The organism is Paraburkholderia sp. GAS334 (assembly GCF_050436625.1).
GTDB lineage: Bacteria > Pseudomonadota > Gammaproteobacteria > Burkholderiales > Burkholderiaceae > Paraburkholderia.
This window is the reverse complement of record NZ_JBNDMO010000006.1, coordinates 1-115,343: the sequence shown is the minus strand read 5'-3', so window position 1 is coordinate 115,343 and position 115,343 is coordinate 1. Positions and strand designations below refer to the sequence as shown.

At 62.4% G+C, this 115,343-nt stretch carries 99 protein-coding genes, 3 tRNA genes and 1 pseudogene (1 of these 103 running past the window's edge); 71 read left to right on the top strand and 32 right to left on the bottom strand.

Going from position 1 to position 115,343, the window contains the following annotated elements; translation table 11 throughout:
- Positions 1–280, top strand: partial view of a DUF1501 domain-containing protein gene (locus tag P3T21_RS13385; protein WP_429256415.1) — the final stretch only. The gene continues 995 nt to the left of window position 1, outside the view; 280 of the gene's 1,275 nt are visible here — the last part of the coding sequence; the start codon falls outside the window, past its left edge; the stop codon is at positions 278–280.
- Between the two features lie 69 nt (positions 281–349).
- Here P3T21_RS13385 and P3T21_RS13380 read toward each other — a convergent pair.
- Positions 350–436: transfer RNA gene (locus tag P3T21_RS13380), tRNA-Leu, on the bottom strand.
- A 227-nt stretch (positions 437–663) separates the two neighbouring features.
- Here P3T21_RS13380 and P3T21_RS13375 point away from each other — a divergent pair.
- The 3 genes from P3T21_RS13375 to P3T21_RS13365 all read left to right on the top strand — a co-directional run bounded on the left by P3T21_RS13375 (position 664) and on the right by P3T21_RS13365 (position 3,479).
- A complete protein-coding gene (locus P3T21_RS13375) occupies positions 664–1,497 on the top strand; it encodes a squalene/phytoene synthase family protein (RefSeq protein ID WP_429256414.1) in 834 nt (277 codons plus the stop codon).
- Between the two features lie 193 nt (positions 1,498–1,690).
- Positions 1,691–2,476 carry a class II aldolase/adducin family protein gene (locus P3T21_RS13370; RefSeq protein ID WP_429256413.1) on the top strand — a complete coding sequence of 262 codons (786 nt, stop codon included), beginning with the start codon at positions 1,691–1,693 and terminating at the stop codon, positions 2,474–2,476.
- Between the two features lie 7 nt (positions 2,477–2,483).
- The gene (locus P3T21_RS13365) at positions 2,484–3,479 is read left to right on the top strand and encodes a 2-dehydropantoate 2-reductase (protein WP_429256412.1); all 996 of its coding nucleotides are present in this window, start codon (positions 2,484–2,486) and stop codon (positions 3,477–3,479) included.
- Between the two features lie 75 nt (positions 3,480–3,554).
- Here P3T21_RS13365 and P3T21_RS13360 read toward each other — a convergent pair whose 3' ends face one another.
- Together P3T21_RS13360 and P3T21_RS13355 are read right to left on the bottom strand one after the other, a co-directional pair.
- On the bottom strand, positions 3,555–4,007 hold the full coding sequence (locus tag P3T21_RS13360; protein WP_429256411.1) for a MarR family winged helix-turn-helix transcriptional regulator: 453 nt from the start codon (positions 4,005–4,007) through the stop codon (positions 3,555–3,557).
- A gap of 64 nt (positions 4,008–4,071) precedes the next feature.
- Complete coding sequence (locus P3T21_RS13355) at positions 4,072–5,217, bottom strand: glycerate kinase (RefSeq protein ID WP_429256410.1); 1,146 nt, start codon at positions 5,215–5,217, stop codon at positions 4,072–4,074.
- Positions 5,218–5,657: 440 nt separating this feature from the next.
- Between P3T21_RS13355 and tig the strand changes: the two genes are divergently transcribed.
- The 8 genes from tig to P3T21_RS13315 all read left to right on the top strand — a co-directional run bounded on the left by tig (position 5,658) and on the right by P3T21_RS13315 (position 14,840).
- Positions 5,658–7,004 carry a trigger factor gene (tig, locus tag P3T21_RS13350; protein WP_429256409.1) on the top strand — a complete coding sequence of 449 codons (1,347 nt, stop codon included), beginning with the start codon at positions 5,658–5,660 and terminating at the stop codon, positions 7,002–7,004.
- A gap of 144 nt (positions 7,005–7,148) precedes the next feature.
- Complete coding sequence (gene clpP / locus P3T21_RS13345; RefSeq protein WP_429256408.1) at positions 7,149–7,802, top strand: ATP-dependent Clp endopeptidase proteolytic subunit ClpP; 654 nt, start codon at positions 7,149–7,151, stop codon at positions 7,800–7,802.
- 197 nt (positions 7,803–7,999) lie between these two features.
- On the top strand, positions 8,000–9,271 hold the full coding sequence (gene clpX / locus P3T21_RS13340; protein WP_228883413.1) for an ATP-dependent Clp protease ATP-binding subunit ClpX: 1,272 nt from the start codon (positions 8,000–8,002) through the stop codon (positions 9,269–9,271).
- Between the two features lie 202 nt (positions 9,272–9,473).
- Positions 9,474–11,891: an endopeptidase La gene (lon, locus tag P3T21_RS13335; protein WP_429256407.1), complete on the top strand. Its 2,418-nt coding sequence runs from the start codon at positions 9,474–9,476 to the stop codon at positions 11,889–11,891.
- Positions 11,892–12,257: 366 nt separating this feature from the next.
- Positions 12,258–12,530, top strand: a complete 273-nt coding sequence (locus tag P3T21_RS13330; RefSeq protein WP_007585907.1) for an HU family DNA-binding protein — start codon at positions 12,258–12,260, stop codon at positions 12,528–12,530.
- 88 nt (positions 12,531–12,618) lie between these two features.
- Positions 12,619–12,694: transfer RNA gene (locus P3T21_RS13325), tRNA-Val, on the top strand.
- Positions 12,695–12,741: 47 nt separating this feature from the next.
- Positions 12,742–12,818: transfer RNA gene (locus P3T21_RS13320), tRNA-Asp, on the top strand.
- 87 nt (positions 12,819–12,905) lie between these two features.
- Positions 12,906–14,840, top strand: coding sequence for a SurA N-terminal domain-containing protein (locus P3T21_RS13315; protein WP_429256406.1), 1,935 nt, complete (start codon positions 12,906–12,908; stop codon positions 14,838–14,840).
- A 112-nt stretch (positions 14,841–14,952) separates the two neighbouring features.
- On the opposite strand, the gene P3T21_RS13310 is transcribed toward P3T21_RS13315, so the two are convergent.
- Entirely contained in the window at positions 14,953–15,291 is a 339-nt protein-coding gene (locus P3T21_RS13310; protein WP_429256405.1) for a hypothetical protein, read from the bottom strand.
- A gap of 136 nt (positions 15,292–15,427) precedes the next feature.
- The gene (locus P3T21_RS13305; RefSeq protein ID WP_429256404.1) at positions 15,428–16,120 is read right to left on the bottom strand and encodes an arylesterase; all 693 of its coding nucleotides are present in this window, start codon (positions 16,118–16,120) and stop codon (positions 15,428–15,430) included.
- On the opposite strand from P3T21_RS13305, the gene P3T21_RS13300 reads away from it, so the two are divergent.
- Entirely contained in the window at positions 16,119–16,808 is a 690-nt protein-coding gene (locus P3T21_RS13300) for an ABC transporter ATP-binding protein (RefSeq protein ID WP_429256403.1), read from the top strand. The two genes, P3T21_RS13305 and P3T21_RS13300, sit on opposite strands and share 2 nt — an antisense overlap.
- Positions 16,809–16,894: 86 nt before the next feature.
- On the opposite strand, the gene pgi is transcribed toward P3T21_RS13300, so the two are convergent.
- The 3 genes from pgi to P3T21_RS13285 all read right to left on the bottom strand — a co-directional run bounded on the left by pgi (position 16,895) and on the right by P3T21_RS13285 (position 21,756).
- Complete coding sequence (gene pgi, locus P3T21_RS13295; RefSeq protein WP_429256402.1) at positions 16,895–18,517, bottom strand: glucose-6-phosphate isomerase; 1,623 nt, start codon at positions 18,515–18,517, stop codon at positions 16,895–16,897.
- 290 nt (positions 18,518–18,807) lie between these two features.
- Positions 18,808–20,400: an NAD(P)H-hydrate dehydratase gene (locus tag P3T21_RS13290; RefSeq protein ID WP_429256401.1), complete on the bottom strand. Its 1,593-nt coding sequence runs from the start codon at positions 20,398–20,400 to the stop codon at positions 18,808–18,810.
- A 54-nt stretch (positions 20,401–20,454) separates the two neighbouring features.
- Positions 20,455–21,756 carry an FAD-dependent oxidoreductase gene (locus P3T21_RS13285; RefSeq protein ID WP_429256400.1) on the bottom strand — a complete coding sequence of 434 codons (1,302 nt, stop codon included), beginning with the start codon at positions 21,754–21,756 and terminating at the stop codon, positions 20,455–20,457.
- 303 nt (positions 21,757–22,059) lie between these two features.
- On the opposite strand from P3T21_RS13285, the gene purL reads away from it, so the two are divergent.
- Complete coding sequence (gene purL / locus P3T21_RS13280; protein WP_429256399.1) at positions 22,060–26,151, top strand: phosphoribosylformylglycinamidine synthase; 4,092 nt, start codon at positions 22,060–22,062, stop codon at positions 26,149–26,151.
- A gap of 122 nt (positions 26,152–26,273) precedes the next feature.
- On the opposite strand, the gene P3T21_RS13275 is transcribed toward purL, so the two are convergent.
- From P3T21_RS13275 to P3T21_RS13255, 5 genes are all read right to left on the bottom strand, one after another.
- On the bottom strand, positions 26,274–27,053 hold the full coding sequence (locus P3T21_RS13275) for a peptidylprolyl isomerase (protein ID WP_429256398.1): 780 nt from the start codon (positions 27,051–27,053) through the stop codon (positions 26,274–26,276).
- A gap of 10 nt (positions 27,054–27,063) precedes the next feature.
- On the bottom strand, positions 27,064–27,378 hold the full coding sequence (locus P3T21_RS13270) for a BolA family protein (RefSeq protein WP_429256397.1): 315 nt from the start codon (positions 27,376–27,378) through the stop codon (positions 27,064–27,066).
- Between the two features lie 3 nt (positions 27,379–27,381).
- Positions 27,382–27,912: a septation protein A gene (locus P3T21_RS13265; protein WP_429256396.1), complete on the bottom strand. Its 531-nt coding sequence runs from the start codon at positions 27,910–27,912 to the stop codon at positions 27,382–27,384.
- A 194-nt stretch (positions 27,913–28,106) separates the two neighbouring features.
- A complete protein-coding gene (gene msrB, locus P3T21_RS13260; protein WP_429256395.1) occupies positions 28,107–28,535 on the bottom strand; it encodes a peptide-methionine (R)-S-oxide reductase MsrB in 429 nt (142 codons plus the stop codon).
- Positions 28,536–28,623: 88 nt separating this feature from the next.
- A complete protein-coding gene (locus tag P3T21_RS13255) occupies positions 28,624–30,180 on the bottom strand; it encodes a protein adenylyltransferase SelO (RefSeq protein WP_429256394.1) in 1,557 nt (518 codons plus the stop codon).
- A gap of 128 nt (positions 30,181–30,308) precedes the next feature.
- Here P3T21_RS13255 and P3T21_RS13250 point away from each other — a divergent pair, with 128 nt between their 5' ends.
- The 4 genes from P3T21_RS13250 (at position 30,309) to P3T21_RS13235 (ending at position 36,168) form a co-directional block, all read left to right on the top strand.
- Positions 30,309–31,988 (top strand): 3-(methylthio)propionyl-CoA ligase, encoded by a 1,680-nt coding sequence (locus P3T21_RS13250; RefSeq protein WP_429256393.1) that lies wholly within the window; start codon positions 30,309–30,311, stop codon positions 31,986–31,988.
- A gap of 187 nt (positions 31,989–32,175) precedes the next feature.
- A complete protein-coding gene (locus tag P3T21_RS13245; protein WP_429256392.1) occupies positions 32,176–34,260 on the top strand; it encodes a 3-hydroxyacyl-CoA dehydrogenase NAD-binding domain-containing protein in 2,085 nt (694 codons plus the stop codon).
- Between the two features lie 35 nt (positions 34,261–34,295).
- On the top strand, positions 34,296–34,922 hold the full coding sequence (pncA, locus tag P3T21_RS13240; protein WP_429256391.1) for a bifunctional nicotinamidase/pyrazinamidase: 627 nt from the start codon (positions 34,296–34,298) through the stop codon (positions 34,920–34,922).
- Positions 34,923–34,989: 67 nt separating this feature from the next.
- Complete coding sequence (locus P3T21_RS13235) at positions 34,990–36,168, top strand: acetyl-CoA C-acyltransferase (RefSeq protein ID WP_429256390.1); 1,179 nt, start codon at positions 34,990–34,992, stop codon at positions 36,166–36,168.
- Positions 36,169–36,237: 69 nt separating this feature from the next.
- On the opposite strand, the gene P3T21_RS13230 is transcribed toward P3T21_RS13235, so the two are convergent.
- Positions 36,238–36,741, bottom strand: a complete 504-nt coding sequence (locus P3T21_RS13230; protein ID WP_429256389.1) for an LEA type 2 family protein — start codon at positions 36,739–36,741, stop codon at positions 36,238–36,240.
- Positions 36,742–36,916: 175 nt separating this feature from the next.
- Here P3T21_RS13230 and P3T21_RS13225 point away from each other — a divergent pair, with 175 nt between their 5' ends.
- From P3T21_RS13225 to P3T21_RS13205, 5 genes are all read left to right on the top strand, one after another.
- Positions 36,917–37,078: a hypothetical protein gene (locus P3T21_RS13225; protein WP_429256388.1), complete on the top strand. Its 162-nt coding sequence runs from the start codon at positions 36,917–36,919 to the stop codon at positions 37,076–37,078.
- Between the two features lie 347 nt (positions 37,079–37,425).
- Positions 37,426–37,806, top strand: a complete 381-nt coding sequence (locus P3T21_RS13220) for a DUF2946 domain-containing protein (protein WP_429256387.1) — start codon at positions 37,426–37,428, stop codon at positions 37,804–37,806.
- Positions 37,807–37,916: 110 nt separating this feature from the next.
- The gene (locus P3T21_RS13215) at positions 37,917–38,849 is read left to right on the top strand and encodes a hypothetical protein (RefSeq protein ID WP_429256386.1); all 933 of its coding nucleotides are present in this window, start codon (positions 37,917–37,919) and stop codon (positions 38,847–38,849) included.
- 2 nt (positions 38,850–38,851) lie between these two features.
- On the top strand, positions 38,852–39,226 hold the full coding sequence (locus tag P3T21_RS13210; RefSeq protein ID WP_429256385.1) for a copper resistance CopC family protein: 375 nt from the start codon (positions 38,852–38,854) through the stop codon (positions 39,224–39,226).
- Positions 39,226–40,137: a copper resistance D family protein gene (locus tag P3T21_RS13205; protein ID WP_429256384.1), complete on the top strand. Its 912-nt coding sequence runs from the start codon at positions 39,226–39,228 to the stop codon at positions 40,135–40,137. Before P3T21_RS13210 ends, P3T21_RS13205 begins: the two co-directional genes overlap by 1 nt.
- A gap of 106 nt (positions 40,138–40,243) precedes the next feature.
- Here P3T21_RS13205 and P3T21_RS13200 read toward each other — a convergent pair whose 3' ends face one another.
- The 3 genes and pseudogenes from P3T21_RS13200 to P3T21_RS13190 all read right to left on the bottom strand — a co-directional run bounded on the left by P3T21_RS13200 (position 40,244) and on the right by P3T21_RS13190 (position 42,151).
- The gene (locus P3T21_RS13200; RefSeq protein ID WP_429256383.1) at positions 40,244–41,134 is read right to left on the bottom strand and encodes an HvfC/BufC family peptide modification chaperone; all 891 of its coding nucleotides are present in this window, start codon (positions 41,132–41,134) and stop codon (positions 40,244–40,246) included.
- A 9-nt stretch (positions 41,135–41,143) separates the two neighbouring features.
- The gene (locus P3T21_RS13195; RefSeq protein ID WP_429256630.1) at positions 41,144–41,734 is read right to left on the bottom strand and encodes a DUF692 domain-containing protein; all 591 of its coding nucleotides are present in this window, start codon (positions 41,732–41,734) and stop codon (positions 41,144–41,146) included.
- Between the two features lie 155 nt (positions 41,735–41,889).
- Positions 41,890–42,151: pseudogene (locus P3T21_RS13190) on the bottom strand (BufA1 family periplasmic bufferin-type metallophore).
- Positions 42,152–42,491: 340 nt separating this feature from the next.
- Between P3T21_RS13190 and P3T21_RS13185 the strand changes: the two are divergent.
- The 7 genes from P3T21_RS13185 to P3T21_RS13155 all read left to right on the top strand — a co-directional run bounded on the left by P3T21_RS13185 (position 42,492) and on the right by P3T21_RS13155 (position 48,097).
- A complete protein-coding gene (locus tag P3T21_RS13185) occupies positions 42,492–42,671 on the top strand; it encodes a hypothetical protein (RefSeq protein ID WP_429256382.1) in 180 nt (59 codons plus the stop codon).
- 366 nt (positions 42,672–43,037) lie between these two features.
- On the top strand, positions 43,038–44,063 hold the full coding sequence (locus P3T21_RS13180; protein WP_429256381.1) for a glycosyltransferase family 2 protein: 1,026 nt from the start codon (positions 43,038–43,040) through the stop codon (positions 44,061–44,063).
- 106 nt (positions 44,064–44,169) lie between these two features.
- Positions 44,170–44,472 carry a Dabb family protein gene (locus tag P3T21_RS13175; protein WP_429256380.1) on the top strand — a complete coding sequence of 101 codons (303 nt, stop codon included), beginning with the start codon at positions 44,170–44,172 and terminating at the stop codon, positions 44,470–44,472.
- Between the two features lie 9 nt (positions 44,473–44,481).
- Positions 44,482–44,982, top strand: a complete 501-nt coding sequence (locus P3T21_RS13170; RefSeq protein ID WP_429256379.1) for a PaaI family thioesterase — start codon at positions 44,482–44,484, stop codon at positions 44,980–44,982.
- 62 nt (positions 44,983–45,044) lie between these two features.
- On the top strand, positions 45,045–46,043 hold the full coding sequence (locus tag P3T21_RS13165) for an NADP-dependent oxidoreductase (RefSeq protein ID WP_429256378.1): 999 nt from the start codon (positions 45,045–45,047) through the stop codon (positions 46,041–46,043).
- Between the two features lie 105 nt (positions 46,044–46,148).
- Positions 46,149–47,018 (top strand): SDR family oxidoreductase, encoded by an 870-nt coding sequence (locus P3T21_RS13160; RefSeq protein WP_429256377.1) that lies wholly within the window; start codon positions 46,149–46,151, stop codon positions 47,016–47,018.
- 92 nt (positions 47,019–47,110) lie between these two features.
- Positions 47,111–48,097 (top strand): alpha/beta hydrolase fold domain-containing protein, encoded by a 987-nt coding sequence (locus P3T21_RS13155; protein ID WP_429256376.1) that lies wholly within the window; start codon positions 47,111–47,113, stop codon positions 48,095–48,097.
- A 34-nt stretch (positions 48,098–48,131) separates the two neighbouring features.
- Here the strand turns inward: P3T21_RS13155 and P3T21_RS13150 are convergent, their stop codons facing one another.
- The 3 genes from P3T21_RS13150 to ltrA all read right to left on the bottom strand — a co-directional run bounded on the left by P3T21_RS13150 (position 48,132) and on the right by ltrA (position 51,954).
- Positions 48,132–48,968 carry an NRDE family protein gene (locus P3T21_RS13150; RefSeq protein WP_429256375.1) on the bottom strand — a complete coding sequence of 279 codons (837 nt, stop codon included), beginning with the start codon at positions 48,966–48,968 and terminating at the stop codon, positions 48,132–48,134.
- Between the two features lie 57 nt (positions 48,969–49,025).
- Complete coding sequence (locus P3T21_RS13145; protein WP_429256374.1) at positions 49,026–50,102, bottom strand: YgfZ/GcvT domain-containing protein; 1,077 nt, start codon at positions 50,100–50,102, stop codon at positions 49,026–49,028.
- Between the two features lie 145 nt (positions 50,103–50,247).
- Complete coding sequence (gene ltrA, locus P3T21_RS13140) at positions 50,248–51,954, bottom strand: group II intron reverse transcriptase/maturase (protein WP_429256373.1); 1,707 nt, start codon at positions 51,952–51,954, stop codon at positions 50,248–50,250.
- Between the two features lie 1,111 nt (positions 51,955–53,065).
- Between ltrA and mltG the strand changes: the two genes are divergently transcribed.
- From mltG to P3T21_RS13085, 11 genes are all read left to right on the top strand, one after another.
- Complete coding sequence (gene mltG / locus P3T21_RS13135; protein WP_429256372.1) at positions 53,066–54,076, top strand: endolytic transglycosylase MltG; 1,011 nt, start codon at positions 53,066–53,068, stop codon at positions 54,074–54,076.
- Positions 54,076–54,696, top strand: coding sequence for a dTMP kinase (gene tmk / locus P3T21_RS13130; RefSeq protein WP_429256371.1), 621 nt, complete (start codon positions 54,076–54,078; stop codon positions 54,694–54,696). Before mltG ends, tmk begins: the two co-directional genes overlap by 1 nt.
- Positions 54,697–54,791: 95 nt before the next feature.
- Positions 54,792–55,832 carry a DNA polymerase III subunit delta' gene (locus P3T21_RS13125; protein WP_429256370.1) on the top strand — a complete coding sequence of 347 codons (1,041 nt, stop codon included), beginning with the start codon at positions 54,792–54,794 and terminating at the stop codon, positions 55,830–55,832.
- Positions 55,833–55,888: 56 nt separating this feature from the next.
- Positions 55,889–56,395, top strand: coding sequence for an N-acetyltransferase family protein (locus tag P3T21_RS13120; protein WP_429256369.1), 507 nt, complete (start codon positions 55,889–55,891; stop codon positions 56,393–56,395).
- 51 nt (positions 56,396–56,446) lie between these two features.
- A complete protein-coding gene (locus P3T21_RS13115) occupies positions 56,447–57,238 on the top strand; it encodes a TatD family hydrolase (RefSeq protein ID WP_429256368.1) in 792 nt (263 codons plus the stop codon).
- A 58-nt stretch (positions 57,239–57,296) separates the two neighbouring features.
- A complete protein-coding gene (locus P3T21_RS13110) occupies positions 57,297–58,070 on the top strand; it encodes an ankyrin repeat domain-containing protein (RefSeq protein WP_429256629.1) in 774 nt (257 codons plus the stop codon).
- A 116-nt stretch (positions 58,071–58,186) separates the two neighbouring features.
- Complete coding sequence (locus P3T21_RS13105) at positions 58,187–58,543, top strand: Rap1a/Tai family immunity protein (protein ID WP_429256367.1); 357 nt, start codon at positions 58,187–58,189, stop codon at positions 58,541–58,543.
- Positions 58,544–58,685: 142 nt separating this feature from the next.
- A complete protein-coding gene (locus P3T21_RS13100; RefSeq protein ID WP_429256366.1) occupies positions 58,686–59,093 on the top strand; it encodes a hypothetical protein in 408 nt (135 codons plus the stop codon).
- Between the two features lie 18 nt (positions 59,094–59,111).
- On the top strand, positions 59,112–60,521 hold the full coding sequence (otsA, locus tag P3T21_RS13095) for an alpha,alpha-trehalose-phosphate synthase (UDP-forming) (RefSeq protein WP_429256365.1): 1,410 nt from the start codon (positions 59,112–59,114) through the stop codon (positions 60,519–60,521).
- Positions 60,522–60,552: 31 nt separating this feature from the next.
- On the top strand, positions 60,553–61,716 hold the full coding sequence (locus tag P3T21_RS13090) for an AAA family ATPase (RefSeq protein ID WP_429256364.1): 1,164 nt from the start codon (positions 60,553–60,555) through the stop codon (positions 61,714–61,716).
- A 258-nt stretch (positions 61,717–61,974) separates the two neighbouring features.
- Positions 61,975–63,045 (top strand): glycosyltransferase family 4 protein, encoded by a 1,071-nt coding sequence (locus P3T21_RS13085; protein ID WP_429256363.1) that lies wholly within the window; start codon positions 61,975–61,977, stop codon positions 63,043–63,045.
- Between the two features lie 68 nt (positions 63,046–63,113).
- On the opposite strand, the gene P3T21_RS13080 is transcribed toward P3T21_RS13085, so the two are convergent.
- From P3T21_RS13080 to P3T21_RS13070, 3 genes are all read right to left on the bottom strand, one after another.
- On the bottom strand, positions 63,114–63,701 hold the full coding sequence (locus tag P3T21_RS13080) for a BPSL1445 family SYLF domain-containing lipoprotein (RefSeq protein WP_429256362.1): 588 nt from the start codon (positions 63,699–63,701) through the stop codon (positions 63,114–63,116).
- 370 nt (positions 63,702–64,071) lie between these two features.
- Positions 64,072–64,521 carry a hypothetical protein gene (locus P3T21_RS13075; protein ID WP_429256361.1) on the bottom strand — a complete coding sequence of 150 codons (450 nt, stop codon included), beginning with the start codon at positions 64,519–64,521 and terminating at the stop codon, positions 64,072–64,074.
- 301 nt (positions 64,522–64,822) lie between these two features.
- The gene (locus tag P3T21_RS13070; RefSeq protein WP_429256360.1) at positions 64,823–65,122 is read right to left on the bottom strand and encodes a PsiF family protein; all 300 of its coding nucleotides are present in this window, start codon (positions 65,120–65,122) and stop codon (positions 64,823–64,825) included.
- Positions 65,123–65,371: 249 nt separating this feature from the next.
- On the opposite strand from P3T21_RS13070, the gene P3T21_RS13065 reads away from it, so the two are divergent.
- Both P3T21_RS13065 and P3T21_RS13060 read left to right on the top strand, forming a co-directional pair.
- Positions 65,372–65,668, top strand: coding sequence for a YciI-like protein (locus tag P3T21_RS13065; protein WP_429256359.1), 297 nt, complete (start codon positions 65,372–65,374; stop codon positions 65,666–65,668).
- A 381-nt stretch (positions 65,669–66,049) separates the two neighbouring features.
- The gene (locus P3T21_RS13060) at positions 66,050–67,186 is read left to right on the top strand and encodes a transposase (protein ID WP_429256358.1); all 1,137 of its coding nucleotides are present in this window, start codon (positions 66,050–66,052) and stop codon (positions 67,184–67,186) included.
- Between the two features lie 67 nt (positions 67,187–67,253).
- Here P3T21_RS13060 and P3T21_RS13055 read toward each other — a convergent pair whose 3' ends face one another.
- Positions 67,254–68,768: a mannose-1-phosphate guanylyltransferase/mannose-6-phosphate isomerase gene (locus P3T21_RS13055; RefSeq protein WP_429256357.1), complete on the bottom strand. Its 1,515-nt coding sequence runs from the start codon at positions 68,766–68,768 to the stop codon at positions 67,254–67,256.
- Between the two features lie 123 nt (positions 68,769–68,891).
- Here P3T21_RS13055 and P3T21_RS13050 point away from each other — a divergent pair, with 123 nt between their 5' ends.
- The 11 genes from P3T21_RS13050 to P3T21_RS13000 all read left to right on the top strand — a co-directional run bounded on the left by P3T21_RS13050 (position 68,892) and on the right by P3T21_RS13000 (position 82,404).
- Entirely contained in the window at positions 68,892–69,089 is a 198-nt protein-coding gene (locus P3T21_RS13050; RefSeq protein WP_429256356.1) for a hypothetical protein, read from the top strand.
- 292 nt (positions 69,090–69,381) lie between these two features.
- Positions 69,382–70,800 carry an undecaprenyl-phosphate glucose phosphotransferase gene (locus P3T21_RS13045; RefSeq protein ID WP_429256355.1) on the top strand — a complete coding sequence of 473 codons (1,419 nt, stop codon included), beginning with the start codon at positions 69,382–69,384 and terminating at the stop codon, positions 70,798–70,800.
- Positions 70,801–70,885: 85 nt separating this feature from the next.
- Positions 70,886–72,322: a UDP-glucose dehydrogenase family protein gene (locus P3T21_RS13040; RefSeq protein ID WP_429256354.1), complete on the top strand. Its 1,437-nt coding sequence runs from the start codon at positions 70,886–70,888 to the stop codon at positions 72,320–72,322.
- Positions 72,323–72,354: 32 nt separating this feature from the next.
- Positions 72,355–72,798, top strand: a complete 444-nt coding sequence (locus P3T21_RS13035; protein WP_429256353.1) for a low molecular weight phosphotyrosine protein phosphatase — start codon at positions 72,355–72,357, stop codon at positions 72,796–72,798.
- Positions 72,792–73,961 (top strand): polysaccharide biosynthesis/export family protein, encoded by a 1,170-nt coding sequence (locus P3T21_RS13030; protein ID WP_429256352.1) that lies wholly within the window; start codon positions 72,792–72,794, stop codon positions 73,959–73,961. Before P3T21_RS13035 ends, P3T21_RS13030 begins: the two co-directional genes overlap by 7 nt.
- Before the next feature lie 113 nt (positions 73,962–74,074).
- On the top strand, positions 74,075–76,282 hold the full coding sequence (locus tag P3T21_RS13025; protein WP_429256628.1) for a polysaccharide biosynthesis tyrosine autokinase: 2,208 nt from the start codon (positions 74,075–74,077) through the stop codon (positions 76,280–76,282).
- Positions 76,283–76,301: 19 nt separating this feature from the next.
- On the top strand, positions 76,302–77,225 hold the full coding sequence (locus P3T21_RS13020) for a glycosyltransferase family 2 protein (protein ID WP_429256351.1): 924 nt from the start codon (positions 76,302–76,304) through the stop codon (positions 77,223–77,225).
- Between the two features lie 82 nt (positions 77,226–77,307).
- Positions 77,308–78,495 carry a glycosyltransferase gene (locus P3T21_RS13015; RefSeq protein WP_429256350.1) on the top strand — a complete coding sequence of 396 codons (1,188 nt, stop codon included), beginning with the start codon at positions 77,308–77,310 and terminating at the stop codon, positions 78,493–78,495.
- Positions 78,496–78,497: 2 nt separating this feature from the next.
- Positions 78,498–79,958, top strand: coding sequence for a glucose-6-phosphate isomerase (locus P3T21_RS13010; protein ID WP_429256349.1), 1,461 nt, complete (start codon positions 78,498–78,500; stop codon positions 79,956–79,958).
- A complete protein-coding gene (locus P3T21_RS13005; protein ID WP_429256348.1) occupies positions 79,959–81,173 on the top strand; it encodes a glycosyltransferase family 4 protein in 1,215 nt (404 codons plus the stop codon). It begins immediately after the preceding gene.
- 64 nt (positions 81,174–81,237) lie between these two features.
- On the top strand, positions 81,238–82,404 hold the full coding sequence (locus P3T21_RS13000) for a glycosyltransferase family 4 protein (protein ID WP_429256347.1): 1,167 nt from the start codon (positions 81,238–81,240) through the stop codon (positions 82,402–82,404).
- A 65-nt stretch (positions 82,405–82,469) separates the two neighbouring features.
- Here the strand turns inward: P3T21_RS13000 and gmd are convergent, their stop codons facing one another.
- The 4 genes from gmd to P3T21_RS12980 form a co-directional block, all read right to left on the bottom strand.
- A complete protein-coding gene (gmd, locus tag P3T21_RS12995; RefSeq protein WP_429256346.1) occupies positions 82,470–83,513 on the bottom strand; it encodes a GDP-mannose 4,6-dehydratase in 1,044 nt (347 codons plus the stop codon).
- A 25-nt stretch (positions 83,514–83,538) separates the two neighbouring features.
- Positions 83,539–84,282, bottom strand: coding sequence for an SGNH/GDSL hydrolase family protein (locus P3T21_RS12990; protein WP_429256345.1), 744 nt, complete (start codon positions 84,280–84,282; stop codon positions 83,539–83,541).
- A 13-nt stretch (positions 84,283–84,295) separates the two neighbouring features.
- Positions 84,296–85,378, bottom strand: coding sequence for an acyltransferase family protein (locus P3T21_RS12985; protein WP_429256344.1), 1,083 nt, complete (start codon positions 85,376–85,378; stop codon positions 84,296–84,298).
- 206 nt (positions 85,379–85,584) lie between these two features.
- Positions 85,585–86,016, bottom strand: coding sequence for a hypothetical protein (locus P3T21_RS12980; RefSeq protein ID WP_429256644.1), 432 nt, complete (start codon positions 86,014–86,016; stop codon positions 85,585–85,587).
- On the opposite strand from P3T21_RS12980, the gene P3T21_RS12975 reads away from it, so the two are divergent.
- From P3T21_RS12975 to P3T21_RS12965, 3 genes are all read left to right on the top strand, one after another.
- Positions 85,913–88,099 carry a hypothetical protein gene (locus P3T21_RS12975; RefSeq protein WP_429256627.1) on the top strand — a complete coding sequence of 729 codons (2,187 nt, stop codon included), beginning with the start codon at positions 85,913–85,915 and terminating at the stop codon, positions 88,097–88,099. The two genes, P3T21_RS12980 and P3T21_RS12975, sit on opposite strands and share 104 nt — an antisense overlap.
- A gap of 160 nt (positions 88,100–88,259) precedes the next feature.
- Positions 88,260–89,726, top strand: coding sequence for a flippase (locus P3T21_RS12970; protein WP_429256343.1), 1,467 nt, complete (start codon positions 88,260–88,262; stop codon positions 89,724–89,726).
- On the top strand, positions 89,723–92,230 hold the full coding sequence (locus tag P3T21_RS12965) for a glycosyltransferase family 4 protein (RefSeq protein WP_429256342.1): 2,508 nt from the start codon (positions 89,723–89,725) through the stop codon (positions 92,228–92,230). The genes P3T21_RS12970 and P3T21_RS12965 overlap by 4 nt, the downstream gene beginning before the upstream one ends.
- A gap of 72 nt (positions 92,231–92,302) precedes the next feature.
- On the opposite strand, the gene P3T21_RS12960 is transcribed toward P3T21_RS12965, so the two are convergent.
- Positions 92,303–93,493 (bottom strand): acyltransferase family protein, encoded by a 1,191-nt coding sequence (locus P3T21_RS12960; protein WP_429256341.1) that lies wholly within the window; start codon positions 93,491–93,493, stop codon positions 92,303–92,305.
- 261 nt (positions 93,494–93,754) lie between these two features.
- Here P3T21_RS12960 and P3T21_RS12955 point away from each other — a divergent pair, with 261 nt between their 5' ends.
- Positions 93,755–93,901: a hypothetical protein gene (locus P3T21_RS12955; RefSeq protein ID WP_429256340.1), complete on the top strand. Its 147-nt coding sequence runs from the start codon at positions 93,755–93,757 to the stop codon at positions 93,899–93,901.
- Between the two features lie 272 nt (positions 93,902–94,173).
- Positions 94,174–95,067, top strand: a complete 894-nt coding sequence (galU, locus tag P3T21_RS12950) for a UTP--glucose-1-phosphate uridylyltransferase GalU (RefSeq protein WP_429256339.1) — start codon at positions 94,174–94,176, stop codon at positions 95,065–95,067.
- A gap of 22 nt (positions 95,068–95,089) precedes the next feature.
- Here the strand turns inward: galU and P3T21_RS12945 are convergent, their stop codons facing one another.
- Positions 95,090–95,743, bottom strand: coding sequence for a phosphoribosyltransferase (locus tag P3T21_RS12945; protein WP_429256338.1), 654 nt, complete (start codon positions 95,741–95,743; stop codon positions 95,090–95,092).
- 287 nt (positions 95,744–96,030) lie between these two features.
- Between P3T21_RS12945 and P3T21_RS12940 the strand changes: the two genes are divergently transcribed.
- From P3T21_RS12940 to P3T21_RS12885, 12 genes are all read left to right on the top strand, one after another.
- A complete protein-coding gene (locus P3T21_RS12940) occupies positions 96,031–98,340 on the top strand; it encodes a bifunctional diguanylate cyclase/phosphodiesterase (RefSeq protein ID WP_429256337.1) in 2,310 nt (769 codons plus the stop codon).
- Between the two features lie 251 nt (positions 98,341–98,591).
- Positions 98,592–98,945 carry a BON domain-containing protein gene (locus tag P3T21_RS12935; protein WP_429256336.1) on the top strand — a complete coding sequence of 118 codons (354 nt, stop codon included), beginning with the start codon at positions 98,592–98,594 and terminating at the stop codon, positions 98,943–98,945.
- A gap of 291 nt (positions 98,946–99,236) precedes the next feature.
- On the top strand, positions 99,237–101,456 hold the full coding sequence (locus P3T21_RS12930) for a TerB N-terminal domain-containing protein (protein WP_429256335.1): 2,220 nt from the start codon (positions 99,237–99,239) through the stop codon (positions 101,454–101,456).
- Positions 101,453–102,751 (top strand): ATP-binding protein, encoded by a 1,299-nt coding sequence (locus tag P3T21_RS12925; RefSeq protein ID WP_429256334.1) that lies wholly within the window; start codon positions 101,453–101,455, stop codon positions 102,749–102,751. Before P3T21_RS12930 ends, P3T21_RS12925 begins: the two co-directional genes overlap by 4 nt.
- Entirely contained in the window at positions 102,723–104,987 is a 2,265-nt protein-coding gene (locus P3T21_RS12920; RefSeq protein ID WP_429256333.1) for a DEAD/DEAH box helicase, read from the top strand. Before P3T21_RS12925 ends, P3T21_RS12920 begins: the two co-directional genes overlap by 29 nt.
- Before the next feature lie 792 nt (positions 104,988–105,779).
- The gene (gene kdpF, locus P3T21_RS12915) at positions 105,780–105,875 is read left to right on the top strand and encodes a K(+)-transporting ATPase subunit F (RefSeq protein ID WP_408432217.1); all 96 of its coding nucleotides are present in this window, start codon (positions 105,780–105,782) and stop codon (positions 105,873–105,875) included.
- Complete coding sequence (gene kdpA / locus P3T21_RS12910; protein ID WP_429256332.1) at positions 105,872–107,680, top strand: potassium-transporting ATPase subunit KdpA; 1,809 nt, start codon at positions 105,872–105,874, stop codon at positions 107,678–107,680. The genes kdpF and kdpA overlap by 4 nt, the downstream gene beginning before the upstream one ends.
- Positions 107,681–107,765: 85 nt before the next feature.
- Complete coding sequence (gene kdpB, locus P3T21_RS12905; protein WP_429256626.1) at positions 107,766–109,829, top strand: potassium-transporting ATPase subunit KdpB; 2,064 nt, start codon at positions 107,766–107,768, stop codon at positions 109,827–109,829.
- Positions 109,830–109,847: 18 nt separating this feature from the next.
- Positions 109,848–110,429 carry a potassium-transporting ATPase subunit KdpC gene (gene kdpC / locus P3T21_RS12900; protein ID WP_429256331.1) on the top strand — a complete coding sequence of 194 codons (582 nt, stop codon included), beginning with the start codon at positions 109,848–109,850 and terminating at the stop codon, positions 110,427–110,429.
- A 119-nt stretch (positions 110,430–110,548) separates the two neighbouring features.
- Positions 110,549–111,247: a response regulator gene (locus P3T21_RS12895; RefSeq protein ID WP_429256330.1), complete on the top strand. Its 699-nt coding sequence runs from the start codon at positions 110,549–110,551 to the stop codon at positions 111,245–111,247.
- Positions 111,248–111,697: 450 nt separating this feature from the next.
- On the top strand, positions 111,698–112,339 hold the full coding sequence (locus P3T21_RS12890) for a PTS sugar transporter subunit IIA (RefSeq protein ID WP_429256329.1): 642 nt from the start codon (positions 111,698–111,700) through the stop codon (positions 112,337–112,339).
- Between the two features lie 197 nt (positions 112,340–112,536).
- Positions 112,537–112,953, top strand: a complete 417-nt coding sequence (locus P3T21_RS12885; protein WP_429256328.1) for a universal stress protein — start codon at positions 112,537–112,539, stop codon at positions 112,951–112,953.
- A 1-nt stretch (position 112,954) separates the two neighbouring features.
- On the opposite strand, the gene P3T21_RS12880 is transcribed toward P3T21_RS12885, so the two are convergent.
- A complete protein-coding gene (locus tag P3T21_RS12880) occupies positions 112,955–114,928 on the bottom strand; it encodes an APC family permease (RefSeq protein ID WP_429256327.1) in 1,974 nt (657 codons plus the stop codon).
- Positions 114,929–114,953: 25 nt separating this feature from the next.
- Positions 114,954–115,160: a hypothetical protein gene (locus P3T21_RS12875; RefSeq protein ID WP_429256326.1), complete on the bottom strand. Its 207-nt coding sequence runs from the start codon at positions 115,158–115,160 to the stop codon at positions 114,954–114,956.
- Positions 115,161–115,343: the final 183 nt, after the last annotated feature.

Genomic DNA, 115,343 nt, shown 5'->3' with positions numbered 1-115,343 from the left:
GGTGATGACGTACGCGGAATTCGGACGGCGTCCGCGCGAAAACCAGAGCAATGGCACTGATCACGGTACCGTGGCGCCGCACTTCGTGATGGGCGGGCGTGTGCGCGGCGGCCTGTACGGCGTGCCGCCGGTGCTCGCGCAACTCGACGGGAACGGCAATCTGCCGGTGGGCATCGACTTCCGGCAGATTTACGCAACGGTGCTCGGGTCCTGGTGGGGGCTCGACTCAGCGAGCATTCTTCAGCAGCGGTTCGAGCCGCTGCCTCTGTTGCGGGTGTGACGGGCTGACGCGGATTTGCGCGCGTGGAACCCCTAAGAGTTGACCGCTGGAGTCAACCGGGAAAAAGACTGGTGCGAGGAAGGGGACTCGAACCCCTACACCATTGCTGGCGTCAGGACCTAAACCTGGTGCGTCTACCAATTTCGCCATCCTCGCAGCCGGGTGGAATGCGTGAGCACGCTACCCGATGTTCTGGCTCGCCCCCGTCGCCTCATTGCGTGTATTGCCCGCAAAAGCAGCGTCCGAAAGCGTAAGCGCGAAATTCTAACCGATTGGCCAACGCTTGTCTGCATCTGCGACATGGATCGCGATGCTACAATTTTCGGCTTGCCGCACCGCAGGGTGCGCGCCATCTGCATCCGATTCCCCACGCCCCCAATCCAGTGAATTTCGACGACTATTGCCAGCAGAAAGCCGCGCCGCCTGGTTCGAGCGCCTATTACGCGCTACGTCAGGCGTCCGTCGCCCGCCAGCCGCTTTTGACCGCCCTGTTCGCGTTGCGCCGCGAGTTCGAGGAGACCGTCAAGGAAACGAGCGATCCGACCATCGGTCGTACGAAGCTCGCGTGGTGGCAGAAGGAAATCGCGGCGCTTGCCGCAGGTGAACCGTCGCATCCGGTGTCGAAGGCGCTGGCCGCGTACCAGGGAAACGTCGAGGCTGAATATCCATCGCTGCAGGCGCTGCTTGCCGGATACGAGATGGATCTCGACCAGGCGCGTTATCTCGACTATCCGAACCTGCAGCGGTATATGGTGAGCGTCGGCGGTACGTTTGCGACGCTCGTCGCACGCGCTACTGCGCGCGACCCGGTGAAGGCGTCGAACTGGGCCGCGCCGCTTGGTCAGGCGCTGATGCTCGCGCAGTTCGTCGAAGAACTCGGCAACGACGCGCGCCACGGTCGCATCTATGTTCCGATCGACGAAATGCAGCGCTTCAATGTAACGGCGGCGGATCTGATCAACCGCCGTTACACCGATGCGTTCACCGAACTGATGCGCTTCCAGACGGCCCGCGCACACGACGCAGTCACCGCCGCGCTCACCGCCATCCCGGCGGACGAACGGCCGACGCAACGCACGCTCCGCGCGCAGGCCGCGCTGTCCGTTGCCGTGCTCGACGAAATCGAACGCGAAGGCTACAAGGTGCTGCATCAACGGATCGCGTTGACGCCGATCCGCAAGCTGTGGATCGCGTGGCGCGCAGCGCGCCAGCGCTGAGCAGACCGACGGCGGCGGCAGTGAGGTTGTCCCGTCAGCATGCTGGCTTCGTCGGGGTCATTCTTCTGATTGAAGCGCGGCTGTGCGCCGCGATCTGTTGGTTGCACGCGCAACCAGATCCTCCTATCCTGCGCTGACGCACCCTGGCGTCGAAAGACAGTGTCATGCCCGCAACGCGGGCGAGGAGACTGGAATGTCAGCCACCGATGAAATCCATTCCGGCAGCACCGAATCCAGAAGCGACCACGGCAATCAACGCGAACGGACGCTGCGCGTCGAGCTGGCGGGCACGTATCGTGTTTTCGCAATGCTGGGCTGGACCGAGCTGATCTATAACCACATCACTGCCCGGTTGCCGGGCCCTGACACGCACTTTCTGATCAACCCGTTTGGCCTGCATTACAGCGAGGTGACGGCGTCGAATCTCGTCAGGATCGACCTCGACGGGCGCGTCGTCGGGGAGTCGAAATACTGTGTGAATCCGGCCGGTTTCGTTGTGCACGCCGCGATCCATCGAACGGTGCCTCACGCGCATTGCGTGATGCACACCCATACGACCGCTGGGCTCGCGGTTGCCTGCTCGCAGGTCGGACTGGACAACGCCAGCTTTTATTCGGCGCAACTGCGCGGCGCCGTCGCGTATCACGATTTCGAAGGCATCACCGTGCGAGCCGACGAAGGGCCGCGCCTCGTCGCGAGTCTGGGTGACAGGTCGTTGATGATTTTGCGCAATCACGGCCTGCTCGCGATCGGCGCGACGATTGCTCAGACCTTTTCGCGCCTGTGGACGCTCAATCGCGCCTGCGAGATCCAGCTGGCGACGGCCGCGCTCGGACCGTCGCGCATCATTCCCGACGAGATCGCCGTACGCTGCACGCAGGATGCGTTGCAGTTCGATCCGCGGTACGGTGCGGGTCAGGACGTGCTTGACGCGTTGCTGCGCCAGCTCGATCGTGTCGATCCGTCATACAGGGAGTAACGCAGTCATGAATTCTCCGCAAGTCAGGACAGCCGTAGTGGGCGCCGGTGCGATCGGCGGCCTGATCGCCGCCGCGGCGGTAAGGACAGGCCACAACGTGAGCGTGCTCGCGCGCGGCAAGACGCTCGACGCGATTCGCGCCGACGGCATTCGCATCGTCGGCGATGACGGTGACGAAGGCGAAACCACCTCACGCGTGACCGCCGACGATGATGCCGCGCGGCTCGGCGTCCAGGATTTCGTCGTGGTCGCGCTCAAGGCGCAGGCATTGCCAGGCGTCGCGGAAAGCCTGCGGCCGATGATCGGTCAGTCCACGGTGATCGTCGCTGCGATGAACGGACTGCCGTGGTGGTTTCTGGACGGCATGAGCGGTCCGCTCGCCGGCCAGCACATCGAAGCTGTGGACCCGGGTGGCGTTGTGTCGGCCGCGTTGCCGCCCGCACAGTCGATCGGGTGCGTCGTGCACCTGTCTTCATCGACCGACGCGCCCGGTGTGATCCGGCGCGGTCGCGGTAACCATCTGATCGTGGGAGCACCCGATACCGCGCTTCAGGTGCAGGCGAACGTGTTTTCCGCCGCGATGCGCGAGGGTGGCTTCGACGTCACCGTATCGGACGACATCCGCACGGAGATCTGGGTCAAGCTGTGGGGCAACATGAACATGAATCCATTGAGCGCGCTGAGCGGATCGACGGCGGACGTGCTGCTCGACGATCCGCTCACTCACGCACTCGTACTCAGGATGATGGAAGAGGCCGACGCGATCGGCACGCGTCTCGGTCTTTCCACCGGCATGACCGCGCCCGGGCGTGTAGCGGTGACGCGCAAACTCGGTGCGTTCCGGACGTCGATGCTGCAGGACCTCGAGGCGGGGCGGCCGCTCGAGATCGGGCCGATTGTCGGCGTGTTTCCCGAGCTCGGCCGCAAGCTCGCTATACCGACGCCGTTCTGCGATGCCGTGCTCGGGCTGCTGCGTCAGCGCGCGTCCAACAATGGCCAATAGCAGGCTACGGTGGGGCGGCCGCGAGGCCTCGGGCGGCAGCGGCCGGCAGCGAGGAGCGGCGCGCTTTAATGCGAATCAGGCTTCGCGCGCCAGCATGCTTTCGATGACCTTGTCGAGCGCATCGCTGAGCGTGGCCTGTTCCTTCTCGTCGAGGCACGCGAACAGATCCACATTCCATTTGCGCGCGATCGGCATCACGCGACGATAGAGCGCGCGTCCTTCAGTTGTCAGCGACACCAGCACGACGCGGCCATCTTCTTCGCTCGCTTCCCGCTTGACGAGCCCCTGCCGGATGAGCGCCTCGGCCGCGCGGCTCGCCTGACTCTTGTCGAGATTCGCGTGCCGCGCCAGATCCATGATCGAAAACGGCCCGAACGACCCCACCGACGCGATCACACGTGCTTCCGGAAGCGTGACATCGAGCTTCTCCTGATAGCGTTCGCCGATGCCGCGTTCGGCAAGCTTGTTCAGGACATGCAGGCGATACGTCAGAAACTGCTCGAGTCCGGTTTTGGCGGATGCCTTCATGATGTTCCCGGGTTGGGTGGATGCAATCGTGCCGCTGTGATTGTTGCCGCATCCGCGGAGCGGGTCAACGCGCGCCGTACTTCAGCCGCGTGAGCTGTTCCGCTTCGTTCTCGAGCAGCCGCGCCGCGTCGCGGATTGCGACTTCCAGCGTGACCGGTCCCGGTGCGGGTGAGAAGCAGCCGGTGAAGTGCTCTGAAAGACGGGGAAGCGCGGCGGCATCGACAGCGCCCGACAGCAGCGTGGCGGGCACGCCTCTAGCCTGCGCGTGACGGCACGCGATGAACGGCGCCTTGCCATGCAGCGTCTGCACGTCCGACCGGCCTTCGCCCGTAATCAGCCAGTTGGCGCCTTCGAGCGCGGTGTCGAGCCCGATCTGCTGCGCGACGACTTCCGCGCCGGGCTGAAACTGCGCGCCGAGCATGTGAAGCGCGAATCCAAGGCCGCCCGCCGCGCCTGCGCCGGCCTCATTGCGCGCCGTACGGTTGAGCGCGGGCTCGAGCAGATCGGCGAAACGGGCGAGGGCAGCGTCGATCTGCCCGACCTGCTCGGACCTGACACCTTTCTGCGGACCGAACACGGCGGTTGCACCGTGTTCGCCGGTGAGCGGATTATCGACATCGGACATGCCCGTGAAGCTCGCGCCGGCGAGCCGCGCGTCAAGTTGCGATGCGTCGACGCGCGCAAGTTTCGCAAGGTGTTCCGGCGTGGGCTCGAGTTCCTGCCCCTGTGCATCGAACAGCTTCAGCCCGAGCCCGACGAGGAGGCCCGCGCCGCCATCGTTCGTGCTGCTGCCGCCGAGTGCCACGAAGAACCGCCGCACGCCGGTATCGAGCAGTGCGCGGATCGCTTCACCCATGCCGCGCGTGCTGCGTGCTTCGACCGGCACACCCATGCCGACCGGATCGGTAATCCCGACGATTTCCGCTGTTTCGATGATCGCGCTGCCGTCTGCGAGCAGGCCTGTGGCTGCCTCGCGTGCCGGGCCCGCCGCGCCGCTCACCGTCAGCATTGAACGCTTGCCGCCGCGCGTGAGCATGGCGTCGAGCGTACCTTCGCCACCATCGGCCATCGGACAGATGCGCACGACCGCGTCCGGTCGCGCGCGCTGAATGCCGGCAGCGATGGCTGCGGCAACCTGATCGGCGCCGAGAGAGCCTTTGAAAGAATCGGGAGCGATGACGACGACAGGCGTGGACGACGGATTCGGCATGGTGTCTCGTGTAGGTTGTTGTCGGGCGACGCGGACTCCAGCAGGCTGAAGTTCGAGCGTGTGCGATAGCTTAGCAGCATGGCGTCGACGGCTGAATATGCCGGATGGCATAGAGGCTATCGAACGGGGCGAGCCGTGCGGGCGCCCGCATCGTCGGTGGACGGAATGGGGCGACCGTTGACGGGGAAAAGACCCGGATATGGACCCGATGACGGGGAAAAAACCGGCAAAACATCGAATCCCGGCTAGGCGCGCAAATAGTTTGCTAAAATATTCGGCTCTTCTGACCCAAACCGTGTTGCAGGCGCCCCGAGGGCCCGCGGCGAGAGGTGCGCGATCGATGCAGGCTGTGCCCGGAACCGGGCGTCAAAAAGCGGCATCGAGAGGCAGCACGGCAAAGATAACTGATTCGCTCGAATAATTTTAGGACGATTGAAGCCATGGCTAACGTTGTTGAAAACCTCGGCAAGCTCGAACGCCGCGTAACGATTTCCCTGCCGAAAGACACCGTTCGGAAGGAAGTGGACTCGCGTATCCGCCAGCTGGCGAAGAATGTGCGTATGCCGGGCTTCCGCCCGGGCAAGGTGCCGCTCAAAATGGTGACGCAACAGTATTCGGGCCAGGTGGAAGCTGAAGTGCTGAGCGACAAGGTCGGCAAGGAATTCTTCGATATCAGCCGCGCGGAAAACCTGCGCGTTGCTGGCCAGCCGAGCTTCGCGCCGAAGACCGACGCCGCGGAAAGCGACTACGCATTCGACGCCACGTTCGAGGTTTACCCTGAAGTGAAGCTGGGCGACGTCGCGACGGCTGAAATCGAACGCACCACGACTACGATCAGCGAAGCGGAAATCGACCGCACGCTGGATATTCTCCGCAAGCAGCGCGTCCATTACCACGCACGCGGTGAAGCCGGCGAACATGGCGACGGCGGCGGCGAAACGGCAGCGAAAGAAGGTGACCGCGTCACGGTCGACTTCGTCGGCAAGATCGACGGTGAAGTGTTCCAGGGTGGCAGCGCCGACGATTTCGCATTCGTGCTCGGCGAAGGCCGCATGCTGCCGGAATTCGAAAAGGCAGCGGCAGGCCTTACGGCCGGCGAGTCGAAGGAATTCGATCTGGCGTTCCCGGCTGACTATCACGGCAAGGACGTCGCTGGCAAAACGGCGCAGTTCACGGTCACGATGAAGAAGATCGAATGGCCCCACCTGCCGGAAATCGACGCTGAATTCGCGAAGTCGCTCGGTATCGAAGACGGCGATCAGGTCAAGATGCGCGGCGAAATCAAGGACAACCTCGAACGCGAAGCAAAGCGTCGCACGCAGGCGATCGTCAAGAACCAGGTCATGGACGCGCTCCTGAAGATCTCGGAACTCGACGTGCCGAAGGCGCTGATCGAACAGGACCAGCAACGCCTCGTCGAAATGGCGCGTCAGGATCTGCAGCAACGCGGCGTGCCGAACGCTGCCGACGCACCGATCCCGGCTGAAATGTTCGCTGAACAGGCTGAACGTCGCGTGAAGCTCGGTCTCGTGCTGGCTGAACTCGTGAAGGCGAATGAACTGCAGGCCAAGCCGGAACAGATCCGTGCTGAAGTCGACGAATTCGCGAAAAGCTACGAAGACCCGAAGGAAGTCGTCCGCTGGTATTATTCGAACCAGCAGCGCCTGGCGGAAATGGAAGCGTACGTCGTTGAAGCCAACGTCGTCGATTTCGTTCTCGGCAAGGCCAAAGTGACGGACAAGGAAGTGAGCTTCGAAGAGCTGGCAAGCGCGACGGCGCAGGCGTAAGCGTCGTTGTAACGGCGTGCCGGCTGTCGGAGCGACGGCCCGCACGCCGTTTTTTTATGTCCGGCGTATCGTGCGGGCTTGAAACTGGCGTCGTCGTACACACCTGCCTCACGAACAAGAACATTCCAGACAAGGATCCACTGCATGACCTTTCGCGCTCAATTGCTGGACACGTTAGCCTCCCACGCGCCCCGGGACCTCGAGGCGCAGGCGCTCGGGCTCGTTCCGATCGTCGTGGAAACGAGCGGACGTGGCGAGCGTTCGTACGACATCTATTCGCGTCTGTTGAAGGAGCGGGTGGTGTTTCTGGTCGGTGAAGTGAACGACCAGACGGCCAATCTCGTGGTGGCGCAGTTGTTGTTCCTGGAAAGCGAAAATCCGGACAAGGACATCAGCTTCTACATCAACAGCCCGGGCGGCTCCGTATCGGCCGGCATGGCGATTTACGACACGATGCAGTTCGTCAAGCCCGACGTCTCGACGCTGTGTATGGGTCTCGCGGCAAGCATGGGCGCATTCCTGCTTGCGGCGGGTGCGAAGGGCAAGCGATTCACGCTGCCGAACGCACGCGTGATGATTCACCAGCCGCTCGGCGGCGCACGCGGGCAGGCGTCGGACATCGAAATTCAGGCACGTGAAATCCTGTACCTGAAGGAACGTCTGAACCAGCTGCTCGCGCATCACACGGGTCAGCCGGTCGAGCGCATTGCGCGCGATACCGATCGTGATAACTTCATGTCGGGTGACGACGCGCAGGCTTACGGTCTGGTTGACCAGGTTCTGCACAAGCGGCCTTAAGCGGCGTCCCTGATCGGGTGCGATGTGCCCCAAATCAGGGCAAGGGGTCAGACGAAATTCCAATGAGAAGCATCTGACCCGTCCCTGAGCGCCTGCGGCGAACACGCCGTCCCAGCTTTGCACGTCGTCCTGGGCCGACTGTGAGGCTGGAGCAAACGGCGTATCATGTAATCGAGTGTCCGGAGGCTCACACATCTATGGCGGACAAAAAAGGTTCTAACAGCGAAAAGCTGTTGTATTGCTCGTTCTGCGGCAAGAGTCAGCATGAAGTCAAAAAGCTGATTGCTGGACCGTCGGTATTCATCTGCGATGAATGTATTGATCTGTGCAACGAAATCATCCGCGACGAGGCCGCTGGCTCCGGCGTGGAGACGGGCCTGTCGAAGTCCGATCTGCCGAGTCCGCAGGAAATCCGCGAAATCCTCGATCAGTATGTGATCGGCCAGGAACGTGCGAAGAAAATCCTCGCGGTCGCGGTATACAACCACTACAAGCGCCTGAAGCATCTCGACAAGAAAGACGAAATCGAGCTGTCGAAGAGCAACATCCTGCTGATCGGCCCCACGGGCTCCGGCAAGACGCTGCTCGCGCAGACGCTCGCGCGTCTCCTGAACGTGCCGTTCGTCATTGCCGATGCAACGACGCTGACGGAAGCCGGCTACGTCGGTGAAGACGTCGAGAACATCATTCAGAAGCTGCTCCAGAACTGCAACTACGAAGTCGACAAGGCCCAGCGCGGCATCGTCTACATCGACGAAATCGACAAGATCAGCCGCAAGTCCGACAACCCGTCGATTACCCGCGATGTGTCGGGCGAAGGCGTGCAGCAGGCGCTGCTGAAGCTGGTCGAAGGCACGATGGCGTCGGTGCCGCCGCAAGGTGGTCGTAAGCATCCGAATCAGGACTTCATCCAGGTCGATACGACCAATATCCTGTTCATCTGCGGTGGCGCGTTCGACGGCCTCGAAAAGGTCATCGTCGACCGTACGGAAAAGACGGGTATTGGCTTTGGCGCGAGCGTCAAGAGCAAGCAGGACCGCGACGCCGGCGAAGTGCTGCGCGAAGTGGAACCGGAAGATCTGATCAAGTTCGGCCTGATTCCGGAGCTGATCGGCCGTCTGCCGGTGGTTGCGACCCTTGGCAAGCTCGACGAAGTCGCGCTGATGAAGATTCTCGTCGAACCGAAAAACGCGCTCATCAAGCAATACCACAAGCTCTTCAATATGGAGCGGGTCGAGCTGGAGATCCGTCCGGGTGCGTTGCAGGCGGTGGCGCGCAAGGCGATTCGCCGCAAGACGGGCGCACGGGGTCTGCGATCGATCCTGGAACAGGCCTTGCTCGATGTGATGTACGAGTTGCCGACGATGAAAGGCGTAAGCAAGGTCATCATCGACGACAACGTCATCGATGGCGACGGCAAACCGTTGCTGATCTACGAAGACGCGCCCAAGGTCGCGGGTTCGAATTGATCAGCATGAAGGGGTCTGCAAAAAGCCGTTCATGGCGACGTGAACGGCTTTTTCGTTTATCTTGTGGTCAGGCTGGTTGTTTTCTCTATTGGAGTCACTGAACCTTCGGAGTCACTGAACTTTTCCCACACGCGGAGGCCTTGCAATCTTTTTTGCTGGCCTCACCTATCGAACGAACTGATTCCACTCATGGGGAAATGAAATGTCAGGAACCCAACTCCTCCCGCCGGAACGCACTACACTCCCGCTGCTCCCGCTGCGTGACGTAGTCGTATTCCCGCACATGGTGATTCCGCTCTTCGTAGGCCGCCCGAAGTCGATCAAGGCTCTCGAAGCAGCGATGGAAGGCGGCAAGCACATCATGCTCGTCGCCCAGAAAACGGCTGCAAAAGATGAGCCGACCGAAAAGGACATGTACGAAGTAGGGTGTATCGCCAACATCCTGCAAATGCTGAAGCTGCCCGATGGCACCGTAAAGGTGCTCGTCGAAGGCCTTCAGCGCGCGAAAACGCTCTCGATCGAAGAGCAGGAAACGCAGTTTTCGTGCGAAGTCATGCCGCTCGAACCCGACCACGCCGACAGCGCCGAAACTGAAGCGCTGCGCCGGGCGATTGTGTCGCAGTTCGACCAGTACGTGAAGCTGAACAAGAAGATCCCGCCGGAAATTCTGACTTCGCTTTCGGGCATCGATGAAGCAGGGCGTCTGGCCGATACGATCGCCGCGCATCTGCCGCTCAAGCTCGACCAGAAACAGCATATTCTCGAGATGTTCCCGGTCATCGAGCGCCTCGAGCATCTGCTCGCACAACTCGAAGCCGAGATCGACATTCTCCAGGTCGAAAAGCGCATCCGCGGACGCGTGAAGCGTCAGATGGAAAAGAGCCAGCGCGAGTACTACCTGAACGAGCAGGTCAAGGCGATCCAGAAGGAACTGGGCGAAGGCGAAGAAGGTGCGGATCTCGAAGAACTCGAGAAGCGCATCACCGCTGCGCGCATGCCGAAGGAAGCCAAGAAGAAGGCCGACGCCGAGCTGAAGAAGCTCAAGCTGATGTCGCCGATGTCGGCGGAAGCGACGGTCGTGCGTAACTACATCGATACGTTGATCGGCCTGCCGTGGCGCAAGAAGAGCAAGGTCAACAACGACCTCTCGAATGCGGAACGCGTGCTCGACGAAGACCACTTCGGTCTCGAGAAAGTGAAGGAACGCATTCTCGAATATCTCGCGGTCCAGCAACGTGTCGACAAGGTGAAGGCGCCGATCCTGTGCCTCGTTGGGCCTCCGGGCGTCGGCAAGACGTCGCTTGGACAGTCGATCGCACGCGCAACGAACCGCAAGTTCGTGCGTATGGCGCTCGGCGGTGTGCGCGACGAAGCCGAAATTCGTGGTCACCGTCGTACGTATATCGGTTCGATGCCCGGCAAGATCCTGCAAAGCCTGACGAAGGTCGGCGTGCGCAACCCGCTTTTCCTGCTCGACGAAGTCGACAAGATGGGTCAGGATTTTCGCGGCGATCCGTCGTCGGCACTGCTGGAAGTGCTTGATCCGGAACAGAACCATACGTTTGCCGATCACTACGTCGAAGTCGACTTCGATCTGTCGGACGTGATGTTCGTCGCGACGTCGAACTCGCTGAACATTCCGCCGCCGCTGCTCGACCGGATGGAAGTGATCCGCCTGTCGGGTTACACGGAAGACGAAAAGGTCAGCATCGCGCAACGTTACCTGCTGCCGAAGCAGAAGAAGAACAACGGCCTGAAGGACGGCGAGGTCGATGTGGCGGAATCAGCAATCCGCGACATCATTCGTTATTACACGCGTGAGGCGGGCGTCCGTTCGCTCGAGCGTGAAATTTCGAAGATCTGCCGCAAGGTCGTGAAGATGCTTCTGCTGAAGAAGGCGGAAGGCGCGGTGAAGGTCGACGGCAGCAATGTCGATACCTTCCTCGGCGTGCGCAAGTACGACTTCGGTCTGGCTGCGAAGGAAAACCAGGTCGGTCAGGTTACGGGCCTCGCGTGGACGGAAGTCGGCGGCGATCTGCTGACGATCGAAGCTGCGGTCATGCCGGGTAAGGGCAATGTGATTCGCACGGGTTCGCTCGGCGACGTGATGAAGGAATCCGTCGAAGCTGCGCGCTCGGTGGTCCGCTCGCGATCGCGTCGTCTTGGCATCAAGGACGAAGCGTTCGAGAAACAGGACATTCACATCCACGTGCCGGAAGGCGCGACGCCGAAGGACGGTCCTTCGGCGGGTATCGCGATGACGACCGCGCTGGTGTCGGTGCTGACTGGTATTCCGGTGCGCGCCGATGTCGCGATGACGGGCGAAATCACGTTGCGCGGCGAAGTGCTTCCGATCGGCGGCCTGAAGGAAAAGCTGCTGGCGGCGCATCGTGGCGGCATCAAGCTGGTGCTTATTCCGGAAGAAAACGTCAAGGATCTGACGGAGATTCCGGACAACGTGAAGAACGCGATCGAAATCATGCCGGTCCGCTGGATCGACAGGGTGCTCGAACTCGCGCTCGAACGTACGCCGCAGCCGCTGCCGGAAGAAGAACCGAAGGCCGCGCCGGTGGCAGCTGAACCGGCCAAGGATCCCGCAACCGAAGTCGTGAAGCATTGATCGACTCAAAGCGGTTCCTGTAGTGCCTGCTGTCTGCTGTAGCACCGAAACCCGCGGCCTGGCCGCGGGTTTTTTCTTGTCTGAGGCCTTTGCGTACGTTTGCGCAGCGTCAAGATGGCGCCTGTATCCCACCATTTGCGCAACCGGTGTCTGCCCGCACCGAACTGGTTGCGCGCGCATCGATCGTGCGCAAAATTCCGTCATAAATCTCATGCAGAATGTGCGCCCTAATCAGGCTCAACCCCGCTTGACACAAGGGTTTCGGCCAATTCTAATTAGCGGGCCCGGCGATTTGCGCCGTGCCTGCTTATAAACCGGCGCCAAAGGCGCTATCACGATTGCCCAATAACATTCTCGGGGGCTGGAATGAATAAAACAGAATTGATCGATCACATCGCGCAACAAGCAGATATTTCGAAAGCTGCGGCGGGACGTGCACTCGATGCTGTGATTGGTGGCGTCAAAGGCACGTTGAAGAAAGGTGGCTCGGTTACGCTGGTCGGTTTCGGTACGTTTGCCGTTGGCAAGCGCACGGCTCGCACGGGTCGCAACCCGCGCACAGGCGCTGCGATCAAGATCAAGGCAGCCAAGGTGCCCAAATTTAGGCCTGGTAAAGCGCTGAAGGATGCGCTAAACTAATGGGCTCGCTGACTGAGGGTCTTTTGAAAGCTACCTTCTGCAGTTCCTCTGGTCAGCGGATAGTTCGACGTGCAGCGCATCGTGGAACGGGTGCTTAGCTCAGTTGGTAGAGCGGCGCCCTTACAAGGCGTAGGTCGGGAGTTCGAGCCTCTCAGCACCCACCAGTTCCAGATGTCGTAGCAACGAACGTGCAGTGAATGTGCAGCAATAAGGAGTGGTAGTTCAGTCGGTTAGAATACCGGCCTGTCACGCCGGGGGTCGCGGGTTCGAGTCCCGTCCACTCCGCCAGCATCTTCGAAAGGCGAACTCCGGTTCGCCTTTTTTATTGCCCGCTGTTGTAATATCGGGCGTTCTGTTTTTGGCCGACCCTCACGCATGCTTGATTTTTTCCGCAATCACAAACGCCTGATGATGTTCATGCTCATCCTCGTCATTGTGCCGGGGTTGGGATTTGTGGGTATTCAGGGCTTCCGCGGTTTCTTTGATGAAAGCGCGAACGTCGCAAGCGTCAACGGTCACAAGATTACGCGCGTCGAATACGACAACGCGATGCGCCAGCAGCTCGACCGTGCGCGCCAGGTGCTCGGCGCCCAGTTCGACATGAAGTCGTTTGATACGCCCGAGCGTCGTCGCGACATGCTCGACGGTCTGATCCAGCAGCGCGTGCTCGCCGACGAAACGCAGCGTCTTCATCTGACGGCTTCGGACGACGCCGTGCGTCGCACGTTGCTGGCCGATCCCATCATTTCGTCGCTGAAGAACGCCGACGGTACGATCGATGTCGATCGCTACAAGCAACTGCTCGCGATGCAGGGCATGACGCCCGAACAATACGACGAGCGCGTGCGCTACGGTCTTGCGACGCAACAGTTGCCCGCTGCCATTCAGGCCAGCGCGTTCACGTCGAAGACGCTGGCGCAGCGCCTGACCGATCTCGCGGAGCAGCAGCGCGAAGTGCAGGGTCTGGCATTCCGCGCGCGCGATTACGCATCGAAAGTGCAGCCCACAGACGCGCAGTTGCAGGCTTATTACGATGCGCACCGGCAGGAGTTCGCCACGCCGGAAACGGCGACGATCCAGTACGTGGTGATGTCGCCGGCCGTGCTCGCCGTGGCTGTGCAGCCGGGCGACGCCGACGTCAAGAAATACTACGACGATAACCTCGCGCACTACCGCACCGATGGCGAAGTGCGCGCAAGTCACATCCTGATCGCGGCGCCGAAAGATGCCAGCGCAGCCGACAAGGCCAAGGCGAAGCAGAAGGCTGACGAAGTGCTCGCTCAGGTCAAGGCCCATCCGGATCAGTTCGCGCAGATCGCCGCGCAGAATTCCCAGGATCCGGGCTCGGCTTCGAAGGGCGGTGACCTCGGCTACTTCGGTCCCGGCATGATCGCGGGCGGCAAGGCATTCGACGACGCCGTGTTCAAGCTGAAGAAGGACGAAGTCAGCGACATCGTGCAAACGGATTTCGGCTATCACATCGTCAAGGTGACGGATGTGAAGCCGGCGGTCACGAGGCCGTTCGACGAAGTGAAGGATTCGATCGTCAAGGATCTGAAGCAGCAGCAGGCCACCAAGGCTTTCGCTGACGATTCGGACGGCTTCACGTCGATCGTGTACGAACAGGCGAAGGGCCTGCAACCGGCCGCCGACAAGTACAAGCTGCAGATCCAGACGGCGACGGTCACGCCGCAACCGGACGCGAAGTTGCCGCCGGACAGCCCGCTGAACAACGCGAAGTTCCTCGCGGCCGTGTTCTCGAGCGATGCGACGAAGGCGAAGAACAACACGCAGGCGATCGATGTCGGCGGCAATACGCTGATCGCGGCGCACGTGACCGACTACAAGGCGGCGACGGTGCCGGCGCTCGACGCCGTCAAGGATGCCGTCCGTCAGAAGGTAATCGCCCAGCAGTCGGCGGAGATGGCGCGCAAGGATGGCACGGCGAAACTCGCTGATCTGGAGAAGTCGAAGTCGACGGACGGTTTCTCGTCCGCGCTGAAGGTTTCCCGCAACGATGCGCAAGGCGTGCCGCCTGCGGCGTTGAGCGCGATCTACAAGGTCGATGCACAGAAGCTGCCGGCGTATGTCGGTGTCGATCTCGGTGACGATGGTTACGCGATCTATCGCGTGAACGCTGTCGTGCCGGGCAATGCGGTCGACGCACAGCGTCTTGCTGCCGCGCAGCAGCAGATCGCGCAGGTCAATGCACAGTCGCAGGTCGAAGCGTATGTCGACGCGCTGCGTGCACGCTCGAAAGTGAAGTTCTTCGGAGCGCTGGATGGCTCGGCGCAATCGTCGGGCGATTGATCCGACGCAGCGTTGGTAGTCGCGCGAACAAACAAAAAGCCCCGCAAACGCGGGGCTTTTTGTCTGGCGACGAGCCTCGGCCCGTCACGTCGTGACACCTGCCGCGCCGATGTTACAGGCAGGCCGTAATGTCACTGGTGTCGCCGCCGGCACCACCGCCTGAGCGAAACCCAACCCACGTGCCCGGGCCCGAGTAAGCGGGACGCACGACAGCGGCCGCGCCGCCAGGCGGTTGCTGACCCGGAACGTAGACGTCCATTGCGGCGTCGTTCGCGAGCGTATTCTGCGACACCACCTGCTGTTGCGATTTATCGGCCCATTTCTTCGCGATGCACTGGCCGACAACTTTTGGCGGTTGCTGGCTTTGTCCGACGGATTGAACACCTGGTGGCGGTTGCGCAGCGCAGGCAGAAATTGCCACGGTCAAAGCGATAAGCGGTAAGTATTTCACGTTATCTCCTTCCAGAATCGCTCAAAATGAGCCTGGTTTTCGAGGTTAACGAAATATCAGATCGCTAATGCATTACCTCGTTCCCGCGCATTCGAAACAGGTTGTTAGCAAACCCGTCTGGGCGATCAAGTGGCAATTACGGCGCTTTCAGCAACGGCTTCAACGTGAGCCATACGTTGTTCAGCAAAACGGGCTGAGCCTGTTGTGTGGGGTGGATCTGGTCGGCCTGGAACATGTCTGGCTTGTCCTCGATTCCGGCAAGCAGGAAGGGCACGAGCGGCACGTGAAGCTGCTTCGACAGATCGTCATACACGCCGTGGAACTTTTGTGTGTAGTCCATGCCGTAATTAGGCGGCACATACATACCCACAAGCACCACTTTCGCGTGTGCCTTCTGCGTTTGCTCGATAATCGTGCGAAGGTTGTCTTCGGTGGTGGTGAGTGGCACGCCGCGCAAGGCGTCGTTGGCACCAAGTTCGACGATCACCACGGAAGGTTTCAGACGCTGCATCAGTGCGGGCAAACGGGCGAGTCCACCGCTCGTCGTATCGCCGCTGATGCTTGCATTCGCAACGTTATAATCGATGCGCTCGTCGGCCAGACGCTGGCGCATCAACGCGACCCAGCCGGTATCGCGAGGCAGGCCGTACTCGGCAGAGATGCTGTCGCCGAGCACGACAATCACCGGCTTGTCGGGTGCGGTGCTGGTGGCTGCGGTATTGGATGTATTGGCTGCGCCGGCTGTATGAGGCGCGGTCGCAATCACCGCGACGACACCGAGCGCGGCGCCCAGCGTCACCATGCGCACTTTCAATTTGTGCTTCACCATGCAAAAGAAAACTGATCCAGTCATTGAAGTGCGGGGTCTGAGCAAGCGGGTTAAGGATGCAACGGGCGAACTGACGATTCTCGATCATATCGATCTTTCGATCGAGCCGGGCAGCAGCGTGGCGATCCTCGGCGCGTCAGGGTCGGGCAAGTCCACGTTGCTGGGTTTGCTAGCAGGATTGGACAGCGCGACGTCCGGTTCGGTTCGGCTGCTTGGCCGTGAACTCACCGAACTCAGTGAAGACGAACGCGCTGCGTTGCGGAGCGGTTCGGTCGGCTTCGTGTTCCAGTCGTTCCAGTTGATGCCGCATCTGACCGCGCTCGAAAACGTGACGCTGCCACTTGAGTTGCAAGGCGGCATGTCGACGCGCGAGGCGGCGAAGCGCGCGCGGTCGCTGCTCGATCAGGTCGGGCTGGGCAAGCGGACGGGGCATTATCCAAAGCTGCTGTCGGGTGGCGAGCAGCAACGTGTCGCGCTGGCGCGCGCTTTCGTCACGCATCCGGCGATTCTCTTCGCCGATGAACCGACGGGCAGTCTCGATGCCGCGACCGGTCATGCCGTGATCGATCTGATGTTTGAGATGAATCTCGCGAATGGCGCGACGCTTGTGCTCGTCACACACGATATCGAACTCGCGCGGCGCTGCGATAGTACGGTGACGATCGAAGCAGGGCATCTCGTGGTCTGAACGCAATCGAAATGATCGACTGCTCGCATTGAAAAAAACGGACGCCGCGGCGTCCGTTTTCGTTTGCTACTCAAGACCGCAATCGATCAGCGCTTCAACGCAGCCCGCGCGCGACCGATCAACGCCGAGGTCGACGAATCATGCTTCCTTTCTTCGACCGATGCCGCGGTCAGATCCGCCTCGACGACCTTGCCGAGAATCTTGCCGAGCTCGACACCCCACTGGTCGAACGGGTTGATGTTCCATACCGAGGCCTGCACCAGCACCTTGTGCTCGTACATCGCGATCAACGCACCGAGCGACCGCGCGGTCAGCGCATCGACGAGCAGCGTCGTGGTCGGACGGTTGCCCGGGAACATCAGATGCGGCGCGAGTTCCGGCTTGTCCGGGCCCGCCACCTTCTTCGCTTCTTCGAGCGTGCGGCCGAGCATCAGCGCTTCGCTTTGCGCAAAGCAGTTTGCCAGCAGCTTCGGATGATGATCGACGAGCGGATGTTCCGGCGTCAGCACGGCGACAAAGTCGACCGGCACGATCGTCGGCCCCTGATGCAGCATCTGGAAGAACGCGTGCTGTCCGTTCGTGCCGGGCTCGCCCCACGTGACCGCGGACGTCGGGTAATCGACGATCGCGCCATCGAGCCGCGCCGACTTGCCGTTGCTCTCCATTTCCAGCTGCTGCAGATACGACGGCAGGAAATGCAGCGCTTCCGAATACGGCGCCACCAGGTAGCTCTGCGAGCCGAAGAAGTTGCGATACCAGATGCCGATCATGCCGAGCAGTACCGGCAGATTGCGTTCGAGCGGCGCGTCGCGGAAATGCTGGTCCATCTCGTTCGCGCCCGCGAGCAGTTCGGCGAAGTGCGCCGGGCCGACCGAAATCATGATCGACAGACCGACGGCCGACCACAGCGAATAGCGTCCGCCGACCCAGTCCCACATCTCAAAGACGTTTTCCTTCGCGATGCCGAACTTCACGACTTCAGCCGGATTCGCCGACACGCCGACGAAGTGCTTCGCCAGTGCGCTTTCCGGGCAACCGCTTTTGATAAACCAGTCGCGCATCGAGTGCGCGTTGGTCATCGTTTCGAGCGTCGTGAAGGTCTTCGATACGACGATCGCGAGCGTCTCTTCCGGATCGATCTGCTGGAGCACGCGATACATATCCGCGCCGTCGACGTTCGACACGAAGAACGACTTGATGTCCGGCGTGGCGAGATGGTGCAGCGCATGCACGACCATCTTTGGACCCAGATCCGAACCGCCGATGCCGATATTCACCACGTAGCGAATGCGCTTGCCGGTATAGCCGGTCCACGCGCCACTGCGCACCTGGTCGGCGAACGCGGCCATCCTGGCCTGCTCGGCCTTGACCTGTGCGTTGAACGGCGCCTTCGGATCGGTCGCGCGCAACGCCGTGTGCAACGCCGCGCGGCCTTCGGTCGGGTTCACGACCTCGCCCGCGAACATCGCGTCGCGACGTTTTTCGACGCCTGCTTCGCGTGCCAGTTGAACCAGCAGGCGCAGGGTTTCGTCGGTGATACGGTTCTTCGAAAAATCCGCCGCGAGGCCGCCGCCCGACAGCGTGAAGCGCTCGGCACGGGTCGGGGCAGGGTCGTTGTCGGGGGCGAACCAGTCGCGCATGTGCGCGTCGCGGATCTGTTCGTAGTGCGCTTGCAGCGCGGACGAGGCGGGGAGCGGATTCGATGGCATGTAACTGTCCGTCTAGCGAAATGACACGAATGGAAGGCGGCGTGCTGCGTGTGCCGCCAGCGGTGAGGCTTTGGCGCGTCGCGGTGTCGTCGGGTTCAATGCGCTTTCAGTGCTTCCGGCGCTTCACGCGCCGTAATGCAATTCCACGACTGGGCGATGCACTCAGTCGGTCAGTATAGCGGCGTTGGATGACAGCGCGCAGCCAGATGATGGGAGCGATCATGCGATGCCGGCGGTTGGGTTCGCGTAGTTCGCGCATGCATTGTTCGCACGCATCGTGGTTGGCCGTTTCAGGCACGCAAAGGATAAAACAGCCGGTTCAGCAACGTGCGCACCATCGGCGCCAGTTCGCCGGCGGTCAGGCCGGCGGGGCCGTTGCCTTGTGCGGTCAGCGTATCGGCGGCGCGGCCGTGCAGGTAGACGCCCGCGAGCGCTGCCTCGTAGTGAGGCAGACGTTGCGCGAGGAAAGCACCGATGATGCCGCCGAGCACGTCGCCCGTGCCGCCTGTCGCGAGCGCCGCGTTGCCGGTCGGATTGATCGCGACGCGGCCATCGGGCGCAGCGATAATCGTGCCCGTTCCTTTCAGTACGACGACGCTCGCATAACGGGCCGCCAGCGACCGCGCAGCGGCGAGACGGTCGGCCTGTACCGTGCGCGCATCGGTATCGAGCAGGCGGGCAGCTTCGAGCGGATGCGGCGTCAGCACGCACGGATTGCCTCTCTGCGCGCCGCGCGCTTCGACGGCGGCGGCGAGATCTTCGTCCTTCGAGATCAGGTTGAGCGCGTCGGCGTCGAGCAGGATCGGCACGTCGAGTTCCAGCGCGTCGTGCAGCGTAACGGACGCGCGGTCGCGTTCGCCCATGCCGCAGCCTATCGCGAGCGCATCCATTGCATCGAGCGCGAGATCGTCGACGCCATGCAGCATCAGTTCGGGGTGGGGCGGATCGTAGGCAGGCGCGCCGCTGCCGATAAACGCGATATGCACCTTGCCCGCGCCCGCGTAGAGCGCGGCACGGGCCGCGAGAATCGGCGCGCCGCACATGCCCGTGTCGCCCCCGACCACCGCGAGACTGCCGAACGTGCCCTTGTGCGTCGCGAAATCGCGCGGCGGCAGACATGACGCGAAAAGCGACGGCGCGTTGAGTTGCATCTTCGTGCGGCTGCCGGCGTCCTCGATACCAATTGGCGCCACCGTCACCGAGCCTGCCAGATCACGTCCCGAAGCTGTGTACAAGCCGGGCTTCGCGCCAATGAAGGTGACGGTATGCGTTGCGCGCACCGCGATGCCGGCGCCGGAGCCGACGACATTGCCCGTATCGCTGTCGAGGCCGCTCGGCACATCGAGCGCGAGCACGTGGCCTTTGCTATGCGCGCGTTCCGACAGTTGTCGGGCGAGTTCGGCGAAGACGCCTTCAAGTGGCCGCGCGAGTCCAATGCCGAACATGCCGTCGACGAGCCAGCCGTAGCGGTCGAACGAAGCCGGCGGCGTCGCGGAAATCGGTACGCCGGCCTTGCGGGCGGCATCGAGCGCCCAGCGGGCGTCGTCCGACTTGACCTCGACGGGCATGCAGACATCGACCGTTACGCCTGCGCGGTGCAGCTCGGTCGCCATCACGAGCGCGTCGCCGCCGTTGTTTCCCGGGCCCGCGACCAGCCAGACCGGATGGCTCGCATAGGCGGACGATTCGTGGGCACTCTGGTCGAGCAGGAAGCGCGCGGCGGCCGCGCCCGCGCGGGCCATCAGTGTGTGTTCGGGGAGTGTCGCGGCCGCTTCTTTTTCGAGCGTGCGCAGTGCTTCGACCGTCGAGAGCGGTAACGGACGGTCGTACGGGTCGATGAGCGTGGCGGAGCTGGAAGAGGCGGGCGGCGGAGTGTCGGTCATAGCGGCGCAAGGACGAAGACAAACGAAAAAGAAAGACGCCAGCCCGGACAAACCTCAATCCCGGAACCGCTCCGGCCGCAGCGCGGCGAGCGTGTCAGGCGGTACATCGGGCGTCGCACCGGCGAAGAGATCAGCGATCACTTTAGCAGACCCGCATGCCATGCCCCAACCGGACGGTCCGTGTCCAGCGTTCACAAAAAGCCGGGGATGCAGCGCGTTGCCGACAAGCGGCAAGCCATCCGGCGACAGCAGCTTCAGGCCTTCCCAGGGCAGCGCGGCCGAAATCTTCGCGGCGCCGGGAATCCAGTCGTGGGTCGCCTGACCCAGCAGCGCGAGCGCTTCCTTGGTCAGCGGCTCGCTGAGCGGCTTGTCGACGAGGTTCGCCGGTTGCACGACCGCGCCGCCCGCGATGCGCAGCCGATGGTTCATCCGGGTGATGGTGATGCGTTTGACTGCGTCGACCACGGTCATATGCGGCACGCATTCTTCGTGAGCGACCGGCGCGGCCAGCGTGTGCATCCGCAGCGGATGCAACGGCAGGCGCAGGCCGAGCTGCTCCAGCAGCGGCAGGCTGCCGACGCCGGCTGCGACAACGATTGCGTCGCCGGCAATCACGTCGACTTCGCGCGAGCGTGACGATTCACCTGTGCGCGGCGCCAGTTCGACGGCGGCCCGCTGGTTGTCGACACGGATCGCGGTCACTTCACGGCCGGTCTGGAACGTCACGCCGCCTTGCTCGTCGAGCAACTGCTTGACGAGCTTCGCAAACAGCGGACAGTTGGCCGTGCGTTCCGAGTCGAAATACACGCCGCCCGCAAAATCAGGATCGGTCGGCACAGAATGCTCGAGCGTGGCGCACTCGGCGGCCGTCAGCACATGATGGGGGACTTCGTATCGACGCAGAAGGTCGAGCGCAGGCTGGGTCAATTCCCACTCGTGGGCGCTACGGACGAGGTGAAGCACGCCGCTGCGCTGTTCGAATTCAAGGCCGAAGCGCGCTTCGATATCGGCCATCGCATCGCGCGACAGTTCGATCAGCGGACGCAGGCGCCCCATCTGTTCCGAGAATGCGGTCGGGTCCTGCAACGTGGCCAGACGCTTCAGGAAATCGCGCGCGCCCGAGTTGAAGCCGGTCTTGCTGACGACGCCGCTTTTCGCGGCGCGCCGGTTTTCCATGAAGGTCGGGCCGAACCAGACGTCGAGCGGCGTCGGCAGCACGGTGCCGCTGTGGCCGTAAGTGGCGCCCTGTGCAACCGTGGCATGGCGTTCGACGACGCACACGCGGTGGCCGGCCGCGCGCAGCTGATAAGCGGTGGCGACGCCGACAATCCCGCCGCCAATGACGATGACATCCATGATTGATTCGATTTGCGGGCAGGACGCGAATGAGCCGGCGTGCCCGTATGCGTGACGTGCGGCGCAGGCGGTGATCCTGCCGCGCCGGTCAGTGGAAAGGGCGAATGATAGCAGTCAAACGGGCCGGGCCGCCATGCCGGCCGCGGTGGCGTCATGCGGTGCCGGCCCACGCCGGACGTTGCTGCCAGAAGGTTCGTCGCGCCACGCAGGGCGGCTCTGACGGGCCGTCCCGAGGTATAATCTCCGACTTCCTTTCGCCTCCCGTCGCCTGCACGCGCGACTGATCGACGCAACGTCAAGTCCATGGCCCACTTCTCGTGTTTCCCCGGCGCTTCGGCCCTCTCCGATTTCCGTCAAACCCGCCTGCTCGATACGCTCACTCGCATCGACGCCAATATCACCGGCGTACGCGGGCAATACCTGCATTTCGTCAACGCATCGACGCCGCTTTCGGCGGATGACAGCGCGAAGATCGAAGCGCTGATGCACTACGGCGAACCGTTTGAAGCAGCCAGAGAGCGCGGCACGACCGAAACCTTCCTCGTGGTTCCGCGTTTCGGCACGGTATCGCCGTGGGCGAGCAAGGCCACGGATATCGCGTTGCACTGCGGTCTGTCGAAGGTGCGCCGCATCGAGCGCGGCGTCGAATACACGGTGATCCTGAAGTCGGGCCTGCTCGGCGGCAAGAAAGCGCTGTCCGACGAAGCGCGCGCTGCTGTCGTCGCCGCGCTGCACGACCGCATGACTGAAAGCGTCGCGCCGTCGCGCGATCACGCGATGCACCTCTTCGACGAACTGCCGGCAAAGCCGCTGCAAACCGTCGATATCCTCGATCAAGGACGCACCGCGCTGGAAACCGCGAACACGGAACTCGGTCTCGCGCTGGCGGACGACGAAATCGACTATCTCGTCGACGCATTCAGAAAGCTCGGCCGCAACCCGACCGACGTCGAACTGATGATGTTCGCGCAGGCGAACAGCGAGCACTGCCGTCACAAGATTTTCAACGCCGACTGGACGATCGACGGCGAGCAGCAGGACATCTCGCTCTTCAACATGATCCGCAACACGGAGAAGCTGAATCCGCAAGGCACGATCGTCGCGTATTCGGACAACTCGTCGATCATGGTCGGCGGCATGGCGGAGCGCTGGTTCCCGCGCAAGCCGTCGGGCGAGGGCGAGCGCGCTGAACATTACGGCCGTCACACCGAACTCACGCACACGCTGATGAAGGTGGAAACGCACAATCACCCGACCGCGATCTCGCCGTTCCCCGGCGCCGCGACGGGCGCGGGCGGCGAAATCCGCGACGAAGGCGCGACAGGCCGCGGTGCGCGTCCGAAGGCCGGTCTGGCGGGCTTTACCGTATCGAACCTCGATCTGCCGGATGCGCGCGAAGCATGGGAAAACGCCCGCGATGCGGCACAACCGGTCGCACATCGCAACGACGCGGACAAGCAGGAAGCGTACGGCCGTCCGGACCGCATCGCTTCGCCGCTGCAGATCATGATCGATGGTCCGCTCGGCGGCGCCGCGTTCAACAACGAATTTGGCCGGCCGAATCTCGGTGGCTATTTCCGCGTGTACGAACAGAACGTCGCGGGACGTGTTCGCGGCTATCACAAGCCGATCATGATCGCCGGCGGCATCGGCAATATTTCGGATCAGCACACGCATAAGCACGATCTGCCGGAAGGGTCGCTGCTGATCCAGATCGGCGGTCCCGGCATGCGGATCGGCATGGGCGGCGGCGCGGCCAGTTCGATGGCGACTGGCACGAACACCGCCGAACTCGACTTCGATTCCGTGCAGCGCGGCAACCCGGAAATCGAGCGGCGCGCGCAGGAAGTCATCAATGGCTGCTGGCAGCTGGGCGAAAAGAATCCGATCTTGAGCATTCACGACGTCGGCGCGGGTGGGCTGTCGAACGCGTTCCCCGAACTCGTCGATGGCGCGGACAAGGGCGCGCGCTTCGAGCTGCGGAAGGTCCAGCTGGAAGAGAGCGGTCTGTCGCCACGCGAAATCTGGTCGAACGAAGCGCAGGAGCGCTATGTACTCGCGATCGCGCCGGCTGATCTGCCGATGTTCGAGGCAATGTGCGAACGCGAGCGTTGCCCGTTCGCGGTGATCGGCGTGGCGACGGCGGAGCGTCAACTGCAACTGGTCGATACCGATAAACACAACACTGACGGGCACGAACCCGTCGATATGCCGATGGAGGTGCTGCTCGGCAAGCCGCCGCGCATGCATCGCGACGTGAAGCGCGAAACGGTCGCGCTTCAGCCGGTCGACGTGACGGGCGTGAACCTGTCGGAAGTCGCGGTCAGCGTGCTGCGCCATCCGACGGTGGCGAGCAAGTCGTTCCTGATTACGATCGGCGACCGTTCGGTTGGCGGCACGACCGTGCGCGACCAGATGGTCGGCCCGTGGCAGGTGCCGGTTGCCGACTGCGCGATCACGGCGGCGGATTACGCGGGCTTCCGTGGCGAAGCGATGACGATGGCAGAGCGCACGCCGCTCGCCGTCATCAACGCGCCGGCGTCGGGCCGCATGGCGGTTGGCGAGGCGGTGACCAACATCGCGTCAGCGCCGATTACATCGCTCGACAGGCTGAAGCTGTCGGCGAACTGGATGGCCGCGTGCGGCAGCCCGGGTGAAGACGCGGCGCTGTACGACACCGTCAAGGCGATCGGCATGGAACTGTGCCCGGCGCTCAGCATCGGCATTCCGGTCGGCAAGGATTCGCTGTCGATGCGCACGAAGTGGGAAGACCGTGGCGTCGCGAAGGAAGTGGTCGCGCCGGTCTCGCTGATCATCTCGGCATTCGCGCCGGTCGAAGACGTGCGCCGTCATCTGACGCCGCAACTGCGCCGCGTGAGCGAAGTGGGAGACACCGTGCTGATCGCGATCGACCTCGGCCGCGGCAAGCATCGTCTCGGCGCGAGCATTCTGGCGCAGGTGACGCAGCAGGTCGGCGACACAGTGCCGGACGTCGACGATCCGGAAGACCTGAAACGCTTCTTCGCCGCGATCCAGGCGCTCAACGCCGACGACAGACTGCTCGCCTACCACGACCGTTCCGATGGCGGCCTGTGGGCGACCGTTGCTGAAATGGCATTCGCGGGTCACGTGGGCGTGTCGCTGAATGTCGACATGCTGGTGCTCGATCCGAACCACGAATCCGACTACGGCGACGCAAAAGACTGGGCGAAGCAGACGAGCGGCCGTCGCGACGACCGCACGATCCGCGCGCTCTTCAGCGAAGAACTGGGCGCGGTGATCCAGGTGCGTGCAGCGGATCGCGACACGGTGCTGGCCGCGTTGCGCGAACACGGCCTGTCGGCGTGCTCGCACGTGATCGGCAAGCTGAACGAGCGCGACACGCTCGAAATCTGGCGCGACGCGAAGAAGATCTACGAAGCGCCGCGCGCCGAGCTGCATCGCGCGTGGGATGAAGTCAGCTGGCGCATTTCGCGTCTGCGCGACAACCCGGCGTGCGCGGATGCAGAGCACGATGTATTGCTCGACGCGGCCGATCCGGGCATCACGCCGTATCTGAGCTTCGATCCGGCGGAAGACGTTGCCGCGCCGTTCATCCCCCAAGGGGACTTCCTGCGGGGCGGCAAGGGCGCGCGTCCGCGCGTCGCGATCCTGCGCGAGCAGGGCGTGAACTCGCACCTCGAAACGGCGTATGCGTTCGATCGCGCCGGCTTTGATGCGTACGACGTCCACATGAGCGACCTGCTGTCCGGCCGCGCGACGCTGGCTGATTTCGTGGGCGCGGTGGCATGCGGCGGCTTCTCGTATGGCGACGTGCTCGGCGCGGGCGAAGGCTGGGCGAAGACGATCCGCTTCAATCCGCGACTCGCCGACATGTTCGCGACGTTCTTTGGTCGCGCGGACACGTTCGCGCTCGGTATCTGCAATGGCTGCCAGATGATGAGCAGCCTCGCGTCGATCATTCCGGGCGCGGAAGCCTGGCCGAAGTTCACGCGCAACAAGTCGGAGAAGTTCGAAGCGCGCCTCTCGCTGGTCGAAGTGCAGGCGTCGCCGTCGATTTTCTTCGACGGCATGGAAGGCTCGCGCATTCCGGTGGCGATCGCGCACGGCGAAGGTTTCGCGGACTTCTCGCAACAGGGCGATGCGTCGCGCGTTGCGGTGGCGATGCGTTACGTCGACAACCGCGGGCAGGCGACGGAGCAGTATCCGTTCAACCCGAATGGCTCGCCGCAAGGCATCACCTCGGTGACGACGCCGGATGGCCGCTTCACGGTACTGATGCCACACACGGAGCGCGTCCATCGCACGGTCACAATGAGCTGGCACCCGGAAGGCTGGGGCGAAGCGAGCCCGTGGATGCGCGTGTTCCAGAACGCGCGTCGCCGGCTGGGTTAATCCAGTCTGTGCATCATGCAAGCCGGGCGCTTCACAATAGCGCCCGGTTTTGAAAAGCCCGGACCCAGAAACGACAATGCCGCCCTCGGGCGGCATTGTCGTTTCTAAAGCAGCAAAAACGCTTACTGGATCTTCGCGTTCTTGCGCAGGCCTTCTTCGAACGCCTGCAGCTTTTCCTGCTGCATCTGCTGGACGATCTGCGGCTTCACCTGTTCGAGCGGCGGCGGCGTGATTGCGCGCGTGTCGTCGAGACGGATGATGTGCCAGCCGAATTGCGTATGCACCGGCGTGTCGGTCATCTGGCCTTTCTGCAGCTTCGTGGCTGCATCGGCGAATTCCGGCACGTAGGCCTTCGGATCCGACCAGTCGAGGTCGCCACCGTTCTTGCCCGATCCCGGGTCCTTCGAGTACTGCTTCGCGAGGTCTTCAAAGCTGGCGCCGGCCTTGATCTTCACGATCAGGTCTTTCGCCTGCTGTTCGTCTTCGACGAGGATGTGGTGCAGGTGATATTCCTTGCCGCCCGCGCCCTTGACCAGCTCGTCGTAACGGGCTTTCACTTCGGCGTCGGTCGGTGCGTTGTTCTTTACGAAGTCTTCGATCAGCGCGCGCAGCACAACCGTCTGTTGCGCGACGGCGACCTGCGCCTTCACGTCAGGACGCGTCGGGATGCCGCGGCGCGCTGCTTCCTGCGTCAGAATTTCGCGATTGACCAGTTCTTCGCGCACGGCCATCTGAAGCTGCGGCGTGTTCTGCTGCCCTTGATGGACGAGCTGGTCGATCAGCGCATCGGCGCGTGCTTTCGGGATCGGTGTGCCGTTCACGACGGCGATGTTCTGTGCAAACGCAGGCGCGGCCGCAAACGCAGCCAGCAATACCCAGGAACGGGTTTTCTTCAAGGTCATCGGAAGTTTCCTAACGGGACAACAAATCGAATTCTTCGGGCGTATAAGCCGTGATTGCGAGTGCGTGGATGCCGCGCTGCATGCCATCGGCCAGCGCATCATACACCATGCGATGCCTTGCCACGCGGGCCTTGCCGGCGAATGCGGCCGCTACGATCGTGACACTGAAATGACCGCCGGCAGCCGCGCCGGCGTGACCCGCGTGCTGCGCGCTGTCGTCGCGTACGTCGATCGAGACGATGGGCGCGAGCGCCGCTGCGAGGCGCGTTTCGATCAGCGCGGCGCGCTCGGCCGTGGTGGCATTGAGGAAGGCTTCAGTGGTCATCGATCATTCCTCTTTCATGTACCTGGCGAGCCAGAGGCTCTGGCCGACGATGAACACCACAAGCAAACCCGTCGCGCCAAACAGCTTGAAATTGACCCACGCGTCGGTGGAGAAGTTGTACGCGACGAACAGGTTGACGATGCCGAGCAGCACGAAAAACACTGCCCACACGTAGTTGAGCTGCGCCCACACGCGATGCGGCAGCGTGATCTGCTTGCCCATCATCGCTTCGATCAGGTTCTTGCTGAACGCCAGCTGCGAGACGATCAGCGCAACCGAGAACGCCCAGTAGAGCACCGTCGGCTTCCACTTGATGAAGGTGTCGTTGTGCAGCACGAGCGTCGCGCCGCCGAACACGGTGACGACGCCGAGACTGACCCACAGCATGGGATCGACCTTGCGATGCCGGAATGCCACGAAGGCGATCTGCACGAGCGTGGCGACGATGGCGACAGCGGTCGCCGTGAAAATGCCCCAGATCTTGAACGCGACGAAAAACAGGATGATCGGGAACAGGTCGAACAGGAATTTCATTATCGGGTCGGGAATCCGGAGAGTGATGCGCTCAATGGGGGCCGGCACAGGGTGGGCGGGGCAGAGCGTGCTGCTGATCCGCGCCCGCCGCAGTGGCCAGCGGCCGGCACGACATGCCCGGCACGCAGCCCGGACGCGGCGCCGAAGCGCCGGTGGTCAGAAGCCCTCCGGAACCCGGCCGCGCCCAGCCTGCCTTACTTGGGCTCGAATTGTAGCGCAGCCGAATTGATGCAGTACCGAAGGCCCGTCGGCGCTGGGCCATCTTCGAACACGTGACCCAGATGCGCGCCGCAGTTCTTGCACTGCACGTCGATGCGCAGCATGCCGTGCGAGTGATCGGTTTTCTCCGCGATCACCTCGCCGTTGATCGGTTTGAAGTAGCTCGGCCAGCCGCAGCCGGCGTCGAACTTCGTATCCGATTCGAAGAGCGGCGTGCCACAGCAGACGCAGTCGTAGACACCCCGGTCGAAGTGATCCCAGTATTCGCCGGTAAACGGTCGCTCGGTGGCCGCCTGACGCGTCACCATGTACTGGGTTTCCGAAAGCTGTTGACGCCATGTTGCGTCGTCTTTCTGTATAGCGGGTGTAGCGGACGTGTCGGTCTTGAGGTCGTCTGGATTCATGGTCGGGTCCTGTCGATAGGAGGGGCCGGATCGCTCGCGCGCAAGGAGCAGGCGCAGGTGGTTCAGCATGACAAAGCGGTTGTGAAGCTCACGACGAGCAGCTGACTTCGAGTGAACTCGCCCAGTCGGGCGGCAGCGCCGCGTACGCTTCGTTTTCGGGTTGCTCGTCGAACGGACGGCGTAGCACGGCCGCCAGTCGCTCGACTTCGGAGAAGTCCTTTTCCTTCGCCTTGCGGATCGCGGTTTCCGCCAGGTGATTGCGAAGTACGAATTTGGGGTTGACGCGGTTCATTGCAATGGCGCGCGACGCGTCATCGCGTGTTTCTTCGGACAGACGTGCGCGATAGTCGTTCGCCCACGCGTCGAACGCGGCGCGGTCGAGAAACAGATCGCGCACGGGCGCATCGCTCTTGGCGTCGAGCGTCGAAATCCGCGACAGATTGCGGAACGTCAGCGTGAAGTCCGCGCGGTTAGCGTGCATGATTTCGAACAGACGGTTCGCCAGCTGATCGTCGCCGGGGCGTTCGGTTTCGAGCCCGAGCTTGTCGCGCATGCGGCGTTCGAGCGCCGGCGCGAAGCGTTCCTTGAAGCCTTCGAGCACGCCTTGCGCGTCCTTCACCGCGCGCTCGCCGCGCACGCTGTCTTCGTAGCGCTCGCCGAGCAGTGGCAGCAGCCCCTGCGCAAGGCAGAAGAGGTTCCAGTACGCGATCTGCGGCTGCATCCGGTAGGCGTAGCGGCCCTGGTTGTCGGAGTGATTGCAGATGTAGTTCGCGTCGAACGCATCCATGAAGCCGAACGGGCCGTAATCGATCGTGAGACCGAGGATCGACATGTTGTCCGTGTTCATCACGCCATGGCAGAAGCCGACGGCCTGCCATTCCACCATCAGGTCGGCGGTGGTGCGGACCGCTTCGTCGAGCAGCGCCAGATACGGATCGTCGGCTTCCTTCATGGCGGGATAGAAGCGCTCGATCACATGATCGGCCAGCGAACGCAGCGCTTCGACGCGATCGTTCGAATAGAAATGCTCGAAGTGCCCAAAGCGCACGAAGCTCGGCGCAACGCGTGTCACAACCGCAGCCGTTTCCACTTCCTCGCGTCGCACGGGTTGATCGGAGCCGATCACGCACAGGGCGCGCGTCGTCGGAATGCCGAGGTGGTGCATCGCTTCCGAGCACAGATACTCGCGGATCGACGAGCGCAGCACGGCGCGTCCATCGCCCATGCGCGAATACGGCGTGCGGCCGCCGCCTTTCAGTTGCAGCTCGAGGCGCGTGCCGTCGTGTTCGACTTCACCGAGACCCAGCGCGCGTCCATCGCCCAGCTGGCCGGCCCACACACCGAACTGATGGCCCGAATAGACCGTCGCATAGGGCAGCGCCTGCGCGGGCCAGTCGCGGGTTGTATTACCGGAAAAGTATTCGGCGAAGGTCGGATCCTCCGCGATGGATGGATCGAAGCCGAGGAGTGCAGCGGTTTCAGCGGAAAACCCGACCACATAGGGCGCGGGCAACGGTGCAGCCGGCAGGCGGGTCAGGAACGTGGTGCCGAGCTGCGCAAACGAGCCTGCGCGCTGGCTGCCGATTGTGCCGGCCAAAGCCGACATTGGCTCCGACAGACCGGCATTGCTTGGGGAAAACGACATATTGAGCGCCTCACATTTAACCGATATTGTAAGTCCGCACCCGCGGGGCTGCAGGGCGGCCGCCATCTGCCGCACGAGACGCACCCGACCTGCACCTTTTTCAGGACCATGGCGAGGAGACAACACGAATGACAACGCCGCTGCTGGGACAGATGATGGATGTGCCGCTCACCGTGTCCTCGCTGATCGCGCATGCCGCGCGGCACTTCGGTAGAACGGAAATCGTGTCGCGGCGTATCGAAGGCGACGTACATCGCTACACGTATCGCGACTGCGAGAAGCGCGCGAAGCAACTGGCGCAGGCGTTGATCGCACTTGGCGTGCAGCCGGGCGAGCGCATTGGCACGCTCGCGTGGAACGGCTACCGGCATCTTGAAGCGTATTACGGCGTCGCCGGCTTCGGCGCCGTGTGCCACACGATCAATCCGCGGCTGTTCCCGGATCAGATCGCCTGGATCATTAACGATGCGCAGGACCAGTATGTCCTGTTCGATACGACGTTCGCGCCGCTCGTCGACATCCTCGCGCCGCAGTGTCCGAATGTGCGCGGCTGGATCGCGCTCGCCGACGAAGCGCATCTGCCGCGGATGCAGAACGCGCTGCCTGTTCCGCTCCTGAGCTATGAGACGCTGATCGAAGCGCACGACGGTGCATTTGAATGGCCGCGTATCGAGGAAAGCCAGGCTTCGTACCTGTGCTACACGTCCGGCACGACCGGCAATCCGAAAGGCGCGCTGTACTCGCACCGCTCGACGGTGCTGCATGCATTCGGCGCTTCGCTGCCGGACGCGATGTGTCTCTCCGCGCGCGATTCCGTGCTGCCCGTCGTGCCGATGTTCCATGTGAACGCGTGGGGCATTCCGCACGCCGCGCCGCTGACCGGCGCGAAAATCGTGTTCCCCGGCAAGGATCTCGACGGCAAGTCGCTGTTCGAATTGATGGAGGCGGAGGGCGTCACGTATTCGGCGGGTGTGCCGACGGTCTGGCTTGGTCTCCTCAACTATCTGAAAGAAGCGCAGGTGCGTTTTTCGACGCTGCAACGTACGGTGATCGGCGGCTCCGCGTGTCCGCCCGCCATGCTGCGCGCCTTCGAGGACGACTACGGCATCGAGGTGATCCACGCATGGGGCATGACCGAGATGTCGCCGCTCGGCACGCTCGCGAAGCTGACGTGGGAGCAGTCGCAGCGTTCGCCCGAAGAGCGGCGCAAGTTGCGCGAGAAGCAGGGGCACGTGATGTATGGCGTCGACATGAAGATCGTCGGCGAGGACGGCCGCGACCTGCCATGGGATGGCGTCGCATTCGGCGACCTGCATGTGCGCGGACCATGGGTGATCCAGCGTTATTTCCAGAACAACGAATCGCCGCTGATCGACGGCTGGTTTCCGACCGGCGACGTCGCGACAATCGATCCCGATGGCTTCCTGCACATCACCGACCGCAGCAAGGACGTGATCAAGTCCGGCGGCGAATGGATCAGTTCGATCGATCTGGAGAACGTCGCGGTCGCGCATCCGGCTGTCGCGGAAGCTGCGTGTATTGCCTGTTCGCATCCGAAGTGGACCGAGCGGCCGCTGCTGGTCGTCGTGAAGCGTCCGGGTGCGGACGTGACGCGCGAGGAACTGCTCGCGTTCTACGAAGGCAAGGTCGCGAAGTGGTGGATCCCGGATGACGTCGCGTTCGTCGACGAACTGCCGCATACCGCGACCGGCAAGCTGCAGAAGCTCAAGCTGCGTGAACGGTTCCGCATGCACATCCTGCCTTCGGCGGTCGACGTGCCGGACTGTCCCTTTCAGGAGCCTTCCTGACCTTTGATGCACGCCGCGCAGGATGCGCATGACACGGCCATGCCTACGGGCAAACCCCGTGTCACAATAAATTGAACGAGCGTGCTTTTTTGTGTATTCTGCTCCTGATCCTGGAAAGTTTAGGCAATGAGTCGGACAATGAACCGACGGGCTATTTTCGCGCAGCCAGGCGCATGGAGGCAGGCACATGGCAGTGGACTACACAACACGTGACGGCGTCGCCGTCATCACGCTCAACAATCCCCCCGTCAACGGGCTCGGTCTCTCGACGCGGGCCGGTATCGTCGAAGGCATCGAGCGCGCGCAGAACGACGCGTCGGTGACGGCGATCGTGCTGACGGGTGCCGGCAAGGCGTTCTCCGGCGGCGCGGACATCACCGAATTCAACACGCCCAAAGCCACGCAGGAACCGACGCTGGCTACGGTGATCAACGTCGTCGAAGGCAGCGCGAAGCCGGTTGTGGCGGCGATTCACAGCGTCGCGATGGGCGGCGGTCTGGAGCTCGCGCTCGGCACGCATTACCGGCTCGCCGCACCGGGCGCGCAGATCGCGCTGCCCGAAGTGAAGCTCGGCATCCTGCCGGGCGCAGGTGGCACACAGCGTTTGCCGCGTGCAATCGGTCTCGAGGCGGCGCTCAACATGATCGTGTCGGGCGTGCCCGTCATGTCGGAAAAGCTTGCGGGCTCGGGGCTTTTCGATGAAGTGGTCGAAGGCGATCTGCTCGAAGCCGCCGTTGCGTTTGCACGCAAGGTCGGCGCGAAGGGCGGGCCGCATCCGCGTGTGCGCGATCGCAGGATCGAGCATCCGAATGCGGAAGGGTTCATCCAGTTCGCGCGCAATGGTGTTGCGGGCGTCGCGAAGAATTTCCCGGCACCGCACAAGTGCATCGATGCTGTCGAAGCCGGTGTGAAGAATGGTTTCGACAAGGGCCTCGCGTTCGAGCGCGAATGCTTTGTGTCGCTGGTGCAGACGCCGGAAAGCCGCGCGCTGCGTCATGCGTTCTTTGGTGAACGTGCCGCCAGCAAGATTCCCGATGTGCCTTCCGACACTGTAGCCCGCGACATCGGACAGGTTGCCGTGATCGGCGCTGGCACGATGGGCGGCGGCATTGCGATGAACTTCGTCAACGCGGGTGTGCCCGTCACGCTGCTGGAAACGAAGCAGGAAGCGCTCGACCGTGGCGTCGCGACGATCCGCAAGAATTACGAAGGCACCGTCAAGAAAGGCAAGCTGACGCCGGAAGCGCTCGAACAGCGCATGGCGCTGATCACGCCGACGCTGTCGTACGAAGACCTCGGCAACGCCGACCTGATCATCGAAGCCGTGTTCGAAGAACTCGGCGTGAAAGAGCAGGTGTTCAAGCGTCTCGACGAAGTCGCAAAAAAAGGCGCGATTCTCGCATCGAACACGTCGACGCTCGATCTGGACAAGATCGCCGCGTTCACGAAGCGTCCGCAGGACGTGGTCGGCATGCACTTCTTCAGCCCGGCCAATGTGATGAAGCTGCTCGAAGTGGTGCGCGGTAAGGACACGTCGAAAGATGTGCTCGCGACCGTCATGAAGATCGCGAAAAAGATCAAAAAGACGGCCGTCGTCTCGGGCGTGTGCGACGGCTTCATCGGCAACCGGATGATCGAGCAGTACATCCGTCAGGCGCTCTTCATGCTCGAAGAAGGCGCGCTGCCCGCGCAGGTCGATCGCGCGATCGAGAAGTTCGGCTTCGCGATGGGCCCGTTCCGCATGAGCGATCTGGCCGGCAACGACATCGGCTGGGCGATCCGCAAGCGTCGCTATCACGAATATCCTGACATGCACTATTCGAGGATCGCTGACCGTTTGTGCGAGACGGGGCGCTTCGGACAGAAGACAGGCGGCGGCTGGTACGACTACAAGGCGGGCGACCGCACCGCGCATCCTTCGAAGTTCGTCGAAGAGATGATCGTCGCGTTCTCAAAGGACGCGGGCGTGGAACGCCGCAAGATCAGCGACGAGGAAATCGTCGAGCGTCTGGTGTTCGCGCTCTCGAACGAAGGCGCGAAGATTCTCGAAGAGGGCATTGCGTCGAAGGCGTCGGACATCGACATGGTGTATCTGACGGGCTACGGCTTTCCGCTGTGGCGCGGCGGCCCGATGCTGTATGCGGACACCGTCGGCCTCTATAACGTCGAGCGTGCGATTCGCCGCTATGCGTCGCGGCCGAACGGCGACGCCTGGCAGATCGCGCCGGGCATCGTCGACCTCGCCGCCAAAGGGCGGGGTTTCAACGGCTGATCACGCGGATAACGCGACGTGAAGCGGAGAACGGGATGAAAGGCGCGGATGAAGTGCTGCTCGTCGTCGACGTGCAGAACGATTTCATGCCCGGCGGCGCACTCGCCGTCGCGCGTGGAGACGAGGTCGTGCCGGTGGTGAACCGGCTCGCCCGCGCGTTCAGTCACGTTGTGCTAACGCAGGACTGGCATCCCGCTTCACATATCTCGTTCGCCGCGAATCACGCGGGCCGCGCACCGTTCGAGATGATGACGCTGCCGTACGGCGAGCAGGTGCTGTGGCCGGTGCATTGCGTGCAGAACACGCCGGGCGCCGAACTGCATCACGATCTCGATGTGCCGCATGCGCGGCTTGTGATCCGCAAAGGTCATCACGTCGACGTCGACAGCTATTCGGCTTTTCTCGAAGCCGATCGCACGACGCCGACCGGCCTCGCGGGTTATCTGCGCGATACGGGCGTGAAGCGCATCTGGTGCTGCGGCCTCGCGACGGATTACTGCGTCGCGTGGTCCGCACTCGATGCGCGTGCCGCCGGATTCGACGTTGCGGTGATCGAAGACGCATCCCGCGCAATCGATCTCAATGGTTCGCTCGACGCCGCCTGGCGCGATCTGCAAAACGCGGGCGTGGCCCGCGTGCAGGCCGCCGCGGTGCTGGCCTGACGCTGGCGCTGAAAGATGCCGGCCGGCGAAGCGAACCTCAAACAAACACTGGAAGCAGGAGACTTGCATGACTGACGCCGTAATCGTATCGACCGCCCGCACGGGTCTTGCCAAATCGTGGCGCGGCGGTTTCAACATGACCCACGGCGCGACGCTGGGCGGTCACGCCACGCAGGCCGCCGTCGAGCGCGCAAGGATCGACCCGGCGCGCGTCGAGGACGTGATCATGGGCTGTGCGAACCCCGAAGGCGCGACCGGCGGCAACATCGCTCGCCAGATTGCATTGCGGGCGGGGCTGCCCGTCAGCGTGCCGGGCATGACGGTGAACCGCTTCTGCTCGTCGGGCTTGCAGACCATTGCACTCGCTGCGCAACGCGTGATCGCGGGCGAAGGCGATGTGTTCGTCGCGGGTGGCGTGGAATCGATCTCGTGCGTGCAGAACGAGATGAACCGTCACATGCTGGCCGAAGGCTGGCTCAGCAAAAACAAGCCGGAAATCTACTGGTCGATGCTGCAGACCGCCGAGAACGTTGCGAAGCGCTATTCGATTTCGAAGGAGCGTCAGGACGAATACGGCGTGCAGTCGCAGCAGCGCGCCGCAGCGGCGCTCGAAGCGGGCCGCTTCAAGGATGAGATCGTGCCGATGACGGTGCTCGCGGGTGTCGCCGACAAGGCCACTGGCCGCATGTACACGAAGGAAGTCACGGTTTCCGCTGACGAAGGCATCCGGGCCGACACGACACTCGAAGGCGTATCGAAGATTCGCACGGCGATGCCCGGCGGCGTGATTACGGCCGGCAACGCGAGCCAGTTTTCCGATGGCGCTTCGGCGTGTGTCGTGATGAACGCGACGGTCGCGGAGCGCGAAGGGCTGCAACCGCTCGGTATTTTCCGCGGCTTTGCCGTGGCCGGATGTGAACCGGACGAAATGGGCATCGGTCCTGTGTTCGCCGTGCCGAAGCTGCTGAAGCAGGCGGGCCTGAAGGTCGAGGACATCGATCTGTGGGAACTGAACGAAGCGTTCGCGGTGCAGGTGCTGTACTGCCACGACAAGCTGGGTATCCCGATGGATCGCCTGAACGTGAACGGCGGCGCGATTGCGGTCGGCCATCCGTACGGGGTGTCGGGTGCACGTTTGACTGGCCATGCGCTGATCGAAGGCAAACGGCGCGGCGCAAAGTTTGTCGTCGTGACAATGTGTATCGGCGGCGGGCAGGGCGCAGCAGGGCTGTTCGAAGTGGTTTAATACCGCAACGCGTTGACGGCGGCGCGCCCTCGCGCCGCCGTCTGCTTCTGCTGTTATTTCTGCTATTGGCTACTGTGCGAAGGTGCCGAAGCCAGGAAGCGGAAGCACGCCGTGGTCGGTGAAGCGGATGCCGCCGAACACGCCACCCGCCAGCCGGCCGTGCAGCTCGTAGGGCAGATCGCCCGTCCACGTGCCGTTTGCAAATGCAATCGCCTGGCGCGCGGCCGAAAACCCGGGAATCGTCACCGGCACGCTCACGAGCGTTTCGCCAAATCGTGGCACGGCGCCGCTCTGGTCGCTCACGCCGCTGGCGAATGGCTGGCCGTTCACTTCAAGATCGAGCGAAACACCGTCGAAATTAGCCGCGTAGTCGTTCGGGTTCTGCAGCCGGAGCTTGACGTTGAAGCGCAACTCCAGGCCCTGACTCTCGATCGGCTCGATCCCTGCCACGCTCACACGGATATCTTCGTGGCCGGGCAGACTCGAGCAGCCCGACAGCACTGAAAGCACCGACACACACAGCGCCGCGACCAGAAACAGACGGGCGGAATTTAGCGCGCGAAATGATGGCACGGGAGGTACCTCCAGTGATGGCCGGATCGGCTAGACGATTGTACCGGGCCGCACGGATATCCGGTGTGCGTTGTGCCCTGGTTCCGTCGCGCAACGGCGGACTTCTTCGGCCGGTCCCGATCTCGGCGATCCGTCACCGCGCGGCACGATCGCGCGCCGTGCGCTCGAAAGCGGCATGACGATGACCGCCGACGAAATCATCATCATGCACGGCTGCATCGAATCGATGAACCTCGCACTGCGCGCGGTGACAAAACCCGGTGACAGGGGTCGTCTCAAGATTCGGAAATTTGTGCACGTTAAGCGTTCGCGAACTGTGCTGTTCGAATGGCGGTGATCGACCCTCGCAGTTGACCGTCGCATGCTAGCGAAGCCGACTGACAAAACCCGGTGACAGGGGTCGTCTCAAGATTCGGAAATTTGTGCACGTTAAGCGTTCGCGAACTGTGCTGTTCGAATGGCGGTGATCGACCCTCGCAGTTGACTGTCGCATGCTAGCGAAGCCGACCTTCATGGACTTCGCTGAACGGCCCGGAAGCTGCCATTCACATGAACGTGCGCCCCAGCGAGAAGGCATACCCTGTTCCACCTACACCTTCGTAGGGCGTCTACCCATCGGAATCGTCGAAGACTCATGACATAATTCGCCGCAAGCTCGAGCCCGTCCGCAACTCCGTCACCGCGATGCTTAGCCTTTTCCACCGCAAGATCGGCAGCATCCTGGGATTGCTTGCAATCCTGATGGCGATGCTCGCGCCAACGGTCTCGCATACCCTCGCGGCAGACCAACGTTTTGAGGCGGTCGCGGGTGCTTTCTGCTCCGCGCAGAGCGGTTCCGATATTGCGGGACACGACGAATCGCCATCGACCGGGAAAGCGGGCCATTGGCAGGCGTGCGCGTATTGCGGGCTCCTTGCCCACATGCCGGTGTTACCGAGCGGGACCTTGGCGTTTGCGCCGACGGATTGGGCAACTCAGCCGACGGCGATTCTCCCGTTTCGGACGATTCACCGCGTTTTCCCCTTCACCGCAGCGCAGCCGCGTGCGCCTCCATTTTCATCCTGATTGAGTCAGCAAGGCGGCGATGCATGTGCCATTGCATCGCCGCGCCGTCGCGTCTTCTGACAGACCCGCGACCACACAAACGCGACCATTCACAAAGGATGAACCAAACCATGCGCACCATTCCAGTTCGCGGCGGTATGCCGACGCTCGTGGCTTTAGTTGTTCCGGCTGCCGTAGCCGTCACTATTCTCTTTCCCTCACTTGCAACTGCGCACGCCATTGCTGGCAACCGTGTTTTCCCGGCGACGATGGCGGTCGACGACCCAGGCGTCGGCGATGAAGTCAATCTGGAATTCGGCCACGTCAAATCCGACACGGGCGACGGAGACACGCAAAACACCAATACCACGACCCTCGAATGGGACAAGCTGATCACGCCGAGTTTCGCCCTTATGGGGACGGGGACTTACGTGAACGTGAACGCGCCAAATGGCGGCTCCGCCCGCGGTTTCGACAACTTCACGGTCGGTGCCAAATACCGGTTCTACGTGAACGAAGCCCATGAGTTCATGGCGTCGGCCGGTGTGATCGCCGAACTGGGTGACACCGGTTCGAAGGCGATCGCCAATCCGCACTCGGCGATCTCGCCAACGCTTTATGTCGGCAAGGGATTCGGCGATCTGCCAGAGGGCCTGAAATATTTGAGACCGTTGGCGATCACCGGCATCATCGGCCCGCGGTTGACGATGAACAGCTCCGATCCCGATTCCCTGAACTGGGGCGTTACAGTGCAATACAGCCTGCCTTATCTGCAGAATTTCGTGCAGGACGTGGGGCTCAAGGCGCCGTTCAGTAACCTGATTCCGGTCGTCGAATTCCCGATGAGTACCTGTACCGGCGGCCCCTGTTCGGGCCATACGACGGGGAGCATCAATCCCGGCGTGATCTGGCTCAATCGCTGGGGCCAGCTCGGCGCCGAGGCGGTGATTCCGGTCAATCATGCAAGCGGCAAGGGGGTGGGCGTCCTGGTGCAGGCGCATCTTTACCTGGATGACGTGCTACCCAACTCCGTTGGTAAGCCGCTTTTCGGCAAAGGAGACTAGAAATGAGTGTGTTCAATGGTCTTCAACGAGGCTGCGGCGCAGCGGCGATCGCGACCGGCATCCTGATCCCGTCCGCGGCATTCGCGCATGTGTTCCCGCAAACGCAATCGCCATCGGCGGGCGCCGAAGTGCCCCCGCCGGAGAACGTGACGATCGTGTTTGATGGTCCGCTCGAACCTGCATTCAGCTCGCTGACCGTCAGCAATTCGACGGGTAAGCAGGTGAATGCCGTGAAAGCGCAAGTTGATCCGAACGACAGGAAGTCGATCCATGTCGCGTTGCCCTCGTTGCCACCTGACAAGTACACCGTGCATTGGGTCGCCGTCGCCTCTGACGGGCACCGCACGCAGGGCGACTATTCGTTCAGGGTGAAGTAGTGGATCGCGCGACGCTATCCGGTTCGATCATCGTGGCCGCCGTCGCCAACGTACTGTTCGCGTGCGCGGCAGGCTCCTGTCTGGCGGCGTTGCTGCTGGACAACGCGTCGCCGCGCATGTGGCACCGGTTGCAACGGATCGTCGTTGTCTGCGTCGCCACGTTGATCGTTGCCGATACCGTCAATTTGCTATTTGAGGCCGCACTGATGAGCGGGCCAGTGCCGGGTGCCGCTTTTTCGATGTTAATCCCAGTACTGACCCTATCGCATTTCGGCGCAGCGTGGTCTGCTGGACTTGTCGCCCTGATCGTGTGGACGCTCTTTTCGGTGGCGCCGCGAGGGTTCGGGCGGCCAGTTCGCACGACCGTCGCGCTGTTCGCCGCAGCCGTCTTCGCCTTTAGCAAAGCGGCGTCGAGTCACGCGGCAGACGCCGGCGACTTTTCGCTGCCGGAGTGGATTCACTGGGCGCATATCTGCTCGACCGCTGCGTGGGCCGGGCTTGTGATCGCAGGCGGACTTTTCGTGCTGCCGCGGCTGCGGGCCGAAGCGAGCGGAGAGGACCTCGCGCACTTCGTCAGGCGCCTGTCTGTTGCCGCAACCCTCGCCTTGCTGGTGGTCCTCGTCACCGGAGTTGACAACGCCAATCGCGGACTGGGTGGCTCTCTCGTGCCGCTCACACATAGCGACTGGGGGCTCATTCTCGACGCTAAACTCGGGTTTGTCAGTGCAGCGATCGTGTTGGGTGGGATCAACCGGCTGGTTTATTTACCACGCATACGGCGGGGTGCATCGCACGGTGCTATGGCCTCGTTCCTGACGATTTTAAGAGCCGAGGCGGTTGTCATGATCGGCGTCCTATCTGCTGCCGCTGTGCTCGCCCACGCTGTACCGGGGGCCCACCTTGGCGCCTGATCGTGAGCTGACGATTTGTAGAGCGTCATCATGCCCTCGTGCAGTTTGCTCGCGAGCGAAGAACAAGCAACCGTCAGGCCCAACCATTGAGCCTTGTCGGTCGCTTCTACAGAGTTGGCAGCAGGACACGAGGTTCTCCCGTACTTATGACTGGACTGGCAATCGCCGCAGCTGAGATCCACTTTTGCCATTGCGAGGTGAAATCGAACTCGGGATCGAGCGCAAATGCCGCGTCGAGCGCTTCGTTGAGTGACTTGCCAAGCTGCATCGCAATGAAAGTCGCATGGGCGGCGGCAGACTGAACCAGTATCGTAGGTTGCCACAGTGGACGCACAACGAGCATCCACGTAGGGACGTCCAGGCGCTCCGGAAAGACTCTGCCTGGCTGATGAGCAAACCAGATGTCGGCGACCGCATAGCGGGAGGCGATCGCCGTGCATGCCGGATGCACGACAAACCGCGCGTCGAGCAGGCGCTCATGACCGATATCGAGCCATTGTTGTGGTGTGAATGATGTGACGTCGGCGGCGAAGTGGGCGACGTGCAGCGACCATTCAAGCTGCGCTACATCAGCGAAATACCGGAAGCGCGGGTTCTGCTCGTAACGATCGATGAAGGTCGGCAATGCTTCGCCGAAGCGATTGAGGTCGCCGCTGTGCGACGGATGCGCACAAGCGTACGCATGCGACAGCCCCTCGAAATAGTCGCCGCCGACGAGCGCCAGCAACACGGGGTAGGCATTCGCAAGCGCCGCGCGCCAGTGGGCGCGTACGTTGCCACGGTAGAGCCCGATGCGCCGGCGTAAGTGGTCGCCGAAATCGGAACCGGCAGCGATATGGGGCTGCGTCCCCGGCCACACACCCGCATTGACCTGTGCTGACCCCAATCCGGCTGTCGGCGGCACAGGCTTTACACGTTCGAGCAGTGGCCGTTCGTGTTCCGCGTCGAGGAGCGCGCTGGCGAAGGTTTGCTGGAGCAATTCAAGCTGCCTGGGCATTATTCGTTTTCACCGGGGTGTCACCTGTTGTTCGGTGACAGGGCGCACCGATGCCTGCAGATCGCGTGCGAGCTGTGCTTCGTCGAGCAGCACGCTTAATGGTGGCATAGCAGTGTCCCATTCGATCATCGTCGGCACCTCGCCAAAGCGGCGCAGCGCGTATTCATAGAGCGTCCAGACGGCAGGCGCGACGCGTGAGCCATGATCATCGATGACAGCGACGTCGGTCACGCGGTGACCTGCCAGATGGATCTCGCCGACCATGCCGGGCGGCAATTCGTCCATCGCGGCAATCGCGTCTTCGCCGTGATTGCACTGGTTCACATACAGATTGTTGACATCGAGCAGCACGCCACATCCCGTGCGGCGCACCAGTTCTGCAAGGAACGCCGTCTCACCGTAGTCGTCGTCGAGGAACCGGACATATGTCGAAACGTTTTCAAGCAGGATCGGCCGGCCGATCACCTCCTGCACTTCGCTGACTCGTGCGCTGAGCTGATCCAGTGCGGCATCGGTCAGCGGCATCGGCAGCAGGTCGTTCAGATGACCGGCCGATGTCGCTCCCCAGCATAAATGCTCGGAGACGACTGCGGGCTTGATCCGCTCGACTCGACCGCCGGCACCATGGTGAGAAAGTCAGAGTAATACGCGTGACGCAATCCAATGCCGACTCCAGATAGCGCGCGGGAGGCAGGCGTCGTGGTGCTCATCGGTGCCATGACTTGAATTCGTAATGCATTGGGACGTGGCGAGTGTCAGCGTTCGACGGTGCCCCCCATCTTTTTGCAGGTTCCCTTCGGCACGTTCTTGAAATCGCCCTTATCGTTGTCGACTTTCGACTTTCGACTCGCCTGCGCAGCTGTGTACGCCGGTCTTGCTCGCGCAGTCGTTCTGGCCGGCCTTGGCGATACCGAAGCACCGCACATTGTCTTCTGCATGAGCGGCGTTGATGCCCGTCGTGACAACGCCAGCGAGCGCAACGGCAATCAGGGCTCGCCGGCTGAGATTCGATTTCATCTCGCGTCTCCAGGGTTAGGGCGGCATGGGGTTGCCGCAAGTTTCGTGGAGCCCCGCGCGCGGGTTGCTCAGGTATCCCTTCGCCGCAAGCGCTGAGCGGTTACAGCGTGGCTTGAGTCATTCTGCAGTCGTCTGGCCGAGCTCGCTGCAACTTTTTTTGCAAGAGCATTCGAGCGCATCGCTGATCGAAAGGTTTGCGCGTGGGACCTGATCCTCGATCTGAGCCGATCTGTTCCCCGGTCGACCGAAGCAAACCAGGCGGTAGACTGCCTCCGCATGCTTGCCGCGACTCCCCATATGGATCAAGATCAAGTCGACTCATCAGGAACAAGCTATCCCCATGACAGACAACCCCGATCCCGACAAACTGAAAGGCCCCGGAGGCTTGACGTTTCGCCAGATCCACGATCAGGTGCAGAAGAGCGTCGAGCGCGACCGGGAAGCGCAGGCTACGCGCACGCCGCGGAGCCGGTGGCAGCGCTGGGTGCGCTACGTGTGGGGCCGCAGCGGACGTCGCTAGCAGGCTTGAAGGACCGAGATGGCGGTTGCCAGACGACTTCTGGGGAGGTGAGCCGCATCGCCACCGCCCCCAGTTTTCCGCCGGGCAATCCGAAATTTGAATGCCTGTAGGTCAGCAACGTGTCAGAAAGCTCGGCAGGCTGGCCGCGCTCGCATAGATGCGTGGTTCGACGAACTTACCGACCGCAAATCAACCGGAAATTCCTGCGCGCACCGCTAGACCTTCCGCCTGCATGTCCGCAACCTCTGAATTTTTTTTTAATTTCTACAGAATTACGTTTTCGGCAGGGCTGCTAGGCTGGCGGCCATCAAAGTGGAGAAATTGCACGCTCGCTTTTCCATTCGACCCTTACGAAATGGACCTGCCATGAAAATTTCGATCGCGATGGCCGCCTACAAGGGTGAACGCTTTCTGCGCGAGCAGCTGGACAGTATCGCTCGCCAGACCCTGCTTCCTTACGAACTCGTGATTACCGATGACAGTCCGGACAGCGGCACCGCCGATATCGCGTTCGAATTTGCGCGCGGTGTGCCGTTTCCGGTGCGTGTCGTGCGCAACGAACAGCGGCTTGGCTTTCACGAGAATTTTTTCAAGGCGATCTCGCTGTGTGAAGGCGATTTCGTCGCGTTCTGCGATCAGGACGACATCTGGGTCGACAACAAGCTCGAACGCGTTGCCGAGGAGTTCGTGGACCCGGACGTAATGCTCGTGGTGCACGGCGTGAAAGTCGTCGACGGTGACCTGAACGTGCGCGACGACAACACGGCCAGCCACTGGTCGTACCGCGGCATCTACGATCCGCTGACGACGAACCCATGGTACGTGCTGTTCGGCATGTCGACGGTCGTTCGTCACTCGATCTACGACTACATCGACTGGCGCGACCGGCCGGAACATCCGATCGATCCGGGCTTTGCGATGTCGCACGATACATGGGCGTGGTTCGTGGCGACCTCGCTCGGCAAGATATCGGCGATCGACGACCCGCTCGTACTCTACCGCCAGCACGGCGCCAACAGTTGCGGCGTGGCGCCCGATCGCGATGTCAGCGAAAAAGTCGAAATGACGAAGGCAGCGGGCGCAACGCATTACCGAAGAATGGCGACCGCCGCGTTCGGTCGCGCTGACAAGATGCTTCAGGTGTCGCGCACCGCGCCGTTGCCGGTGCGCAAGCGTGCGGCCGCCGCGGTGGACTACTATCGCGCGCTCGGCGAACGGCTGCGACGTCGCGCCGATCTGTACTGCGCGGCAACATCGACGGTCAGCCGCGCGGGAACGGTCGCGCGGCTGCTCGTATCAGGCGCGTACCGGCCGTTGAATCACGGTGGCCTCGGACGTCGCGCATTGCTGAAAGACGTGCACGCCACGGTGTTCCGGGTCAGCATCGAATGAGTTCGTGCTTCACGGCGCCTCTCACGGTTTGATCGCGCGAGATTGGGACCAGGACAGCCCGTTAATTTGATAGGCTTGATGGTTTCAACTCAGGCAAGGTGAAACCGTGATCCGTCATATCGTGATGTGGAAACTGAAGGAATCGGCCGAGGGCGCCAGCCGCGAGGAAAACGCGGTCAAACTCAAGCAGAAACTCGAAGGCTGCCGCGACATCGTGCCGGGCATCCTGCATCTGGAAGTCGGCATCGCGAAGCCGGGTCTCGAATCGACGTATGACGTCGTGCTCATTTCCGATTTCGCCGACAAGGCCGCACTCGATGCCTATCAGGTTCATCCGACGCACGAAGCACTCAAGGGCTTCGTCGGCGCGGTGCGTGAAGCGCGTCAATGCGTCGATTTCGAACTGTGACGCGCCGCGATGACTGACGCGCACAAACCCGCCGGCAGCAAAGCGCACGCGCAATCCATGCCGATGGTCGAAAGCCCGTTCATCGACCATCTCGGCGCGAAGCTGATCTCGGCCGTGGATGGCGTCAGCGAGGTCGTGTTGCCGCTTCAACCGCAGTTGCTGAACACCTGGGACGTCGCGCACGGCGGCGTCACGATGACGCTTGCCGACGTCGCGCTGGCGATGGCCGCGCGCAGTGTCGCGGGTGATGGCGTTGGCGTCGTCACCGTCGAGATGAAGGTCAACTTCATGCAGCCGGGCCGCGGCGAATTGCGCGCCACCGGCCGCGTGCTGCACCGCTCCACGACGATGGCGTACTGCGAAGGCGAGATCCGCGATACCGAAGGTCACTTCGTCGCGAAAGCACTCGGCACGTTCAAGTACATGCGCCGTCTCGCGGTCGGTCGCGACGTGAAGCAGCAACGCCTGCGCAGCGATCCATCGGCGACGCCCGGCCCAAGCGACGGCTGACCAGGGCGCATCATCAAGCACAGGCGCGGTCAAACCCACATAACCATACCGGAGACAATCTCATGACCCAAGTCAATCGTCAGATCCTGCTCGCCTCGCGTCCACAAGGCGCCGCGAGCGCGGACAATTTCAGGCTCGTCGAAACGCCGCTGAAGCCGCTCGCGGATGGCGAAGTCCGCGTGCGCAATCACTATCTGTCGCTCGATCCGTACATGCGCGGGCGCATGAACGAGAGCAAGTCGTACGCACAACCACAGCCGCTCGACGAAGTGATGATCGGCGGCACGGTGGGCGAAGTGGTGGAGTCGAAGAATCCGAAGTTTTCGGTGGGCGACAAGGTAGTCGGCATGTTCGGCTGGCAGGAGTTCGGCACGTCGGACGGCAAGGGTATCCAGAAGGTCGACACCACACATGTGCCGCTCTCCGCGTATCTCGGCCCGGTCGGGATGCCGGGCGTGACAGCCTGGTATGGCCTCAACAGGATCATTGCGCCGAAGGCCGGCGAGACGGTGGTCGTGAGCGCGGCGAGCGGGGCGGTCGGCAGTGTGGTCGGGCAACTGGCGAAGCTCGCGGGTTGCCGCGCGGTCGGCATTGCGGGCGGCGAGGAGAAGTGTCGCTATGTGGTCGAGGCGCTGGGATTCGATGCGTGCGTCGATTACAAGGCCGGCAACCTGTACAAGGATCTGAAAGCGGTCACGCCTGAGGGCGTCGACGGTTACTTCGAGAACGTCGGCGGCGAAGTGCTCGACGCGACGCTCGCGCGCATGAATGCGTTCGGGCGCATCGCGCTGTGCGGCATGATCGCCGGCTACGACGCACAGCCGTTGCCGCTCAAACAGCCGGCGCTGCTGCTTACGCAGCGCCTGCTCGTGCAGGGCTTTATCGTCAGCGAGCATATGGAAGTGTGGCCGGAAGCGCTCACACAACTCGGCACGCTCGTCGCGCAGAAAAAGCTGCAGTACCGCGAGAGCGTTGCACAGGGACTCGAGAGCGCGCCGGAAGCGTTTCTCGGCATGCTGAAGGGAAAGAACTTCGGCAAGCAGATCGTCAAGCTGATCTGACGGTGTGTCAGGGGCGGGCGGATCGTCGGATCTCCGGATCGCGGGGCGGTCCGCCAGAACGTCCACCACAACGCACACCCGCACGATAAAAAGAAAGGAGACACGATGTTCCAGTTCGACGGCAAGGTCGCCGTGATCACGGGCGCGGCGAGCGGGTTCGGCCGCGCGTTTGCGGAGAAGGGCGCGGCACTCGGCATGAAGCTCGTGCTTGCCGATGTCGATGAAAACGCGCTGACGCAAACGGTCGATGCACTGCGCGCCAGCGGCGCCGACGCGATCGGCGTACGCACCGATGTATCCGATCCCGCGCAGGTCGAAGCACTTGCGCTTGCGGCACTCGATGCGTTCGGCAAGGTCCACCTGCTGTTCAACAATGCGGGCGTCGGCGCCGGCGGCTTTCTGTGGGAGAGCAGCGCGAACGACTGGGCGTGGGTCTTCAACGTCAATGTGATGGGCGTGGCGCACGGCGTGCGCGTCTTCACGCCGATCATGCTGCGCCAGGACGAGCCGGCGCATATCGTCAACACGGCTTCGGTGGCGGGGCTGCTGTCGCCGCCTTCGATGGGCGTGTACAACGCGTCGAAGCACGCGGTTGTGTCGCTCACGGAGACGCTGTATCACGACCTCAAGCTCGTGGGCGGGCAGGTTGGATGCTCGCTGCTGTGTCCGGCGTTCGTGCCGACCGGCATCGCCGACGCGGAGCGTGCGCGTCCTGACACGCTGCGCAACGACGCCGCGCCGACGCGTTCGCAACTCGCCGCGGGCAAGCAGTTGCATCGCGCGGTGCAGTCGGGCAAACGCACGGCGGCCGATGTCGCCGATATGACGTTCGACGCGATCAAAGCCGGCCGCTTCTACGTCCTGACGCATCCGGGGATTCTCGACACCGTGCGGTTGCGTCACGAAGATATCGAGCAGCAGCGCAATCCGACCGATCCTCTGTCGCTGAAGCCGGAAGTGAAGACCGCGGATTGACCATCGAGGCGACAGGCGTTGAGTGGCGGCTTCGTGGCATCATACGGCGCTCATTCCCTGCGAGCGGCGCGTGCGCGTCGCATTGAAGTCCGATGCCGCTGAATCCCAAGATCGAGCAGATGCTCGAGATGGTCGCGAAGGCGAAGCGCCCCGCGTATCACGACCTCACGCCGCAACAGGCGCGCGCGTCCTATGAAAAGAGCGCGCCGATTCTCGAGATCGCGAGCGCGCCGATGTACGGCGTCGAAGAGGTCGCCGTCCCGGTGCGCGACGGCGCGTCGATTCGCGCGCGACTTTACTATCCGGTCGAGCCAGGATGGGCCGAACCCGCGCCGGCGCTGGTTTATTTTCATGGCGGCGGCTTTACGGTCGGCAGCGTCGATACACACGACGCGCTGTGCCGGATGTTCGCGCGCGATGGGCAATGCGTCGTGCTATCCGTCGACTACCGGCTCGCACCGGAGCATAAATTCCCGACCGCCGTGAACGACGCTTTCGATGCGCTCATGTGGCTGCACGCCAATGCGGCTGTATATGGCATCGATCCGGATCGCCTCGCCGTCGGTGGCGATAGCGCGGGCGGCACACTTGCGACGGTCTGTGCGGTACTGGCGCGCGATGCAGGTATCCGGCTCGCGCTGCAACTGCTGATCTATCCTGGCACGACCGGCCATCAGCAGACCGCTTCGCATGCGCGGCTTGCGGATGGTTTTCTGCTGTCGGGCGAGACGATCCAGTGGTTCTTCGAACAATACATTCGCGATGCAGCCGATCGTCATGACTGGCGTTTTGCGCCGCTCGATGGACATGCGGGAGATGAGCGTCCTGACGGCTCGCGTAGCGCGCCGGATTTTCACGGCGTGGCGCCAGCGTGGATCGCGACGGCTGAATACGATCCGCTCAGCGATGAGGGCGCGGCCTATGCGGACAAACTACGCGCGGCAGGTAACGTGGTCACGCTGAAATGCTACGCGGGCATGATCCACGAGTTCTTCAAGATGGGCGGGTTTGTGCCTGATGTGGCAGAGGCGCATGCCGATGCCGCTTCGGCGTTACGGCATGCGTTCGGAGTGGACTGATCCAGCGTCAGACGTCAGCGCGAACGGAGGCGCGTCAGGTTGCGATGTCGAACGCTGCGATGTCGAACGTATAGGCGCGCTCGAAATCTCCCGGTCGCGTGACGCGATGCGAGCCGTTGTCGTCGCTGCGCTCGGTGATACTGACCTTCAACGCCTTCTCTTCCACGACCACCCGCAGTGCTGTCGTCCCACGTGTGCCGTACTCAGGCGTGTCGATAAACGCCGCTGAAAGCGCACGTTCACGTTCGAGGGGAATGCCTGTCGAAGGCAGTTCGTCGTCGCGGGCGAGACGCGGGTCGCGCATCATCCCGATCAACTGCGTGAGCGTCGGCGCCGCTTCGTTCTGCACTAACGCGGCCAGCTCAGCGCGCTTCTTCACGAGCTTCGGCCAGCGCGTATCGAGCACCGCGTTCGAAATGCCGTGCGTGCCGGCTTCGAGCAACACGGGTGCAGCGTCCGAACGGTTGCAATACCAGCCGAGTTCGCGTCGCGAGAAGTCGCCGATCAGCAGGTTGAAGCCGTTATAGATATCGCCGGTTCGCGCGACCTGCTGCAGATAATCGAGCGGTGCCAGATTCTCATCGCGTTCGCCTGAAAGCCAGCCGCTGACCAGGGTGCCGCGCGTCGGCGCATCGGGCCGCATCTCATGCGGCGCGCGATAGTTGGTGAGCGCGGCGAACCGCCCGTCGCGCGTGACGCCGAGCCACGTGCCGCCGCCAACCAGATCGCGTCCCGCCAGCAGGCCGGGCGCGTCGGCCCACCAGTGCATCGGATCGGCGGTACGGCGAAGGAACTCGTCGCGATTCGCGGCGAGCGTGAACAGCGCGCCCGTCGACGCGTCCGGCCGCCAGTCGAAGACGATCAGGCACATGAGCGCGTCGCCTTCAGCCCCGTCAGGCGGGACGAACGGAGGTGGGCGGCCAACGCGTCAGATCTCGGTCGGCAGCGAATAGGGCAACGGCAGGAAGGTAAGTGCCGGGCCGTCGGCGGCGCCGAGATGCGCCGAGCCGCCTTCGAGCGCCGCGAGCTTGATCTCGACCAGCACATCGACGCCGCCTTCCGGCGCCGAGGCGGCGTTCACGACCATCCCGCACGGCTGGCCCGGATCGTCCGAATGGAACAGTTCGACGCCCGGCGCGACCGTCGCCAGCTCACCGGCCACGTTCGCGAGCGACGTACGACGCTTGATCGTGCCGCGATACTGGCTGCGCGCAACGACTTCCTGGCCCGGATAGCAGCCCTTGCGGAAATTGACGCCGCCGAGCACATCGAAATTGACCATCTGCGGCACGAACTGTTCGACGACCGGCTGCGTGATCCGCGGCTCGCCGGCGCGGATGTCGAGCCAGTCCCACACAGCCGGCGACACGCGCGCGAGCTTGCCTTCGAGCGCGGGCAGGCGCGCCTCGACTTCAGCCTTCGGGCCGACCCACAGATAGCGCAGCCGTCCGGCGGCGTCGGGCACGTGGATCAGCGATCCCAGTGGCCCGTCGATTTTCACGTGAACGCCATCCGGAATCGCGTCGAACACGTGCGACAGCGCCGGGCGTACATCGCCGGCAAAGCCGATCACGGCGAGTTCCGCGGTGGCGTCGACAAGTTTCGCCTTCGCGCGCAGCACGAACATCGAGAGCCGCTTCTGCACGGCCGGCTGGATATCGCGCGAAATCAGCAGGCGCACGGCTTCGCCGCAGCGCCACGTCAGGAACGATGCGAGCAGGCGGCCCTTCGGCGAGCAATAGCCGGACAGGCGCGCGTTAGCGGCGTCGAGATGTTGCGTATCGTTGGTGAGCTGGCTGTGCAGGAACGTGGCAGCGTCGTCGCCGGTGGCGTCGATCACGCCGAACTGCGTGAGCGGCATGAACGCGCCGCGCGTGAGCACGGCATCGAAATCGGCCGCGTCAGGACGCGGAAACGAAACAGGCGCAGGGGAAGCGGCAGGCGCAACGGAAGCGGCGGAAGCCGTTACAGGCGTACCTGGCGCGGGGGCGAGCGGTGCATTCATGGATTCGCGGTCGAAGTCAATTCTGACTTTAGCTTAGGTAGGGTAGCCCCCCTTCCTTATCGGAAAAAGGGGCCCCCTAAGAACCGTGCGTGCGAGTTGTCCCCGCACACGGCTCAAGCCTACGTAGTTGCTATTCAAAGTCCCGTCATTGCAACGGCGGGACCGGCTTAGTTACTGCAAGTTTACCAGCGTGCACCTGCAAGTGGCAGTCGGGGTGAAGCAAGACCCTGTTCGACAAAGCGTCCGACCCGCCATGCATCTGATACTCCAGATGATGGTCGTGCCAGCCTGTTTCTGCCGTCAGCGCATAGCCGCAGCGCGCACACAACCCGCTCTGCGACATGTACAGCGACACCCATTGCTTACGGTAACGCATTGAATGCTCCATGCGTTCCTGCCGCAACTGCTCGCCGTATTGCTCCATCGTCGGGTCAAAGGGATTGAATTCGCCTTTGACCTTCCTGTGCCGCCTGATAGCCGTACCGCTGATCTGGTACAACTCAAGCAGCCCCTTGCTACCGTCTTCTCGTACAACAGGAGCGGCAAACACCCAGTTCCGACCACCCACCGTATGAAAGTACCTCTTCTTCACCCAGTCGGTGTTCTTGTTCGGATGCCGCCTCTTTGCCCACCGCCAGAGCCGCCCAAAAATCAGGTGCTCCATGCGGCTGTACGCCTGCTTGGCTACCACAGGACTGTGATATTGCGCCCAGCCCCGTAGCATCGGATTCAGCAATTTGATTAAGTCTTTCTGCTTCACCGCCTTGTTGCCACTGATCGTTTCCGCCACCTTGCGATAGAACGTCTGCGCATTCTTCTTGCTTGGCTTGATGAGCAGTTTTCCCGAGTACTTCCGGAAATTCCACCCCAGGAAATCGAAGCCTTCGTCAATGTGTGTGATCCGAGTTTTCTCCTCCGACAGTCGCAATCCTCGAACCGCAAGGAAGGCTTCCACCCAAGGTCGGACTTCGCTTTCCAGCATCTCTTTCGAGTCACCGGTAATCACAAAGTCATCCGCATATCGCACTACGTTGACTTTCAGCTTCCTGGCCTTTGAGATCCCGAACTTCCCACCGAGGTGCGAAGCCAGTTCCCGCTCCAGCCCGTTCAGCGTCACGTTTGCCAGCGTCGGGGAGATAACCCCTCCCTGCGGCGTACCGGCTTCAGTCGCCTGAAACTGACCTTTGTAAATCAGGCCGACCTTCAACCACTTCCGAAGGATTGTTTTGTCCATCGGGACATTGCTCTCCAGCCAGTCGTGGTTGATGTAGTCGAAGCATCCCTTGATATCCGCTTCCAGCACCCATTGAACCGAGGTTCTTTTGGACATGGTCAGGAATATTTGAGACATGGCGTCCGCCGTCGAGCGATTGGTCCTGAACCCGTACGAGTTTGGGTCGCTCGTGGATTCCACCACAGGCTCCAGGGCCAGCAGATACAGGGCCTGCATCGCCCTGTCTCGCATGGTCGGAATGCCCAGGGGGCGCTTCTTCCCATTGGCCTTTGGGATAAAGACTCTCCGTAAGGGCAGAGGCTTGTATCCGCGCCGCTTCAACCTGCCGACTGCTGCCAGCCGGCTTTCAGGCGTCTCCCACAGTTCGCGATCGACTCCAGCCGTTCGCGCGCCAGTGTTTTGCGTAACACGTCGTACCGCATACAGCTTCGCGGACAACGTGCGAGTCAGCATCCGTTGCAGGGCTTTCACCCGGCGCCATTTGCCTTCCCGCGTCGCCTTCGCAATTCGAGTCTGCATTCCCCTCACGTTCCGTTCAACCCGACGCCAATCTATGGCGTGCCAGCTGTCCGGTGCGTGGGAAAGCGCAGATCCGTCCTTTCGGACTGATTCTTCCATGCTGCTCTCCTTACTGGACAAGAAAATCCCCAGACAGGAGGCGCATCTTCCCCAGCGGGGAAAATACACACCCGCTGGGGAGAGTTTCAATTGCTCCGGACAAACCTCACCAGAGCACCAAGTTTTCAAGGGTCTGTCAGCCGTCTTGCGACGGTAGACCAGACGGAAGTCTGCCCGCTTTCGCGTGGGGTGATGTTCCAACCCCTATGCGACCCATTACAGACCGCCATTCGCTTTTTCCGTCCTCCCATACCCGCACAACCAACAGCGTTCCTCGCGGTTCGCCTGCCTGTCCAATTGCTACAGGCAGTCATACGGGCTTACCACGTTCCCTGACTGTCACACGACTGAGTTAGGTCCTGCCTCTCCCCCGGTGGTCTGATGACGACGTAACCCGAGCTTGCAACGAGTTACCGACCACGTACCTTTTGGTAGATGCCGCTCAGCAGCTTTGGCACCGCAATACTTACGAGGTTTATCAGCAGTTCACATGTGTTGACCGTGTCAGCCAGCCTTGCTCCTCAACCCCCTTGCTGCTAGGAGTCTCCAGACGACTACCTCACGGTACCCGCCTGCCCGAAACTTCCGGGGGCTACGTTGTCAGAAAAGCTTCACACCCCGCCGTTACCAGCGACGCATGTTTTCCTAGGCTACGTTTGGCCGTACAAACGGTTCGCTGCCGCAGTTGGACTGCGGCTGAACAATGACAATCAGAGTTTCACCCATCGTGCGAGGGCACTAGGCTCAGATTTATGCGCGCAACAAACCTTCGGCCACCAGTAGGTGGCCGTGTTTGGAGCACACTATTTTCGTTTTCAAGCGTTGTAATGCGTCGTAACAAAATCCCTTTCGGAATGTTGCAAGAACGCCACGCTTTCTGAGTTTTGCCTCGCCTCAAAGTGGTCTGGCATCCATCGGATGTAGGTACTTGAGACAAGTTACATACGACTCGCGGTCTTCCACTTATCTCGAATCTGCCGAGATGTGTATCGCGCAAAGCCTTGTATTTCCTAGTGTTGCCGTTCTCGAAGAGGTGGCGCCCCTCTGACACGAAAGTGTCGTGTCGCACGCAAGCAAGTATTATATGGGGTCCACCCCAGCCATGTTTCGCATGTCCCTTCTGAAGAAATGTCTCATCGCCGGCGTCATCCTCATTGCGCTGGTTGCAGCCGCAATCGCCGGCGGATATCACTGGGCCACCACACCGATCGATCTCAGCACGCCGCAGCTCGACGTCACGATCAAGCCACATAGCAGCCTGCGCAGCGTCACCGGCCAGCTGAACAGGGGCGGCGTGCCGGTCGAGCCTGAACTCTTCGTGCTGATGACGCGTGTGCTGGGTCTGCAGAGCCAGCTGAAATCGGGCAATTACGAGTTCAAGGCCGGCATCACCCCGTACGAGGTGCTGCAAAAGATCGCACGCGGCGACGTCAACGAATACGTCGCGACGATCATCGAAGGCTGGACGTTTCACCACATGCGCGCAGAAATCGACGCAAATCCGGCCCTGACGCACGACACCGCAGGCATGAGCGACGGCGACCTGCTGAAGGCAATCGGCGCACCTGAAGCCACCATTGGCAACGGCGAAGGTCTCTTTTTCCCCGACACGTACCTGTTCGACAAAAATGCGAGCGACCTCGAGGTGTACCGCCGCGCGTACCGTCTGATGAAGCTGCGGCTCGATGAGGCCTGGAGCACACGTTCAGCCGATCTGCCGTACAAGACGCCGTATGACGCATTGACGATGGCGTCGATCATCGAAAAGGAAACCGGCAAGGCGTCCGACCGGCCGATGGTGGCGGCGGTGTTCGCGAACCGGCTCAAGGTCGGCATGCCGTTGCAGACCGATCCGACGGTGATCTACGGCCTCGGCGAGAACTACGCCGGTCGCCTGAAGAAACGGGATTTGCAGACCGACACTCCTTACAATACCTACACGCGCATGGGCCTGCCGCCGACGCCGATCGCGCTGCCCGGTGTCGCGTCTTTGCAGGCCGCGATGAACCCGGCGCAAACTACGGCGCTGTACTTCGTGTCGCGCGGCGACGGCAGCAGCATCTTTTCTGACACGCTCGACGCCCACAACAAGGCCGTCGACAAATACATCCGGGGTCAATGATGGCGCGGGGCAAATTCATCACGTTCGAAGGCATCGACGGCGCCGGCAAGACGACGCACCTCGCCTGGTTTCGCGACCGGCTGGCGGAGAAGGTCGCCGCGAGCGGGCGCGCAGTCGTCATGACCCGCGAGCCGGGCGGCACGAAGCTCGGCGAGTCGCTGCGCGACATCCTGTTGCATCAGCCGATGGATCTCGAAACTGAGGCGCTCCTGATGTTCGCCGCGCGCCGCGAACATCTGGCCGAAGTGATCGAACCGACGCTCGCGCGCGGCGACTGGGTGCTGTCCGACCGTTTCACCGACGCGACTTTCGCCTATCAGGGCGGTGGCCGCGGCCTGCCGCGCGACAAGCTCGAAACGCTGGAACGCTGGGTGCAGGGCGGTTTCCAGCCGGATCTGACCGTCCTGTTCGATATTCCGGCCGACACTGCCAGCGAGCGCCGCAGCGCGGCGCGCGAGCCGGACCGTTTCGAAAGCGAATCGGATGCTTTTTTCAACCGCACGCGCGCCGAATACCTGCGTCGCGTAGAAGAAGCGCCGTACCGTTTCGCCGTGATCGACTCCACGCAGAGCATCCCAAAAATTCAGATCCAGCTTGAAGAATTGATCGCAAGCCTTTGAATTTAAATATATATAACGTCGTATTATATTGAGTCAAAATGTCTCGCAGGCTGCATGAAGAATCGAATTCAACTGACTGAATCAAAAGACAAACCATGATCTATCCGTGGCAAACCGATGACTGGAACCGCCTGCAACAGCTGCGCGCGCACTGGCCGCATGCGCTGCTGCTTCACGGGCAAGGCGGCATCGGCAAGCTGCGCTTCGCGCAGCATCTGGCGCAAGGCCTGCTATGCGAAGCCCCGCTCGCGAATGGCGAGCCGTGTGGCACGTGCGTCGCGTGCAACTGGCTCACCCAGGGCAATCACCCGGACTACCGGATCGTGTTGCCCGAAGCGCTGGCTGCCGAATCTGGCTTCGCGGCTGCCGCTTCTGACGAGGCAAAGCCCGAAAAAGCCGACGCTGACGACGGCAAAAAGACCCGCACGCCCAGCAAGGAAATCAAGATCGAACAGGTGCGGGCGCTGCTGGACTTCGTGGGCGTCGGCTCGCATCGCGGCGGTGCGCGCGTGGTCGTGCTGTATCCGGCCGAGGCGCTGAACGTCGCCGCATCCAATGCCTTGCTGAAGACGCTCGAAGAACCGCCCGCTGGCGTGGTGTTCCTGATGGTCTCGGCGCGCGTCGACCGCCTGCTGCCGACGATCGTCAGCCGCTGCCGCCAGTGGCCCATGACCACGCCCGCGCCGGACATCGCGGCGGCATGGCTCGCCGGGCAGGGCGTCGACGATGCCCCCGCGCTGCTCGCCGAAGCCGGCGGCGCGCCGCTCACCGCGCTGGCGCTCGCAAGCGACGACAGCCGTGCGCTGCGCGACTGGACGCTCAAGCAACTGGCCGCGGGCCCGAACTGTGACGCCTTCGCGTGCGGCGAGACGCTGCAGAAGCTGCCGGTGCCGCTCGTGCTGGGCTGGCTGCAACGCTGGCTGTACGATCTGCTGGCAGAGCGCACGGCGGGCGCGCCGCGCTATTTCCCGGCCGCCTCGGCGGCGCTCGCGCGGTGCGCCGGAGCGGTCGACGCGAACGCCTTCGCACGGTTTCAGCGGACTGTCACGCGGCAGCGCGCCGTTGAAAACCATCCGCTAAACGCGCGCCTCGTGTTCGAAGAACTCTTTCTTGGCTATCGCGATCTGTTTGCGTAGTCGTATTCACCCAGTCAATCAGACTGCTCTTCCCTCGATTCGAAGCCGCCAGAACCATGAGCCTTCAGTACCGCGACGCCACGCTCGACGATCTGCCCGCCATCGTCGCCATCTACAACTCGACCGTGCCGTCGCGCCAGGTCACGGCCGATCTGGAGCCGGTGAGTATCGAGAGCCGTCAGGCCTGGTTTCACGCGCACGGGCCGAACGCGCGACCGCTTTGGGTGGTCGAGGAAGGCGGTCGCGTGATCGCGTGGCTGAGCTTTTCGGACTTCTACGGCCGTCCTGCCTATTCGCGCACCGCTGAGGTCAGTATTTATCTGGACGAAGCCGCCCGTGGCAAAGGCCTCGGCAAGCTGCTGCTGGCCGCCGCGCTGGAAGCCGCGCCGGCGCTGAAGATCGATACCGTGCTCGGCTTTGTGTTCGGCCACAATGAGCCCAGCATGCGGCTTTTCCACAGCTTTGGCTTCACCGACTGGGGCACGCTGCCGCGCGTCGCCGTGCTGGACGGCGTCGAGCGCGATCTCGTGATTCTCGGCCGCCGGCTCGATCACGCGGCCTGAGCGAAACCGCTTCAACGCCGCGTCAATCCGTCAAACCCGCAGGACACCACCATGTTTGTCGACTCGCACTGCCACATCAATTTCGAAGGACTCGCCGACCGCCTGCCGCAGGTGCTCGAGAACATGCGCTCGCATTCGGTGACGCACGCGCTGTGTGTCTCAGTCGATCTGGAGACGCTGCCTTCGGTGCTGGAGATCGCGCGTTCGTACGACAACGTCTACGCGTCGGTGGGCGTGCATCCGGATCACGAGGACATGCGCGAGCCGACCGTCGCCGAACTGGTCGAACTGGCGGCGCATCCAAAGGTGGTCGCGATCGGCGAGACGGGTCTCGACTATTACCGTCTCGAAGGGCGCTCGATCGCTGACATGGAATGGCAGCGCGAGCGTTTTCGCACGCACATCCGCGCCGCGCATGCGACGATGAAGCCGCTCATCATCCACACGCGCTCGTCGTGGGAAGACGCGCTGCGCATCATGGAAGAGGAGCGCGCGGGCGTGCCAGGCGGCGTGATGCACTGCTTCACGGAGTCGTGGCACGTGGCCGAAAAGGCGCTCGCGCAGAATTTTTACGTGTCGCTGTCGGGCATCGTCACGTTCAAGAGCGCAACCGAGGTCCAGGACGTGGCGCGCCGTGTGCCGCTCGATCGTCTGCTGATCGAAACCGACTCGCCGTACCTCGCGCCTGTGCCGTATCGCGGCAAGCCTAATGAACCTGCGTACGTAAGTTATGTCGGACGCTTCATCGCGCAGCAACGCGAGATGGCTGAAGCCGAACTCGCCGCCGCGACGACACAGAATTTTTTCCGTCTGTTCAGGATTCCCGAAACGGCATCCGCCTGACACAGAAAATACATACAGATCAAATGGATAGGGAAGTTTCCTAAAGTAATATATGAAAATGATTCCGACCCAGTCTTCGACGAAACCACACCCGAACCCAAATGTCACGAACGTCGCGACAGCTCACCGCGCGCACGCCGCTGTGTGGCGCGGCGTGGCGCGCCTCGCGCTGGCGGGCGGCCTTGCCTGCGCGGCGCTTGTCGCGCTGCCGGTTCAGGCGGCCCCGGCCGATTCGATGATCAAGGCCGTCAAGTTCGACGACGTGAAGGAAGTGAACAAGTTGTTGTCGCAGGGCATGGACCCGAACATGACCGACGACCAGGGCATGCCGCTGCTGGTGCTCGCCGCACGTGAGAAGTCGGACCAGGTGGGTCAGGCGCTCGTCGACAATCCGAAGACCAACGTCGAAATTGTCGACAAGGCCGGCGAAAACGCGATGATGCTGGCCGCGCTGAACGGCGACATGGACTTCGTGAAGCTGCTGATCGCCAAGGGCGCCGAGGTCAACAAAAAGGGCTGGACGCCGCTGCACTACGCGGCCGCGAACGGCAATGACGACATCGTCACGTTGCTGCTCAAGTACTCGGCCTATATCGACGCCGGCTCGCCGAACGGCACCACGCCGCTGATGATGGCGGCGCGCGGCGGTCACGTCTCGACGGCCAGACTGCTGCTCGACGCCGGCGCAGACATCAACGTGAAGAACCAGATCGGTCTGAACGCGCTCGACTTCGCGAAGCAGTACAAGGAGCCGGACACCATCAAGGGATTGACGGCGCGCATGGAGCAGATGCAGAAGCAGCACCCCGCGAGCGCCCCAGCGGCGCAGTAAAACAGTGCAAAATAGCAGCCTTGGCGTGGCGGCCGGTGCCGCGCCGGTTCGAAGCGGCCAGCCACGACTGGACCGCTCGATGCTGCTCCTCAAACCGCTCACATAAAAGGGATACCATGCTGCGGGTTTTGATTTGCGCAAGCGCGCTGGCCGTACCATTGTCGGCAGCCGCATTCACGGGAGGCGACCTCAACAAGCTGTGCACGAAGACTGATGTGGCATCGCGAAGCGCGTGCGCGGCGTACATCGAAGGCGCGGCGGACGGCGTCTTCAACACCATCGATGCGATCGGCGGCACGACCGGCCCGCGCGTCGGCCAGTATTTCTGTTTGCCGCAGGATGCCCGCTCGGCGCAGCTGACGGACGCCGTGCGCAAATACATCGCGGAAAATCCGATGGTTGCCGGCTATAACGCGAGCACCGCGATCTCGCTCGGGCTCGGCAAGGCGTTTCCCTGCAAGACAGGCGGCTGAGTTTTCGTTTGAGATTCCGCCCGCGTCCCGAGTGACTGTCGCCTGAGCTCACGGGCCGCGCGCCTCATGCCTGACGGCGCCGCCCACGACGTATGTCGAATCCGGCAGCTTTCCCCGCAACCCAACGCGGAAAATGCCACTCATGGTAACGATCGACAACCTGCGGGATCGTGCCGATGCACCGCTCGGTCATTGGCCCGACGCGCTGATCGTCATCGCGGTTGCTGCATTGCTGGCTTTCGCGATCTACTGGACCGGCGCGCGTATCGTCTGGCGGATCGCGCGACCATATCCGGTCACAAGCGTCCTGCTTCGCCCTATCGACAAACCGGTGCTCGGCATGCTGATCGTGCTCGCGCTCGAGTTCACGTTCTGGCCGGCACCCGACACGCTCCGTTTCATCGTGACCGATACCGCCGACAATCTCCGGGCACGTCGATCGCAAGACGCCGGGTCAGACGAAGCCATAAAGTGGCTGCAACCGATCGGGCATCGAAGCGGTCGAAGTGAACTGGACCGGACAGACGGCGCGGTTTCGGGCGCCGCATGAACAGGGAGGACAGTACATATGGGCCGTTTGATCGTCGTATCGAATCGCGTGGCCACGCCGACTGAAACGAAGGGTTCGGCAGGCGGACTGGCCGTCGGCGTATTCGGCGCACTCAAGGACGCAGGCGGCGTGTGGTTCGGCTGGAGCGGCGACGTGGTGAGCGAAACCGTCGCCAATGCAGGCCCGACGCTCGAAACCGAGGGCGCGGTGACGTTCGCGACCGCTGGCCTCACGCGCAAGGATTACGACCAGTACTACCGCGGTTTTTCGAACGCGACACTGTGGCCGGTTTTCCACTATCGCAACGATCTCGCGCGCTACGAGCGCGAAGAATATGCTGGGTACCGGCGCGTCAATTCATGGCTCGCGCACAAGCTCATCAAGCTGCTTCAACCCGACGACATCATCTGGGTTCATGACTACCATCTGATTCCGTTCGCCGAAGCGCTGCGCTCCGAGGGCGTGACGAACCGCATCGGCTTCTTTCTGCACATTCCGTTTCCCTCGCCGCAGATCCTGCTCAACATTCCGCCGCACGAAGAGCTCGTGAAGTCGCTGTGCTGCTACGACCTGCTGGGTTTTCAGACCGACACCGACGAACTCGCGTTTCACGACTACATCACGCGCCATGCACGGGGCAGCGTGACCGATGGCAATCGCGTCGAAGCCTTTGGCCGCAAGCTGCGCACGGGCGTGTACCGGATCGGCGTGTTCCCCGACGAAATCGCGGAGCAGGCGAAACGCTATGAAAGCCGTCAGCATGTGCTCGACCTGAAGCAGAGTCTCGAAGGGCGCAAGCTCATCATGAGCGTCGACCGGCTCGATTATTCGAAGGGGCTTGTCGAACGCTTCAGGTCGTTCGAGCAGTTGCTGGAGCGCTCGCCCGAATGGCGCGGCAACGTCACGCTCGTGCAGATTGCGCCGCCCACGCGTTCCGATGTCGCGACGTATCAGCAGATCCGCCAGGATCTCGAATACGAAGCAGGGCGCATCAACGGCCGCTATTCCGGGCTCGACTACACGCCGATCCGTTATCTGAACCAGCAGTACGACCGCTGGAAGCTGATGTCGCTGTTTCGCGAGTCGCAGGTCGGGTTCGTCACGCCGTTGCACGACGGCATGAATCTCGTCGCGAAGGAATACGTCGCTGCGCAGAACCCGGATGATCCAGGCGTGCTCGTGCTGTCGATGTTCGCAGGCGCAGCGGCTGAGCTGACGGGCGCGGTGATCGTCAATCCGCACGATTCGGTCGGCATGTGCGAGGCGTTGCAACGGGCGCTCGGCATGCCCCTGGATGAACGCAAGGGTCGTCATGAGATAAACATGGCCGCATTGCGCAAGAACGATCTCGGCGTCTGGCGCGATTCGTTCCTGCGCGATCTGCGCACTGTGCCGGCCAGCGAGGCCACGCGCAGGTCGAAGAAGTGATGCGCGGCTTGAACGCACAACGCGCATTGCCATGCTGACGGCGCTCGCCATCGCCGGTTACCGGTCGCTGCGCGAACTGATCGTGCCGCTCGGCAGATTGAATGTCGTCACCGGGCCGAATGGCAGCGGCAAGTCGAGTGTGTACCGCGCGCTGCGTCTGCTCGCGGTGACCGCACGCGGCGGCGTGATTCCATCGCTCGCACGCGAAGGCGGTCTGCAATCGACGCTCTGGGCCGGCCCTGAGCGCTTCTCACGCGCGATGCTCGCGGGCGAGCAGGCCGTGGAGGGCACGCGACGCAAGGAGCCGGTGAGCCTGCGGCTCGGCTTTGCGGGCGATGAGTTCGGCTATGCGATTGATCTCGGTCTGCCGATACCCGGTCAGACGCAGTTCTCGCTCGATCCGGTGATCAAGCGCGAATGCATCTGGGGAGGGCCGGTGTTGCGGCCGTCAGCGTTGCTGGTCGACCGTCATGGCGCGACGATCCGCACGCGTGATGACGACGGCGAATGGCAGACGCTGCCGCAAACGGTCGCGAGCTTCGACAGCATGATGACCGAATTCGCCGATCCGCGAAGCGCGCCAGAAATGCTCGCGGTGCGCGAGCAGATCCGCTCGTGGCGCTTCTACGACCATTTCCGCACCGACGTCGAATCGCCCGTGCGTCTGCCGCAGATCGGCACGCACACGCCGGTGCTCGGCGACGATGGCGCCGATCTCGCCGCCGCGTTGCAGACGATCCGCGAAATTGGCGACGCCGCCGCGCTCGATCAGGCCATCGACGATGCCTTTCCGGGCTCGCGCATCACGATCACGCATCACGACGGGCGCTTCGAAGTGACGATGCAGCAGCAGGGCCTGTTGCGGCCGCTGAAGGGTGCGGAGCTCTCCGATGGCACGCTGCGTTATCTGCTGCTGGTCGCGGCGCTGTTGACGCCGCGTCCGCCGGCGTTGCTGGTGTTGAACGAACCGGAAACGAGCCTGCATCCCGACCTGCTGCCCGCGCTCGGCCGGTTGATCGCGCGTGCGTCGACGCATTCGCAGGTGCTGGTGGTGTCGCACGCAGCGCGGTTGATTGCATCGCTGGAACGCGAAGCGGGGAGCCAGTCGATCGTGCTCGACAAGCAGCTCGGCGCGACCCGCATCGCCGGCGAAGACGACCTCGACCTGCCCGCGTGGAAGTGGCCGGCCCGCTGAGCGCGGCCTTCCTTCAGGGGCCAGGCGGCCGCCGGAGTGAATGTTTCGCGACTGTAACAGCGCCCAGCAATTGAAATACCAGCGGTTTTCAGGCGCGAAATGCCCAATAATCAGCCTGTTCACGCCAACGATTACATTGATTACATGGGTGCGCGCTGGCATACTCGGGCGCCGCCGACGTCCGCGGCTGCAGGTGCCCGGCTCGCTTTCGGCCCCGCTTTCCGGCCCGCCACCGGCCCGTTTCAGGAGACATTCATAATGAGAATTGCGCAGATCGCCCCCCTTACCGAATCGGTCCCGCCAAAGCTATATGGCGGCACTGAGCGCGTTGTGTCGTATATCACCGAGGCGCTCGTCGAACTCGGTCATGACGTCACGCTGTTTGCGAGCGGCGACTCGGTCACGAGCGCGAAGCTCGAAGCGGTATGGCCGCGCGCACTGCGCCTCGATCCGGGCATCCGCGATCGCATCGCACCGCACATGCTGCTGATGGAACTGGTTCGCCGTCAGGCCGACGAGTTCGACGTGCTCCATTTCCACATGGATTACTACTCGTTTTCGGTGTTCAAGCGCCAGGAAACGCCGTTCGTGACGACGATGCATGGCCGTCTCGATCTGCCCGAGCAGCAGCCGGTGTTCGACACGTTCAACACCGCGCCGGTGATCTCGATCTCGGACGCACAACGCGCGCCGCTGCCGCAGGCGAAGTGGTTGACCACCGTGTATCACGGTCTGCCGGAAAAGCTTTACACGCCACAACCGGTCGAACAGAAATACCTCGCGTTTCTCGGACGCATTTCGCCTGAAAAGCGTGTCGACACCGCGATCCGTATCGCCGGCCGCTGTGGCATGCAGATTCGCATCGCCGCGAAGGTCGACGCTGCCGACCGCGAGTATTTCGAGCGCGACATCAAGCCGTTGCTCGCGCAACCACATGTTGAATTCATCGGCGAAATCGCGGACGGCGAGAAAGCCAGCTTCCTGTCGGGCGCGCATGCGCTGCTGTTCCCGATCGACTGGCCGGAGCCGTTTGGTCTCGTGATGATCGAAGCGATGGCATGCGGCACGCCGGTCATCGCGTTCAATCGCGGCTCGGTGCCGGAAGTGCTGGACGACGGCGTATCGGGCTTTATCGTCGAGGACGAGATCGGCGCGGTGGCCGCGGTGAACCGTCTGCACAAGCTGCCGCGTGCTGGCGTGCGGCAACGCTTCGAAGAGCGCTTCACGTCGCACCGGATGGCGCAGCAGTATGTCGACGCGTACCAGTCAGTGATTCGTGCGCAGAAGCGGTCGCGCTTCAAGGTGATCGACACGTCGTCGAGTTCGTGACTGGACGTGTGATGTAGCAGATGCGCATGCCCCGGCGCATTGCCGGGGCATGGCACAGGCAGGTACAACTAGATCTTCAGCCGCGTCACCTTCGTACCGGCGATCGAAATGTCGCCCATCAATCCGGCATTGGTCATCACAAACACTTCGACGGGCGCCGTGGCGGTCGTTGTATCGATCGAGCCGTTCGCGCCGATTTTCACGAGCGCGACCGAAGCGTCGCCGCCTACCGACCAGCCATCCGAATTGCGGAATTTGTCGAGCGAATCCTGTGTCATGAACAGGAAGATGATTGACTTCGACTGGCCGCCGGCCGTCAGACCGAACGAACCCGAAACCGTGCTGTAGTAGCCCGCAGTTGCCCCGCCCACGCGCAGCGCGCCTTCACCATACTGGCCGCCGACAATGAAGCCCGCCTGGATCACAGAGGGGAACACCAGGATGCCGCGGGCCTTCGATACGAGCTCACGCGAACCCGGGACCGTGGAATAGAGGCGCGAAATGGTGCCGTCGACGCTGGCGTCGATCGCCTGCTTCTTCGACGCGCTGGTAGCAGCCGAATCCGGCTTGTCTCCTGTGGTGGTACAGCCCGTGAGTGCAAGGCTTCCGAAAGCGAGCGCGGCGGTAGTCTTCAAAATGAAGTTTCGTCTTTGCATCGTTTTTCTCCCATCGTGGTTCCTGGATGCGACCTGATCGTGAGTCGGATTGCAACTTCAGTTATATCACACGGGGATCAAAAGAGCGCGCTCGTAGAATCGCGAAAACCCTTATGTGGCGGGGCTTTGCGGGCGATTATGAAAGTGGCGTTGTAAATATGACCGATCGTCGACAGTGAAAAATCTATCTATCTGAACCACATCCGGCGCGACGTCGATCCGCGCTTCAGGACCCGTCGGCGTTCTGTGAGGCACAGGGGAAGTTCACCGGTTCCCGGTCATTTTTGCCGCTCTTCAGCGGATTGGTTGACGGCCAGCGACGATCGAAAAGTGTTGCCCGAAAGCCGCAATCCGGAACCGGACCCGGACGTCAATGGTTGGCGGTTCCCTTGACGGGTGGTTGAGGGCGGCGCAGCGCGCGCCGGATGCCGCCGATCACCGCGCCGATCACGAAGAGCGTGGCGGCCGGCACCACCCAGTAACCGACGAACGCGTGCCACAGGTAGCCTGCGAGCGTGCTCTTGCGCACGGCGTATTCGTCGATGGCTTCCTGCTGGCGTGGCGCGTTGGCGGCGAGAACGTCGGCGGGACAGCCGGCGGCGCGCGCGTCGTCGGGATTGCCGTGACAGTGCGCGGGAGCGCCGGCGGCACGTTGTGCATCGGTGAACTGCCAGGTCGTGAGTGCCGTGTTGAGGTCGACGGCGTTGTACGCCATCTCCTCGCGGATCTCGTTGACGGCGACGATCGCCACCGGCACCGCCCAGAAGACGATGACGACGAGCCAGCGCCTTAGCCAGCGGTTCTTGTGTCTCCCAACCATTCTTGCCTCCGTTCAATGCTCTTCGGCATCAACGACAAGATGGCGGCCCTGCTGCTTATGTTTGTGGGTACTGGGGCCGTCTCCGCAGTCATCATAGAAGAAAACGGCACACAGCGGCGAACACAGGTCAGAAGCGCGGGCGAACGGAAGACGAAGGAAGCGAAGCGAACGCGGAAAGCGGGGAGAAGAGAGCGGAGAGCAGGAGCTGCATGCCGCGCCGGATTGCCGTGCGCGGCAGGCAGGTATAACGCGAAGCTACGAAAAGCGACTACATGCTGACTGCTGAAGCGAGGCGCAACGCTCAACCCTTGTTGCTGAGGCAGTCCTTCATGAATGCCTTGCGGTCGTCGCCTTTCTTGCCGGTTGCCTGGGTGTTGCAGGCGGTCATCTTCTGCTGCTGGGTCATCGGAGCGGAAGCCGCGACCGGCGCGCTGGCCGACAGACAGCTCTTCATGAATGCCTTGCGATCATCGCCTTTCTTGTCGCCTGCCTGCTTGTTGCAGGCGGTCATCTTCGACTGCTGGCTGTTGTCGGCGAAAGCGAGGGGCGAGGCGAGCATGCCGCCAAGGACGAGCGCAGCGATAGCGGACTGGATCTTCATGGGACACTCCATCGTTGTTGAACGTTGTTGGTGGTCGTGCGAGCGGGCATCGAAAGATCCATGGCCCATCACTGTCACCATTATGGCAAAGCTGTCCGTCAAAACGGATAAAACCATAATCTGGTTGACACCCTGCCGTAAGGTTCTTCCCTGACATCACGCGATGCGGCGCCTGTCAGGCAACACCACGGCGGCATCGCGCGATGCCTTACCATCGACACATCCCCAGGCAAACATGGAGGCTGGACCATGCACTATCTGTTGATGTACGACGTATCGGCGGACTATCTCGCGCGGCGCGGCGACTACCGCGCGGAACATCTGAAGTACGCGTGGGCCGCGGTAGAACGCGGCGAACTGCTGCTCGCGGGGGCGCTCGCCGATCCTGTCGACGGCGCCATCCTGCTGTTCGAAGCGGAATCACCCGCGATTGCCGAAGCATTCGCCACATCGGATCCTTATGTGCGGGCCGGGCTGGTTACACACTGGCGCGTGCGGCAATGGACAACGGTCGTCGGAGAACATGCGACGACACCTGTGCGTTAGACGCATTTGCGTGCGGATGCAACGAATCATTGCGCATCATCGTCGATTTTTGACGCTGCAGTTCACGACAATTCAGTGACGACAGCGGGCTAAACAACGCAGCAAAAAGGACAAGATTGTTTCCATCCGTAACACTTGTCTCGTGCATATTCATGCAAACCCTGGTGATGGTATGCTTTGTGCACAAATTCTCCGATGCACGAGTGAGACCACGTTTTGTGCGTCGCTAACGGGATTCTCCGCACTAAGGCTGTGCGGTTTCCGCTAAACGCCCCAAAAACGTATAAGCATATTGTGCAACCGGGGGCATGACACAGGTCGCGAAACAAGAAATCTGTGCTTGTCCAAAGCCGCAGCTGGCCGTGCTGCGTGGAGAAACGCATGTTTTTCGATGAGCTAAACAATGACGAATGGGCGCTACTTTCTGCGCTCGTTTCCGATGAACCGGCTGTCCGTCTTAACCGACGCGGCCGTCCTCGCGCCGAACCGCGCATCGTTGCAAACGCGGTGCTGTGGATCCTGACCACCGGCGAACCGTGGTCCAAACTTCCTGGCCGTTATCCCTCGGGGCCGACATGCCGTCGCCGCTTCGAAGAGTGGCAGTTGAACGGCACGCTGGCCGAGATGATCCAGCGTCTGTCGCAGACCGGTCGCCGGTTTGCGTACATTCCGGAACCTTCGATGCCCGTTGCGCCGCAACGCGTAGCGGACACTGTCGTAACGCCTTCGGCGCGCGACGATGAAGGCGTGCGCGGTGTGTTCTGGAAGAGCCCCGAATCGTGGCAGGCACCGCACGATGTCGCGCACGATCCGCGTCCCGTCGATCCGTTCGCCGAGATCACACGGCAACTCTCGGGTCCGGTCGACGACGTACCGGCGAGCGCCCAAAAAACGGCGGCCGTCCAGCATGGCGAGGCGCTGGCCCATTACGGGCTGGCCTCGCAGGACGACGATGGCAGTCGCGGCGCGCTGTGGATGGGGCTCTCGTCGCAAGGGACGCAGTTCGCGGACCGGCGTGGCTACGTCATCTACGTGACGGCGCAGGCGGTGCAAAGCGACATGTACCGTGCATGGGCGGAGATCATGAAGGACGGCAAACGCGTCGAGCGTTCCGGCCTCGTCGGGCCGCGCTTCGAGACACCTGAAGCCGCGGAGCAGTACGCGCTCGACTGGGCGCAGCAATGGATCGACCGTGACGAACGCACGCTGATCGCGGCCGCGCACGATGCTGCGCTGCATGCCGGGTCGCTGCGTCCTGTGTCGCGACCGATGCCTGCACCGCGTCCTGCCCACGCTTCTGTGCCTGCGCCTGTTTTGGCAACCGCTTCAGCATCTTCGCTTGCAGCGACCGCTTCGCAACCTGTGACAGCCAGTCCGGCGAGTGTGCACGCTGCCGCGCAAGCGGGTGTGAACGCGCGCCGGATGCCGCTTCGCCGTTATCCGGAAAGCGCGTCCGATAGCACTACCGATCGCGACCGTTTCGCATCGACCACCGAATTCATCTCCCACGCGGGATGAACGCAGGAGACACCCGCGGCCGGTAGCTTGACCGACCCACGGGCTGACAACACACATCCCTGTCACTTCACTGACGTCCGTAGGTATCGTCGAAGCGCACGATGTCGTCTTCGCCGAGATAGGAACCGGACTGTACTTCGATGATCTCGAGCGGCATCTTGCCGGGATTTTCGAGGCGGTGGGTGACGCCCAGCGGGATATAGGCTGACTCGTTTTCGGACACGATGAACCGCTCTTCACCCCGCGTGACGAGCGCGGTGCCGCGAACGACGATCCAGTGTTCCGCGCGGTGATGATGCATCTGCAGCGACAGGCGCGCGCCAGGTTTCACCACGATACGTTTCACCTGGAAGCGTTCGCCCGTGTCGACCGAATCGTAGTAGCCCCACGGACGGTGAACCTTGCGATGGTTCGCGGCCTCAGGGCCGTTTTCGGTGCGAATGCGGCCGACTACCTTCTTCACATCCTGCACACGCGAGCGATCCGCGACGAGGATCGCATCCGCCGTTTCCACGACGACGAGATCCTGCGTGCCGACGCACGCGATCAACCGGCCTTCCGAATGCGCGAACGTCGACGCTGCGCCTTCGAATATCACATGACCCCGTCCGACGTTATCGTCGGCATCTTTCGGCAGGATCTGCCAGATCGCATCCCATGAACCGACATCCGACCAGCCCGCGTCGAGCGGCACGACGATGCCCGCGCACACTGATTCGTCGGTGTTGAGTCTTTCCATGACCGCGTAGTCGATCGAATTCGACGGCGATGCGCAAAACGCTTCGCGTTGCAGACGGAAAAAGTCGCCGTCAGTCTTGCCGCCCGCGAAGGCCTGCGCGCACGCCGAATAAATCGCCGGCTGGAAGTGCTTGATCGCGCGGACCCATGTCGAGGCGCGCATGATGAAGATGCCGCTGTTCCACCAGTACTCGCCGGAACTCACGTAGCGTTGCGCCAGTTCGAGATGCGGCTTTTCGACGAAGCGGTCGAGCCGCCGCGCATCCGACGTCCCGGCGTCCGGCGCAGGTTCGCCGATGCGGATATAGCCGTAGCCCGTTTCCGCGCGCGTCGGCACGATGCCCATCGTCACGATGTGACCGAGCGCGGCCTGCTGCACACCAGCGCTCACACTCGCGTGAAAGCGCGCGACGTCCGCCACCGCATGGTCGGCGGGCATGACAACCATCAAGCCATCCTGATCATCGGCAATGATCGACAGCGCGGCGATTGTCAGCGCCGGCGCGGTATCGCGGCCAGCCGGTTCGAGGATCAGCCTGGCCGCCTTGCCGCTCACGCGCAACTGTTCCGCGGTCGTGAAGCGATGCTCCTCGTTGCTGACCACGACCAGCTGGTCCGCAACGGGGTAGCCCGCATCGAGCGCATCGAGACGGCGCGTAGTGGACTGCAGCAGCGATTCGTCGCCAAGCAGGTCGATCAGCTGCTTGGGATGCTGCTCGCGCGACATCGGCCACAACCGGGTGCCGGACCCGCCGGCCAGAATCACGGGATGAACTTTAAGCTTCACGGTGGCGGCGATTGAAGACCGAATGTCGACGTCGGGCGCTGCGATATGCGCTGTCATGCGAGTGCTCCTCAAGGCTGGATCAATGCGTCGATTTGTATCACGACGTAAAGTGCCAATAAAAGATGCACTAAATTCCTGTTGCTGAAAATGTAATTGCAAAATTAATAAGCGGATATTTTTATGTGGCTGAGTTATTTATCCGGAAAGATAAAAATGGAAAAAAATTGGCGCAAAAAGAGGCGCGAATTTTTTATCGGACAAAGTGAGGTGAAGGAGGGCTGGACGACGTGCTCACGCCATGACCACCGGCAGCTAGAGGATACGTCCATTTTGCCTGTTTTATGGGCAAAAATTAATATTTCCGGCAATAATTACTGATCAAAAATCCGGAAAATTAAGTAACAATTACCGATACAATTTGAGATTTTTTGCTGCCTTGCAACCTGAATTTTAATATCGCTTTATTCATACCTGTACGAGGGTATTCACTCATTCAGACCAGATATTTCGTTTCGACAGGTCAATAGCCGGGATTCGCTGCAATTCGCAATGGGCGAGCGTTCAGGCTGAATGGCACGACTGCCTGTCCATACCGCCCGCTCGCGCGGTGCGAAGTACGAAGTGCAATCAAACACGGACGGAATTTGACTGACAAACTGAGGCGCGACTCATGCTGAGCGTTCTATCCAGGATTATCGACATCGCGATGGTGGGCTTAGGCGCACTCATCGCGGCTGCCGTGCACAACGGAACGTTTGTGTGGCTGAACGACATGGAGAGCATCTCGCTCCTGTTCAACTGCCTGCTCATGGTCCTGTTCTTTCCTGCGCTCGGCATCTACCAGTCGTGGCGCGGCAAGCCAGTGTACGACCTGCTGTGGCGCGTGTCGGGCGCGTGGCTGATCGTCGAGGGCACCGGCATCCTGATGAGCTTCAGCCTGCACCGCTCGGACCTGCTGTCGCGACTGTGGCTCGTGTACTGGGCCATTGCGACGATCGTGCTGCTGATGGTGACCAAGGCGCTGGTGCACGGCGTGCTGAAAGGGCTGCGTCGCGAAGGCTACAACCAGAAGGCGGTGGCGATCGTCGGCGGCGCGCTGTATGGGAGCTTCCTGATCGAACAGATGCGCAGCCGTCCTGAAGCCGGCTTCAGCCCTGTGATCGTGTTCGATGAACCGGGTGGCCGGCGTGAGAGCGACCGTCACGAAGCGCCGGCGGTTGCGGCGGACCTGCCGGTCGAACTCGAAGGCATTCCAGTCGAACGCGATTTCGACCGCATGGTGCGTGTGGTGCGAAAACGCGGCATTCGCGAGCTGTGGCTTGCACTACCGATGTCGCACGAACGCACGATTCACCGCTTCGTGATGGAGTTTCGCAATGAGTTCGTGAACATCCGCTTCATCCCGGATGTGCGCAGTTTGAGCCTCTTCAATCAGCCGGTGGTCGATCTGCTTGGCGTGCCGGCGATCAACCTGGCTGCTTCGCCGATTACCGATGTGCGCGTGCTGCCGAAGTTCGTGTTCGATCGCATGTTCGCGCTCGCCGCACTCGCTGCGCTGTCGCCGCTGATGCTGGTGATCGCCGCGATGGTGAAGCTGTCGTCGCCGGGGCCGGTGTTCTTCCGGCAGAAGAGGAAGGGCATCGACGGGCAGCAGTTCGAGATCTACAAGTTCCGCTCGATGAAGGTGCATGCGGAGACCACAGGCAAGGTCACGCAGGCGACGCGCGGCGATCCGCGCATCACGGCCGTCGGTGCGTTCCTGCGCAAGACGAGTCTCGATGAACTGCCGCAGTTCATCAACGTGCTGAAGGGCGAGATGTCGGTGGTCGGTCCCCGTCCGCATGCGCTGGAACACGACGACATCTACAAGGATCTGGTGAAGGGCTATATGCACCGTTATCGCATCAAGCCGGGCATCACCGGCTGGGCGCAGATCAACGGTTACCGGGGCGAGACGGACCGCATCGAAAAGATGATGGGTCGCGTGAAGCTCGACCTGTACTACATGCAGCACTGGACCTTCTGGCTCGACATCAAGATCGTCGTCCTGACGCTCTACAAAGGTTTTGCCGGCCGCAACGCTTATTGAGCGCGCCGCAGCGCGGGGCAGGACAGCGAAGCACGGCGCATGCGTTTTCCGTTTCTGGAATGTTCAAATTTTCGAGGTGTAACAGATGAACCTGACGATCATTGGTACCGGCTATGTAGGGCTCGTGACGGGCGCGTGTCTCGCCGACATCGGCAACGACGTGTTCTGCCTCGATCTGGATCAACGCAAGATCGACGTGCTCAACAATGGCGGCGTGCCGATTCATGAGCCGGGCCTGCAGGAAGTCATCGCGCGTAACCGCAAGGCTGGCCGCCTGAAGTTTTCGACCGACATCGAAGCAGCGGTCGCGCATGGCGACGTGCAGTTCATTGCCGTGGGCACGCCTTCGGACGAAGACGGCTCCGCCGATCTGCAATATGTGCTCGCGGCTGCACGCAACATCGGCCGTCATATGAACGGCTTCAAGGTGATCGTCGACAAGTCGACGGTGCCGGTCGGCACCGCGCTGCGCGTGCGCGAAGTGATCGCCGAAGAACTCGCTGCGCGCGGCGAAAAGCACATGTTTTCTGTCGTGTCGAATCCCGAGTTCCTGAAGGAAGGCGCAGCCGTCGAAGACTTCACGCGGCCCGACCGCATCGTGCTCGGCTGCGACGAGGACGTGCCCGGCGAAAAGGCACGCGACGTGATGAAGCGCGTCTATGCGCCGTTCAATCGCAACCGCGAACGCACGCTGTACATGGACGTGCGCTCGGCCGAATTCACGAAGTACGCGGCCAACGCGATGCTCGCGACGCGCATCTCGTTCATGAACGAACTCGCCAATCTGGCGGATCGCGTCGGCGCCGATATCGAAGCAGTACGCCGCGGAATCGGTTCCGATCCGCGCATCGGCTATGACTTCCTGTACGCCGGTTGCGGTTACGGCGGCTCGTGCTTCCCGAAGGACGTGCAGGCGCTCATCCGCACGGCGGACGAACACAGCACGGACCTGCGCATCCTGAATGCCGTCGAAGCCGTCAACGACGACCAGAAGAAGATCCTCGCGCACAAGATCGTGACGCGTCTCGGCAGCGATCTGACGGGCCGCACGTTCGGCGTCTGGGGGCTTGCGTTCAAGCCGAATACCGACGACATGCGCGAAGCCCCGAGCCGTCGCCTGATCGCCGCGTTGCTCGCGCATGGCGCGCGGGTGAAAGCTTACGACCCGGTCTCGATCGACGAAGCGAAGCGCGTGTTCGCGCTCGATCTGCAGCACGCGCCGCAGCAGCTCGCGCGTCTCGAATTCGCGAACGAGGAAATGGACGTGGCAGAGGGCGCCGATGCGCTCGTGATTCTCACCGAGTGGAAGGTCTTCAAGAGCCCCGATTTCGAGAGCCTCAAGGCATTGCTGAAGACGCCGCTCATTTTCGACGGCCGCAATCTGTACGAACCGGAGTCGATGCAGGAACTGGGCATCGAATATCACGCGATCGGCCGTCAGCATGCGCTGGCCGATGCGTCGTCACACGTGGCCGCACCGGCACGCGTGACGCACGCAGCAAGCGAAGCAGCGGCTCGCTGAACCGCGCGCCACGCAAACCAGGGATCCGATCCATGTTCGCTAATGTCCTCATCGTCTGCTACGCCAACGTGTGCCGCTCGCCGGCCGCGGAGATGCTGTTCAAGGCGCGCGCGCTGCCCCGTCTGGGCGCGCGCATCGCCTTCCAGTCGGCCGGCATTCGCGCGTTCGAAGGCGACGGCATGGATCCCGTCATGCGACGCCTGCTCGCCGAGGGCGGCGTCGCTACCAGCGGACATCGGGCGCGACGCCTGAACTGCCGCCTCGTGCGTGACGCGGACCTGGTGCTTGTCACCGAGCGCGCGCAGGTGAAGGAGGTCGAAGCACTCGATCCGACTTCGCGCGGCAAGGTCTATCCGCTTGGCAAATGGGAGGACTCCGATGTCGCCGATCCGCATGGCGGACACGAAGCCGGCTATCGGGCAAGTCTCGTGCTCATCGAACACCTGGTCATGGGATGGCTGAAAAAAATATGCTGATGCGAAATACCACACTCTCTGTGCTGCTGACGGCCTTTCTGTCGGCCTGTGCGACAGCGCCGGGGAATTACCTCGACACGTCGCGGCTGAAGGAAGACCAGCAAAGTGCGCCCGCTGAAGACTATCCGGTGCATCTGATCAACGCGCAGGTCGTGATGGATCAGGCGAAGGCCGCAGCCGTGCCGCAGGTTCTGCCGGAGTCGCGCATTGCCGATCCGTCGCAATGGGTCTACCGGATCGCGCCGCAGGACATCCTCGGCGTGACGGTCTGGGATCACCCAGAACTGACGACGCCGAACGGCAGCACGCTCTCCGCCGGCGGCAACACCACGCAATCGGTGGGCGCCGTGCTGCAGCAGCCGTACACGACGGCGCTGCCGGGTCAGGCCGATCCGTACGGCCAGACGGTGGCCTCTGACGGCACGATCTATTTCCCGTTCATCGGCCGTATCCGTGCAGCCGGCAAGACGGTGGGCGAACTGCGCGACCAGATTACCTCAGGCCTCGTGCGCTATATCAAGAATCCGCAGGTGGACGTGCGCATCCTGTCGTATCGCAGCCAGAAGGTGCAGGTGACGGGCCAGGTGAAAACGCCGGGACCGCTCGCGATCAGCGATGTGCCGCTGTCGCTCGTCGACGCGATCACACGCTCGGGCGGCATGACCGGTGACGCCGATCTGCAGCGCGTGCGCCTCACGCGCAACAAGCAGCTGTACGTGCTCGACGCGAACCGCATGCTCGATAACGGCGACACCACGCAGAACGTGATGCTGCAGAACGGCGACATCATCAACGTGCCGGACCGTATCGACAGCCGTGTGTTCGTGATGGGCGAGGTCAAGGCACCGGTCCAGCTGACGATGATCAAGGGCCGTCTGACGATCGCCGATGCGCTCACGCAGGCTGGCGGCATTCTCGACACCGATGCGAACCCGCGCCAGATCTATGTGATGCGCGGCATGCAAAGCAAACCGACGACGCCCGATGTGTATCGCCTCGACATGACGCAGCCGAACGCCATCATGCTGTCGACGCAATTCCAGTTGCAACCGATGGATGTGGTCTACGTGGGCACTGCCGCGTCGACAACGTTCAACCGTGTGCTGCAGCAGGTGCTGCCGACCGTCCAGACCCTGTTCTATCTGAAGCAGCTGACGCGCTAGTCGCTTGACCCGCCGGAAGGCCCACGCGGCCCGCACAACGCATCGTTGCGGACCCCGTGGACCTGAGGTGAACCAACCAGGATCGAACTGTGAGCACTCACGCAAACACGCATCTGGCCGGCCCGGCCAGGACCGAAGAAGAGGACGTCGTCCTCGGTCAACTGGTGCAGGTGATCATCGACGACATCTGGTGGCTGATTGCCATTGCGCTGTCGATCGTCGCGGTCGCTGCGTTCTACTGTTACGTCGCGAAGCCGGTGTATTCGGCCGATGCGCACGTGCGCGTCGAGCAGTCCGACAACACGTCGCAGGCGCTCACGCAGACGCAGACCGGCGCGAACATTTCGTCCGGCCAGACGTCGCTACCCACCGACGCCGAGATCGAGATGATCAAGAGCCGCGGTGTGGTGACGCCGGTGGTTCAGCAACTGAAGCTGAACTTCAGCGTCGCGCCGAAGATGCTCCCGGTGATCGGCAGCCTCGCCGCGCGTCTTGCGACGCCGGGCGAACCGGCGCGTCCGTGGCCGGGTCTCGACCGCTTCAGCGGCTACGCGTGGGGCGGTGAAATCGCCGACGTCGATTACGTTGAAGTGCCGCCCGCGCTCGAAGGTCAGAAGATGATCATGACCGCGCTGGCCAACGACCAGTTCGAACTGCTGGCGCCGAACGGTTCGGTGCTGCTGCACGGTCGGGCAGGACAGCCGGCGCAGGGCAGCGGCGTGTCGATTCTCGTCAACAGGCTCGTAGCGCGTCCGGGCACGCAGTTCAACGTGATGCGCGCGAATGACCTCGATGCGATCGCGTCGTTCCAGTCGGCGATTCAGGTGTCCGAGCAGGGCAAGGGCACGGGCGTCATCCAGATTTCGCTGGAAAACCAGGATCCGCAACGCGCCGCGGAAATCGCCAATGCAGTCGCGCAGTCATATCTGCGCACGCACATCGCGAGCAAGCAGGCCGACGCGAGCAAGATGCTCGACTTCCTGAAGAGCGAAGAGCCGCGCCTGAAGGGCGATCTTGAACGCGCCGAAGCCGCGCTCACCGCGTATCAAAGCAAGTCCGGCTCCATCAACGCGAGCGACGAAGCGAAGGTGTACCTGCAAGGCAGCGTGGAGTACGAATCGCAGATCTCCGCGCTGCGTATCCAGGTGGCAGCGCTCGAACAACGCTTTGGCAACGACCATCCGATGCTGATCGCCGCGCGCCAGCAGCTCGCTGAACTGCAGGCGCAACGCGAAAAATACGCCGACCGCTTCCGCAATCTGCCCGCGACCGAAGTGAAGGCCGTGCAACTGCAACGCGACGCGAAGGTGGCCGAAGACATCTACGTGCTGCTGCTGAATCGCGTGCAGGAACTGTCGGTGCAGAAGGCGGGCACGGGCGGTAACGTGCATATCGTCGATGTGGCGCTGCGCCCGGGTGCGCCGGTCAAGCCGAAGAAGGTGCTGATCCTGTCGGCCGCCGTGATTCTGGGCCTGATCGTGGGCACCGGTTTCGTGTTCCTGCGTCGCAACATGTTCAAGGGCATCGATGATCCGGAGCACATCGAGCGCATGTTCCGCCTGCCGGTGTATGGCCTCGTGCCGATGAGCCCGGAGCAGGCCGTGCTGGAAAACAGCTTCGAGCGCGGCGGCAATCGTCTTCGCAAGGTGCTGGCGGCCGCGCGCCCGAAGGATGCGACCGTCGAAAGCATGCGCAGCCTGCGCACGTCGATGCAGTTCACGATGATGGATGCGCGCAACCGCATCGTCGTGCTGACCGGCCCGATGCCGGGCGTCGGCAAGAGCTTCCTGACGGTGAATCTCGCCACGCTGCTCGCGCATTCGGGCAAGCGTGTGCTGATGATCGACGGCGACATGCGTCGCGGCTCGCTGGAGCGTTATCTCGGCGGCACGCAGGATATCGGCCTGTCCGAGCTGCTGAGCGGCCAGATCTCCCTCGAGGAAGCGATCCGTCACACGGAAACTGAAAACCTCAGCTTCATCTCGTGCGGCCGTCGTCCGCCGAATCCGTCGGAACTGCTGATGTCGCCGCGTCTGCAGACGTACCTTGAAGCGCTCGCGAAGCGCTACGACGTGATCCTGATCGATACGCCGCCGGTGCTTGCGGTGACCGACGCGTCGATTGTCGCGGTGCACGCGGGCGCGACGTTCCTCGTGCTGCGTTCGGGCATGCACAGCGAGCCGGAAATCAACGATGCGCTCAAGCGTCTGCATAACGCGGGCGTGACGGTGCAGGGTGCGATTTTCAACGCGATGCCAGCGGGGGCGCGCGGCAACTATTCGCGTGGTTATGCAGCGGTGCAGGAATACCTGAGCGCGTAAGCGCCCGAAAGGACCCATCATGAAACTATCCGTTCTGGTTCCGACGTTTCGCCGTCCCGCCGATCTCGCACGCTGCCTCTCCGCGCTCCAGCGCCAGCAGCGTGCGCCGGACGAAGTGATCGTCGTTGTGCGCCCCGACGACAGGGAGACGCTTGCGTGTCTGCACGATCCCGCCGTGAAGGGCGCGCTGCCGCTGCGTATCGCGATCGTCGAGGTACCGGGGCAGGTCGCGGCACTCAATCGCGGCCTCGACGTGGCGAAGGGCGATGTCATCGCCATCACCGATGACGACGCCGCGCCTCGACCCGACTGGGCACAGCGTATCGCCAGCGCATTTGAAAGCGATCTGCTGCTGGGGGCGCTGGGTGGCCGCGACTGGGTACACGAGAAGGGCGGCATTCTCGACGGCGCACGACCGCTCGTCGGCAAGCTGCGCGCGTCGGGCAAGATCATCGGCAATCACCATCTGGGCGTCGGCGGTGCGCGCGAAGTCGATATGCTGAAGGGCGCCAACATGAGCTACCGGCGCGAAGCGATCCGTACGATCCGCTTCGATCCGCGCCTGCGTGGCGCGGGCGCCCAGGTTCACAACGACATGGCGTTCAGCATGAGCGTGAAGCATGCGGGCTGGAAGCTCGTCTACGACCCGCAGGTCGCCGTCGATCATTTTCCCGCTGAACGTTTCGATGACGACCGTCGTGATGCGCAGACGATGCAGGCGGTACGCAACGCCGCCTACAACCTGCATCTGATCCTGCGCGATCATCTGCCGCCGTTGCGTCGCGAGGCGGCATGGTGGTGGTACACGCTGGTCGGTACGCGCGTTTATCCGGGCATGGCGCACGCGGTGCTCGCGCTCGCGTCGAAGCGCGGCCGCGCGACTCTGTCGCGCTGGCGTGCTGTTCGTATCGGCGCGCATGAAGCGCGACGCACGGCTTCGTGATCGTGATGCGCACCTGTTGCGTTCCGGTGCATCGATGCGTGCTTCGAATCGATGCCGTCCATAACAAGCCCGGAGTCCCTGCATGAGTGTGACCAACGTCCACGTCCATCTGTTTTACGGTGCCGATCCGCGTTTCTACCGCAAGGGCGACGACATCGGCTGCCTGTACGGCTATCACCATGCCGAATCGGATGAGTTTGCGCTGAGCTATTCGCAGGACGCGCGCGAGCGTCTGCCGATGCGCCTGCTGCGTCGTGGGCTGAAGGCGATGCTCGGCTTCGATTTCATTCACACGCTGCGCAATCGGGATGAAATCCTGCGCTCGGACGTCGTGTGGACGCACACGGAACACGAATATCTGTCGGTGGCGCTGTTGCTGCTGCTGAATCGCCGGAAGAGCCGCCAGCCGCTGCTGCTCGCGCAAAGCGTGTGGCTGCTCGATAAATGGCCCGACTTCGGTGTACTGCGCCGCTGGGCGTATCGCAAGCTGGTTGCGCGCGCCGATGTGCTGACGACGCTTGCTTCCGAAAACGCCGCGCTGTGCCGCCGTTATCTCGGCCGCGACGCGGTGCACGTCTACTACGGGCTGAATACGCGCGATTTTCCGGTGCAGGAGCCGACTGTATGGCAGCCGCATACGCCGGTGCGTATCGCCGCGATCGGCAACGATCGGGACCGCGACTGGGTGAGCCTCATTAACGCCTATGGCAACGATCCGCGCTACACGGTCCGGCTCGCAACCCGTCGACGTATTCCGGCGTCGCTGCGGGCATCGAATGTCGATATCGCGCCGGCGGCTGGCCTTAAGAAGCAGCGCGAGCTGTACGACTGGGCCGATGTGATCGTCGTCCCGCTGCGGCCCAATGCGCACGCATCGGGTATCACCGTGATGCTCGAAGCCGCTGCGGTCGGTAAGCCGATGATCGTCACCGATGTCGGCGCGCTAAAGGACTATTTCGCCGACGGTCAGGCGGCTTATGTGCCGCCGTTCGATCCGGAAGCGCTGCGACAGGCTGTCGATCGCCTTGTCGCTTCGCCTGACGATGCATTGCGTCAGGCGCAGGCCGCCGCCCGTCAGCTGATCGCGCGCAAGCTCACCACCGAACAGTTCGCGCAGCAACACGTGCGTATCACACGCGAGTTGATGGGCCGGCGCGCTTCGCCGCGCGGCCGGTCAGTGGACGAAGCGCGGCGCCGGGCCGGCGGTAGCGGCGCTAGCGGGCAGTCCGCGCAGCCGCAGTCGCGGCATCAAGCCGGCAGGGGGCAATAACGATGGCCGTCGCACGCGTCGAGGTCGACCGTTCATCGCGCTTGCCAGGCGGCGAGCGCAAGGCGTGGCTGCCGCAGGCACTGCTGTGGCTCGTCACGGCCATGATGATCGGTGCGCATCAGGGCACCGTGCTGACGCTCGCATTTCCTGTGCTCGCGATTCTCACGGGCTTCTGGCTGTATTTCAAAAGCCCCGCGCAGTACGTCGGCTTCATGTGGTGGCTGTGGTTTCTGAGCCCCGAAGTGCGGCGTCTCGCCGACTGGTCGAAAGGCTCGTTCACGCCGACGAGTCTGATCCAGGTCGCACCACTGGCCGTCACGATGATCAGCGCGCTTTCGCTGCTGCGCTATTACCCGGTGCTTGCGCAACGACGCGGCCTGCCGGTGCTGCTGATCCTCGCTGGCCTCGCGTACGCGTTTCTCGTCGGTGTCGTATCGAGCGGACCGCTGGCCGCGCTGTACGACCTCGCGAACTGGCTCTATCCGGTCCTGATCGGCTTTCACATCATGGCGCACACGCGCCAGTACCCCGAGTATCGCGACGTAATCGTCAATACGTTCATCTGGGGCATGCTCGCGATGGGCGCGTATGGCCTCGTGCAATTCTTCATCATGCCGCCGTGGGACGCCATGTGGATGCTCGGTTCGCAGATGAATTCGCAGGGCGATGCCGTGCCGCTAGGCGTGCGTGTGTTCAGTACGATGAATTCGTCCGGGCCGTTTGCGCTCGCAATGATGGGCGCGATGGTGTTCGTGATGGCCGCGCAGCATCGCGTGCGCTGGATCGCGGGCGCGCTGGGTTTTCTCGCCTTCGCGCTGAGCCTCGTACGTTCGACGTGGGGCGGCTGGGTCGTCGCGCTTCTGATCCAGCTCGTCAAGTCCAGCAACCGCGTGCGCGTGCGGATCATCGCGACCGCCTTGCTGCTCGCGGGCCTGTGCGTGCCGCTCCTTGCAGTCGGTCCGGTCGCCGAGCGTATGCAGACGCGTCTGCAAACCCTCGTCAACCTCAACGACGACACGAGCTATGCCGCGCGTAACCAGTTCTATGCAACGTTCGCAAAGACCGCGTTCACCGATGTGCAGGGCGAGGGCCTCGGCGCGACGGGCACGTCGACCAAGCTGTCGAGCGACAGCGGCGGCGAACTGGGCAAATACGGCAACTTCGACAGCGGCGTGATGAACATTCCGTTCGTGCTCGGCTGGCCCGGCACGCTGCTCTACATGTCCGGCATCCTGTGGCTGCTGATGCGCGCGGTGCTGGCGTCGTTCGCGCTGCGCGACGACAAGTTCGTGGGTGCGTGTCTCAGCCTCGGTCTCGCATGTTTCTCGATGCTGGTCTTCACCAACTCGCTCGTGGGCACGGGCGGTCTGCTGCTGTTCATGAGCTTCTTCTCGATCCTGTCCGCGGCGCACTGGCAAAAGCTGAACCGCAGACGGAATCTCATTCTCCATGGAGGGCACTGATTGAGAGTCGCCATTGTCACGCACGTCGTGCGTCATAACGACGGCCAGGGACGCGTCAACCATGAAATTGCGCGTGCAGCCCTGGAAGAAAATATTGCGGTGACCCTCATTGCTTCGCACGTCGCGCCAGAACTCCTGGCGCATCCGGATGTGCGCTGGATCCCGATACGGATCGGCAAATGGTGGCCCTCCAACCTGATCCGCCAGCAGGTGTTCGCGCTCAAAAGCGCATGGTGGCTGCGCCGGCATCGTCACGAATACGACGTCCTGCATGTGAACGGCTTTATCTCGTGGGTCGCCGCCGACGTCAACACTGCACACTTCGTGCACAGCGGCTGGTTCGGCAGCAAGTACTACCCGTTCGGACTCGCGAAGGGCGTATGGTCCGCGTATCAGTTTCTCTATACCGGCCTGAATGCGCAGCTCGAACGCTGGGCCTACCGGCGCTCGCGCGTGATCACGGCCGTGTCGCAAAAGGTCGCTGACGAAATCCGCGCGATCGGGCTGACGCCGCGCAACCGCGTCGATGTGATTTACAACGGCGTCGATACGCAGGGCTTTGCGGCCGCCGGGGGCGATCGCACGCGATTCAATCTGCCTGCCGACGCGTTCCTGCTCCTCTTCGTCGGCGATCTGCGCACGCCGCGCAAGAATCTCGGCACGGTGTTGAAGGCATTGCGTGAATTGCCCGAGCACGTGCACATCGCGGTCGCCGGTTATCTGCCGGGCAGTCCGTATCCGGAACAGGCGCGTTCGCTCGGCGTCGGCGATCGTGTGCATTTTCTGGGGCTCGTCAAAGAGATGCCGGTGTTGATGCATTCGGTCGACGCCTTCGTGTTTCCGTCGCGCTACGAAGCGATGAGCCTCTCGCTGCTCGAAGCGATGGCCGCGGGCCTACCGGTCGTCACGGCGCGCACGGCGGGTGGCGCGGAGATCATCACGCCGGAGTGCGGCATCGTGCTCGAGGATCCGGATGATCCGCATGCGCTGGCCGGTGCGATTTCGCGTCTTGCAGCCTCGGACCCGGTACGTCGTGCGATGGGTATTGCCGCCAGTGAACTTGCGACCGGCTTCGGCTGGGCACGCATGGCAAGGCAATACATCGACCTCTATCGGCAACTGGCAGGCCGGCGCGACGATCCGCGCAAGGCGCGCGGCGGAGAAGCCGATGCACTCGGGGCCAGCGTGCTGGCGCGCAGGGAGACGGCCGAATGAACGCCACTCAACGCGCTGCGTTAGCCACAGCGAATCGTTGCAGTCACAACCACAGGGAACAGCCATGACAACCCGTTCAATCAAATCGCTGCAAATCGGCATGCACTGGTTCCCCGAGCGCGCCGGCGGACTCGATCGCATGTATTACTCGCTTGTCGGCGCGCTGCCGGGCGCGGGCGTCGCGGTACGCGGCGTGGTCGCGGGCTCGCCGCGCGTGGCCGAAGACACCGACGGCGCGATCCGCGGTTTCGGCTCCGCCGCGCAGTCGCTGCCGCGACGCCTGATGGCCGCTCGGCGCGCACTGCGTGATGCGATCGATATCGAGCGGCCGGATGTGATCTCGTCACATTTCGCGCTCTACACATTTCCGGGTCTCGACGTGACGCGCGGGATTCCGCAGGTCTCGCATTTTCAGGGACCGTGGGCCGATGAAAGCCACGTCGAAGGCGCCGATTCGCTGGGTCAGCGTGCGAAGCGTTATCTGGAGCAGGCCGTCTATTCGCGTTCTTCGCGACTGATCGTGCTGTCGGATGCATTCGGCCAGATCCTGACGTCGCGCTACGGGATTCCGCCGGAGCGCATCCGCGTCGTGCCCGGTTGCGTCAACGTCGAGCAGTTCAATCTGCCGATCTCGCCGACGGAAGCGCGTCTCAAGCTGCAGTTGCCGCTTGGACGGCCCATCGTACTGGCGGTGCGGCGTCTGGTGCGCCGCATGGGCCTGGAGGATCTGGTCGATGCGGTGAAGCTGCTGAAGCGCCAGCAACCGGATGTGCTGCTGCTGATCGCGGGCAAGGGAAGACTCGAAGGGGAACTGCAGGCGCGCATCGACGAGGCGGGTCTCGCGGACAACGTGAAGCTGCTTGGTTTCGTGCCCGACCAGCATCTCGCCGCGCTCTATCGTGCCGCGACGATCAGCGTTGTGCCGACGGTGGCGCTCGAAGGCTTCGGGCTGATCACGGTGGAGTCGCTCGCATCGGGCACGCCGGTGCTGGTTACGCCAGTGGGCGGATTGCCCGAAGCCGTCGCCGGGCTGTCACAGGATCTGGTGCTCCCAACGACGGGCGCCGCGGCGATCGCCGACGGTCTCGCGGCCGCGCTCGATGGCTCGCTGAAACTCCCGGACGCCGACGCGTGCCGTGCGTATGCGCGTGCGAATTTCGACAATGCGGTGATCGCGAAACGTGTTGCGTCGGTGTATGACGAAGCGATCGCGGCGGGCGGTGTTCATTAAATCGCATCGGCGGTAGTTAAAAAAAACGCGACCGCAAGGTCGCGCTTTTTTGCAGCACAGCCACATTAGAAAGTCTGATGATGCGCGTTACGCGTGAGATCGGCGGCTACCATCATCTGACACAGCTGTTCGAGCGTTGTCTCCGGTTTCCAGCCGAGCTTTTCGCGCGCCTTGTCCGCGCAACCAATCAGCAGTTCCACTTCGGCCGGACGATAGAACTTCGGGTTCACACGCACGAGCGTCTTGCCGGTCGCAACATCGACGCCGGTTTCCTGCTCGGCCCTGCCGGACCATTCGAGCTGATAGCCCGCCGCGGCGAACGCCATGCGTACGAAATCGCGCACGGTTTCGGTACGGTTGGTGGCCAGCACGAAGGTGTCGGGCTCGTCGGCCTGCAGCATGCGCCACATGCCTTCCACATATTCAAGTGCGAAGCCCCAGTCGCGCTTTGCGTCCATGTTGCCGAGTTCGAGCGCGTCCTGCTTGCCGAGCTTGATCTTGGCGACGGTGTCCGTGATCTTGCGCGTGACGAATTCGCGGCCACGTAGCGGCGATTCGTGATTGAACAGGATGCCGCTGCTCGCAAAGAGACCGTACGATTCGCGATAGTTGATCGTCGACCAGTGCGCAAACAGCTTGGCGACGCCATACGGGCTGCGCGGATAGAACGGCGTGTCTTCGCGCTGCGGAACGGCCTGTACCTTGCCGAACATTTCGGATGTCGACGCCTGGTAATAACGCGTCTTCGGATTCACGATGCGGATGCCTTCGAGCAGGTTCAGCGCGCCGACGCCGGTCACCTCCGCGGTCGTAATGGGCTGGTCGAACGAGACGCCGACGAAACTCTGTGCGGCGAGGTTGTACACCTCGTCGGCCTGTGTGGCGGTGAGCAGGCGCAGCGTCGAACCGAGATCAGTCAGATCGTGTTCGACGAGCGAAAGATTCGGGTGGTCGAGCACGCCAAGTTCTTCCATGCGCCAGAAGTTGACGGAACTCGTGCGCCGGTAAGTGCCGGTGACGTGATAGCCCTTGTTGAGGAGCAGTTTCGTCAGATAGGCGCCGTCCTGTCCGGACACGCCCGTGATGATCGCCTTGCGTGGTGTGCTCATGGAATATCCTTCAGGGTAGTGTGATTCATTGATGGGAAACGTGAACGGCTTTGCCGCCGTCGAGGATCTGTCGCACCAGCGGATCGACGACGTTGAAATCCTGTCCTGCCTTGATCCGGTAAAGCTCCGGCTTCGGATGCGCGCCATCGGACATCATCGCTTTCCAGTCCGGCAGCGCGGAAATGTAGGCGAACTGGTCGACAAGCGGCACGTGCTGTTCCGTGGCGATACGGCGCGTCATCGACGCCATCGCTGCGAGTTTTGCGTTGAGGCGTCCGTCAGGCATCGGGTTCGCTGTTTCCAGCACCGGCAGTTTGCCGAGCGCAAGCGCGGTGACGACAAGGTCGGTTTCAGCGTCGTAAAACTGCTCGGGCGTCTGGCCGTGCATCACTTCGTTGATGCCGTAGTTGATCGTCACGATCTGCGCCGACGACGCGGCAAGCCGCGTTTTCCACGGGATGCCGTGGCCGCGCTCGGTGCCATCGCGCAACTGCGACGCCGTCGTGCCGCCGACGCCAAAATTGGTCACCGAGACGCGCCAGCCATGTGCCGACTGCAACGCGTCCTGCAGATATGTAACCGCGTTCTGCACACGCGGACCGCAATGGCCCTCGCTGCATGAAATGCCTAGCGTGGTCGAATCGCCGTAGGCTTCGATCAACACTTCCCGCTGCGCGGCTCTCGCGGGCTGCGCGCCGGAAAGCGCGATGAGCGTCGTCAGGAGCAGGGCGCCGACGATGGCGCGCGGAGACTGGGTGTTTTGCTTCATGGGTGCTTCATGGTCAGGTCCGCGATTGCGCGGAGTCGTTGCGGGACGCGATTGACCGCGCCACCGCACGACGTGACGACGAACCGTGAACCAGGCGTCGTTCGAAGGCGAACCATGTAAGCGTCGCATAGGCGAGGGTGATCGCGAGTGCGAGCGCCGCGGTGACATAGCGATTCAGTTCAAGCGGCCACAGCATGTAGAGCACGGTCAGATGAACCAGATAGATCGTGTAGCTGATGGTGCCGATGTAGACGAGCGCGGGATGTGACAGAACCCGCTTCACGATGCCCTTTGACTGCAGCGCGATCACGAGTGCCGACGTGCACAGCACGAGCGAGATACTGTAGAGCCCGGCATTCGACAGCGGCGTATTCGCGGCGCGAAAGCGCGGAAAGTGCAGATGCAGCCAGCCCAGCACGACAAGCGCTGCGAACAGCGCGAAGACGGCCGGCAGCCTGAACGGTTCGAGCGCGTTGCGATCGCGCCGCACGGCCACGGCGAGCAGTGCGCCGGCCGACAGCAGATCCATGCGGAACGGCGTGAGATAGTAGATCGGCCAGAACGTGTCGAACCACGGCGTGGCGACCGCACGCAGCAACGGCACAAGCACGATCAGGGCCGCGGCGACGATCGCCAGCGCGCGCTGCGGCAGCAGCAGGACGACAAACGGCCACACGATGTAAAACTGCTCTTCGACGGCAAGCGACCACAGCACATTCAGGCTGTCATGTCCGCTTTGCCCGAGCGCGTCGCCGATGTTCGTCGCGAACAGTGCGTACCACTGCCAGTGCCGGGCCCAGCCGAGCCCGAAAACGAGCGACGACACGAGCATCAGCAGCAGATAAGGCGGCAGGATGCGACGTATACGCCGTGCGTAGAAATAGCTGAAATACGACTGCTGGCGCGCCTTGCGTTCGAGCAGGATGCCCGTAATCAGAAAGCCGCTGAGCACGAAGAAAAGATCGACGCCCATCCACAGCGGCGCCTTGAGCGCATGCTGGGCGAAGACAGCGAGAACGGCGAGCGCACGCAGCCCGTCGAGCTGGACAATGCGGTGGGTATGGGAGGGCGAGACTGGCTGTACGCTTGCTGTCATGGACCGTCCGGAAAGGTGCGTTGTAAGCCGCATGCACGAATACATCCTGGCGCCGTTCAGTGGCGCGAATCCATCCTGTGGGCAACGGGGAGTGCCGTTCATTCTAGGGAAAATAAAGTGATGAAAAAACGAAAGCAGGATAGATAAACAGAAACAATAGAATCAGAATGTAATCGAACAGATCGGACGCGAGGTTGGCATGCGCTTCAGCCCATCTCATTCGCATTGGCGTAATCGGAATGGCGGCGGAATGGCGGAGAGTCAAACGTGAAAAGCGGGTTATCCAGCGCGGAACTTTCAATGAGAGCCCTGTCGGGTTTTATTCGTACGCGTTCTTTCAGCAACGCTGACATCAAAGGATTTTCTTTGAATATTTTTGAATTATTTTCGAATTTCGTCGGCATGAATTTCCCGCGTAAGGTAGGCCGGTGTTTTCGACCTGCATCGATCGCGCGCGAACTGCGCCGCGAACGGGCACTGTCTGGAGGATTGTCGTTGCCGCGTTCGCTGTTTGCCCCGCTTTTTACCGGATTCGTGACGAAGCGCGCAGGTGCGTTGTTCTGTGCGGTGTTTCTGGCGTCGTGCCCGTTGTATGCCGAAAACGTGCTGAACGTGAAAACGTCGTGGATCGGCAACACGTTCGGATTCGGCGATGGCACGTGGACGCAGATCGACATTGCCGCGATCGCTGTTTCGCCCGACGGCAAGGTCTACACGAACACGATCTGGGACGAAAGCGGCGCCGAAGCGAGCATCTACCAGAACGGCAAGGTGCTCGGCGTCGCCAGTGACACGCATGGCTGGGGCAACCTGGGCGGCACAGCTGTCGCGATCAATCGCAAGTACGAATTTCTGGCGGTTGCAGTCGGAAACGAGGGCGGCCATCTGGTTTCGCCCGGCGTCTGGCCGGAGAAGGGCAAGCAGTGGTACGGCGTGTCGCGTCGCGAGATCGCCGATCCGAAACGCAGCGCGCCGTTTCAGAGCGGCGCGAATGTATCGCTCGCGCTGGATCCGCGTGCGCGGCTCGCTGCCAGTTTTCTGCTGGTGAACGAAGTCCCGTCGGATACGAAGGCTGAAATCGACGGGCTCGCCGCGAGCGACACGACGTTATATGTGTCGAACACGGCGCGTGATCGCATCGAGGTCTACGACGCCGAATCGATGATGCAGAAGACGACGTGGAGCGTGCGTGAGCCGGGCCGTATCGCCCTCGCGCCGGACGGTTCGCTCTGGGTATTGACCGGTCCGCGCGGTGACCGCACAAGGCGCCTAGCGCATTACACGGCGGACGGCCAGCGGTTGAACGACGAACTACCGCTGCCAGACGATACCGTGGTGGCGGACGTCGCGGTCGATGCACAGGGCCGCGTTGTTGTTGCGGATAACGGACCGCGCCAGCAGGTGCTGTTTTTCAGCAGGACGAATGGCCGCTATACAGCGAGCGGCACGCTTGGCGAACGTGGCGGGATTTTTTCGGGCGTTCCGGGAAAGCCGGGGCCGCAGCGCTTTAACGGCCTGACCGGTGTGGGTGTCGACGCGCGCGGCAACGTCTACGTATCCACCAATGGCGTCGGGCCGACGCGCAAGGTCATCGGCGCGAATCTTGGCGCGACGCTCGAAAGCTACGCGCCGGATGGGCGCCAGGTGTGGCAGGTGCAGGGGCTGCTGTTCGTCGACGGCGCATGGATCGATCCGTCGCGGCCCAACAGCGTTTATACCGGCAACAAACGGTTTGAGCTCGATCTGTCGAAACCGTCGGGTCAGGACTGGAAATATGCGGGTTTTCTGTCGAACCGCTTCAAGTATCCGGAAGACCCGGTATTCACGGTGAGCGAATGGCCAGGCATGCCGATCGCCCGCAAGCTCAAGGGGCACACGTTCCTGTTTCTCACCGACATGTACGCGGATCACGTGAAGATCTATCGCTTCGACGCAGCGCGTGATGGCGAGACCGCGATCCCTTCGGGCTTCATCGCGGGGAGCGCGAAAGCTGTCGAGCATGTGCCAAATGCGCCGCCGGGCGGCGACTGGATCTGGCGGGACGCGAACGGTAACGGCCGCTTTGACGCGAGTGAGTTTTCGCCGAACACGAGTGGCGCGAAGCTGCCGGGCGGCTGGGGCTGGTGGGTCGATTCGGCCGGCGATATCTGGCGCGCACGCGACACGAAGGGCATTTTCCGCCTGCATTTTGGCGGACTGGATTCGAGCGGCAACCCGATCTACGCATGGTCGAACATGACGACGTATCCGGTTCCGGCGCCGTTCACCGAACTGCGTCGCGCGATTTACGATCCGGCGGGCGACACGATGTACGCGACCGGCTATACGGCGGACCTGGGAGTCGATCGCGCGTTCTGGAAGGAAGCGGGACGCGTGCTGGTGCGCTACGACAAATGGTCGTCGGGCAAGCCGGTGCAGCGCTACGCCGTCACGCTGCCATGGGAAACGAAGGCGCGGCCGGTTTCGACGATCGTCGGCCTCACGGTCGAAGGACAGTACGTATTCGCGGTCGAGCCGTTCGCGGCCGTGCATGTGTACGACAAGGATTCCGGTCAGGAAGTGGGCGTCATCCGGCCAGGCCCGGAAGTGGGCCGTGCCTCGGGCTGGGTCGACGTGCCGAACGGCATCAGCGCATCCCGGCGCAGCGACGGCGAATACCTTGTGTTCGTCGAAGAAGACGCGCGCGGCAAGGTATTGATGTACCGCTGGAAGCCAAGCTGATCCAGAAGCGTTTTGAAGCCTTTTTTAAGGCTCTTTCTACGCCCCACATCGAATTATTTTCCTGGCGTTTAACAACGCCAGTGCCCATTTTTTACGTGCTTTACTCGAAGCATCTCCTGTCGCGCCAGCGGCGGGCGCAATACTGACTCAAAGGCATCTGATGGAAAAAGGCATCCTCAAGAACGTAGCGATCAACTTTTGCGGGCTCGTGCTGCCGACGTTCGTTTCGCTCGTGACGGTGCCAGCCTACATCAGGGCGCTTGGCGTGGAACGCTACGGCGTGATCAGCCTCGTATGGACGCTGATCGGCTACTTCGGCATTCTTGATCTCGGCATGAGCATGGCCGCGCAGAATCACATCTCGAAGGCGCGTGCGTCGAACGATGAGGAAGAGTGTGCCCGCGTGTTCTGGAGCGCGTTCTGGCTCAATCTCGGCACCGGCATCATCGGTGGCCTCGTGATCTACTTCGGCGCGTTTATCTACACCGCGTATTTCACGCGCGTGTCGCCAGCGATGCAGCACGAGGTCTATATGGCGCTGCCGTGGCTCGCCGTCGCGATTCCCATTGCAAACGTCTCGTGGGTGTTCGCCGGTGCGATTAACGGCGCCGAGCGTTTCGGTATCTACAACACCAATCAGACGATCGGCACGTTCCTGTTCCAGTTGCTGCCGCTTGCGATGGCCTGGCTGATCGCCCCAAACCTGCAGACCGTGCTGGCCGCAGCGGTGGTCGCCCGACTCCTTGCTGCGCTGCTGCTCGGTCGTTCGACGTTCAAGGTGCTCAACATCCGCAGCATCATGCCGCCGCAGTTCAAGGTCGCGAAGGGGCTGTTCAATTTCGGCGGCTGGATGCTCGTGACCAGCATGACCAACATGGTCTCCGATTCGCTTGACCGCATGATGCTCGGCACCGCGATGGGCGCGCGTTTCGTCACGTACTACACGGTGCCGCAAAACCTCGTCTATCGGCTCAATATCGTTTCGACCGCCTTTGTGCGCACGCTGTTTCCGCGCCTGTCGGCAGTCCGGCGGGATCACGCGGACGTGCTTGCGCAGCAGGCGCTCGAGTTTCTCAATGCCGTCTTCACGCCGGTTGCGATCGTCGCGATTTTCGCGCTCGAACCGTTTCTGCACCTGTGGGTGGGCGCCGAAGTCGCGCGTGAAGCCGCGCCCGTGGGCCGCATTCTCGTGCTCAGCATCTGGCTCATCGGGCAGGCGAATGTCACACGCGTGCTGATCCAGTCGCAGGTGAATCCGGCTGCGGCGGCGAAGATTGCGCTCGTCGAACTGCCGCTGTTCGCGGGCGGCCTGTGGTTCGGCATCGCACATTTCGGATTGACGGGCGCGGCAGTGGTGGTCGCCGGACGGGCGCTGTTCGATTACGCCGCGCTGCTGTGGCTCTCGGCGATCCGCGCGCGGCCGATCTGGCTCGACATGCTCCCGCATCTCGTGTTTCTGATGGGCAGCCTGTATCTGGCCGCCTTCCTTTCCAGTTTTACGGTGGCAGTCGCCGCGGGCGCACTGGTGGTGCTCGCGAATACTGGCTGGTCGCTCACGATGACGCCTGCCGTGCGCGGGCTTGCCCGCTCGCTGCTGTTGCGACTGAACATGAGGAAAAGCGCATGAATCACGACGTCCTTGACGAACCCGTCCTGCGCACGAAACCCGACGCGCCGACGGCGCGTCTGCCAGACGCGCTGCTGCCGGTCACGCCGCGTCCGGATGTGCCGGCGCGTCGTTTGCCGCCTTCAGGCAAGCCCGTCCGTGTTGCGATCGTGCATGACTGGCTCGTGACCTATGCCGGCGCCGAGCGCGTGCTCGAGCAGATCATTGCGTGCTTTCCGGATGCGGATCTGTTTAGCCTCGTCGACTTTCTCGACGACCGCTCGTTCATTCGCAACAAGCCTGTTACCACGTCGTTTATCCAGAACCTGCCGTTCGCGCGCAAGAAGTATCGCGCGTGGCTGCCGCTGATGCCGCTCGCGATCGAGCAGCTCGACGTGTCCGCCTACGATGTCGTGATTTCCAGCAGCCATGCTGTTGCGAAGGGTGTGCTGACCGGGCCCGATCAGGTGCACATCAGCTATGTGCATTCGCCGATCCGCTATGCGTGGGATCTGCAACATCAATACCTGAAGCAGTCGAATCTGATCAATGGTCCGCGTTCCGCGATCGCGCGGCTGATTCTTCACTACATGCGCAACTGGGATATCCGCACGTCGAATTCGGTGGATGAATTCGTCGCCAATTCAGCCTTCATCGCGCGGCGGATAAAAAAGGTGTACCAGCGCGATGCACAGGTGATCTTTCCGCCCGTCGACGTCGACGCGTTTTCTGTCAACGAGCATAAGGAAGATTTCTATCTGACGGCTTCGCGGATGGTGCCGTACAAGAAGATCGATCTGATTGTCGAGGCGTTTGCAAAGATGCCTGAACGACGTCTTGTTGTTATCGGCGACGGCCCGGACATGCAGAAGATCCGCGCAAAGGCGACGCCGAACGTCGAGATCCTGGGCTACCAGCCGTTCGCGGTGCTGCACGACCAGATGCGTCGCGCGAAGGCGTTCGTGTTTGCCGCCGAAGAGGACTTCGGCATCTCGGTAGTCGAAGCGCAGGCCTGCGGTACGCCGGTGATTGCGTACGGCAAGGGCGGGGCGCTCGAAACCGTACGCGACATCTACGACGCGCGGCCCACGGGTATGTTCTTCGACGAACAGACGACGGACTCGATCATCGCAGCCGTCGAGAGCTTTGACGGAAACATCGCGCGCTTTTCGCCTGCGGATTGTCGCGCGAATGCAGAGCAGTTTTCTGCGAAGTACTTCCGTGAACGTTTCTTCGAGCACGTCAAGGAAAAGGTGCCGGCGCTGCGCGACGCTACATTGCCTGCGTATGGTTCGACGCCGCCATCGGGCGGTTCGGCTGAAGCTGGAAGCATCGGCGTGCTGGCGATCGATCAAAGCGGCGTGCTGGGCGGCGCCGAGCTGTCGCTGCTCGAAGTCGTCAAGACACTGCGTGCACGCATCCAGGTCACCCTGTTCGACGATGGACCGTTTCGCACCGCGCTCGATGAAGCGGGCGTCGCGGTCGACGTGCTGGACGCCGGCGCGTTGCGTCATGTGCGCAAGCAGGGCGGCAAGCTGCCGAAAGGATCGGCGTTGACGGGACTGGCGTCGCTCGTGCGCGCGGTGGCCGCGCGCGCGCGTGACGCGGATGTGATCTACGCGAACACACAGCGCGCGATGGTGATCGGCGCCGTCGCGGGCAGAATCGCGCGCAGGCCGGTGGTCTGGCATCTGCGCGATATCGTCAGCGCGCAGCACTTTGGCCGCAAGCAGCTGGCCATCATCAAGTGGTGCGCAAAATTCGGACTGTCGCATGTAGTCGCGAATTCTGCTGCTTCGGCGCAGGCGTTTTCTGATTTGACCGACTTCGACAGCAAGCGGATCGATGTCGTGTTCAACGGCATTTCCGCGGCGCCGTTCGACGCATTGCGCGGCGTTCCGCAACGCACGTTGCGCACGCGCCTCAGTTTGCCGCAGGATGCATTTCTCGTCGGCTCGTTCAGCCGCCTCGCGCACTGGAAAGGCCAGCATGTCCTGCTCGAAGCGATGGTGCTGAACCCGCGCATGCATGCGGTGTTCGTCGGTGCGGCGCTCTTCGGTGAAGACGATTACGAAGCCAGCCTGCGCGCCTTTGTCGACGCGCACGGTCTTGGCGAGCGCGTGCATTTTCTCGGATTCCAGCACGACGTGGCGGCCTGCATGTGCGCGGTGGATGTCGTCGCGCATACGTCGATCACGCCAGAGCCGTTTGGACGCGTGATCGTCGAAGGCATGCTGGCGCTGCGTCCGGTCGTTGCAGCGCGTGCGGGTGGCGTGCTCGAAATCGTCGAGGATGGCGTCGACGGTTTGTTGTGTGAACCCGGCGACGCACAGGCGCTCGCCATCACGCTCGCGAAACTGCAGGAAGACGTGGCGTTGCGTGAACTGATCGTCGCGAATGGTCATCGGACGGCGGTGCAGCGCTTCGGCACGGCGAGCTATGTCGCTGGCGTCGAGCGCATTCTGAAGGACGTGGCGGGGAAGGCAGGCAAGGCAGGAAAGCTGAAGAAGGCGGCCGTGGCATAACACGGCCATATCGCTGTTACCGGCCGCGGCATTCGCAGCCGGTAACGACGAGAGACAACAGGCGGCGCCCGCTCAGACTCGAGCGCGCGCCGCTTTTACCTTGGGCTTGAGGCTCGCTGACCATTTCATCGCAGGCAGTTCGACCATACGGTAGAACACCCACGCAACAGGAATGGCGAGCAGCAGGAATGCGAACGACGGCCAGATCGCGACCTGAAGCGTCGAGTGAAACACCAGTGCGGACAGCAGCACGAACAGCGGCAGATGGACGACGTAAAGCGAGAAGCTGAAATCGCCGAGACGCGACAGCAGCGCGAAGCGCGGCGCGTTAGAAGCGGGACGATCGAGCGCTTTCAGCAGATAGCATGCGAAACCGATCGCCCAAAGCTGGAACGCGGCGTATTGCCCGAAGTGAAACGCGACAAAGCCGGCAAGGATGAATGTCGCCGCCGCTGCATAAAGCCACGGTGATAGCGGGCGGGTGCGAGCGCCGGCGTGCGCTTTCGCTTCGGCAATCCAGGCGCCGAGCGTCCATGAAAGCCAGTACGAGGTGAAGAACTGTATGTCATGTCGTTCGAGCACGAGCGCCGACACCACGTTGATCGCCGCGATGATCGCCACGACCCACGGCATGCCTGTCCGACGGCGCAATGCAAAAAGCAGCGGATAGACGGCGTAGAACTGCACTTCGAGCGCGAGCGTCCAGAGCGCACCGTTCGATCCGTACGTTCTGCCCGCAACGCCTTGCAGCGAAAACAGGTTCACCAGAAACACATGCAGGCCGATGTCCTTCAGCTTGTGACTGACAGGCGGCAACTGATAGCTGATTGAATCGAGCGCGAAGGTCAGCAGCAGGGCGGCCAGCAACACCGGATAGATGCGCGCGAACCGGCGTGCCCAGAAGTTCACCGCGTCGAGCCTGTACGCAGGATTGGCAGCGAGACGCAATGCGCCGCCGCGATGGATGCAGTAACCGCTGATGACAAAGAAAATCGGCACGCCCGCCGAGCCCCACGCGATCGGGAACGTCAGATACGACACGATCGTGTTGAAGTCGAGCACCTTGCCTGCTGTGCGGTGGAAGGTCTCCATGCCGACCCACGTGACCTGACGGCAGTGGAAATAGGCAACGAGCAGGGCGGCGAAACCCCGCATCGCATCGACGATGTGTTCCTTGGCGGCGCTTTCCGCGCGTGTGCCGCTGCGGGGTGAAGCCGTGAATGGCAGCGATGTGCCGGAGGCGTTCAATGCCGGGTCGCTCATGCGGAATCCTTGTTCATGCGTGTGCCAGGGCAGATGCGGCAGATACACACGCGTGGGCCGGCATGCGGGCCCACGGTCGCACGACTATCGTAATGCGCGACGACAATGAATAAATGAATAAAAAATCGCCTTTCAAAGGTAATTAAAAGGCGCACTGATGGAAGATTGAAGAAAAAAGAATCTAATCCGGACACCCGAATTATTTGCCCATTTTTTCATGCTAGTTTGAAGGCCGGATTGCTGGAACCAGGGAGTAGCGCCATGAACATGCATCTGCTGGCAGGTGTCGCCGTATTGCTGATCCTCGTCGCGATTTCTGCGTACCGTGAGGCATTGAAGAACGAGCCGATCAGCCGTTTCCGGATGAATCAGGGCAGCAAGCTGCCGCCCATGGAAGAGCACGAGTAATGCACGACAGAGGCAACCGGCACGCTGCCTGCATCTTGCGGATCAACGGCCGTCCGGCCGGAAATTCCTTCCGCCGCTCGCATAGCTGTCGTGTAACTGTTTCCGATGTGATTTCATAATATGGCAACTCCGTCTGAATGATTATGCATATCGAGATTTAATAGTAATTTCGATTCTCCGCATGAATTATTTTCCGTTAGTCTTTTCGAGGAACGCGGAGCCGCCGGAGTCTGGCGAGACGCACAGTCATCAACCGATGTGAGAACGCAACCATGCTGAAAGTCACTAAAGCCGTGTTTCCCGTGGCGGGCCTCGGGACGCGTTTCCTGCCCGCTACCAAGGCGAGCCCGAAGGAAATGCTGCCCATCGTCGACAAGCCTTTGATCCAGTACGCGGTGGAAGAGGCCATCGAGGCAGGCATCACGGAGATGATTTTCGTCACCGGCCGCAGCAAGCGGGCCATTGAAGATCACTTCGACAAGTCGTACGAGATCGAAGCCGAGCTCGAAGCACGCGGCAAGGAACAGCTGCTCGATCTCGTGCGTAGCATCAAGCCGGCGAACGTCGACTGTTTTTATGTTCGCCAGGCCACGGCGCTCGGCCTGGGTCACGCCGTGCTATGCGCGGAAAAGCTGGTTGGCGAGAGCCCGTTTGCCGTGATCCTCGCCGACGATCTGTTGCACAGTTCAGAGCCAGTCATGAAGCAGCTGGTCAATGTATTCAACCACTATCACAGCTCGGTGGTGGGCGTTGAAACCATTGCGCGCGAGGAGAGCCGCTCGTACGGCGTAGTCGACGGCCGCGAGTGGGAAGAGGATGTCATCAAGCTGTCGGGGATTGTGGAGAAGCCAGCGCCTGAGAAGGCGCCGTCGAATCTCGGCGTGGTCGGCCGTTATGTGCTGATGCCGACGATCTTCAAACACATTCGCGCGCTGAAACCGGGCGCGGGTGGCGAACTGCAATTGACCGATGCGTTGCAGTCGCTGCTGTCCGAAGAACAGGTGCTCGCGTATCGCTATTTCGGCACGCGTTTCGATTGCGGCAGCAAGCTCGGTTATCTGAAGGCGACCGTCGAATTCGCGCTGCGCCATCCCGAGGTGAAAGCGGATTTCGAGGAATATCTGCAGAACTATCTGCCGCTCGCGCTCACCGCGCAGGCCGCCTGAAAGCAGCGCCTTGCAGGGCGTTTTAGTGCGCGTCGCGATATGAGCGCGCGAGCAGGTCGCGGACTTCATCGTCGACGGTTTCGCTGAAGTCCGCGTAAAACTGGCCCACGCTGAAGAAGACGTGGGGCGTCATCGCGCAGACGAATTCATCGAAGACATCGCTGAGCCGGCGCGCCGCATTCGCGGGCGCGACCGGCAGCGCCGCAATGATCCTGGCCGGTGCTTGCGAACGCAGCGCCTGCGCCGCTACTCTGAGCGTCGCGCCGGTCGCCATGCCGTCGTCGACCACGATGACAATCCGTCCCGTCACCGTGAGCGCCGGCCGTGTTTCGCGGTACAGCGCCTCACGTCGCTTCAACTCAAGCCTTTCCTGCGTCAGCACCCGCTCGAATTCCGCCTGCGTCACGCCTGTATCGTCCTGCAACTCGCGATCGACGTACAGCGCGTCCCCGGACGCGATCGCGCCCATTGCGAGTTCGGGCTGCACCGGCACGCCGAGTTTGCGAACCACCAGCACGTCGAGCGGCGCGGCAAGCGCTTGCGCGATTTCGAACGCGACGGGCACGCCGCCGCGCGGCAGACCGAGCACGACCACATCGCTGCGGTGTGCGTAGGCATGTAACTGGCACGCGAGCACGCGGCCCGCTTCCGCCCGATCGATAAAACGACGCTCCATGATCGGCCCCATCACGGTAGATGCGAATAGTCTGCCACGATGCGCAAGCGCTGCCGCACACCTCGTGCAGACGCTGACAACCGGCGCGCAGGCCGACGCGCCTGAAAGCCGCCGCCGCACCCCGCCCATTTCCCGGTGTTTGCTAAATATTAACCACGCCGGCCCGGTGCCGGCTTCGTGTATTGTCGGTCCTGTGGTCGATCCCACGCTTCTTTTCGCAGCGATTAGCGTAAACCCCAGTGCGCCAGGGCTCTGGAACTGCCGATGTCGGGTTAGGGAGCGCAACTATGATTCGTCAAGAGACCGCAGGGTTCGCCTTTGACGTCGAGCCGGAGAGCGCACGCTACCGGTCGAGTCTGGCCGAGGAAGTGCTCGCGTCCGAACAGAGCGTATTGCGCCTGATCACGCGTAATACGCCGTTGCCGGAACTGCTTGTCGAAGTATGCCGGCGCGCCGAAGCGCTGCTGGGCGCGGGGTCGTCGTGCACGATCCTGTTGCTGGACGAGGATGGCTGCCGCGCAAGGGTCGGCGCTGCGCCGTCATTGCCCGCGCATTACAGCGCGGCGATCGACGGTCTCGCGATCGGGCCGGGGACCGGCTCATGCGGCACCGCGATGTTCGAGCGACACATGGTGGTGGTCGAAGACATCGAAAGCGATCCACTCTGGGCGAACTACAAACATCTCGCGTTGCCAATCGGACTGCGTGCGTGCTGGTCGATTCCACTGCAGGACGACGCGGGCACCGTGCTCGGCGCATTCGCCGTCTACTATCGCGCGCCGCGGCGGCCGGGCCGGGAAGAGGAAGCGATCCTGCGCGACATCGGCCGCAGCGTAGGGCTCGCGGTCCATCAGGACACCATCGCGCGGCGTCTCGCGCAAAGCGAAGAACATCACCGGCTGGTCGTCGATCATCTGAACGAGGGCATCGTCGTGCAGTCGCGCGAGGGCGTGGTGCTGGCGTGCAATCCCAGCGCGCGGCGGATGCTGCATGCAAGGACGAGCCTGATCGGCGAGAGCATCCATAGCGTGATGAAGCGCGCAGTGTGGGAAGACGGGTCGTCCATTCCGGATGGCGAGCAGCCGACGCGTCGTGTGCTCGCGAGCGGCAAGCCGCTGTTAGGCCTCGTCATCGGGCTGGAGCTGGCTGATGGCGAGATGGTGTGGATCACCGAAAACGTCGTGCCGATCATCAAACCCGGCGAAAGCGAGCCGGGTTCGGTGCTCATCTCGTTCAACGATATAGGGCCGGTGCGCGAGGCGCATCGGCAGCTTCGGCAGCTTGCGACGCGCGATTCGCTGACCGGTCTCTATAACCGCGCGTATCTGGGCGACCGGATGCGCGAGCTCTTCGAGCCCGCTGATGGCTCTGCGCCACCCGAACGGATCGCCGTGCTGTTCGTCGATCTCGATGGCTTCAAGAAGGTCAACGACACCGCCGGACACGATGCCGGCGATGCGTTGCTGCGCAGCGTCGCGGCACGGCTCGCGCGCTGCGTGAGCGATGCGGATACGCTGGCGCGCGTGGGCGGCGACGAGTTCGTGATCGTCGTGAGCGGGTATCGCGATGTCGAGGATCTCGCGACGCTCGCGCGCCAGGTGCTCGACACGATTGCCGTGCCGTTCGAAGTGGCGAACAACGAGTATTACCTCGGCGTGTCGATTGGCATCAGTCTCTCGCCCGGCGACGGGCAGGACGCCACGATGCTGATGCGCAACGCCGATTCTGCGATGTATCACGCGAAGCAGCGCGGCCGGAACAACTTCCAGTTCTTTACCGCCGAGCTGAACCAGCGTCTGCAACGCCGCTTCACGATCGAGCAGTCGCTGCGCCGCGCGCTGGCCGCGGGCGAACTGAGCCTCGTCTACCAGCCGGTGATCGACAGCGGCTGCGGCCGCACGATCGGCGCGGAAGCGCTGCTGCGCTGGCATCACGAGGAGCTGGGTCAGGTGTCGCCGGCGGAATTCATCCCGGTCGCGGAAGACACGGGCCTCATCATCCCGATCGGTCACTGGGTGCTCGAACGCGCGTGCGAGCAGGCCGCCGGGTGGCGCCGCACGATCGCGCCGGATCTCGTGATCGCCGTGAATCTATCGCCGCGCCAGTTCAATGACGGGCTGGTCGAGCGGATCGCCGGTTGCCTCGCGCGCACACGGCTCGATCCGGGCGCGCTGGAACTCGAGATCACCGAAGGCCTCCTGATGCGCGACAGCGAGGCCGTGCTGCCGATGTTACGGGCGCTGACCGACCTGGGCGTGCGGATTTCGGTCGACGACTTCGGCACCGGCTATTCGTCGCTGTCATATCTGAAGCGGTTTCCGCTGCACAACCTGAAAGTCGACCGCTCTTTCGTTGCCGGCCTGCCGGATCATCGCGATTCGGTCGCGATCACGCAGGCGGTGGTGGCGATGGCCCATTCGCTCGGTATGAATGTCACTGCCGAAGGCGTGGAAACAGCGGCGCAGGCGGCCTTTCTGCGCTCCATCGGCTGCGACAAGCAGCAGGGGTATCTGTTCAGCCGGCCGGTCGAAGCGCTGGCGTACGCGCATCACCTGCTGGCGCCGTACGACGCACCCGGCGTACAGATGGTGCGCTAGATGTGGAATGACGGGCCCGACAGCCCGCGCGCGGCGGGCCGCTGGTTCCCGCGCACCGCTAAATTCTTTGCGCTTGGTGCCTGGGTGGATTAAATTGCTTTGTGCCACCTGAGCAAACAGGGTGGTGCGGGGGCTCGTCGCGCGTTGATGCGCGCTGGCGGGCGTCCGGAGTAATGCAGTGCGCGTGCTGCGATGCGGGACGGCATCTGAACCGGCCCGAACGATCGACGAATCAAACAAGAGGAGAGGTCATGAAAGCAATGCAGATGTTGAAGGCGCTGGGCGTGGTGGTCTGCGTGTCGGTGGCATCGAGCGCATGGGCCCAGTCGAGCGACGCCATGGCACCCGCCTCGGCCCCGAGCGCAAAGGCGATGAAGAAGACGGATCGCAAGCTCGGGCTGGACGTGCGTCGTGCGCTGTCGAAGGCGCAAGGGTTTGATGTGTCGAACGTTTTCGTTCGCGCACGCGGTGGCGCGGTCACGCTCACCGGCTCGGTGCCGGACGGCGCGCAGATCCCGCAGGCTGAAGAAGTGGCCAAGGGCGTGCCCGGTGTGACATCGGTCACGAACAAGATCACGCTCGGCACGCAGGGCGGAGGAGGTTGAGCGTAACGGCATTCCGCCTTTACGCCGAAACACCGTCGGGCCCGCGATCAGCCATGCGAGGCGGATCGCGGGCCTTGCTATTGCGGCGCGGCGCGGCTTCGCGCCCGTCCTTTGACCCTAAAAGACCCGTAATATAATCAGCGGCTAACCCAAGCCGGCCCGCGATGTGCGGGCACAGACCGAAGACCGTCAGGCGAGGACAAAAATGGGGCGGGGGCGGAGCAGATCGGGCGCCCGCGCTCATGCAGCGCCTGCATTCACTTCGCACAAGGCTCACGAGCCTGTTATTCCATGACAAATCCTTCCGGCTCCCACGGCGATGAGCCGCTGGTAACCGTTTCGGTTTCAGACAGCGCCGCTCCCGACGGCTACCGGATCAACACGCCTGCGCGCGCAGCGACATCTTCGACGCGCTGGGTCATGCCGGGCGAAACGGTCGAAGTCGCCGATGTGTCGATCGACCGGGGCTTCTTTTACGTCGGCGATTTCCGTCGGGCCCGGCCCGGGCCGGTCGACGCGTGCGTGCTCGATATGGAGGCGCATGTGGCGCAATCGGGCGCCGATCCCGCAGCGGAGGTCGGCTTCGTCTCGCTGAACTACGCGACGCTTTCAGGCGAGCAGCGGCGCACCTACCTCGAATGGCTCGGATCCGATCGCAGGAAATCGCCGATCAACACCGGCTATCTGTTTTTGCATCTGTACGGCTTCGAGCGGCGCGTGCTGATCGACGGCGCGGCCGGAAAGGTGAGCGAAGCCGAATACGGCGAGATCGTCCGGGAATTGCAGCGGATGCTGAATCTCGACGCCGACTATACGTGGCAAAGACACGTCCGGAACCTGCTCGAGATCATCGGCCTGATGACGTCGCGAACCGGCAAGGTCTACGAGCAGACGGCGCCGAACGGCTCCGCGACCGGCTATCAGGTCCCGCTGAACGTGCGCGTCGCCTTCGGGCAGGCCGCGGTCGACAACCATCCGGTGCCGGCCGGCTGGGCGCTCGCGTGGGTCAAGCTGGACCCCATGATGATCCGTCGTACAGCCGTGACGCGTTGCGCGAACGAGTTCGACCGGATCTTCGTGCGCAAATACCGCGAGCGCTTCCACGAAGGCATGCTGGTACCGGTGAATCGCACGCGGCTCAATGTGCTGCCGCAGCCCGCGTTCAAGGCGCTCCAGAACGTACCGTTGCCGGGATTTCTGCTCGGCTTGCCGGACGTGGCCGCGGTAACCGGGCCGCGCAACAGGCTGCAGCTGCTGATGAACGAATCCGCCGACGCGCTCGGTGCATACAGCCGTTATCTGGGCCGCAATCCCGACGCACAGGGTTCGCTCGAAGCCACGCTGATGTTGCCGCCGGATCTGTGGCCCGATTCGACGCATCAGGAAATCGGCGCGCTCGCTGGCGAGGTCGCGGGCGGGACGGTTGTCACGCGTTTTGGCGCGTTGCTCGGGCGCTTCAAGGTCATGGGCAATCTGACGCGTGACAAGCTGGCGTCGTTTTTCGCCGCGCTGTCGCAGTCGGGCGTGGCGGTCGAGCCGGACGTGCGGCTCGGCGCACGCACGCCGAAGGCCGACGACGCGCTGGCGCTGTTCGTTGCGCCCGCAACGACCGACGTCGTCAAGGCCGACGATGCCTATCTCGTCGCGACCTTGATGGTCGACCTGGCCGCCGCGGTGGCGAAAGCGGACGGCAGCGCATCGGATGCGGAAATCGCGCTGATCGAGCGGGAAATCGACGCATGGTCTCATCTTGCGCCGCTGCAGCAGACCCGTCTGAAGGCGAGAAATCTTGTGCAGCTCGCGCAGACGGCATCCAGCGCCGGGTTGAAGAAGAAGCTCGAACCGCTGCCCGCTGAGGTCAAACAGGCGATTGCGTGCTTTCTTGTGCAGACCGCCAATGCAGACGGCACGGTCTCGCGGGAAGAGGTGAAATTGCTGGAGAAGATCTATCGTATGCTTGATCTCGACCCGCAGCGCCTATATATCGATCTGCATCAGGGCGCGAGTGCGGCACCGGGAACAGTAGGTGCTTCGGGTACTTCAGGTGTAACGAAGCCGGCGCGGGCATCGAAGGGCGTAGCGCGGGGAGCATCGTCCGCGGACCGCGGGTTCGTGCTCGATGCCGCGAGGATCGCCGCGCTTCAGCACGAAACAGCGCGCGTGTCGGCGATTCTTGCCGATGTGTTCGTCGAAGAGCAGCCGTCGGCATCGGATGTCGCGATACTTGCGACGGAGCCGGAAGAACCCGATGAACCTGAAGAGATCGAAGCATCGCCGACGGCGCTGCTCGGTCTGGACGACGCGCATTCGACCTTCCTGCGGCTTCTGGTTTCCCGTCCCACATGGACGCGCGCCGAGCTCGCCGATGCCGCGGCGGACCTCGAACTGATGCTCGACGGCGCGATCGAACAGGTCAACGAGGCGTCGCTCGATCACTGGGACGAGCCGCTCACAGACGGGGATGACCCGGTAGAGATCAATCAGGATCTAGCTCAAAGGTTGGCAGCATGACAACGATTCGCCCCAAAGACCGCGACGCGGTTTTGCAGTCTCTTCGCGCCGGCGTTGTTCCGCGGGTCGGGCAGCATCTGATTCAGGTGGGCCGCGCGCGCGAACTTGAAGCGCTGCTCCAGGACGTCGAACGCGTCGCCGATGGTGGCTCGAGCTTTCGCATCGTCGTGGGCGAGTATGGCGCGGGCAAGACGTTTTTTCTGAACCTGGTCCGGGCCATCGCGCTCGAGAAAAAGCTCGTCACCGTGCACGCCGACCTGAATCCGGACCGGCGTCTTCACGCGTCGGGCGGTCAGGCCAGGTCGCTGTACGCCGAACTCGTCAAGAACATGGCGACGCGTACGAAGCCCGAAGGCGGAGCGCTGGCGGGCGTCGTCGAAAAGTTTATCGGTCAGGCGAAGACTGAAGCGAAGGCAACGGGCCGCACGAGCGAAGCGGTCATTCGCGCGCAGCTGGGACAGTTGACCGAGATGGTCAACGGCTACGATTTCGCGGACGTTATCGCCGCGTACTGCCGTGGTTTCGAAGAAGGCAACGAGCAGCTCAAAAGCGACGCGGTTCGCTGGCTGCGTGGCGAATTTTCGACGCGCACCGACGCGCGCAACGCGCTGGGCGTGCGGACCATCGTCGACGACGCCAATATGTACGACCAGCTCAAGCTGCTCGGCCGCTTCGTGCGAATGGCCGGCTACAGCGGGTTGATGGTGTGCCTCGACGAACTGGTGAACCTGTACAAACTCGCGAACGTGCAGGCGAGAAACGCCAACTACGAACAGATCCTGCGCATCCTGAACGATTCGCTGCAAGGCTCGGCCGTCGGGCTGGGTTTCGTGCTGGGCGGCACGCCCGAGTTTCTGCTCGATACGCGGCGCGGTCTCTACAGTTATCCGGCGTTGCAGTCGCGCCTCGCGGAAAACGCGTTTGCGACGAACGGGCTCGTCGACTATAGCGGGCCGGTGATCCGGCTCGCGAGCCTCACGCCGGAAGATTTCTACGTGCTGCTCGACAAGATCCGCATCGTCCACGCATTCGGCGACGCGGGCAGGGCGCTCCTTCCCGCCGAAGCGATCCAGGATTTCATGGCGCATTGCGCGTCACGTCTGGGCGAAGCGTATTTCCGCACGCCACGCACTACGATTACCGCGTTCGTCAACCTGCTGGCCGTGCTGGAACAGAACCCGGAGGCGGACTGGCGGCAGATGATCGGCGGCCTTGAAGTCGAGCGCGACACCGGCGGTGCAGCCGACATCGCAACGGACAGCGACGATGAGCTCACCAGCTTCCGGCTCAACTGACTCGCGAAGTTTCGACCTGCTCGACGAACGGATCCGCCGATGGATCTGGCGCGAAGGCTGGACGGAACTTCGCGACGCGCAGGAGCGGGCGGTGCCCGCGCTGATCGGTGCGGACCGCGATGTCATCATCGCGGCCGCAACCGCCGCCGGAAAAACCGAGGCGGCGTTTCTGCCGATCCTGTCGAATCTGCTTCGCGATGAGCGTTGTGTCGGATCCGTGCTGTACATCAGCCCGCTGAAGGCGCTGATCAACGATCAATGGTTGCGTCTCGAGCGGCTCTGTGAGTCGCTCGACATTCCGGTGACCGGATGGCATGGCGACGTGTCCGCGGGCCGCAAACAGCGCTTCCTGAAGCATTCGGCGGGTGTGCTGCTGATCACGCCGGAATCGCTCGAAGCGTTGTTCGTCAATCGCGGTTCGTCGCTGGCTTCGATCTTCAGCGCGCTCCGGTATGTGGTCGTCGATGAACTGCACGCGTTCATCGGCTCCGAGCGCGGGATGCAACTGCAGTCGCTGATGCATCGTGTGGATCGCGTCTGCGGCAGGGCGGTGCCGCGCGTGGGGTTGTCGGCGACGCTTGGCGACATGCGGCTTGCCGCAAATTTTCTGCGCGCGCGGGCAACGCGGCCCATCGACATCATCGAGTCGGCAAGCGCGGACCAGGAACTGAAGGTTCTGATCAAGGGATTCGTGGAGAAGGGCGCGCGGCTCGACTTTGACCTGGCACCGGACGAGCGGCCCGCGCTCGAAGACGACGTGCCCGGCAGTACGCTCGAAGTGGCGAACCAGATCTATCGCGCGTTGCGCGGATCGAACAACCTGATCTTTCCGAACAGTCGCCGGCTGGTGGAAAACTACGCGAGCCTCTTGCGTCGCGCGTGCGAACGAGACGGTTATCCAAACGAATTCTGGCCGCATCACGGCAGTCTGTCGAAGGAGTTGCGCGAAGAGACGGAGCGCGCGCTCAAGGCGGGCGACCGCCCGGCGAGCGCCGTCTGCACGACGACGCTCGAACTCGGCATCGACATCGGCGCCGTGAAGAGCGTGGCGCAGATCGGGCCGCCGCCTTCCGTGGCGAGCCTGCGGCAACGGCTCGGACGCTCGGGTCGTCGCAAGGGCGAAGCTGCGATCCTGCGCTGCTATTGCGTCGAGGCAGAGCTGCGCGACGATTCGGATTTCTCGGACCGGTTGCGCGAAGGACTGGTGCAGTCGATTGCAATGGTCAGGCTGCTGCTGCAACGCTGGTTTGAGCCGCCACGCGCAGGTGGGCTGCATCCGTCGACGCTGGTGCAGCAGATACTGTCGATCATCGCCGAGCGCGGCGGCGTCACGGCTGTCGAACTGTGGCAGACGCTTGTCGTGGACGGTCCCTTCGACAGCATCGACAAGCCGGCTTTTGCGGCCATTCTGCGCAGCCTCGGCAGCAGGGATCTGATTGTCCAGGAGAAGGGTGGCTTAAAGGGTGGCTTGCTGCTGCATGGCTCTGCTGGCGAGCGGATCGTGAATCACTACGAGTTCTACGCGTCGTTTTCGAGCGACGACGAATTCCGCGTGGTGGCCGGCAGCCGGCAACTCGGTTCGCTGCCGGTTACGCATCCGTTGACGCCGGGCCAGAGCATCATTTTCGCCGGGCAGCGCTGGCGCGTGCAGGATGTCGACGCCGAAAGGAAGACGGTGTTCGTTCATCCGGACCGGGGCGGTGCGCCACCCGTCTTCGACGGCACGGGCGCGAGAGTTCATGACGAAGTGCGGCGCGAGATGTTTCGCGTGCTCGCTGAAACGGAGCCCGTTGTGTTTCTGGACACGAAGGGTCGCGCACTGCTGGACGAAGCGCGTCGATACTTTGCTTCAGCTAACCTGGCGACGCGATCGATTTTCGTCGAAGGCAACAGCGTGATGCTGGCGACGTGGGCTGGCGACTGGCTGAACGATGCGCTGGTCGTTCTGCTGCGTGCTGAAAATCTGGATGCGTGGAATCAGGGGCCGGCCGTGAGCGTTCGGGTTTCGGGCGTTGGCGCGGTTCGGGATGCGTTGCAGCGGATTTCGACGATGACGGTATCGGAAACGACCGCAGCGCTGCAGGCGATCCAGAACGTCGATAACGAAAAGTGGGACTGGACGTTGCCGGATAATGTGAAGCGGTCCGCTTATGCATCGTTGCGGCTGGATCTGGCGGGTGCGGTGACCGAGGCACGGCGGTTGTTGCTGGCGGATCGGGTGTCCACGGACGGTTGAGTGTTCAGTTCCCGCTTTGTCGTTTTAAAACCAGGCTGTCGCAAGCGTTCGTAAGAGCACATCGTCGGCCTATGTCCGATTCATACACTTCGTGTTGTTTTCGCCCCCATCACGCCTTGGCGTGTTCCCACAAGCGCTTGCGACAGACTTCTACGAAAAGAACGCGAACGGCAAGATTGCTGCGACATAGCCGGCGACGCCAATCGTGGAAAAACCCAGGCTCATCGCCAGCAGCGCAAGCACGCTGGAAGTCACCGCAAGTCCGAAGCATAAGCGGCGAAGCATTCGACGGCGGACGATTACGGCGCCGTGCTCACCTGTTTCCACGTGATCTTCCGCTGCATCTCCATATGGACGAAACCCCGGCATTTGAGACCCCACTCTTCGATAGGGAGATTCTCCCAGCAACGGTGTAGCGATTTTATAAAAGGAGAGGGGAGCGCCGTTAATGCGGCGTATCCGATCGCGGCGATTGCGCCTGCATCACAACGGCAGCGCCAGCGTTGCGCTCCGCCAGATGACAGCCGGCTTGATCGGGGTTTTCCATCCATCGCATGCACCGCATAGGGCGCACTTCGAGGTCCATCGCACGACCAGCGTTTTTACAGATTCGCGTGAGGTCTTAACACTGCGTTTACGCGGGTTTTACTAGATTTGATCGTGCAAGAGTCCGTCGTGGGGAGCCGAAGCCATGGACCTGATCTACCTCATTGCAATCGCCGCATTCGCCGGCCTTGTCGCAGCATTCGTGGTCGGTTGCGAGAAGCTTCAGCGCACTCCTGGGGGCCGTCCATGACTACCTGGATGACGTGGCTCGCGGCTGCCTCGACACTCATTCTCTTCGTCTACCTCGTGTACGCGTTGTTGCGAGCGGAGGAGCTGGAATGAACTTCAATGACCTGTTCCAGCCCGGCCTTTATATCGTCGTGCTGATAGCGCTGGCTATTCCGCTGGCGCGCTACATGACAGCCGTCCTTGACGGTTCATCGTTTCTTGTCCGTCGCATCGGACGACCGGTCGAGACCGTACTGTACAAGCTCGCCGGTGTGGACCCCAAGGTTGAAATGTCGTGGAAGCACTATGCCCTGGCCGTGCTCGCCTTCAACGCCCTCGGCGTGCTTGCCGTCTATGGATTTCTGCGGTTGCAACAATGGTTGCCGGCAAACCCGCAGGGTTTTGGACCCATGACGCCCGACGCCGCATTCAACACTGCAGTCAGCTTTGTCACGAACACGAACTGGCAGGACTACACGCCGGAGTCGACCGTCAGTTACCTGACGCAGATGGCCGCCCTGACGGTCCAGAACTTCCTGTCGGCCGCTACAGGCATCGCTGTCGTGATCGCGCTGATCCGCGGCTTTGCACGTCATACAGCGGCCACCATCGGCAATTTCTGGGTCGACATGACGCGGATTACGCTTTACATCCTCGCGCCGATTGCGACTGTCGTCGCGCTCGTATTCATCAGCCAGGGTGTGATCCAGAACTTCGAAGCGTACAGGGACGTAGCAACGCTGCAGGTGACAACGTATCAGACCCCGAAGACCGATGCGCAAGGCAACCCGCTCAAGGACGCCACAGGCAATCCGGTCATGGTGGACAACAAGGCCGACAAGCAGACCATCGCGATGGGACCGGCCGCGTCGCAGGAAGCCATCAAGATGCTCGGCACCAACGGCGGCGGTTTTTTTAACGGTAATTCCGCGCACCCGTATGAAAATCCGACGCCGTTCGCGAACTTCGTTCAAATGATCGCGATGCTGGTCATTCCGGCCGCGTTGTGTCTGGTGTTTGGCCGGATGGTGGGCGACCAGCGTCAGGGCTATGCGGTGCTCGCCGCGATGACGATCGCATTTGCAATCGGCTGCTGGGGGGAGATTTCGTCTGAGCAGAGCGGCAATCCGCTATTTACGTCGCTTCACGTCGATCAAACCGCGTCAGCCTCGCAGGCGGGCGGCAATATGGAAGGCAAGGAAACGCGTTTTGGCATCGCGCAGTCCGGCATCTTTACCGTGGCGACGACGTCCGCCTCTTGCGGCGCCGTAGCCAACGCGCACGATTCGCTGACGCCGCTTGGCGGCTTCATTCCGCTGTTGCTGATCGAACTCGGTGAAGTGATCTTCGGCGGTGTCGGCTCGGGTCTCTACGGCATGCTCGTTTTCGCGTTGCTCGCGGTATTCGTCGCCGGCCTGATGATCGGGCGCACACCTGAGTACATCGGCAAGAAGATCGAGTCGTACGAGATGAAGATGGTTTCGATTGCCGTGCTGCTGACGCCGCTGCTCGTACTGGTCGGCGCGTCGATCGGCGTGCTGACGGTCGCCGGCACGGCGGGCGTCTCCAATCCTGGGCCACACGGCTTCTCCGAAATCCTCTACGCCTACAGTTCTGCTGCAAACAACAACGGGAGCGCCTTTGCCGGCCTGTCGGTCAATACGCCGTTCTACAACACCTCGCTGGCGGTCGTGATGTGGTTCGGCCGTTTCGGGTCGATTGTGCCGGTTCTGGCCATCGCCGGATCGCTCGCGGCAAAGAAGCGCATCTCCGCTACCGCCGGGACGCTTCCAACTCACGGGCCACTGTTTGTCGTGCTGCTGCTCGGCACGGTAGTACTGGTCGGCGCACTGACTTACGTGCCTGCACTGGCGCTCGGTCCAGTCGTCGAGCATCTGATGATGGTCGCGAGCCATTGACTTCGAGGACAGCATGACTAACGGTATCCAGCCGCCGATGCATCAGCCTGGCAACATCGGCCAGGCGCGCAACGCCGCGCGTTCGATGTTCGATCCGGTCATTGCACGGCCGGCGCTGATCGATTCGTTCAGGAAGCTCGCGCCGCGCCATCAGCTACGCAATCCGGTGATGTTTTGCGTGTACGTCGGCAGCATCCTGACGACGATCCTCTGGATCGCCGCGCTCACCGGGCAAGCTGAGGCGCCGGCCGGTTTCATCCTTGCGATCGCGCTCTGGCTGTGGTTCACGGTGCTGTTCGCGAACTTCGCGGAGGCGCTGGCCGAAGGTCGCTCGAAAGCGCAGGCTGCGTCGCTGCGCAGCGCGAAACGCGACGTGATGGCGAAAAAGCTTGAGGAGGCGCATCCGAAGTCGCCGATTCGCATTACTACAGCCACTGATCTACGCAAAGGCGATGTCGTGCTGGTCGAAACGGGCGATGTGATCCCGGCCGACGGTGAGGTGATCGAAGGCGTCGCGTCGGTCGACGAGTCGGCGATCACGGGCGAGTCCGCGCCGGTGATCCGCGAATCAGGGGGTGATTTTTCGTCGGTGACGGGCGGGACACGCGTGCTGTCGGACTGGATCGTCGTGCGGGTCAGTGTGAACCCGGGCGAGGCATTTCTCGACCGGATGATCGCGATGGTCGAAGGCGCGAAGCGTCAGAAGACGCCGAACGAGATCGCGCTGACCATCCTGCTGGTCGCGCTGACGCTCGTGTTGCTGTTTGCTACCGCTACGCTGCTGCCGTTCTCGATATTCTCTGTCGAAGTCGCGAAAGCCGGCCACGTGGTGACGATCACGGCACTCGTCGCATTGCTCGTCTGCCTGATCCCGACGACCATCGGCGGCCTGCTGTCGGCAATCGGCGTGGCGGGCATGAGCCGGATGATGCAGGCGAACGTGATCGCGACCTCGGGCCGCGCGGTGGAAGCCGCCGGCGACGTCGACGTGCTGCTGCTCGACAAAACCGGCACGATTACGCTTGGCAATCGCCAGGCTTCGGCCTTTACGCAGGCGCCGGGGGTGACCGAGGAAGCGCTCGCCGACGCTGCGCAACTGTCTTCGCTCGCTGACGAAACGCCTGAAGGCCGCAGCATCGTCGTGCTCGCGAAGCAGCGCTTCAATATCCGCGAACGCGACATGCACGCGTTGCGGGCCACCTTCCTTGCGTTTAGCGCGCAGTCGCGCATGAGTGGTGTCGATCTGCCTGATCGCGAGATTCGCAAGGGCGCTTCCGATGCAATCAAACACTATGTCGAGGCGCACGGTGGCCGTTTCCCGGCGGAGGCCGCGGCCGTGGTCGCAGAAGTCTCGCGGCGTGGCAGCACACCGCTTGTCGTTGCGGAGCAGGACCGGGTTGGAAGCGGTGCGCGCGTGCTGGGCGTGATCGAGCTTAAAGACATCGTGAAGGGCGGTATCAAGGAACGTTTCGCCGAACTGCGCAAGATGGGCATCAAAACCATCATGGTGACGGGCGATAACCGGCTGACCGCAGCCGCGATCGCTGCCGAAGCCGGTGTCGACGACTTCCTCGCCGAAGTGACGCCGGAGGCGAAGCTGACGACGATTCGCGCACACCAGGCCGAAGGCCGCCTTGTCGCGATGACTGGCGACGGCACCAACGACGCGCCAGCGCTCGCGCAGGCCGATGTCGCGGTGGCGATGAACACCGGCACGCAGGCCGCGAAGGAAGCCGGCAACATGGTCGACCTCGATTCGAATCCGACCAAGCTGATTGAGATCGTCGAGATCGGCAAGCAGATGCTGATGACGCGCGGCTCGCTCACGACGTTCTCGATTGCCAACGACGTCGCCAAGTACTTCGCGATCATCCCGGCCGCGTTCGCAACGACGTATCCGCAACTGCGGGTGCTCGATGTGATGCATTTGAGCTCGCCGTCATCGGCCATTCTGTCGGCGGTGATTTTCAACGCGCTGATCATCGTTGCGCTGATTCCGCTTGCGCTCAAAGGCGTGAAGTACCGACCGCTGGGTGCGGCGTCGCTGCTGCGCCGCAATCTGCTGGTGTACGGGCTGGGCGGCATCCTGCTGCCGTTCCCGTTCATCAAGCTGATCGATATGGTCCTGAACGTCTTCGGCTGGGTTTGACCCAATAGAGCAGACATCATGAAAACGCTGATTCGCCCGTTGCTCGTGCTGTTCGTCCTGATGACCGTGATAACCGGGCTGGTCTATCCTGTTGTCGTGACGGGCGTCGGCCACGCTCTCTTTGCGAGGCAGGCAAACGGCAGCCTGATCGAGAAAAACGGCAAGGCGACAGGCTCGGCACTGATCGGGCAACAGTTCGATGCCCCCTACTATTTCTGGGGACGGCTGTCGGCCACTTCACCCATGCCGTACAACGCGCAGAGCTCAAGCGGCTCTAACCTGGGCCCCACCAACCCTGCGCTCGCCGACGAAATAAAAGGCCGCATCGACGCATTGAGAGCAGCAGGAAACGACATGTCACAACCTGTGCCCGTGGATCTGGTGACATCCTCAGGCAGCGGGCTGGATCCCGAGATCAGTCCGGCTGCTGCGGCATACCAGACCGCGCGCGTAGCAAAGGCGCGGGGCCTGACGACCGAACAGGTGTCCGGCCTTGTCGCTGCCAGTACATCGGGGCGACAGTTCGGCATCTTCGGCGAGGCGCGCGTGAACGTGCTGAATCTGAATCTCGCACTGGACGATCTGAAACCGATGCACTGATCTCGCTCCCGCTCGCCAGGTCCGGGCGCGTGTATGGGCCGGCGTCGGTTCGATGATTAAACGAATGTGCGCCTGGCGAAGACCAGGACACCGATCGCGGCAGTCAGCGCGGCAAATCAATGAGCGAGCCCACTGTTACGGTTGTTTTAATCGACGATGATAAACACATACGCCGTTTCGTTCGCTTGCATCTCGAAGCGGATGGGATGAGGGTGTTTGATGCGCCGGCAGGCGCGCATGGCCTGGCCCTGGCGGCGACGCGGATGCCGGATCTGGTCATCGTCGATCTCATTTTGCCGGACATGGATGGCATCGATGTAATCCGGGAATTGAGGAGCTGGTCCGCAATACCCGTAATCGTTTTATCGGCACGGAGCAGCGAAGGAGACAAAGTCGCAGCGCTCGACGCGGGAGCCGACGATTACCTGACAAAGCCGTTCGGCCTGCCCGAGTTAACGGCACGGATTCGCGCGCACTTGCGTCGGCAGAACAGCAGTGATCGTGTCGGACCACCACAGGTTCACTTTGGCCTCGTCATCGTCGATCTTGGTGAGCGAACGGTAGTGAGGGACCACCGGGTCGTTCATCTCAGCCCGATCGAATACCGCCTTCTCTCAACGCTCGTGCGCCATCCGGGACGCGTACTGACCCATCAGCACCTTCTCAGTGAAGTGTGGGGGCCGTCGCAAACAGAGAACCACCATTACCTGCGAATTTACATGGGACACCTTCGCCACAAACTCGAACGCGATCCGGCACATCCTGAGCACATCATCACCGAGTCGGGCGTCGGCTATCGGCTGGTCGGCGCGCATTGAAGCGACCAACCCGTTGAAGCAGATCGCGATTGCCGCTTGCACCGGGGGCAGGGGATTCGTGCGTCGTGTCGGGCGTAGTGCATTGCCTCGTCCCGGTAAGCCCTCCGCATTTTCGATCAGTTGCATCCTCGTTTCGCTGAAATTTTACGCAACTTTAGCGCGGCTTCAGTTAGCCTGAAAGCAATTAGCGGAAGACGGAAGGGCGGTATGCAACATTCCCTCGCACATTTACGGCGACTCCTCGGACGGGACGATGTCCCTGGCCGAAGGCGCCCCCGGCGGGAGCGGGCCAACGAAGTGATTGTGCGCATCACGCTCGACGCGCAGCACGCAGCTGCGCTACGCCATGCGTTGATACGCGATTGCGGCGGCCAGTCATGGACGATCCGTCTTGCGCCACTGCGCGGCACGGATCAAATGCAGCTTGCGCTATATCTGCCCAAGGAAGCGGTGACCGACGCGATGCGGCGGGTTGCAATCATCGCGCCCGGTGCGGCGGTCGACCACATGCTCGAAATTCCGGACGCTCCCAGTGATGCATGGCGCGACCTGACCCGGGATGGCGTACCGGACCACGTTGATTCGCGCCGCCGGCCATTCGGAGCGGGTCGAAAGCAGCATACTATCGCCGATCTGCTGCGGCGCGAACACGTTCTCCTTGATCTGAAGGCGGACGATCGCGAGGCGCTCTTTGTGGAAACAGGCCGCGTTGTGGAGCGCCATCACGGACTTTCAGCGGAAGCAGTAACAGCAGGGCTTTTAGCGCGCGAAGCACTGGGATCGACGGGGCTGGGTCAGGGTGTCGCCGTTCCTCACGGCCAGATCAGCGGGCTGCATCAGGAACTGGTGCTGTACGTCCGGCTGGCGCTGCCGATCCTGTTCGATGCTCCGGACGGATATCCGGTGAGTGATGCGATCGTACTGCTCGTGCCCGAGTGGGCGAACACGGTGCACCTTAATTTGCTGGCGGACGCTGCACAGCACTTTTGCGACCACGAGTTTCGCGAACGGCTCCGGGTCTGTCGGGATGCGAACGCCGTGCTCCAGCTGTTTAAAGGCTATGAGACACAGGGTGGGGCGATGCATCGGTAGGGGACCATCCGTCAGCAGATCGCCCATCATCGAACGCTAGTCCGTCGCCCCGGCAAGCTCAGCGCGCATGTCCTGCTACGCCAGGTGGGCTGCGAACGCATCCCAGATTGAACATGCGGTACTCACCGCAACTTTTACGCGGCGTTAACGCGGCTTTAGCTAACCTGAAGGTACAAGGTATCCGCCAGGAGATTTCGATGTTCCGCATGCTAATCCCTGTTCTCGATCACGACGGTGCAGCAGAGGCCGCGCGCTTTGCGGCGTTCATGTATCTGGAGCGCTGCGTTACCGAGGTCGAACTGCTCGAAATACTCGAACCCGTCGATCAGGGGCGCGCTGCAGCCTTTCATACCCGAAGCTCACTGGCGCGGCTGGAAAAACGGGCCATGCTGAAGGCGCTGGTCGACGCTCGCGCGATCCTCGAAGAGGCCGGCGTACCGTACAAATGGAAACGGGTATTCGGCCGCCGCACGAAAGCCATCGCCGCCTATGCCGCAACGACCCGACCCGACGTGATGGTGATCGACGCCAGTCATATGGGGTTGTTTAGAAGACTGGCAACGCTTGCGGCGCTCTCGATACGGACGATCACACCCGTGACGATGGTTCACTGAGTCATCCAACGTTCATCGGCAGCAGCACCATCTGCTTGCCCTGTAGATGCAGACGTTCCTGTATCTCGACTGGCGTGTGATTGTGCAGCCATGCAGTCAGAAAATTGACTCGTTTGAAAATCAGCTTGCTGGCGAAGCAAACACTGTTCGGGAATTCGTCCATCGTGGACTCCGCCAGTTTGATGAACTCGCCGACCGGGTGCGTGCCAAAAGCGATCCGGTATTCGGCGGCGATGCCGTGCCGGCGACAGTGCGCGACGTAGTAGTCGAGAGATGATGAGATCGTTTGCCGCAAGCTCTGCAGGTGCTCCGCGCCTTCATAGCTTTGCGCGTCCACCTCGCCGACTGCGAGAAATATTACGTTCTTGAAGTGATCCGGAAACAGTCTGTTCACCCATAGCAGTGCGTGCATGCTGGCTCCGCGATGCTTGCCGACGAGCAGGATAGCGGTCGGCTGGGACGTATCCGGTTTGCCTGGGATCGACGCGTCGCCGACATCGGGCGGGGCGCCGCTAAAGAGTGCGTCCTCCTTCGCGACCAGAGCGCGCGTTTCGCTGTAGTGCCGTTTGATGACCAGGCACAGCGCTACGACTGCGCCTGTCACCAATACCGTCAACCAGCCGCCCGCAGTGAACTTCTCGATCAGCGTGATGACCAGCACGGTGCTCGTGACCGATAGCCCGAGCGCGGACAGTGCGAAGTGCCTGAGCCAGTGATCGCCGTCGCGGCGGTGGCGCCACCAGTAGATGCACAAGCCCTGCAGAGAGAGGCTGAACGTCAGGAAGACGTTGATGCTGTACAGCACCACCAGGATCGAAACGTCGCCGTGCGTCCAAAGCAGGATGAAGAGACTGGCGATACCCATCACGACGATGCCGTTCTGTCTGACCAGACGCGTCGACAGGTCACGGAAATGGCGGGGCACCCATGAATCGGACGCCATGTTCGACAGTACGGCGGGTCCATCGAGGAAGCCGGTCTGTGCGCCGACCAGCAGCAGACCGGCCTCGAATGCCAGCACGGCGGCGAGCAGCGCATGCCGTGCAAACGCCGAGCCGAGCCCGAGATGATCGATGACGCTGCCGAATACCACCGCGTTGAGCGTCTGACCTTCCACCGCCTGGGCATGCCACAACATGTAAAGCAGGATGATGCCGCCGGCCGTGAACGCGAGCGAAGTGGACATATAGAACATCGTCGTCTTTCCGTTCGGCACGCGAGGCTCGGCCAGCATGTTGACGTTGTTCGACACCGCTTCGAGGCCCGTGTACGTGCCCCCGCCTAGCGAGAACGCGCGCATCAGCAAGGCCGCTACCACGAGGGGGCCAACAGCGTGCGACATGCCGCGCGCCTCACCGACGGCGCCCGGAACAACAGTGGCCAGATACTCGCCGTGCACTGCTACGCCGTAAACGATGAGGCCTAGATGCAACACGACGAATCCGAGGAAGATCGGCAGCAGCACCATGATTGATTCGCGCATACCCCGGAAGTTGAGGCCGGTCATCAGGACGATAAGCGTGAGTTCGGTCGTGAGCTTGAACGCCTGCGCGCTCATCGGCAGCAAGCTGAAGAATGCATCGACGCCGCTTGCGAGCGACGTCGCAATGGTCAGTACATAGTCGACGAGCAGCGCGGCCCCGGAGACCAGCCCAGGGTGCGGACCCAGCAAAGCGGTCGCAACACGATAGCCGCCGCCACCTGTGGGAAACAGCTGGATGACCTGGTTGTATCCGAGCGCGATGATGAAAACCGTCGCTGCGGTGGCCAGCGCGAGAAACAATGCAAGCGGGGTGTGTTGGCCGAGTGCCAGAAAGGCTTCTTCCGGCCCGTAGCACGACGATGACAGCCCGTCGGCGCCGAGGCCCACCCATGCCAGCAGTGGCGTGACCGCGATCGCGTGGCGAGTTCGGGGATCGAGCGGATCCAGCGGCCTGCCAACAATGAGACCCCAGATGTCATTGAAGGTCTTCATGTCTCCTCCGGGCCGGAACTGGAATTCAGTTGTGGTTGCTTCGTTCGTCGGTCCGGGTGTGCGACGAGCGACCTTGCCATATTCCCGCGCTCAACCAGCACCGACCAACAGCAAATGTAGGGTAGTTTTGCTGGGCCTGCCACGTCATCAGCATGCCATCGACAACCGGCTGCATCGTCCTGAGCCGGTCCACCTCGCGCATCGTCATGGTGATCGTCCCGGATGTCGTCATGCGAGCCTCCCGTCAAAGGTCAGCCAGCATGACATGCGACGTTTCAGCTTTGCCCAGGTACGACATTACAGCTTTGCCGTAACACACAATGTCATAGCCATTTCAAGATGTCGTGGCGGCAGCTAAATACAGATGTCGTGTTTTTAGGGGTTAAAAGGTCTGTCTTTCATGGGTCACCGATCA

Excerpts from the sequence above, each read along its gene's own strand:
- P3T21_RS13370 (WP_429256413.1), top strand. The coding sequence starts at position 1,691 with ATGTCAGCCACCGATGAAATCCATTCCGGCAGCACCGAATCCAGAAGC.
- P3T21_RS13365 (WP_429256412.1), top strand. The coding sequence starts at position 2,484 with ATGAATTCTCCGCAAGTCAGGACAGCCGTAGTGGGCGCCGGTGCGATC.
- P3T21_RS13360 (WP_429256411.1), bottom strand. The coding sequence starts at position 4,007 with ATGAAGGCATCCGCCAAAACCGGACTCGAGCAGTTTCTGACGTATCGC.
- P3T21_RS13355 (WP_429256410.1), bottom strand. The coding sequence starts at position 5,217 with ATGCCGAATCCGTCGTCCACGCCTGTCGTCGTCATCGCTCCCGATTCT.
- tig (WP_429256409.1), top strand. The coding sequence starts at position 5,658 with ATGGCTAACGTTGTTGAAAACCTCGGCAAGCTCGAACGCCGCGTAACG.
- clpP (WP_429256408.1), top strand. The coding sequence starts at position 7,149 with ATGACCTTTCGCGCTCAATTGCTGGACACGTTAGCCTCCCACGCGCCC.
- clpX (WP_228883413.1), top strand. The coding sequence starts at position 8,000 with ATGGCGGACAAAAAAGGTTCTAACAGCGAAAAGCTGTTGTATTGCTCG.
- lon (WP_429256407.1), top strand. The coding sequence starts at position 9,474 with ATGTCAGGAACCCAACTCCTCCCGCCGGAACGCACTACACTCCCGCTG.
- P3T21_RS13330 (WP_007585907.1), top strand. The coding sequence starts at position 12,258 with ATGAATAAAACAGAATTGATCGATCACATCGCGCAACAAGCAGATATT.
- P3T21_RS13315 (WP_429256406.1), top strand. The coding sequence starts at position 12,906 with ATGCTTGATTTTTTCCGCAATCACAAACGCCTGATGATGTTCATGCTC.
- P3T21_RS13300 (WP_429256403.1), top strand. The coding sequence starts at position 16,119 with ATGCAAAAGAAAACTGATCCAGTCATTGAAGTGCGGGGTCTGAGCAAG.
- P3T21_RS13305 (WP_429256404.1), bottom strand. The coding sequence starts at position 16,120 with ATGGTGAAGCACAAATTGAAAGTGCGCATGGTGACGCTGGGCGCCGCG.
- pgi (WP_429256402.1), bottom strand. The coding sequence starts at position 18,517 with ATGCCATCGAATCCGCTCCCCGCCTCGTCCGCGCTGCAAGCGCACTAC.
- P3T21_RS13290 (WP_429256401.1), bottom strand. The coding sequence starts at position 20,400 with ATGACCGACACTCCGCCGCCCGCCTCTTCCAGCTCCGCCACGCTCATC.
- P3T21_RS13285 (WP_429256400.1), bottom strand. The coding sequence starts at position 21,756 with ATGGATGTCATCGTCATTGGCGGCGGGATTGTCGGCGTCGCCACCGCT.
- purL (WP_429256399.1), top strand. The coding sequence starts at position 22,060 with ATGGCCCACTTCTCGTGTTTCCCCGGCGCTTCGGCCCTCTCCGATTTC.
- P3T21_RS13275 (WP_429256398.1), bottom strand. The coding sequence starts at position 27,053 with ATGACCTTGAAGAAAACCCGTTCCTGGGTATTGCTGGCTGCGTTTGCG.
- P3T21_RS13270 (WP_429256397.1), bottom strand. The coding sequence starts at position 27,378 with ATGACCACTGAAGCCTTCCTCAATGCCACCACGGCCGAGCGCGCCGCG.
- P3T21_RS13265 (WP_429256396.1), bottom strand. The coding sequence starts at position 27,912 with ATGAAATTCCTGTTCGACCTGTTCCCGATCATCCTGTTTTTCGTCGCG.
- msrB (WP_429256395.1), bottom strand. The coding sequence starts at position 28,535 with ATGAATCCAGACGACCTCAAGACCGACACGTCCGCTACACCCGCTATA.
- P3T21_RS13255 (WP_429256394.1), bottom strand. The coding sequence starts at position 30,180 with ATGTCGTTTTCCCCAAGCAATGCCGGTCTGTCGGAGCCAATGTCGGCT.
- P3T21_RS13250 (WP_429256393.1), top strand. The coding sequence starts at position 30,309 with ATGACAACGCCGCTGCTGGGACAGATGATGGATGTGCCGCTCACCGTG.
- P3T21_RS13245 (WP_429256392.1), top strand. The coding sequence starts at position 32,176 with ATGGCAGTGGACTACACAACACGTGACGGCGTCGCCGTCATCACGCTC.
- pncA (WP_429256391.1), top strand. The coding sequence starts at position 34,296 with ATGAAAGGCGCGGATGAAGTGCTGCTCGTCGTCGACGTGCAGAACGAT.
- P3T21_RS13235 (WP_429256390.1), top strand. The coding sequence starts at position 34,990 with ATGACTGACGCCGTAATCGTATCGACCGCCCGCACGGGTCTTGCCAAA.
- P3T21_RS13225 (WP_429256388.1), top strand. The coding sequence starts at position 36,917 with ATGACGATGACCGCCGACGAAATCATCATCATGCACGGCTGCATCGAA.
- P3T21_RS13220 (WP_429256387.1), top strand. The coding sequence starts at position 37,426 with ATGCTTAGCCTTTTCCACCGCAAGATCGGCAGCATCCTGGGATTGCTT.
- P3T21_RS13215 (WP_429256386.1), top strand. The coding sequence starts at position 37,917 with ATGCGCACCATTCCAGTTCGCGGCGGTATGCCGACGCTCGTGGCTTTA.
- P3T21_RS13210 (WP_429256385.1), top strand. The coding sequence starts at position 38,852 with ATGAGTGTGTTCAATGGTCTTCAACGAGGCTGCGGCGCAGCGGCGATC.
- P3T21_RS13200 (WP_429256383.1), bottom strand. The coding sequence starts at position 41,134 with ATGCCCAGGCAGCTTGAATTGCTCCAGCAAACCTTCGCCAGCGCGCTC.
- P3T21_RS13185 (WP_429256382.1), top strand. The coding sequence starts at position 42,492 with ATGACAGACAACCCCGATCCCGACAAACTGAAAGGCCCCGGAGGCTTG.
- P3T21_RS13180 (WP_429256381.1), top strand. The coding sequence starts at position 43,038 with ATGAAAATTTCGATCGCGATGGCCGCCTACAAGGGTGAACGCTTTCTG.
- P3T21_RS13170 (WP_429256379.1), top strand. The coding sequence starts at position 44,482 with ATGACTGACGCGCACAAACCCGCCGGCAGCAAAGCGCACGCGCAATCC.
- P3T21_RS13165 (WP_429256378.1), top strand. The coding sequence starts at position 45,045 with ATGACCCAAGTCAATCGTCAGATCCTGCTCGCCTCGCGTCCACAAGGC.
- P3T21_RS13160 (WP_429256377.1), top strand. The coding sequence starts at position 46,149 with ATGTTCCAGTTCGACGGCAAGGTCGCCGTGATCACGGGCGCGGCGAGC.
- P3T21_RS13155 (WP_429256376.1), top strand. The coding sequence starts at position 47,111 with ATGCCGCTGAATCCCAAGATCGAGCAGATGCTCGAGATGGTCGCGAAG.
- P3T21_RS13150 (WP_429256375.1), bottom strand. The coding sequence starts at position 48,968 with ATGTGCCTGATCGTCTTCGACTGGCGGCCGGACGCGTCGACGGGCGCG.
- P3T21_RS13145 (WP_429256374.1), bottom strand. The coding sequence starts at position 50,102 with ATGAATGCACCGCTCGCCCCCGCGCCAGGTACGCCTGTAACGGCTTCC.
- ltrA (WP_429256373.1), bottom strand. The coding sequence starts at position 51,954 with ATGGAAGAATCAGTCCGAAAGGACGGATCTGCGCTTTCCCACGCACCG.
- mltG (WP_429256372.1), top strand. The coding sequence starts at position 53,066 with ATGTCCCTTCTGAAGAAATGTCTCATCGCCGGCGTCATCCTCATTGCG.
- tmk (WP_429256371.1), top strand. The coding sequence starts at position 54,076 with ATGGCGCGGGGCAAATTCATCACGTTCGAAGGCATCGACGGCGCCGGC.
- P3T21_RS13125 (WP_429256370.1), top strand. The coding sequence starts at position 54,792 with ATGATCTATCCGTGGCAAACCGATGACTGGAACCGCCTGCAACAGCTG.
- P3T21_RS13120 (WP_429256369.1), top strand. The coding sequence starts at position 55,889 with ATGAGCCTTCAGTACCGCGACGCCACGCTCGACGATCTGCCCGCCATC.
- P3T21_RS13115 (WP_429256368.1), top strand. The coding sequence starts at position 56,447 with ATGTTTGTCGACTCGCACTGCCACATCAATTTCGAAGGACTCGCCGAC.
- P3T21_RS13110 (WP_429256629.1), top strand. The coding sequence starts at position 57,297 with ATGATTCCGACCCAGTCTTCGACGAAACCACACCCGAACCCAAATGTC.
- P3T21_RS13105 (WP_429256367.1), top strand. The coding sequence starts at position 58,187 with ATGCTGCGGGTTTTGATTTGCGCAAGCGCGCTGGCCGTACCATTGTCG.
- P3T21_RS13100 (WP_429256366.1), top strand. The coding sequence starts at position 58,686 with ATGGTAACGATCGACAACCTGCGGGATCGTGCCGATGCACCGCTCGGT.
- otsA (WP_429256365.1), top strand. The coding sequence starts at position 59,112 with ATGGGCCGTTTGATCGTCGTATCGAATCGCGTGGCCACGCCGACTGAA.
- P3T21_RS13090 (WP_429256364.1), top strand. The coding sequence starts at position 60,553 with ATGCTGACGGCGCTCGCCATCGCCGGTTACCGGTCGCTGCGCGAACTG.
- P3T21_RS13085 (WP_429256363.1), top strand. The coding sequence starts at position 61,975 with ATGAGAATTGCGCAGATCGCCCCCCTTACCGAATCGGTCCCGCCAAAG.
- P3T21_RS13080 (WP_429256362.1), bottom strand. The coding sequence starts at position 63,701 with ATGCAAAGACGAAACTTCATTTTGAAGACTACCGCCGCGCTCGCTTTC.
- P3T21_RS13075 (WP_429256361.1), bottom strand. The coding sequence starts at position 64,521 with ATGGTTGGGAGACACAAGAACCGCTGGCTAAGGCGCTGGCTCGTCGTC.
- P3T21_RS13070 (WP_429256360.1), bottom strand. The coding sequence starts at position 65,122 with ATGAAGATCCAGTCCGCTATCGCTGCGCTCGTCCTTGGCGGCATGCTC.
- P3T21_RS13065 (WP_429256359.1), top strand. The coding sequence starts at position 65,372 with ATGCACTATCTGTTGATGTACGACGTATCGGCGGACTATCTCGCGCGG.
- P3T21_RS13060 (WP_429256358.1), top strand. The coding sequence starts at position 66,050 with ATGTTTTTCGATGAGCTAAACAATGACGAATGGGCGCTACTTTCTGCG.
- P3T21_RS13055 (WP_429256357.1), bottom strand. The coding sequence starts at position 68,768 with ATGACAGCGCATATCGCAGCGCCCGACGTCGACATTCGGTCTTCAATC.
- P3T21_RS13050 (WP_429256356.1), top strand. The coding sequence starts at position 68,892 with ATGTGGCTGAGTTATTTATCCGGAAAGATAAAAATGGAAAAAAATTGG.
- P3T21_RS13045 (WP_429256355.1), top strand. The coding sequence starts at position 69,382 with ATGCTGAGCGTTCTATCCAGGATTATCGACATCGCGATGGTGGGCTTA.
- P3T21_RS13040 (WP_429256354.1), top strand. The coding sequence starts at position 70,886 with ATGAACCTGACGATCATTGGTACCGGCTATGTAGGGCTCGTGACGGGC.
- P3T21_RS13035 (WP_429256353.1), top strand. The coding sequence starts at position 72,355 with ATGTTCGCTAATGTCCTCATCGTCTGCTACGCCAACGTGTGCCGCTCG.
- P3T21_RS13030 (WP_429256352.1), top strand. The coding sequence starts at position 72,792 with ATGCTGATGCGAAATACCACACTCTCTGTGCTGCTGACGGCCTTTCTG.
- P3T21_RS13020 (WP_429256351.1), top strand. The coding sequence starts at position 76,302 with ATGAAACTATCCGTTCTGGTTCCGACGTTTCGCCGTCCCGCCGATCTC.
- P3T21_RS13015 (WP_429256350.1), top strand. The coding sequence starts at position 77,308 with ATGAGTGTGACCAACGTCCACGTCCATCTGTTTTACGGTGCCGATCCG.
- P3T21_RS13010 (WP_429256349.1), top strand. The coding sequence starts at position 78,498 with ATGGCCGTCGCACGCGTCGAGGTCGACCGTTCATCGCGCTTGCCAGGC.
- P3T21_RS13000 (WP_429256347.1), top strand. The coding sequence starts at position 81,238 with ATGACAACCCGTTCAATCAAATCGCTGCAAATCGGCATGCACTGGTTC.
- gmd (WP_429256346.1), bottom strand. The coding sequence starts at position 83,513 with ATGAGCACACCACGCAAGGCGATCATCACGGGCGTGTCCGGACAGGAC.
- P3T21_RS12990 (WP_429256345.1), bottom strand. The coding sequence starts at position 84,282 with ATGAAGCAAAACACCCAGTCTCCGCGCGCCATCGTCGGCGCCCTGCTC.
- P3T21_RS12985 (WP_429256344.1), bottom strand. The coding sequence starts at position 85,378 with ATGACAGCAAGCGTACAGCCAGTCTCGCCCTCCCATACCCACCGCATT.
- P3T21_RS12970 (WP_429256343.1), top strand. The coding sequence starts at position 88,260 with ATGGAAAAAGGCATCCTCAAGAACGTAGCGATCAACTTTTGCGGGCTC.
- P3T21_RS12965 (WP_429256342.1), top strand. The coding sequence starts at position 89,723 with ATGAATCACGACGTCCTTGACGAACCCGTCCTGCGCACGAAACCCGAC.
- P3T21_RS12960 (WP_429256341.1), bottom strand. The coding sequence starts at position 93,493 with ATGAGCGACCCGGCATTGAACGCCTCCGGCACATCGCTGCCATTCACG.
- P3T21_RS12955 (WP_429256340.1), top strand. The coding sequence starts at position 93,755 with ATGAACATGCATCTGCTGGCAGGTGTCGCCGTATTGCTGATCCTCGTC.
- galU (WP_429256339.1), top strand. The coding sequence starts at position 94,174 with ATGCTGAAAGTCACTAAAGCCGTGTTTCCCGTGGCGGGCCTCGGGACG.
- P3T21_RS12945 (WP_429256338.1), bottom strand. The coding sequence starts at position 95,743 with ATGGAGCGTCGTTTTATCGATCGGGCGGAAGCGGGCCGCGTGCTCGCG.
- P3T21_RS12940 (WP_429256337.1), top strand. The coding sequence starts at position 96,031 with ATGATTCGTCAAGAGACCGCAGGGTTCGCCTTTGACGTCGAGCCGGAG.
- P3T21_RS12935 (WP_429256336.1), top strand. The coding sequence starts at position 98,592 with ATGAAAGCAATGCAGATGTTGAAGGCGCTGGGCGTGGTGGTCTGCGTG.
- P3T21_RS12930 (WP_429256335.1), top strand. The coding sequence starts at position 99,237 with ATGACAAATCCTTCCGGCTCCCACGGCGATGAGCCGCTGGTAACCGTT.
- P3T21_RS12925 (WP_429256334.1), top strand. The coding sequence starts at position 101,453 with ATGACAACGATTCGCCCCAAAGACCGCGACGCGGTTTTGCAGTCTCTT.
- P3T21_RS12920 (WP_429256333.1), top strand. The coding sequence starts at position 102,723 with ATGAGCTCACCAGCTTCCGGCTCAACTGACTCGCGAAGTTTCGACCTG.
- kdpF (WP_408432217.1), top strand. The coding sequence starts at position 105,780 with ATGACTACCTGGATGACGTGGCTCGCGGCTGCCTCGACACTCATTCTC.
- kdpA (WP_429256332.1), top strand. The coding sequence starts at position 105,872 with ATGAACTTCAATGACCTGTTCCAGCCCGGCCTTTATATCGTCGTGCTG.
- kdpB (WP_429256626.1), top strand. The coding sequence starts at position 107,766 with ATGTTCGATCCGGTCATTGCACGGCCGGCGCTGATCGATTCGTTCAGG.
- kdpC (WP_429256331.1), top strand. The coding sequence starts at position 109,848 with ATGAAAACGCTGATTCGCCCGTTGCTCGTGCTGTTCGTCCTGATGACC.
- P3T21_RS12895 (WP_429256330.1), top strand. The coding sequence starts at position 110,549 with ATGAGCGAGCCCACTGTTACGGTTGTTTTAATCGACGATGATAAACAC.
- P3T21_RS12885 (WP_429256328.1), top strand. The coding sequence starts at position 112,537 with ATGTTCCGCATGCTAATCCCTGTTCTCGATCACGACGGTGCAGCAGAG.
- P3T21_RS12880 (WP_429256327.1), bottom strand. The coding sequence starts at position 114,928 with ATGAAGACCTTCAATGACATCTGGGGTCTCATTGTTGGCAGGCCGCTG.
- P3T21_RS12875 (WP_429256326.1), bottom strand. The coding sequence starts at position 115,160 with ATGACGACATCCGGGACGATCACCATGACGATGCGCGAGGTGGACCGG.